General features: G+C 38.9%; 107 protein-coding genes and 1 tRNA gene (1 of these 108 running past the window's edge). 95 read left to right on the top strand and 13 right to left on the bottom strand.

All coding sequences use genetic code 11. The annotated features are described in order from the left end of the window. The first annotated feature begins 332 nt into the window (after positions 1 to 332). The 13 genes from cysK (at position 333) to D8Q48_RS08355 (ending at position 13956) form a co-directional block, all read left to right on the top strand. Positions 333 to 1265, top strand: a complete 933-nt coding sequence (gene cysK, locus D8Q48_RS08295; protein WP_121056196.1) for a cysteine synthase A — start codon at positions 333 to 335, stop codon at positions 1263 to 1265. Positions 1266 to 1313: 48 nt separating this feature from the next. Then, positions 1314 to 2621: an O-acetylhomoserine aminocarboxypropyltransferase/cysteine synthase family protein gene (locus tag D8Q48_RS08300; RefSeq protein WP_121056198.1), complete on the top strand. Its 1308-nt coding sequence runs from the start codon at positions 1314 to 1316 to the stop codon at positions 2619 to 2621. A 25-nt stretch (positions 2622 to 2646) separates the two neighbouring features. Then, positions 2647 to 3684, top strand: a complete 1038-nt coding sequence (gene hydE / locus D8Q48_RS08305; RefSeq protein WP_121056200.1) for a [FeFe] hydrogenase H-cluster radical SAM maturase HydE — start codon at positions 2647 to 2649, stop codon at positions 3682 to 3684. 144 nt (positions 3685 to 3828) lie between these two features. Beyond that, positions 3829 to 3900 (top strand) — tRNA-Cys (locus tag D8Q48_RS08310). 94 nt (positions 3901 to 3994) lie between these two features. After that, positions 3995 to 4729, top strand: a complete 735-nt coding sequence (locus D8Q48_RS08315) for an ATP-binding cassette domain-containing protein (protein ID WP_022074940.1) — start codon at positions 3995 to 3997, stop codon at positions 4727 to 4729. A 4-nt stretch (positions 4730 to 4733) separates the two neighbouring features. Continuing rightward, positions 4734 to 5660, top strand: coding sequence for a SufD family Fe-S cluster assembly protein (locus tag D8Q48_RS08320; RefSeq protein ID WP_118724093.1), 927 nt, complete (start codon positions 4734 to 4736; stop codon positions 5658 to 5660). 52 nt (positions 5661 to 5712) lie between these two features. Further along, entirely contained in the window at positions 5713 to 6549 is an 837-nt protein-coding gene (locus D8Q48_RS08325; RefSeq protein WP_121056294.1) for an AraC family transcriptional regulator, read from the top strand. A gap of 698 nt (positions 6550 to 7247) precedes the next feature. Continuing rightward, a complete protein-coding gene (locus tag D8Q48_RS08330; protein ID WP_121056202.1) occupies positions 7248 to 7862 on the top strand; it encodes a DUF4867 family protein in 615 nt (204 codons plus the stop codon). Between the two features lie 131 nt (positions 7863 to 7993). Beyond that, positions 7994 to 9478 (top strand): L-fucose/L-arabinose isomerase family protein, encoded by a 1485-nt coding sequence (locus D8Q48_RS08335; protein WP_117990009.1) that lies wholly within the window; start codon positions 7994 to 7996, stop codon positions 9476 to 9478. A 129-nt stretch (positions 9479 to 9607) separates the two neighbouring features. After that, entirely contained in the window at positions 9608 to 11077 is a 1470-nt protein-coding gene (gene xylB / locus D8Q48_RS08340; protein WP_121056204.1) for a xylulokinase, read from the top strand. Positions 11078 to 11194: 117 nt separating this feature from the next. After that, positions 11195 to 12664, top strand: coding sequence for a sodium-dependent transporter (locus D8Q48_RS08345; RefSeq protein ID WP_117990011.1), 1470 nt, complete (start codon positions 11195 to 11197; stop codon positions 12662 to 12664). A 63-nt stretch (positions 12665 to 12727) separates the two neighbouring features. Continuing rightward, entirely contained in the window at positions 12728 to 13501 is a 774-nt protein-coding gene (locus D8Q48_RS08350) for a threonine/serine exporter family protein (RefSeq protein ID WP_117990012.1), read from the top strand. Next, positions 13501 to 13956 (top strand): threonine/serine exporter family protein, encoded by a 456-nt coding sequence (locus D8Q48_RS08355; protein WP_118687907.1) that lies wholly within the window; start codon positions 13501 to 13503, stop codon positions 13954 to 13956. The genes D8Q48_RS08350 and D8Q48_RS08355 overlap by 1 nt, the downstream gene beginning before the upstream one ends. A 28-nt stretch (positions 13957 to 13984) precedes the next feature. On the opposite strand, the gene D8Q48_RS08360 is transcribed toward D8Q48_RS08355, so the two are convergent. Further along, on the bottom strand, positions 13985 to 15370 hold the full coding sequence (locus D8Q48_RS08360; protein ID WP_121056206.1) for a sodium:alanine symporter family protein: 1386 nt from the start codon (positions 15368 to 15370) through the stop codon (positions 13985 to 13987). Between the two features lie 265 nt (positions 15371 to 15635). Here D8Q48_RS08360 and D8Q48_RS08365 point away from each other — a divergent pair, with 265 nt between their 5' ends. From D8Q48_RS08365 to D8Q48_RS08390, 6 genes are all read left to right on the top strand, one after another. Further along, positions 15636 to 17030, top strand: a complete 1395-nt coding sequence (locus tag D8Q48_RS08365) for an alanine/glycine:cation symporter family protein (RefSeq protein ID WP_121056208.1) — start codon at positions 15636 to 15638, stop codon at positions 17028 to 17030. A 53-nt stretch (positions 17031 to 17083) separates the two neighbouring features. Next, entirely contained in the window at positions 17084 to 18727 is a 1644-nt protein-coding gene (locus tag D8Q48_RS08370; protein WP_121056210.1) for a histidine kinase N-terminal 7TM domain-containing protein, read from the top strand. A gap of 22 nt (positions 18728 to 18749) precedes the next feature. Beyond that, positions 18750 to 20036, top strand: a complete 1287-nt coding sequence (locus tag D8Q48_RS08375; RefSeq protein WP_121056212.1) for an ATP-binding protein — start codon at positions 18750 to 18752, stop codon at positions 20034 to 20036. A 31-nt stretch (positions 20037 to 20067) separates the two neighbouring features. Next, positions 20068 to 20697: a response regulator transcription factor gene (locus D8Q48_RS08380; protein ID WP_121056214.1), complete on the top strand. Its 630-nt coding sequence runs from the start codon at positions 20068 to 20070 to the stop codon at positions 20695 to 20697. A 202-nt stretch (positions 20698 to 20899) separates the two neighbouring features. Then, a complete protein-coding gene (locus D8Q48_RS08385) occupies positions 20900 to 21994 on the top strand; it encodes a hypothetical protein (RefSeq protein WP_121056216.1) in 1095 nt (364 codons plus the stop codon). 17 nt (positions 21995 to 22011) lie between these two features. Then, positions 22012 to 22830 carry a TPM domain-containing protein gene (locus D8Q48_RS08390; protein WP_121056218.1) on the top strand — a complete coding sequence of 273 codons (819 nt, stop codon included), beginning with the start codon at positions 22012 to 22014 and terminating at the stop codon, positions 22828 to 22830. Between the two features lie 108 nt (positions 22831 to 22938). Here the strand turns inward: D8Q48_RS08390 and D8Q48_RS08395 are convergent, their stop codons facing one another. Together D8Q48_RS08395 and D8Q48_RS08400 are read right to left on the bottom strand one after the other, a co-directional pair. After that, entirely contained in the window at positions 22939 to 23436 is a 498-nt protein-coding gene (locus D8Q48_RS08395; RefSeq protein WP_022074958.1) for a QueT transporter family protein, read from the bottom strand. Between the two features lie 220 nt (positions 23437 to 23656). Further along, positions 23657 to 24238, bottom strand: a complete 582-nt coding sequence (locus tag D8Q48_RS08400; protein WP_121056220.1) for a helix-turn-helix transcriptional regulator — start codon at positions 24236 to 24238, stop codon at positions 23657 to 23659. 116 nt (positions 24239 to 24354) lie between these two features. Between D8Q48_RS08400 and D8Q48_RS08405 the strand changes: the two genes are divergently transcribed. Genes D8Q48_RS08405 through D8Q48_RS08430 form a run of 7 tightly spaced genes read left to right on the top strand, consistent with a single transcriptional unit; the run spans position 24355 to position 27163 of the window. Continuing rightward, positions 24355 to 24552 (top strand): hypothetical protein, encoded by a 198-nt coding sequence (locus D8Q48_RS08405; RefSeq protein WP_243116256.1) that lies wholly within the window; start codon positions 24355 to 24357, stop codon positions 24550 to 24552. A 6-nt stretch (positions 24553 to 24558) separates the two neighbouring features. Continuing rightward, positions 24559 to 25218 carry a DUF6291 domain-containing protein gene (locus tag D8Q48_RS08410; RefSeq protein ID WP_121056222.1) on the top strand — a complete coding sequence of 220 codons (660 nt, stop codon included), beginning with the start codon at positions 24559 to 24561 and terminating at the stop codon, positions 25216 to 25218. A gap of 20 nt (positions 25219 to 25238) precedes the next feature. After that, the gene (locus D8Q48_RS17790; protein ID WP_279230733.1) at positions 25239 to 25367 is read left to right on the top strand and encodes a hypothetical protein; all 129 of its coding nucleotides are present in this window, start codon (positions 25239 to 25241) and stop codon (positions 25365 to 25367) included. A 13-nt stretch (positions 25368 to 25380) separates the two neighbouring features. Continuing rightward, entirely contained in the window at positions 25381 to 25812 is a 432-nt protein-coding gene (locus D8Q48_RS08415) for a hypothetical protein (protein ID WP_121056224.1), read from the top strand. 9 nt (positions 25813 to 25821) lie between these two features. After that, on the top strand, positions 25822 to 26097 hold the full coding sequence (locus tag D8Q48_RS08420; protein WP_121056226.1) for a hypothetical protein: 276 nt from the start codon (positions 25822 to 25824) through the stop codon (positions 26095 to 26097). 1 nt (position 26098) lies between these two features. Continuing rightward, the gene (locus tag D8Q48_RS08425; protein WP_121056228.1) at positions 26099 to 26425 is read left to right on the top strand and encodes a hypothetical protein; all 327 of its coding nucleotides are present in this window, start codon (positions 26099 to 26101) and stop codon (positions 26423 to 26425) included. 42 nt (positions 26426 to 26467) lie between these two features. After that, the gene (locus D8Q48_RS08430) at positions 26468 to 27163 is read left to right on the top strand and encodes a hypothetical protein (RefSeq protein WP_121056230.1); all 696 of its coding nucleotides are present in this window, start codon (positions 26468 to 26470) and stop codon (positions 27161 to 27163) included. A gap of 112 nt (positions 27164 to 27275) precedes the next feature. On the opposite strand, the gene D8Q48_RS08435 is transcribed toward D8Q48_RS08430, so the two are convergent. Continuing rightward, on the bottom strand, positions 27276 to 27494 hold the full coding sequence (locus D8Q48_RS08435; RefSeq protein ID WP_121056232.1) for a helix-turn-helix transcriptional regulator: 219 nt from the start codon (positions 27492 to 27494) through the stop codon (positions 27276 to 27278). A 143-nt stretch (positions 27495 to 27637) separates the two neighbouring features. On the opposite strand from D8Q48_RS08435, the gene D8Q48_RS08440 reads away from it, so the two are divergent. The 4 genes from D8Q48_RS08440 to D8Q48_RS08450 all read left to right on the top strand — a co-directional run bounded on the left by D8Q48_RS08440 (position 27638) and on the right by D8Q48_RS08450 (position 30249). Continuing rightward, a complete protein-coding gene (locus D8Q48_RS08440) occupies positions 27638 to 27910 on the top strand; it encodes a hypothetical protein (protein ID WP_121056234.1) in 273 nt (90 codons plus the stop codon). A gap of 34 nt (positions 27911 to 27944) precedes the next feature. Further along, a complete protein-coding gene (locus tag D8Q48_RS08445; RefSeq protein ID WP_121056236.1) occupies positions 27945 to 29066 on the top strand; it encodes a site-specific integrase in 1122 nt (373 codons plus the stop codon). An 87-nt stretch (positions 29067 to 29153) separates the two neighbouring features. Next, on the top strand, positions 29154 to 29300 hold the full coding sequence (locus D8Q48_RS17180; RefSeq protein WP_172696959.1) for a hypothetical protein: 147 nt from the start codon (positions 29154 to 29156) through the stop codon (positions 29298 to 29300). A 628-nt stretch (positions 29301 to 29928) separates the two neighbouring features. Next, the gene (locus tag D8Q48_RS08450; protein WP_118687914.1) at positions 29929 to 30249 is read left to right on the top strand and encodes a hypothetical protein; all 321 of its coding nucleotides are present in this window, start codon (positions 29929 to 29931) and stop codon (positions 30247 to 30249) included. 880 nt (positions 30250 to 31129) lie between these two features. On the opposite strand, the gene murF is transcribed toward D8Q48_RS08450, so the two are convergent. The 4 genes from murF to D8Q48_RS08470 form a co-directional block, all read right to left on the bottom strand. After that, the gene (murF, locus tag D8Q48_RS08455) at positions 31130 to 32500 is read right to left on the bottom strand and encodes a UDP-N-acetylmuramoyl-tripeptide--D-alanyl-D-alanine ligase (protein ID WP_121056238.1); all 1371 of its coding nucleotides are present in this window, start codon (positions 32498 to 32500) and stop codon (positions 31130 to 31132) included. 22 nt (positions 32501 to 32522) lie between these two features. After that, positions 32523 to 33578: a D-alanine--D-alanine ligase gene (locus D8Q48_RS08460; protein ID WP_022076017.1), complete on the bottom strand. Its 1056-nt coding sequence runs from the start codon at positions 33576 to 33578 to the stop codon at positions 32523 to 32525. A gap of 102 nt (positions 33579 to 33680) precedes the next feature. Beyond that, positions 33681 to 35129, bottom strand: a complete 1449-nt coding sequence (locus D8Q48_RS08465; RefSeq protein WP_118687916.1) for a nicotinate phosphoribosyltransferase — start codon at positions 35127 to 35129, stop codon at positions 33681 to 33683. A gap of 20 nt (positions 35130 to 35149) precedes the next feature. Further along, the gene (locus D8Q48_RS08470; protein ID WP_118724109.1) at positions 35150 to 35881 is read right to left on the bottom strand and encodes a lysophospholipid acyltransferase family protein; all 732 of its coding nucleotides are present in this window, start codon (positions 35879 to 35881) and stop codon (positions 35150 to 35152) included. Between the two features lie 165 nt (positions 35882 to 36046). Here D8Q48_RS08470 and D8Q48_RS08475 point away from each other — a divergent pair, with 165 nt between their 5' ends. The 14 genes from D8Q48_RS08475 to D8Q48_RS08540 all read left to right on the top strand — a co-directional run bounded on the left by D8Q48_RS08475 (position 36047) and on the right by D8Q48_RS08540 (position 50787). Then, positions 36047 to 36469 (top strand): protease complex subunit PrcB family protein, encoded by a 423-nt coding sequence (locus D8Q48_RS08475; protein WP_347562295.1) that lies wholly within the window; start codon positions 36047 to 36049, stop codon positions 36467 to 36469. 40 nt (positions 36470 to 36509) lie between these two features. Next, positions 36510 to 38069 (top strand): SPOCS domain-containing protein, encoded by a 1560-nt coding sequence (locus D8Q48_RS08480; RefSeq protein WP_117990025.1) that lies wholly within the window; start codon positions 36510 to 36512, stop codon positions 38067 to 38069. 45 nt (positions 38070 to 38114) lie between these two features. Next, positions 38115 to 38990: a 4-(cytidine 5'-diphospho)-2-C-methyl-D-erythritol kinase gene (ispE, locus tag D8Q48_RS08485; RefSeq protein ID WP_118687918.1), complete on the top strand. Its 876-nt coding sequence runs from the start codon at positions 38115 to 38117 to the stop codon at positions 38988 to 38990. 3 nt (positions 38991 to 38993) lie between these two features. Beyond that, the gene (locus D8Q48_RS08490; RefSeq protein WP_117990027.1) at positions 38994 to 39671 is read left to right on the top strand and encodes a GntR family transcriptional regulator; all 678 of its coding nucleotides are present in this window, start codon (positions 38994 to 38996) and stop codon (positions 39669 to 39671) included. Between the two features lie 123 nt (positions 39672 to 39794). Further along, positions 39795 to 40514, top strand: a complete 720-nt coding sequence (gene spoIIR, locus D8Q48_RS08495; RefSeq protein ID WP_118687919.1) for a stage II sporulation protein R — start codon at positions 39795 to 39797, stop codon at positions 40512 to 40514. Positions 40515 to 40564: 50 nt separating this feature from the next. Beyond that, positions 40565 to 41266 (top strand): acyl-ACP thioesterase domain-containing protein, encoded by a 702-nt coding sequence (locus D8Q48_RS08500; RefSeq protein WP_118687920.1) that lies wholly within the window; start codon positions 40565 to 40567, stop codon positions 41264 to 41266. A 65-nt stretch (positions 41267 to 41331) separates the two neighbouring features. Next, on the top strand, positions 41332 to 42702 hold the full coding sequence (locus D8Q48_RS08505; protein ID WP_117990030.1) for an FAD-dependent protein: 1371 nt from the start codon (positions 41332 to 41334) through the stop codon (positions 42700 to 42702). A gap of 21 nt (positions 42703 to 42723) precedes the next feature. Next, on the top strand, positions 42724 to 43476 hold the full coding sequence (locus D8Q48_RS08510) for an SseB family protein (RefSeq protein ID WP_118724111.1): 753 nt from the start codon (positions 42724 to 42726) through the stop codon (positions 43474 to 43476). 12 nt (positions 43477 to 43488) lie between these two features. Next, positions 43489 to 44310 (top strand): S1-like domain-containing RNA-binding protein, encoded by an 822-nt coding sequence (locus D8Q48_RS08515; RefSeq protein WP_117990032.1) that lies wholly within the window; start codon positions 43489 to 43491, stop codon positions 44308 to 44310. An 88-nt stretch (positions 44311 to 44398) separates the two neighbouring features. Then, a complete protein-coding gene (locus D8Q48_RS08520) occupies positions 44399 to 44635 on the top strand; it encodes a polya polymerase (RefSeq protein WP_117990033.1) in 237 nt (78 codons plus the stop codon). A gap of 96 nt (positions 44636 to 44731) precedes the next feature. Beyond that, on the top strand, positions 44732 to 48205 hold the full coding sequence (locus D8Q48_RS08525) for a DNA polymerase III subunit alpha (RefSeq protein WP_121056240.1): 3474 nt from the start codon (positions 44732 to 44734) through the stop codon (positions 48203 to 48205). Positions 48206 to 48319: 114 nt separating this feature from the next. Further along, entirely contained in the window at positions 48320 to 49294 is a 975-nt protein-coding gene (pfkA, locus tag D8Q48_RS08530) for a 6-phosphofructokinase (RefSeq protein WP_347562296.1), read from the top strand. Between the two features lie 188 nt (positions 49295 to 49482). Continuing rightward, a complete protein-coding gene (gene murI / locus D8Q48_RS08535) occupies positions 49483 to 50307 on the top strand; it encodes a glutamate racemase (RefSeq protein WP_118737593.1) in 825 nt (274 codons plus the stop codon). A 3-nt stretch (positions 50308 to 50310) separates the two neighbouring features. After that, a complete protein-coding gene (locus D8Q48_RS08540; protein ID WP_118737592.1) occupies positions 50311 to 50787 on the top strand; it encodes a DUF1934 domain-containing protein in 477 nt (158 codons plus the stop codon). A 66-nt stretch (positions 50788 to 50853) separates the two neighbouring features. Here the strand turns inward: D8Q48_RS08540 and D8Q48_RS08545 are convergent, their stop codons facing one another. Next, entirely contained in the window at positions 50854 to 51327 is a 474-nt protein-coding gene (locus D8Q48_RS08545) for a hypothetical protein (RefSeq protein ID WP_022076000.1), read from the bottom strand. 246 nt (positions 51328 to 51573) lie between these two features. Between D8Q48_RS08545 and tig the strand changes: the two genes are divergently transcribed. The 12 genes from tig (at position 51574) to guaA (ending at position 62607) form a co-directional block, all read left to right on the top strand. Beyond that, complete coding sequence (tig, locus tag D8Q48_RS08550; RefSeq protein ID WP_121056243.1) at positions 51574 to 52686, top strand: trigger factor; 1113 nt, start codon at positions 51574 to 51576, stop codon at positions 52684 to 52686. A gap of 287 nt (positions 52687 to 52973) precedes the next feature. Next, positions 52974 to 53525: a hypothetical protein gene (locus D8Q48_RS08555; RefSeq protein ID WP_330514416.1), complete on the top strand. Its 552-nt coding sequence runs from the start codon at positions 52974 to 52976 to the stop codon at positions 53523 to 53525. Beyond that, positions 53525 to 53776 carry a hypothetical protein gene (locus D8Q48_RS17880; RefSeq protein WP_330514417.1) on the top strand — a complete coding sequence of 84 codons (252 nt, stop codon included), beginning with the start codon at positions 53525 to 53527 and terminating at the stop codon, positions 53774 to 53776. Before D8Q48_RS08555 ends, D8Q48_RS17880 begins: the two co-directional genes overlap by 1 nt. A 93-nt stretch (positions 53777 to 53869) precedes the next feature. Further along, entirely contained in the window at positions 53870 to 54271 is a 402-nt protein-coding gene (locus D8Q48_RS08560) for a hypothetical protein (protein WP_117990040.1), read from the top strand. A gap of 18 nt (positions 54272 to 54289) precedes the next feature. Continuing rightward, on the top strand, positions 54290 to 55081 hold the full coding sequence (locus tag D8Q48_RS08565; RefSeq protein ID WP_117990041.1) for a GTP pyrophosphokinase family protein: 792 nt from the start codon (positions 54290 to 54292) through the stop codon (positions 55079 to 55081). A 127-nt stretch (positions 55082 to 55208) separates the two neighbouring features. Further along, positions 55209 to 55463, top strand: coding sequence for a hypothetical protein (locus D8Q48_RS08570; RefSeq protein WP_130647818.1), 255 nt, complete (start codon positions 55209 to 55211; stop codon positions 55461 to 55463). A 109-nt stretch (positions 55464 to 55572) separates the two neighbouring features. After that, the gene (gene spoIIID, locus D8Q48_RS08575) at positions 55573 to 55827 is read left to right on the top strand and encodes a sporulation transcriptional regulator SpoIIID (RefSeq protein ID WP_117990043.1); all 255 of its coding nucleotides are present in this window, start codon (positions 55573 to 55575) and stop codon (positions 55825 to 55827) included. A gap of 79 nt (positions 55828 to 55906) precedes the next feature. Next, entirely contained in the window at positions 55907 to 57151 is a 1245-nt protein-coding gene (locus tag D8Q48_RS08580) for an extracellular solute-binding protein (protein ID WP_172696960.1), read from the top strand. After that, the gene (locus tag D8Q48_RS08585; RefSeq protein WP_121056247.1) at positions 57151 to 58851 is read left to right on the top strand and encodes a histidine kinase; all 1701 of its coding nucleotides are present in this window, start codon (positions 57151 to 57153) and stop codon (positions 58849 to 58851) included. Before D8Q48_RS08580 ends, D8Q48_RS08585 begins: the two co-directional genes overlap by 1 nt. 35 nt (positions 58852 to 58886) lie before the next feature. Next, positions 58887 to 60428, top strand: a complete 1542-nt coding sequence (locus D8Q48_RS08590) for a response regulator (RefSeq protein WP_121056250.1) — start codon at positions 58887 to 58889, stop codon at positions 60426 to 60428. Between the two features lie 189 nt (positions 60429 to 60617). Continuing rightward, complete coding sequence (locus tag D8Q48_RS08595; protein ID WP_022075512.1) at positions 60618 to 60848, top strand: HPr family phosphocarrier protein; 231 nt, start codon at positions 60618 to 60620, stop codon at positions 60846 to 60848. 211 nt (positions 60849 to 61059) lie between these two features. Next, positions 61060 to 62607: a glutamine-hydrolyzing GMP synthase gene (gene guaA / locus D8Q48_RS08600; protein ID WP_121056252.1), complete on the top strand. Its 1548-nt coding sequence runs from the start codon at positions 61060 to 61062 to the stop codon at positions 62605 to 62607. Positions 62608 to 62797: 190 nt separating this feature from the next. On the opposite strand, the gene D8Q48_RS08605 is transcribed toward guaA, so the two are convergent. Beyond that, complete coding sequence (locus D8Q48_RS08605) at positions 62798 to 63334, bottom strand: helix-turn-helix transcriptional regulator (RefSeq protein ID WP_118045242.1); 537 nt, start codon at positions 63332 to 63334, stop codon at positions 62798 to 62800. A 212-nt stretch (positions 63335 to 63546) separates the two neighbouring features. Here D8Q48_RS08605 and D8Q48_RS08610 point away from each other — a divergent pair, with 212 nt between their 5' ends. The 9 genes from D8Q48_RS08610 to D8Q48_RS08650 all read left to right on the top strand — a co-directional run bounded on the left by D8Q48_RS08610 (position 63547) and on the right by D8Q48_RS08650 (position 69915). Beyond that, positions 63547 to 63726, top strand: a complete 180-nt coding sequence (locus D8Q48_RS08610) for a DNA-binding protein (RefSeq protein WP_121056254.1) — start codon at positions 63547 to 63549, stop codon at positions 63724 to 63726. An 18-nt stretch (positions 63727 to 63744) separates the two neighbouring features. Next, the gene (locus D8Q48_RS08615; RefSeq protein ID WP_121056256.1) at positions 63745 to 64845 is read left to right on the top strand and encodes a site-specific integrase; all 1101 of its coding nucleotides are present in this window, start codon (positions 63745 to 63747) and stop codon (positions 64843 to 64845) included. Continuing rightward, positions 64829 to 65152, top strand: coding sequence for a mobilization protein (locus D8Q48_RS08620; RefSeq protein WP_121056258.1), 324 nt, complete (start codon positions 64829 to 64831; stop codon positions 65150 to 65152). The genes D8Q48_RS08615 and D8Q48_RS08620 overlap by 17 nt, the downstream gene beginning before the upstream one ends. Then, the gene (locus D8Q48_RS08625; protein ID WP_121056260.1) at positions 65149 to 66279 is read left to right on the top strand and encodes an AAA family ATPase; all 1131 of its coding nucleotides are present in this window, start codon (positions 65149 to 65151) and stop codon (positions 66277 to 66279) included. Before D8Q48_RS08620 ends, D8Q48_RS08625 begins: the two co-directional genes overlap by 4 nt. Before the next feature lie 98 nt (positions 66280 to 66377). Next, positions 66378 to 66611 carry a complexin-2 gene (locus D8Q48_RS08630; protein ID WP_121056263.1) on the top strand — a complete coding sequence of 78 codons (234 nt, stop codon included), beginning with the start codon at positions 66378 to 66380 and terminating at the stop codon, positions 66609 to 66611. Between the two features lie 27 nt (positions 66612 to 66638). Next, a complete protein-coding gene (locus D8Q48_RS17185; protein ID WP_243116257.1) occupies positions 66639 to 66923 on the top strand; it encodes a hypothetical protein in 285 nt (94 codons plus the stop codon). 172 nt (positions 66924 to 67095) lie between these two features. Next, positions 67096 to 68388: a plasmid recombination protein gene (locus D8Q48_RS08640; RefSeq protein WP_118045334.1), complete on the top strand. Its 1293-nt coding sequence runs from the start codon at positions 67096 to 67098 to the stop codon at positions 68386 to 68388. A gap of 154 nt (positions 68389 to 68542) precedes the next feature. Beyond that, on the top strand, positions 68543 to 69076 hold the full coding sequence (locus D8Q48_RS08645) for a DUF6323 family protein (protein WP_118045237.1): 534 nt from the start codon (positions 68543 to 68545) through the stop codon (positions 69074 to 69076). Between the two features lie 5 nt (positions 69077 to 69081). Then, the gene (locus tag D8Q48_RS08650) at positions 69082 to 69915 is read left to right on the top strand and encodes a DUF6179 domain-containing protein (RefSeq protein ID WP_118045236.1); all 834 of its coding nucleotides are present in this window, start codon (positions 69082 to 69084) and stop codon (positions 69913 to 69915) included. 528 nt (positions 69916 to 70443) lie between these two features. Here the strand turns inward: D8Q48_RS08650 and D8Q48_RS08655 are convergent. Further along, positions 70444 to 70974: a helix-turn-helix transcriptional regulator gene (locus D8Q48_RS08655; protein ID WP_009247529.1), complete on the bottom strand. Its 531-nt coding sequence runs from the start codon at positions 70972 to 70974 to the stop codon at positions 70444 to 70446. Positions 70975 to 71422: 448 nt separating this feature from the next. Between D8Q48_RS08655 and D8Q48_RS08660 the strand changes: the two genes are divergently transcribed. The 12 genes from D8Q48_RS08660 to D8Q48_RS08715 all read left to right on the top strand — a co-directional run bounded on the left by D8Q48_RS08660 (position 71423) and on the right by D8Q48_RS08715 (position 83569). Beyond that, positions 71423 to 71611: a transcriptional regulator gene (locus D8Q48_RS08660; RefSeq protein WP_009247528.1), complete on the top strand. Its 189-nt coding sequence runs from the start codon at positions 71423 to 71425 to the stop codon at positions 71609 to 71611. Then, positions 71612 to 72703: a site-specific integrase gene (locus tag D8Q48_RS08665; protein ID WP_009247527.1), complete on the top strand. Its 1092-nt coding sequence runs from the start codon at positions 71612 to 71614 to the stop codon at positions 72701 to 72703. It abuts the gene before it with no gap. Beyond that, entirely contained in the window at positions 72693 to 73028 is a 336-nt protein-coding gene (locus tag D8Q48_RS08670) for a hypothetical protein (protein WP_009247526.1), read from the top strand. Before D8Q48_RS08665 ends, D8Q48_RS08670 begins: the two co-directional genes overlap by 11 nt. Continuing rightward, a complete protein-coding gene (locus D8Q48_RS08675) occupies positions 73018 to 74172 on the top strand; it encodes an AAA family ATPase (RefSeq protein ID WP_009247525.1) in 1155 nt (384 codons plus the stop codon). The genes D8Q48_RS08670 and D8Q48_RS08675 overlap by 11 nt, the downstream gene beginning before the upstream one ends. 334 nt (positions 74173 to 74506) lie before the next feature. Further along, positions 74507 to 75667 (top strand): plasmid recombination protein, encoded by a 1161-nt coding sequence (locus tag D8Q48_RS08680; RefSeq protein ID WP_009247524.1) that lies wholly within the window; start codon positions 74507 to 74509, stop codon positions 75665 to 75667. A 26-nt stretch (positions 75668 to 75693) separates the two neighbouring features. Further along, positions 75694 to 76071: a TnpV protein gene (locus D8Q48_RS08685; RefSeq protein WP_009247523.1), complete on the top strand. Its 378-nt coding sequence runs from the start codon at positions 75694 to 75696 to the stop codon at positions 76069 to 76071. A 453-nt stretch (positions 76072 to 76524) separates the two neighbouring features. After that, a complete protein-coding gene (locus D8Q48_RS08690) occupies positions 76525 to 78069 on the top strand; it encodes an ATP-binding cassette domain-containing protein (protein WP_009247522.1) in 1545 nt (514 codons plus the stop codon). 84 nt (positions 78070 to 78153) lie between these two features. Then, positions 78154 to 78651 carry an aminoglycoside nucleotidyltransferase gene (locus D8Q48_RS08695; protein WP_009247521.1) on the top strand — a complete coding sequence of 166 codons (498 nt, stop codon included), beginning with the start codon at positions 78154 to 78156 and terminating at the stop codon, positions 78649 to 78651. 392 nt (positions 78652 to 79043) lie between these two features. Continuing rightward, positions 79044 to 79568, top strand: coding sequence for a GNAT family N-acetyltransferase (locus tag D8Q48_RS08700; protein WP_118688202.1), 525 nt, complete (start codon positions 79044 to 79046; stop codon positions 79566 to 79568). A 33-nt stretch (positions 79569 to 79601) separates the two neighbouring features. Beyond that, positions 79602 to 80369 (top strand): nucleoside phosphorylase, encoded by a 768-nt coding sequence (locus tag D8Q48_RS08705; protein ID WP_121056265.1) that lies wholly within the window; start codon positions 79602 to 79604, stop codon positions 80367 to 80369. A 181-nt stretch (positions 80370 to 80550) separates the two neighbouring features. Further along, positions 80551 to 81402, top strand: a complete 852-nt coding sequence (locus D8Q48_RS08710; RefSeq protein WP_121056267.1) for a DegV family protein — start codon at positions 80551 to 80553, stop codon at positions 81400 to 81402. Positions 81403 to 81430: 28 nt separating this feature from the next. Then, positions 81431 to 83569: a SulP family inorganic anion transporter gene (locus tag D8Q48_RS08715; protein WP_121056269.1), complete on the top strand. Its 2139-nt coding sequence runs from the start codon at positions 81431 to 81433 to the stop codon at positions 83567 to 83569. Between the two features lie 55 nt (positions 83570 to 83624). Here the strand turns inward: D8Q48_RS08715 and D8Q48_RS08720 are convergent, their stop codons facing one another. Further along, a complete protein-coding gene (locus D8Q48_RS08720; protein ID WP_117990080.1) occupies positions 83625 to 84956 on the bottom strand; it encodes a sensor histidine kinase in 1332 nt (443 codons plus the stop codon). Positions 84957 to 85163: 207 nt separating this feature from the next. Here D8Q48_RS08720 and D8Q48_RS08725 point away from each other — a divergent pair, with 207 nt between their 5' ends. The 14 genes from D8Q48_RS08725 to D8Q48_RS08790 all read left to right on the top strand — a co-directional run bounded on the left by D8Q48_RS08725 (position 85164) and on the right by D8Q48_RS08790 (position 109179). Beyond that, entirely contained in the window at positions 85164 to 87218 is a 2055-nt protein-coding gene (locus tag D8Q48_RS08725; RefSeq protein ID WP_117990081.1) for a hypothetical protein, read from the top strand. A gap of 187 nt (positions 87219 to 87405) precedes the next feature. After that, positions 87406 to 89154, top strand: coding sequence for an MATE family efflux transporter (locus tag D8Q48_RS08730; protein ID WP_121056272.1), 1749 nt, complete (start codon positions 87406 to 87408; stop codon positions 89152 to 89154). Between the two features lie 12 nt (positions 89155 to 89166). Then, positions 89167 to 98148, top strand: a complete 8982-nt coding sequence (locus tag D8Q48_RS08735) for a non-ribosomal peptide synthetase (RefSeq protein WP_121056274.1) — start codon at positions 89167 to 89169, stop codon at positions 98146 to 98148. A gap of 17 nt (positions 98149 to 98165) precedes the next feature. Next, positions 98166 to 98465 (top strand): STAS domain-containing protein, encoded by a 300-nt coding sequence (locus tag D8Q48_RS08740; RefSeq protein ID WP_022074721.1) that lies wholly within the window; start codon positions 98166 to 98168, stop codon positions 98463 to 98465. Positions 98466 to 98504: 39 nt separating this feature from the next. Beyond that, positions 98505 to 99845, top strand: a complete 1341-nt coding sequence (locus D8Q48_RS08745; protein WP_121056276.1) for a sodium-dependent transporter — start codon at positions 98505 to 98507, stop codon at positions 99843 to 99845. Positions 99846 to 99989: 144 nt separating this feature from the next. After that, a complete protein-coding gene (locus tag D8Q48_RS08750) occupies positions 99990 to 101372 on the top strand; it encodes an MATE family efflux transporter (protein ID WP_330514423.1) in 1383 nt (460 codons plus the stop codon). 87 nt (positions 101373 to 101459) lie between these two features. Then, positions 101460 to 101891, top strand: coding sequence for an SseB family protein (locus D8Q48_RS08755; RefSeq protein WP_121056278.1), 432 nt, complete (start codon positions 101460 to 101462; stop codon positions 101889 to 101891). A gap of 16 nt (positions 101892 to 101907) precedes the next feature. Next, a complete protein-coding gene (locus tag D8Q48_RS08760) occupies positions 101908 to 102681 on the top strand; it encodes a YdcF family protein (protein ID WP_243116258.1) in 774 nt (257 codons plus the stop codon). Positions 102682 to 102859: 178 nt separating this feature from the next. Beyond that, on the top strand, positions 102860 to 103279 hold the full coding sequence (locus D8Q48_RS08765) for a cytidine deaminase (protein ID WP_121056300.1): 420 nt from the start codon (positions 102860 to 102862) through the stop codon (positions 103277 to 103279). Positions 103280 to 103285: 6 nt separating this feature from the next. After that, complete coding sequence (locus D8Q48_RS08770; protein WP_121056282.1) at positions 103286 to 104578, top strand: MATE family efflux transporter; 1293 nt, start codon at positions 103286 to 103288, stop codon at positions 104576 to 104578. Further along, entirely contained in the window at positions 104575 to 105471 is an 897-nt protein-coding gene (locus D8Q48_RS08775; protein ID WP_117990088.1) for a LysR family transcriptional regulator, read from the top strand. Before D8Q48_RS08770 ends, D8Q48_RS08775 begins: the two co-directional genes overlap by 4 nt. Positions 105472 to 105723: 252 nt before the next feature. Further along, positions 105724 to 105936: a FeoA family protein gene (locus tag D8Q48_RS08780; RefSeq protein ID WP_117990089.1), complete on the top strand. Its 213-nt coding sequence runs from the start codon at positions 105724 to 105726 to the stop codon at positions 105934 to 105936. 12 nt (positions 105937 to 105948) lie between these two features. Beyond that, positions 105949 to 106647, top strand: coding sequence for a GGDEF domain-containing protein (locus D8Q48_RS08785; RefSeq protein WP_117990090.1), 699 nt, complete (start codon positions 105949 to 105951; stop codon positions 106645 to 106647). 237 nt (positions 106648 to 106884) lie between these two features. Beyond that, a complete protein-coding gene (locus D8Q48_RS08790; RefSeq protein WP_243116259.1) occupies positions 106885 to 109179 on the top strand; it encodes an NlpC/P60 family protein in 2295 nt (764 codons plus the stop codon). 135 nt (positions 109180 to 109314) lie between these two features. Here D8Q48_RS08790 and D8Q48_RS08795 read toward each other — a convergent pair whose 3' ends face one another. Then, the gene (locus D8Q48_RS08795; protein WP_121056284.1) at positions 109315 to 110181 is read right to left on the bottom strand and encodes an AraC family transcriptional regulator; all 867 of its coding nucleotides are present in this window, start codon (positions 110179 to 110181) and stop codon (positions 109315 to 109317) included. A 301-nt stretch (positions 110182 to 110482) separates the two neighbouring features. Between D8Q48_RS08795 and araA the strand changes: the two genes are divergently transcribed. The 4 genes from araA to proC all read left to right on the top strand — a co-directional run. Next, positions 110483 to 111982: an L-arabinose isomerase gene (gene araA / locus D8Q48_RS08800; RefSeq protein ID WP_121056286.1), complete on the top strand. Its 1500-nt coding sequence runs from the start codon at positions 110483 to 110485 to the stop codon at positions 111980 to 111982. Between the two features lie 121 nt (positions 111983 to 112103). After that, positions 112104 to 114086: a selenocysteine-specific translation elongation factor gene (selB, locus tag D8Q48_RS08805; protein ID WP_121056288.1), complete on the top strand. Its 1983-nt coding sequence runs from the start codon at positions 112104 to 112106 to the stop codon at positions 114084 to 114086. Between the two features lie 34 nt (positions 114087 to 114120). Then, on the top strand, positions 114121 to 114627 hold the full coding sequence (locus tag D8Q48_RS08810; RefSeq protein WP_118688219.1) for a DNA-deoxyinosine glycosylase: 507 nt from the start codon (positions 114121 to 114123) through the stop codon (positions 114625 to 114627). A 37-nt stretch (positions 114628 to 114664) separates the two neighbouring features. Then, on the top strand, positions 114665 to 115343 hold the 5' portion of the coding sequence (proC, locus tag D8Q48_RS08815) for a pyrroline-5-carboxylate reductase (RefSeq protein ID WP_121056290.1). 116 nt of this gene lie beyond the right edge of the window; only the first 679 of its 795 coding nucleotides appear in the window; its start codon is at positions 114665 to 114667; its stop codon lies beyond the right edge, outside the window.

A 115343-nucleotide genomic window follows, 5' to 3' on the forward strand; every position in this document is an offset into this window, starting at 1 on the left:
AATATTTAATTCCACGTAACAAACGAATTGAGAAATATAAAGAAAAATGGTGTGCATAGAAAAACGACCGCGCATTTCGTACGATCGTTCATCAGCACTTTATTTTAGTTATTTAACTTGTCTACTTGACAGGAATCAGATCAGAGTTTAGTGGCTTTTTTATTCGTAAAAAAGCCACTAAACTCCGTCCCCGAATGGCACTCTCCCCCAATTGGCTCCCTTAGCAAAAACAAAAAAACATAAAAACCTACTTGACAAATAGGTAAAACAAGAATATAATAACTTTAACGCGTTAAACATACTAATTGGATAGGAAAGGTAGGAATCGTAAAATGGCAAATATTTATAAAAATACATTGGAATTAATAGGAAACACACCGCTTGTAGAGGTAACGAACATTGAAAAAGAGTTAGGATTGGAAGCGAGAGTTCTTGTAAAGCTTGAATACCTGAATCCGGCAGGAAGTGTAAAGGACAGAATTGCGAAAGCGATGATCGAGGATGCAGAGGAAAAAGGAATTTTAAAAGAAGGTTCTGTTATTATTGAGCCAACTTCAGGAAACACAGGAATCGGACTTGCATCTATCGCAGCAGTAAAAGGATATCGAATGATTCTTACTATGCCAGAGACAATGAGTGTGGAACGACGCAATATTTTGAAAGCATATGGAGCTGAGGTGGTTCTGACAGAAGGCTCACAGGGAATGAAAGGTGCAATCGCGAAAGCAAATGAGCTTGCAAAAGAAATTCCGAACAGCTTTATTCCGGGACAGTTTGTAAATGCAGCCAATCCGGCAGCACATAGAGCGACTACAGGACCAGAGATTTGGAACGACACAGACGGTGAAGTAGACATTTTTGTGGCAGGTGTCGGTACAGGCGGAACACTGACAGGTGTTGGTGAATATTTGAAATCTCAGAAAGCAGATGTGAAAGTTGTAGCAATTGAGCCAGCAACATCACCGGTTCTTTCAGAAGGAAAAGCAGGAGCTCATAAGATTCAGGGAATTGGAGCCGGATTTGTACCGGATGTATTAAATACAAAAGTGTATGATGAGATTATCATAATTGAAAATGATGATGCATTTGCAACATCAAAACAGTTTGGAAAATCAGAAGGAATTCTGGTAGGTATTTCTTCAGGAGCAGCCCTTAAAGGAGCAATCGAACTTGCAAAACGTCCGGAAAATAAAGGAAAAACAATCGTAGCATTGTTACCGGATAGTGGAGACAGATATTATTCAACTCCGTTATTTATAGACTAATAAAAACTTGAACCCAAAAAGCAGCACAGGCAAAGGAGATATGGAACCATGGCAAAAATTACAAGAGATCAGAGAAATTTTAAATTCGAAACATTACAGTTACACGTAGGACAGGAAACTCCAGATCCGGTTACAGATGCAAGAGCAGTACCGATTTATCAGACATCATCATATGTATTTCGTAACAGCCAGCATGCAGCAGATCGTTTTGGGTTAAAAGATGCCGGAAATATTTACGGACGTCTGACAAACCCTACAGAAGATGTATTTGAGAAGAGAATTGCAGCATTGGAAGGTGGTACAGCAGCCCTTGCAGTAGCATCAGGAGCAGCAGCGATTACATATACAATTGAAAATCTTGCTCAGCAGGGAGATCATATCGTATCTGCTAAAAATATCTACGGAGGTTCATTTAACCTTCTTGAGCATACACTTCCAAATTATGGAATTACGACAACATTTGTTGACATTTTTAATCTGGAAGAGGTTGAAAATGCGATTCAGGAGAATACAAAAGCAATTTACATTGAGACTCTTGGAAATCCAAATTCAGATGTAGTTGATATTGAAGCAGTTGCAAATATTGCACATAAACATAAAATTCCACTTGTTGTAGACAATACTTTTGCAACACCTTACCTTGTAAGACCAATTGAGTACGGTGCAGATATCGTAGTTCATTCAGCAACAAAATTTATCGGTGGACACGGAACAACAATCGGTGGAGTTATCATTGAAGGTGGTAAATTTGACTGGGAGGCTTCAGGAAAATTCCCATCACTGACAGAGCCAAACCCAAGCTATCATGGAATCAGCTTTACAAAAGCTTGCGGACCAGCTGCATTTGTTACAAAAATCAGAGCAATCCTCTTAAGAGATACAGGAGCAACAATTTCTCCAATCAGCTCATTCATTTTCCTTCAGGGACTTGAGACACTTTCACTTCGTGTAGAGCGTCATGTAGAAAATGCACTGAAAGTTGTTGAGTATCTGAATAATCATCCACAGGTAGAGAGGGTACATCATCCATCTGTAGATCCAGATCCAAAACAGCAGGAGCTTTATAAGAAATATTTCCCAAATGGTGGAGGTTCTATCTTCACATTTGAAATTAAAGGAGATGCAGCAAAAGCTCAGGAATTTATTGATAATCTGGAATTGTTCTCATTGCTGGCAAATGTGGCAGATGTGAAATCACTTGTTATCCATCCTGCGACAACAACACACAGCCAGTGCACAGAAGAGGAATTGCTTGACCAGGGAATCAAACCAAACACAATTCGTCTTTCAATCGGTACGGAAAATATTGATGATATTCTTCAGGATTTGGATGAGGCATTTAAAGCAGTTCAATAAGAATAGATAAAAATTTGGGGGAAATATGAAGGCGGTAGATAAATTAATCCAGCGTCAAAAATTAACAAAAGAAGAGTTTATAGAAATTTTAAAACAGCAGGATGATCCGGATATCCGAGAGCTTCTAAAAGAAGAGGCCATCAGGTTAAGAAAACACTATTATGGAACGAAGGTATTTACAAGAGGGCTGATTGAATTTACAAACCATTGTAAAAACGATTGTTACTATTGTGGGATTCGAAGAAGTAATAAAAATGCAAAACGATTTCGTTTATCGCAGGAGGATATCCTGGCATGCTGTGAGAATGGTTATGAATTAGGCTTTCGGACATTTGTTCTGCAAGGCGGGGAAGATGTCTGGTACACGGACGCAAAACTGGTGGAGATTATTCGCAGAATCAAGACCTTATATCCGGAATGTGCAGTAACACTTTCAGTAGGAGAAAAATCTTATGAAAGTTATAAAGCTTATAAAGAAGCAGGGGCGGACCGCTACCTGCTTCGTCATGAGACTGCGGATGAACAACATTATGAAGTATTGCATCCGGCAGAGATGAGTCTTGCAAATAGAAAACAATGTTTGTATGATTTGAAGAAATTAGGATACCAGGTGGGAGCAGGATTTATGGTAGGCTCTCCGGGACAGAGCGTGGAAACTTTGGCAGAAGATTTATTATTTTTGCAGGAGTTACAGCCACAGATGGTAGGCATCGGTCCGTTTATTCCGCATCATGACACCTGTTTTGCTGAAAAATCAGCGGGAAGTGTGGAGGAAACATTATTTTTACTGTCTGTAATTCGTATTTTACTGCCGACAGTATTGCTTCCGGCAACGACAGCTCTTGGAACAATGGATCCGCAAGGAAGAGAAAAGGGACTCTTGGCAGGAGCAAATGTTGTAATGCCAAATTTGTCGCCCCTAAAGACAAGAAAACAATATGATTTATATGATAACAAGATCTGCACCGGAGAAGAGGCAGCAGAATGCAGAGAGTGTCTGGATAAGAGGATAGAATCTGTAGGTTATCAACTGGTAAATGAAAGAGGAGATGCTGTTCTGTAAAAAGAGCGGCATTTTTTCTTTTTTCTGAGAAGATTTTGTGCAAAAGAGAAAATTTCCTGCAAAATAAAACAAAAATTTATTTGACTCCACTAAAAATACTTGGTATAATATAAAACAGTTATGGATACCATATCTATATAGTGAGGCGCAGTAGCCAAGTGGTAAGGCGTGGGTCTGCAACACCCTGATTCATCGGTTCAAATCCGATCTGTGCCTTTTATCTATAAAGCCTGGAAATGCTAAGTTTCTCAGGCTTTTTTTATATATCAGGAAAGTGTTTTCCTAAATAAAATTATACGAGGTGAGGAAAGTGTTAAAAGCAGAAAATTTAACATTATATGTAAATGATAATGGGAGTCGAAAATGTCTTCTCAATGATATTTCATTTCATGTAGATGATGGGGAGATGTTAGTGATTACCGGACCAAATGGTGGTGGAAAATCTACGTTGGCGAAAACATTGATAGGAATTGAAAAGGCAGATAGTGGAAAAATCATGCTGAATGAGCAGGATATTACAGATTATGATATTAATCATCGGGCAAATGCAGGAATCGGATATGCATTCCAGCAGCCACCAAGATTCAAAGGAATGCCTGTTTCCAAGCTTCTTACATTGGCAGCAGGAAGAAGTCTGTCAATTGATGAATGCTGTGATTTGCTTACTGCAGTAGGATTATGTGCAGAAGAGTATGTAGAGCGTCAGATAGACGGGACTCTTTCTGGTGGAGAGATGAAGCGAATCGAGATTGCATCGGTGCTGGCAAAAGACCATGAATTATGTATTTTCGATGAGCCGGAAGCAGGAATAGATTTGTGGAGCTTTTCAATGTTAATACAGAAATTCGAAGAGATGCATAAAGAAAAGAAGCAGAGTCTGATCGTAATCTCACATCAGGAAAAAATCATTGATATGGCAGACCGTATTATGATCATCGACGATGGAGAGATTAAAAAAATAGGCAAAAGAGAAGATGTTCTTCCGTATCTGAACGGAGTTCAAAAGTGTCATAACTGTGCAGAAAACAGAGAAAGGAGAGCATAGACGGATGGTAAAGTTAGATCAGGTTACAGAAGAAGTATTGAATGTTATTAACGATAACAAGTTTAGTCAAAGCGGAGCTTTCAATCTGCGTCAAAACGGAACATCAATATGTCATGGAGACAGCGAACATATTAAGATAAAAAAGAAAGAGGATAAACCGGGAATAAACATTTATATCGATGGAGAAACAAAAGGCGAGGTAGTTTATATACCTGTTGTTGTCAGTGTATCTGGAATGACAGATCTTGTATATAATGATTTTTATATCGAAGACGGTGCAGATGTGTCGATCGTAGCAGGATGCGGAATCCACAATAGCGGATGTAATGAGAGCCGCCATGACGGAATCCATACATTCCATGTTGGAAAGAATGCAAATGTACGATATGAGGAAAAGCATTATGGTGAGGGAAATGGTACGGGAGGAAAAGTTTTAAATCCTGTTACTAATATTTATATAGGAGAAAATTCTGTATTTACATTGGATACAGCCCAGATAAAAGGCGTTGATTCGACAGTTCGCGAGACAATGGTGGAAATGGAAAAAGACGCAAAGTTGTATGTGACAGAACGTCTTATGACAGAAGGAGAGCAGACAGCAGAATCGAATATAGAAGTGAGATTAAACGGAGAAGACAGTTCCGCACAGATTATTTCCCGTTCAGTTGGAAAAGGCAGATCTGTCCAGACATTTCATCCAAAGGCTGTTGGAAATAATAAATGTCAGGCACATATCCAGTGTGACTCTATTATTATGGATGATGCAGAAGTCGGATCAATTCCAGAGATCAGAGCACGCAACCTGAATGCAGCGATTATCCATGAGGCGGCAATCGGCCGAATCAATGATGAGCAGCTGTTAAAATTGCGTACACTTGGCCTTACAGAAGAAGAGGCTGAAAATGTTATTATACAGAACTTCTTAAATTAGAAACACAGGAAATGATATGGCAGAAAAAAGAAGGTAGATAAGTTTGAATAATATGGAAAAGTATAGTCATGAATTGATTGTACCAAATGAAGATTTACCATTTAAAATGTTTTTATTTGAAGGAAGTCAGGGAAATTATTTCAGAGATAAACATTGGCATCGCTCGATTGAGATATTTGCAGTATATGAGGGTGGATTAACTTTTTATATCAATCAAGAGAAACATCCACTTGAGGCTGGAGAATTCATGCTTGTCAATTCTAATGAGATACATTCTATTGATGCGCAAGAGAAGAATCAGACAGTTGTTCTTCAAATGCCATTAAAAACTTTTGAAGATTATTTTACAGGCGAGCAGTTCATTCGCTTTACACATGATTCTACCGTGCAAGATGAGAAGGTCATGGAGTTGATCTGGAAAATGTACGACGCATATCTTGGCAAACAAAGTGGATATGAGATGAAGGTGAAAAGCTATTATTACATGCTTCTCTATTTGTTAGTTACAAAATATCGTGAGCTGGATGTCGACCAGGACATGTTAAAGCGAAACAAGAAACTGACACGATTATCAACCATCACTGCATACATAAAAGATCATTATACAGAAGAATTTTCATTGGAAACACTGGCCGAAATCTTTGGTTATTCGCCGACTTATTTGTCAAGAATGTTCCAGAAATATGCAGGAATCAATTATAAGAGTTATCTGCAGAGTATCCGGGTGCAGTATGCATATCAGGAGCTGACGAACACGGAGCATACGATTAGTGAGATTGCGCTAAATAATGGGTTCCCGAATAGTAAGGCGTTATCGAAGGTGTTTCGGAAGAAGTATGGAGTGCTGCCGAGTGAGTATCGCAGGGCAGGATTTCGAGAGGATTCGTGAGTGAGGGGGCTATAGGGGTCTTGTGTGGAATTGCTATTTAGTTTACTGGGTGACAATACGTTCCTTGCAAAAAATTAATATAAGAATTCTTGCTCAGATTCTATGAGCGGGAGACACATAAGAGCGTAAATTTTTGCTAAAAGCAAATGAATTTGAACTCAAACTTGCTGCTACGCAGCTTCAAACATGTTCGTTCAAATTTATTAACGCAAAAATTTACGCTCTAAGTGTCACCAGCGCCCATTTCATATTCGCTCGAATTTCTTATATCAATTTTTTTGCAAGTAATGTATTGACTCAAGTTGTGAAGTAAATAGTAACTTAAAGGATATTGGGGAAGTATCCTCATATCCCAGAAAAGTAAATCCATCATCGCTCCATCTATTTAAACCACGATACACCACAAAGCAAGAAAAAGACTATGCAATCCAGCGAATTGGAGTCGGGCTTGCCCGACGAAGCTGAGCAGGAGTGCATAGTCTTTTTCTTGCTTGGAATTGTCGTGAACTAAATAGCAATTTTACGCATGGACAATATCGTGTCTGAAACACAAAAAAGACAAAAAAGTGCCATATATTGGATAAGTATTTGGTCGAAGAAGCTGCAAAATCTTGTTATATTGAAAGTACAGGAGATCGCAAAGCGTTTAGGTTTCGAAAAGACCTCGCAAAGCGTTTAGGTAAGGAGGAACCAAAATCATGGAGATACAGAAAATTACAGATGCGTCATTTGGAAAATATGGACGGGTTCTGGAAGGGTATTCAATCGACAGGATCTTAAAAGAAATGGAGCATACCCCACTTCCGAAAGATGTCATTTATGTGCCATCCGTAGAAGAGATGGAAGCACTTCCGGAAGCAGAAGCATTCCAGAATCGTGCTTACGGTGGACTGCCGATTCAGATAGGGTATTGCAACGGCGATAATAACAAGTTAAATGCATTGGAGTATCACCGCTCATCAGAGATTAATATTGCAGTTACAGATATGATTTTATTGCTTGGTTCACAGCAGGATGTAAAAGAGGATTTTACATATGATACTTCTCTTGTAGAAGCATTTTATGTTCCGGCTGGGACAGTAGTGGAAATGTATGCAACAACATTGCATTATGCACCATGTACGGCAGTAGAAGGAGGATTCCGCTGTGTGGTAGTTCTTCCGGCTGGAACGAATACAGAGCTTACATTTCCTATCGGAGAGAACGGAGAAGATAAGTTGATCACGGCAAAGAATAAATGGCTGATTGCACATGAAGAAGCTGGAATCGAAGGTGCATTTTGTGGATTACAAGGTGAAAATATCACATTGTAAGTGAATAACTTATTTGAGATTCACGGAGTGTGTGGAAAACCGCCGGCTATTTGTATGGCGAATAAAACCAGAAACGAAAATAATGAGAAAATATAACAGATATAAAACAAAAAGAAAGGTTGGTATAAAAGATGAGTAATATGCCAGAATTGAAAATCGGAGTTGTAGCAGTAAGTAGAGATTGTTTCCCGGAGAGCTTATCCGTAAACAGAAGAGCAGCACTTATGAATGCGTATAAAGCAAAATATGGAGAGGCTGACATTTACGAATGTCCAATCTGCATCGTAGAGAGTGAAATCCATATGGTACAGGCATTGGAAGATATTAAAGCACAAGGATGTAATGCGTTGGTTGTATATCTTGGAAACTTTGGACCGGAGATCGCAGAGACATTACTTGCAAAACATTTTGAAGGACCAAAGATGTTTGTTGCAGCAGCAGAGGAGACAGGAGACAATCTGATTCAGGGAAGAGGAGATGCTTACTGTGGAATGCTCAATGCAAGTTATAATTTGAAATTGAGAAATATCAAAGCATATATTCCGGAGTATCCAATCGGAACAGCAGAAGAGTGTGCTGATATGATTGCTGAATTCCGTCCAATCGCACGTGCAATCATCGGATTAAATGATTTGAAGATTATCAGCTTTGGACCACGTCCACTGAATTTCCTTGCATGTAATGCTCCAATCCAGCAGTTATATAATCTTGGTGTTGAGATTGAAGAAAATTCAGAACTTGATTTGTTTGAGGCATTCAACAAACACGAAGGAGATGAGAGAATCCCTGCAATCGTAAAAGAGATGGAAGAAGAGCTTGGAGAAGGTAATAAAAAACCGGAAGTTCTTCCAAAGCTTGCACAGTATGAATTGACATTAAAAGACTGGATTAAGGAACACAGAGGATATCGTAAATATGTTGCGATTGCAGGAAAATGCTGGCCTGCATTCCAGACACAGTTTGGTTTTGTACCATGTTATGTAAACAGCCGTTTGACAGCACAGGGAATCCCTGTATCCTGCGAGGTTGATATTTACGGAGCATTGAGCGAATTCATAGGAACCGTTGTAAGTCAGGACACAGTTACATTGCTTGATATTAACAACAACGTGCCGGCAGATATGTACAAAGAAGATATTGAAGGAAAATTCCCTTACACACACAAAGATACATTTATGGGATTCCATTGTGGAAACACAGCATCAAGTAAATTATCGTTCTGTGAAATGAGATATCAGCTTATTATGGCAAGAGCATTGCCGGAAGAAGTGACACAGGGAACACTGGAAGGAGATATTGTGCCTGGAAATATTACATTCTATCGCCTGCAGAGTACATCAGACAACAAACTTCGTGCATACATAGCTCAAGGTGAAGTACTTCCGGTAGCAAGCCGTTCGTTTGGAGCAATCGGTGTATTTGCGATTCCGGAAATGGGAAGATTTTATCGTCATGTATTGATTGAGAAGAATTTCCCACATCACGGAGCAGTTGCATTCGGTAACTACGGAAAAGCATTATTTGAAGTATTCAAATATATTGGTGTGCCGGTAGAAGAAATCGGATATAACCAGCCGGCAGGAGTACGCTACCCAACAGAGAATCCTTGGGCATAGGAGATAAATGGTGCGGAAACACGCTCAGACATCGACTCGAAAAGCCCTCGTCTGATACCGAGGTATACCTAAACGCTAAGCTCGAAAAGCCCTTGCTAAGCGTTTAGGTAAAGAAAGGATTTTTAGATTATGTTATATATAGGAGTAGATCTTGGTACATCGGCAGTAAAGTTATTGTTGATGGATGAAAAGGGAAAAATTCATAATATTGTTTCAAAAGAATATCCGCTTAGTTTTCCGCATCCGGGCTGGTCGGAACAGAATCCGCAGGACTGGAAAGAGCAGTCACTGGCAGGGATCAAAGAATTGATCGCAGACGCGGACAAGAGCCAGATTGCAGGAATCAGCTTTGGCGGACAGATGCACGGACTGGTTGTGTTAGATGAGAATGATGAAGTGATCCGTCCGGCAATTTTATGGAATGATGGGAGAACAACAAAAGAAACAGATTATCTGAACGAAGTGATCGGAAAGGATAAGCTTTCAAAATATACGGCAAACATTGCATTTGCAGGATTTACAGCACCGAAGATTCTTTGGCTGAAAGAACAGGAACCGGAGAATTTTGCAAAGATCAACAAGATTATGTTACCAAAAGATTATCTTGCATATGTGTTAAGCGGTGTTCACTGCACGGATTATTCGGATGCATCCGGTATGTTGTTACTTGATGTAGAGCATAAATGCTGGTCAAAAGAGATGTTGGAAATCTGTAATGTAAAAGAGGAACAGCTTCCGACACTGTATGAGAGTTATGAAGTGGTCGGAAATGTGAAACCGGAGGTTGCAGAAGAGCTTGGAATTTTGACGAGTGTGAAAGTGATTGCAGGAGCAGGAGATAATGCAGCAGCGGCGGTTGGAACAGGAACGGTTGGAGAAGGAAGATGTAACATTTCTCTTGGAACATCAGGAACCATTTTTATTTCCAGCAAGAAATTTGGGGTAGATGAACATAACGCCTTACATTCATTCGACCATGCAGATGGTTACTATCATTTGATGGGATGTATGTTAAGCGCAGCATCTTGTAATAAATGGTGGATGGATGAAATTCTGAAGACAAAAGAATATGCTAAAGAGCAGGAACAGATTCGTAAACTTGGAGAAAACAAGGTGTTTTATCTTCCATATTTGATGGGAGAGCGTTCACCGCACAATGATCCAAAGGCAAGAGCAACATTTATAGGAATGACAATGGATACAACAAGAGAGGATATGACACAGGCAGTTCTGGAAGGTGTTGCATTTGGGTTACGTGATTCTTTGGAAGTGGCAAGAAGTCTTGGAATCCAGATTGAGCGTACAAAAATTTGCGGAGGCGGAGCAAAGAGCCCACTTTGGAAAAAGATTGTTGCAAATGTAATGAATTTGAAGGTGGATGTCATTGAAAGCGAAGAAGGTCCTGGATATGGCGGAGCGATTTTGGCAGCGGTAGGCTGCAAAGAATTTGCAAGCGTTGAAGAAGCAACAGAGAAGCTTGTGAAAATTGTAGATACGGTGGAACCGGATGCAGAACTGGTAGCAAAATATGAAGAGCGTTATCAGAAATTCAGACAGATTTACCCGACATTAAAAGGTTTATTTCAAGAATTGAATTAAAAAACAGCAGAGATTTCAAAGATATGCGGTATAAAAACAGCATAGCATTGAAATTTCTGCTGTTTTTGTGTTAAACTGGTAAAGCATGAAAACATTTGAGAGTTTTTGGAGGTATATATGAAAAGAGAGTCATTTGGTTCCCGATTGGGATTTATTCTGGTGTCTGCCGGATGTGCTATCGGAATCGGTAATGTCTGGAAATTCCCTTACATTTGCGGTGCATATGGAGGGGCGGCATTTATTTTAATATATTTGTTGTTTTTAATTATTTTGGGAATTCCGGTACTGGTATGTGAATTTGCGGTCGGAAGAGGCAGTCGAAAGAGTGTTGCACTTAGTTTTGATGAACTACAGTCGAAAAATGGGAAATGGACCCCATTAAAATTTATTGGAATCATCGGATGTTATATGTTGATGATGTTCTATACAACTGTTGGCGGATGGTTGATGTATTATTGTTACAAGGGGATTCGAGGCAGTTTTGTGAATGCATCTTCTGATAATATTTCAACACAATTTTCTCAGATGCTTACAGATGTACCGACGATGTTGTTCTGGACAATTCTGATTTGTGTGATTGGCTTTGCAGTATGTATGTTTGGGTTAAATAATGGGATTGAGCGTGTTACAAAAGTGATGATGACGGCGTTGATTCTGATTATGGTAGTTCTTGCCATTCGTTCTGTAACAATGGCAGGTGCCGGAGAGGGAATTCGTTTTTATTTAATCCCTGATTTCCATAAGATGGTGGAAAGCGGAATCGGTAATGTGGTATTTGCAGCATTGAGCCAGGCGTTTTTCACATTATCGATCGGTATTGGTGCGATGTTGATCTTTGGAAGTTATCTGGATCAGTCCAGAAGTCTGACCGGTGAGGCAGTAAATATTATGCTTCTTGATACATTTGTTGCCCTGACAGCAGGATTTATTATCATTCCGGCATGTTTTGCATACGGAATCGAGCCGGGAGCAGGTCCGAGTCTTATCTTTATAACATTGCCAAATATTTTTGCACAGATGAGTGGCGGAAGAATCTGGGCATTCTTATTCTTCTTATTCCTGACATTTGCAGCATTGTCAACAATCATTGCTGTGTTTGAAAATCTGGTTATGTTCAATATGGAACTGCTTGGCTGGAGAAGAAAGAAGAGCGTGCTTGTATGTGCAGCGTTGATTATCATTTTAAGTATTCCATGTGTGCTTGGATTTAATGTCTGGTCAGGTGTGCAGCTTCTTGGTGAGGGAAGCACAATCATGGACCTGGAAGATTTTATTGTATCTAATAATCTGCTTCCACTGGGAAGTCTTGGCTATGTATTATTCTGTACAAGAAAGAACGGCTGGGGATGGGATGCATTTATTAAAGAGGTTAATACAGGAAGTGGTATGAAGTTTCCAAAAACACTTCGTGGTTATGTAAACTATGGAATTCCGGCAATTATCATTGTTATTTATCTGAAGGGGTATTATGATAAATTTAAAGATATGGGAACAGGAATTTTTGTTGGCTGGATGATATTTGCAATTGTATTTCTTGCATGGGTAATATACTGTGCAACGTCTGTGGAGAAGGACAGAACAGAATAAGAAAGTAAAAGACGGAGTGAGTGTGGGACATTCACTCCGTAAAATATAAGATGAGGAACGAAAATGGATTATAAGTTGTTGATGAATACAGCAATTCTTGCAGGGGAGATTATGTTGAAAAGTGGAGCGGAAGCGTATCGTGTAGAGGATACGATCCGCCATATCCTGAATATGGCTCATGTGGAAAATGTAGATACGATCGTGTTGATGACTGGAATTGTGGCAACGATAGATAATCCGGATATGGAAACGATCACAGTAATTCGGAGAGTGGAATCCAGAGGAAATAATTTGAATCGGATCGCTATCGCAAATGATATTTCCAGACGATTTTGTGAGGGGAAAATCTCACTGGAAGAAGCTTACAAGGAATTGCAGCAGATTGAAACAAAACAGTATCGAAGAGCTATATATAATATTGCGACAGTCTGTATTTGCGGAGGATTTGCTCCATTATTTAACGGAGGATGGCTGGAGGTGGCCGGTGCATCCGCGGCAGGGGCAGTGCTTGCACTAATTGTGACAATAGGAAAGAAATTAAAGATACAAGGGTTTATACAAGATGTTTTGTCATCTTTTGGATTGGCACTGATGGCTATTTTTTTGAAGAGGCAGTTTCCAGCTATGAATATGGATACGGTAATCATCAGTGGTATTATGCCACTTGTTCCGGGAGTTGCGATCACAACTGCAATACGTGACACCCTTCAGGGGGACTATTTGTCAGGTTGTGCAAGGATTCTGGAAGCATTTCTGTGTGCGGTATCTGTGGCATTAGGAGTTGCACTGGCAATGGCGGCAACCGGAATTATGGGGACAGGAGGTGTTGTTCTGTGATGAGACTTTTAGGTGGCGCAATTGGATCATTTATTGCAATTGTATGCTTCGCAATCATTATTGAATGTCCGAAAAAATATCTTCCTTTAGCCGGTGTGATCGGAGCGGTGGGAGGAACTGTTTATTTGTTCTGTCTTAATATTGTCAAGACAGATGCAGTACTTGCAGCATTTTTTTCCGCATTAGCAATTACAATATTGTCACATATTTTTGCGAAAGGATTTCGCGCACCGGTTACAATATTTCTTATTCCGGGAATACTTCCGACAGTACCGGGAGCGGGGATGTATCGGATTGTTTATTATCTGGTAGCAGGAAATCAGGAGAAATGTGCATTTTACTTTGCACAGACATTGGAAATTGCAGGGATGATCGCCCTGGCAATCTTTCTGGTTGGAACGATTGTGAATGTGATTCGAAAAAGTAAAAAAATGCAAGAGAAAAGCCCTTGTTAACGGATGTTAACAGGGCTTTTCGTGATGTTTAGTCAAATTCTTTATATTCATTTACAAGCTTGAAGACCGTTCCGGATAACAAGAACAGTGCGATTAAGTTTGGAATTGCCATCAGACCATTGAAGGTATCTGCGATATTCCATACAAGTCCAAGGTCCATAGTAGCACCAATCATTGCAACAAGAGAATATACGATCATAAAAGGTTTGATGACCTTTGCAGAGAAAATAAATTCAATGCAGCGAGCTCCATATAATCCCCATCCGATAATTGTAGAAAATGCAAAACAGCACATGGAAACAGCCGTAAATATAGATACCCAGTTTCCGTATGTGGATGTGAATCCAAGGATTGTAAGCTCTGCTCCGGCAGCCTCGCCATATGCAATCGGTACGCCGCTGCAAAGGATTACAAGTGCTGTCAGTGTGCAAATGACAATGGTGTCGGTAAATACTTCAAATACTCCGAAGAAACCTTGTTTGACGGGTTTCTGAGTGTCTGCACAAGCGTGTGCGATGGAACCTGTACCAAGTCCGGCTTCGTTTGAGAAGATTCCGCGGGAAACCCCTTTTTTCAATGTCATAAATGCACTTCCAACGATTCCTCCTGTTACGGAGCGTGGGTTAAATGCCCCCTCAAAGATGGAAGCAAATACAGCAGGGATATTTTCTATATTCAGGAAAATAACGCCGAGGGCGAGGAGAATATAGAATAATGCCATAAATGGCACAAGTTTTTCGGTTACTTTTCCAATTCGTTTTACACCGCCGAGAAGAACCATTCCGACTAAAAGCGTAAGAATGATACCTTGAATGAGGTTTGCCTGTGAAATCATATCTTGTGAAATGATGTGATAATTCAGCAGAGCAGAATCGATGGCAGTCGTAATTGTGTTGACCTGCGTCGCATTACCGGTTCCAAATACGGTAAGGACTCCAAATGCTGAAAACAAAACGGCAAGCCACTGCCAGTTTTTGCCAAGACCATTTTTGATATAGTACATAGGACCGCCGACAAGTTCTCCGTTTTCATTCGTTTCACGGAAATGGACTGCCAGTGTTACTTCGGCGAATTTTGTACACATTCCGAGAATTGCGGAAATCCACATCCAGAAGACTGCTCCGGGACCACCGATTGCAATAGCACCTGCGACACCGGCAATATTACCGGTTCCGACAGTGGCGGCAAGTGCGGTACAGACAGCCTGGAATGGCGTGATCGCACCATCACCGGCATCTCTTTTCCGAAAGATACGACCAATTGTTGTTTTAATGGCATATGGAAATTTGCGAATCTGTAAAAATCGGGTTCGGATACTTAGGTAAAGACCCACACCGATAATGCAGATCATAGCCGGAACACCCCAGATAAAGTTGTTTACGGCAGAGTTGACAGTTTCAATAGTATGTAACATAAAAAATCCTCTCTTCCTAAATAGAAACAAAATTCTGCTAAGCAGAGTTAAAAAAATAAAAAATCGCTGTGATTTGTAAAAATTCACCAGCGAAACGTACAAAAAACATAATATCAGAAAATATAAGAAAAATCAATAAAAGGATGGATTGATTTTACCGGTTTAATGTGTTAAGTTGATATAATGAATAAGAATCCGTAGGGGAAACGGTGAAGAAAGGTATGGATGTCAAAATAATTGGCAAAACATGGCAGAGGAGAATAAAATGATAGTTGCTTTAATTGAAAAAATCTATAGTTTTTTGTGGGGAGATTTGCTTCACATTCCATTGCCCGGAGGAGGCAGTATTGGTATTTCATTACTTATTATATTGTTGATTCCGACAGGGATTTACTTTACGATCCGCACAAAATTTTTATCAATCCGACTGATGCCGGATATGGTGAGAGCTCTTGTAGAGAAAAAAGAAGAAAAATCAAGTTTATCGACATTTCAGACATTGCTGGTATCTACAGCAACCAGAGTAGGAATGGGAAATCTTGTCGGTGTTGTAGCGGCGATATCGGTCGGAGGAGCAGGAGCCGTATTCTGGATGTGGCTTATGGCTTTGATTGGTTCGTGTACAGCATTTGCAGAGGCAACGCTGGCACAGCTGCATAAGCAGAAAGATCCATTGTATGGCGGATTTCGTGGAGGACCGGCATATTATATCCATGATTGTGTAGAAGCGAAAACAAGAAAGAAGCATAAAAAAGTAATCTGGGCAGTAATGTTTGCTGTTTCAGGTCTGGTCTGCTGGTGTGGAATCAGTCAGGTAATCAGTAATTCAGTAGCTTCTTCGTTCCAGAATGCATTTGATATTCCGCCGTTATATACAACAATTATTCTTGTTGCGGTAGCTGCGGTAATTGTATTACGAAAAAATGCTACGGTTAAGGTATTGGATTTTATAGTCCCGGTTATGGCAGTATGTTATTTTGCAATCACATTATTTATTATCATAACAAATATTGGACATGTTCCGGCAGTATTTGCAAGAATATTTGAAGAAGCATTTGGACTTCGTCAGGCAGCGGCAGGAGGGATTGGTGCAGTTATTATGAACGGTGTGAAAAGAGGATTGTTCTCAAATGAAGCCGGTTCCGGTTCAGCTCCATGTGCCGCTGCAGCAGCAGATTGCCACAGACCGGCACAGGCAGGATTAGTTCAGGCACTTGGTGTATTTGTGGATACCATTATCATTTGTACATGTACAGCAATGATTATGCTTCTGGCTCCCCAGGAGTTGACAGAAGGATTGACAGGAATGGAATTGCTACAGACAGCGATGGGATATCATATGGGGCGATTTGGAGTTATATTTATCGCAGTTACATTATTTTTATTTAGCTTTTCAACATTTCTCGGAATTCTGTTTTACGCCCGCAGTAATGTCGCCTATTTATTTGGGGATAAATGGTGCTGGCAGACAGCCTATAAAGTACTCGCACTTATCATGTTGTTCATCGGAGGTATTGCAGCATATACATTTGTATGGGATCTTGGGGATGTCGGAATTGGGTTAATGACAATATTCAATGTAGTATTCTTATATTTACTGGCAGATGAAGCGATAGATGAACTAAAAGATTATGAAAAAAGTAAAAAACTGAAAAAATAAGGTTAATTATAAAAATTAGTTGGAAATGTGATATATTTGGGGAAAGTGATAGAATGTCATATTCAAAAAAGAGAAGAGTATCCTACATAGCGGTTTTCGTATGTGTGGCGGCAGCATTGCTTTGCCGCTATGTGAAAAAGACATCGGATATCGAAAATATAATATTAGATCAGAGCTGTACCTGTCTGTATCTGGGTTTATATATAGCATGGGGGATTTATTTGCAAAAGAGGGTAGTAAATTACAAAATCAGAAGATGTCTTGTTGAGATTGCCTGCCTGATGGTTTTTGGGATTTTTTTGCGAAGTATAAAATATCATATTTTAATGGAAGTATTTAGTAGGAGAATGTGTTGGTATTTGTATTATATTCCATGTACGATGATTCCGACGCTAGGACTCAATGCAGCAATATTGATGGGAGAAGAGGAGGAGAAGAATACACGGGTGCGCACATTAGCTCTTGTGCTTACAGCAATTTTATTAGCTCTTTTAGTTATTACAAATGATTTTCATCAGCTTGTATTTTCTTTTGCAGGCGAAAAGCCATTCTCAGATGCAAAGTATCAGCAGGGCCCGGTTTTCTTTGCTGTCCAAATTTGGGTAATTTCCTGTCTGATTGCAATGGAAGTGATTTTGATTAAAAAAAGTAAAATTCCAAACAAAAGAAGAGCCTGGCTTCCGTTTTTTCCAGAAGCTTTGCTTCTTATCTGGAGTTTTGGTAATGTTATTGGGATATCTGTTATAAGGAATTATTTCGGTGACATGACAGTGGTTTGCTGCCTGTTGATGTCAGCAATTTATCAAAGCTGTATTTACTGCGGATTAATTGAGACAAATACCCGGTATACGGAATTATTTCAGGCGGCAGGAGGAATTTCAGCAGAGATTACAGATGACAGATGGAAGGTATGGTATCGTTCAGGAGAATTTCCTAATATTACAGATCAGATGAGACATGACGCAAAATATGCACCATTGATGCTGGAACACGGCATTCAGATTAAGCATATTTCTTTGCGGGGAGGTCATGCATTTTGGGCGGAAGATATATCACCGGTATTGGATCAGTATAAAGAATTAGAAGAGCTCCAAGTGGAATTGACTGAAAGAAACCGGTTATTACAGATTGCATATGAAAAGAAAGCGAAGAAAAAAGCAATTGAAGAGAAGAATCGTTTATTTAATTTAATACAGAATCAGACAAAGCATCAGATTTATTTATTAGATTATTATCTGGATGAGCTTCAGAAGACAGATTCAGAAGAGATTTATGATAAGCTTCTCAGAAAAATTGTGGTAGTCGGAACATATATGAAGCGTCGAAAGAATTTGATTTTGTCGCAGAAAGAAAAACAGGCAAAGTTAACGGCGGAAGATTTAAAAAGAAGTCTGACAGAGTCGTGTGATAGTTTAAAGCTTTGCGATATCAAAGGAACCTTTTATATTGATCCAACGATAAAATCGCTTGGGGATGACAGTATTTTAAAATGTTATGATTTTTTTGAATGGGTGATAGAAGAATTAATAGATGAACTTCAATCCGTTTTTCTACGTATTGCGGAGATTGACGGACAGCTTAAAATCGCGGTGACAGTGAAAGGACCGAGCGATTTATCAGTATTGTTGAAAAAGAATCCAGGGCTTTATATTGAGCAGGAAGCAGAGAATGAATGGTTTGCAGCAGTGAAAGTCTGAGCAAATAATAGGAGAAAACAGGATGTATAGTTATGTGACATATAGTGTAAAACTACATAATATATTGATGGTTTTGATGGAAATAGGTCTGGTTTTGGAGCTGTGGATTTTTTTCTCAAGATTAATACGTTCGGCTGGATTAAAAAAAATAATGAGAATAGGAATTCTGTTTTTGATGTCCTTTGTGCTGATGTGTTTTTTCTTAAATGACCATAGATATCAGCTTGGTGAAAATAATCATCCTTCGTTTTTGTTGGAAATCCCAATATGGATATTTTTAACAGGAATGTCTTTGTTGATTATCTACCTGTGTCTGCTGGTCAGAAATGAAATACTCGCATGTCGGAAAAATATTTCAGCCTGGTCGGTTAAAGAGACAATGGATGATGTTCCATGCGGGGTCTGTGTTTCAGATTCCTGTGGACATGTCGTATTATCTAATAAAAAAATGAGAGAATTAAGCAGGATGCTGACTGGGGCACCACTGCAGAACTATGAAGATTTGAAGCAGGTATTAGATGGAAATAAATCAGTTCAAGGAGTGACCAGACTCAGTCCGGAAAAAGGTGTGCTTTATTTACCAAATGGCACAGTGTGGATGTTTCAAAACTACATGTTAGCGGAAGAAGTTGAGGGGTATCTTCAGACAGTGGCATTTGATGTTACCGAAATATATTTTAACAGTGAAAAAATTCGGATGAAGAATGAAAAGCTGGAATTATTAAATCAAAAATTGAAAAAAATGTATGAGCAAATTGATGAAAGTATTCGTGAACAGGAGACTCTTAAAATGAAAATGCAGGTGCATGACAGTTTGGGGTGTTGTCTTCTTACAATCCGACGTATGCTGGAAGGTAATAAAGAACCTGATTATATGAAAAATCAGTTGGAAATCTTAAAACAATCAGTATATATATTGTCCGGGATTACGCAGGATGATACGGAGAAACAGTATGAGGAATCAATAAAACATGCGGAAAAACTAGGGGTTTCTGTGGAGATTGAAGGTGAGCTTTGCGATGAACATCAAGTCGCATTGATAACGGATAAAGCAATTCGTGAATGTGTTACAAATTGTATACGGCATGCACATGGAAGAAGAGTGTATGTACAAAGTCATAAAACCCGTGAAGGGTGGAAGGTTTGCATTACAAATGACGGAGAAAGACCGAAAGAAGGAAGTAGAGAAGGCGGTGGTCTTTCTGCTTTGCGAGAAGTTGTTGAGAGAGACGGAGGAGAAATGACAACAAAATTTGAGCCGGAGTTTTTGTTGGTTTTAAAACTACCGTTTTCGGAAACAGAAGAATAAGACATAGACTGGGAAAAGCAGGTAAGCAAAGATGATACGTGTATTAATAGTAGAAGATCAGAAAATCATGCAGAAATATTTTGAATATCTTATAGAGAACAATAAAGAAGAATTTCAGCATGTACAGACGATTGCAGATGCATATGAGGCAATAAAAATATGCAGTAAAACAAGAGTAGATCTTGTGTTGATGGATGTACAGACATTTCATAACCATGATGGACTTAAAGCCGGTAAAGAAATTAAAGAAGCACATCCGAAAATCAAAGTATTGATCGTTACCTCACTTATTGACCCAGAAGTTTTGGCAAGAGCAAAGTCGGGGAATGCAGACAGTCTCTGGTATAAAGATCATGGGGACGAGGAAATTCTTGATGTTATCCGACGAACATTAGAAGGACAAAGAGTGTTTCCGGATATCTCTCCGGATGTGCAGTTAAATTGCATCCAGAGTGATGAAATCAGTCCAAGACAGTTAGAGATGCTACGTTTGTACATAAAAGGTATGTCATATTCGGAAATTGCGAAAAAGATGGGATGTTCTACGGCAGGCGTTAGATGGAACTTTCAGGAAATGATCTCAAAAGCAGGATATTCCTGTAAAGAAGATTTGATTGCAGCGGCATTGGAAAGTAAATTGCTAGTTACAACTTTGAAATAATGAGAGCATTGCAGATTTTCTGCATTGCTTTATTTTTTGGAAAAATACCTATCATAAGTGCTAGTGTCAGAAAACTTTGTTGGTGTGATAATAATTATAACAGAGATGCTATAACAAAAGGGAAGGAGAAGGAAGTAAAGCAGGATAGCAGTGAAGAAAAACATTTTAAAAGATAAAGAAATAAGAGAGGAGATGAGGTTAGATGTCAGGTATTGTAGAATATAAATGTCCGGCATGTGGAGGCGCAATGGAATTTGACAGTACCCTTCAAAAAATGAATTGTCCGTATTGTGATACGACAATGACGGTGGAAGAGTTTGAAGCAATGCAGAAAAAGGATGAAGATAATACTGGCAATGTACAGCAGAGTGAAAATACACAGTGGTCATCGGGAGGAAATAATCAGTGGCAGGATGGAGAGACAGATAACATGGCAGTCTATGTATGTGAGTCTTGTGGTGGTGAGATAATTGCTGATAAAACAACAGGAGCAACAACTTGCCCATTCTGTGATAATAAAATTGTCATGAAAGGAAATTTCGCAGGGGATTTGAAACCAGATTGCGTAATCCCGTTCAAATTAGATAAGAAGGCGGCAAAGGAAGCATACATAAAACATCTGAAAGGTAAAAAATATTTGCCTAAAGTATTTAAGGACGAAAATCATATCGACGAAATTAAAGGTGTTTATGTTCCATTCTGGCTCTTTGATGCATCTGTACAGGCGGATATCACATATGAAGCAGAGAATATCAAAATCTGGGATGATGGTGATACTGAATATACGGAACATGAAATATATAATGCTGTACGTGGAGGAGCAGAGACATTTAGCCATGTTCCTGCAGATGCATCCAAAAAGATGGATGACGTCTTGATGGAATCTATAGAGCCATTTAACTATCAAGATGCTGTGCCATTTCAGTCAGCTTATCTGGCAGGATATGTTGCAGATCGTTATGACGTAGATAAAGAAGAACGTATGCAGCGTGCAGAAGAACGTATGAAACAGGCAATATCAAACAATTTACGAAAAACAGTGACAGGATACGCAAGTGTGAAGCAGTTGGGCGGGAATTTCCAATTTCCGGAAGCAAGTTATCAGTATGCATTGTATCCGGTTTGGATATTGAATACAACTTGGCGTAATGAAAAATTTGTATTTGCTATGAATGGACAGACGGGTAAGCTGACAGGAGATCTTCCGTTAGATAAAAAAGCGTTTCGACTGACATTGTTGATGCGAGGCGGAATTTTTTCAGTAGTTTTCCTTGCAATTTTATGGCTTTTATTCTAAAGGAAGGGGTGGGGTGAATGATGAAAATAAGAACAAAAAGAATATTGCTTTCATTTCTGTCTCTGCTCCTGCTTCTGATGCCGATTGCAGTAAAGGCAGAATCGACAGATGACATGTATTATGTAAAAGACGAAGCAAACTTGATGAGTGAAGAAGAGCAGGAAGAACTGGAAACAAAATTAAGTACGATAAGTGATTATTGGGGTGAAGATGTTGTTGTACTCACCGTTAATTCACTGGAGGGAAAAACAGCAGAGGCATACGCCGATGATTATTATGACATGAACGGATATGGAGTAAGTGGGAGGAGTGGCGGAATTCTTCTGTTGGTTGCAATGGATGACCGTAAATGGCATATGTCAACCGGTGGAGAATGTATAAGCATATTCACAGATGCAGGTCTTAATTACATGCAAGAACAGTTCAAGCCGTCATTGAGCGAAGGCGACTATGCAGAGGCTTTCAATACATTTGCAGATTTGTGTGATGATTTTATGGCTCAGGCTGAAATTGGAGAGCCATATGATACTGGAAATCTTCCAAAGGAACCATTGTCAATCCTATGGTATATAGGAGCAGTTGCAGTGGCATTCTTACTAGCATTTATATGGGGTAGCATTGAAAAAGGAAAGCTCACTACAGTTCGTGAAAAACAGACAGCTTCTGATTATGCAGTGGCAGGAAGCTTGAATGTATATAACAGTCATGATCAGATGGTAAGAACATATGTAACTCAGCGTGCTCTTCCAAAAGAGGATTCTAGCAGCTCTTCAGGAAGTTCTACACATACAAGTTCGTCTGGATCAAGTCATGGCGGATGTGGCGGAAGTTTTTAGTGACTGAAAATTTTTAGCATAAAAGATAAAACGGATTGGATACGTGAAGCATTTCAATTCACATATCCAATCCGTTATTTTTATAGATTAGGAAAGTGTTTTCCTAATCTATAAAGCTTTCTTAAAGATAATCCCCTTATATTTGTTAAGTGCTCCATATACGATAAGACCAAGTACACCGGCAGAAATAACTTCGCCGACACCGACTGTTAACATCATAAATGGTATCGGAAGAGGTACTTGATATCCGTATTTTAATACGAATGGTACAACGATAATGTTTGCTACGATCGGTGGAACTGGAGCAAGATATTTACTCTTGTTTCTGAGCTGCCAGGTAAAGAAAGCTCCGATCAATGTAGCAAGGCTTCCGAATATGATATCCGGAACGATTGCACCGCCAAGGATGTTGCCGAGCAGACATCCGATAAAAAGTCCTGGGATTGCAGCTGGTGTAAATGCAGGAAGAATAGTGAGAGCTTCGGCAAAGCGAATCTGCACTTCTCCAAATGCAAGTGATGCACCAAGTACTGTCAATACAACATAAATAGCAGCAATCATAGCTGCCTGTGCCAGATAAAGCACCTTTGAGTTTGAGTTTTTCATTATTCTGTTCTCCTTTAGTTTTGTTTTACGTGTGGAAGGTCACGAACACACGATTCATTTTACGCCGGTAATCGGCGAAACCCTTGTAAGACCTTGGTTTTTTAGGGTTTTGTAACGGGTGATAGTATAGCATAGCAAGAATGAAAAAGCAAGGAATGTCCAAAATTTGTCCAAAATGGGAAATTTTTAGATATTGATTTCAAAGCTTTACCTGTTGCAATTATTTATTAATGCGTGGCAAGTCATTTGCTGCTCTTGCGTCATCAATAAATTTGCAAAGCATTCCATACAAAATCATTAACTCACTTTTTCCTAGAACGGAAGGGTTTATAAAAACAGAATTTTTATTGTTTTCAGAAAAAATACTTGGAATATCAATAAATGTGCTGATTTCACCATAATCTTCCGTTGTACATTTCGTGATATATTGTAAGATAGTTTCATTTTCTAATAATTTTGAAAGTATTTCTATATATGGATCCTCTTGATTATGTGCAGTGATAAGATTATCCAAAGCCTTTTCGGAAATACCTAAAGCCGGTGCAATTGCCTGAGAAATGATTCTTTTACTATCGCATTCGCCCAATAAATACGCTGTATCACAATCAAATATTTCACATAGAGCAGTTAACTGCTCTATTTTTTTAACAGGGGTACCGTTTTCCCATTTAGCTATAGTTTGGCGTTTTATAGGCACCCCGGTTATATTTTCTATAGCTTCTGATAGAGCTTCTTGCGTTAATCCTTTTTCATTTCTGCACAATCTAATTCTTTCTCCTGTTAAGTGCCATGAATTTAACATTTTACAACCTCTTATTCATAAAAATATATAATTTATGGTTATTTATAAAAACATGTTATCACGATATACTAGACAATGCAAGACAAACAAAGATAAACAAAGAAAGGAGTTAAAAAATGCGAAAGAGGATGTCAATTAAAGCCTCAAATGGTTATGTTACTGTTGATACTGAAAAATTACAAGGACTTTTGATGGTCGGCAGGAATACGGCTATAAAAATCGGAACAGATGCAGGGGCAAAAATTAAAGTTGGAAGGAGAGTGCTGTGGAATGTTGGAAAAATACAAGAGTACATAGATTCCATGAGCGAATAACGGGATATGGACAAAAACAGCTTTGTACTTTATTCAGATTACCTTGAACATTTTGAAATGCTGCCAGACGAAGAAGCAGGACAACTGATAAAGATGATTCTTTGTTATGTTTCCGGCTCCAAAGTTGATTTAGAATATCTAAGCCCTGCCGCAAAAATGGCATTTTCATTTATCAAGAGTCAGCTTGATAGAGACATGAAAGCATACGAAATTAAGTGCAACAAAAACAGAGAAAACGGGAAACTTGGTGGAAGACCAAAAAAACCAACCGGTTTTATTGAAAACCAAATGGATAACAAAAAACCAACCGGTTTTATTGAAAACCCTACTGATACTGATACTGATATTGATACTGAGACTGATGATGATAATCAAAAATATAAAAAAGGGTTTGAGGAGTTCTGGAAGGCCTATCCGAGAAAAGTAGATAAAGGAAACGCTTACAAGAAGTACCAGGCAAGATTAAATGATGGATATTCGGATGCGGAGCTGCTGACAGCTGCAACCAATTATGCGAACCAGTGCCAGAGAGACAAGACAGAGACAAAGTTCATAAAGCATCCAAAAACATTCCTGAGCGATACAATGCCGTTCACGGACTTCCTGGATAATAGAACCCAGGAGCCAGCGAAAACGTTCAGAAAAGGCGAAAATCCGTTCATCTAAAAAAGAGAGGTGAGATTAGTGTGGATACAATCAAAAAAGATTTCTCACGAAAAGAAGTTGAAATCATAGCTGAAATTGCAGCAACTAAAGCAGTTTCTCTATATTCAAAAAATTTAAAAGATAAAAGAAAAAAAGAAACTATTATTTAATACAAAAAAACTTTTGGAAAATTACACTCGTTTAAAAGATTATGCAGAACAGGCGATTATAACTCTGGAACAGGCGGAGGAAGTGGACGAAACACTTGTAAACATGGACGTTCTGATGAAGTTCAAACTGTTCGAGGATGACAAGACCTTAGATAGACAGCTCCGGGGAGTAAATGCTGTAAAGTTTATGATGGCACATGTAGACCGGATGCTTGAGGTATACAAAAGCAACTGCCTTAATTCTTCTCAGGAAGTCATGCACAGACGATGGTTTGTGATCGAATACATGTACCTGGAGAGGGAGGACGCCAAGAAAACAACGAAAGAGATCGCTGAGATCTACCAGACAGATATCAGCAATATTCAGAAGGACGCAAAAGAGGCGAGAAATGATTTAACAGTATTATTTTTTGGTTTAGATGCGTATGCAATATATGATGAATAGGAGAAAAAAATGAAATTTATAATCAGTGGTAAGGTTTACGATACAGAAAAATCTACTTTAATTTGTACATTTACAGAGAAAGGGGAAAGCCCCTGGGAAATTGGACACAGAAATGAAATATATGTAACTGCAAAAAAACATTTATTTCTTGTAAAGTATAATCAAACCGGTATAAGTTACGTAAAAAAACTTGACACAAAAGAAAGCGGAACATTACTGGATTGCCATGCTGCAGATATAAATATCGAAGCGTATACATCTATATTTGAAACAGAGGAGGCGTAAAATGCCTAAATATTATATAAATGGAAAAATATTTGATACAAATGATCCCGCTACAACACAATTGTGCTCTTTTAAAAAAGAAAGAATCCATGGTGTATACGATTTAATAAAAATATATGTGTACAATGATTTTTCTTCCAGAAAGAGAACATTTTATAAAGAGGTGGTGGATCCGGAAAACAGTATGCCTATATACTCACAAGAACTACCACCAAAAACAGCTTATGATTATTGTGTTGAGTACCACGCAAAAGAAGCTTTAAATAAAGGCATCAGTATAATAATCAATGGAGCTGACTACGAAACACTCACAGGATTTACAAATTAACACCGAATTAACACCGAAATATTAACAAGAAAGGAAAAAAATATGTCTATTAAAACGGAATTTAGAGCTTATTTAGAAGGAGCAGAAAAAGAAACTATCAGCCTAAGAGAAACTATAAAAAATGTATGTACAGATCCTGCATATACAACAGAAGGAAAAAAGGAAAAATGCAATGCCATGTTAGAAAAACACAAGCGGTATCTCGATGAATTAAAAAGACACATAATAATAACTGTACAAGAAAAACTTTCGGCAATGGATCAAGAAACAGAGAAAGATTTAGCAAAAAGAAACTCTGATTTAAAATATCAAAATCTTCTTGTAAGCAACTTAAAAATTTTACCATTGATAAAAGGCGGTGTTTCGCACGAAGAACTAAAAAAAAGATTATCAGTATTTCAAGATGATCCTTTCGCAATATCAGCATTAAAAGCAGCTATCTCAGAAAGTAAGGATATCGAAAAAATGTGTTATATTTCATGTCTTCCAGAAGACACACGCGAAACCAAGAAAGAACAGCTAAAAAAATTAGAAAGTACTCTCTGCGAGCTGCTAGATGAAATGTCACTCAGAATAAACTCTAGCGCCTTTGAAGAATGTGGAACCGTAATAGAAAGAGATATTTCTAAGATTCCTATTATTTCAAGCACGCTCGATTATATATCAGCATGTAATGCTGATTGCACCGTATATGATTTAGATAGGCATATGAATACACAAAAGGAATACATGATATAAAAATGCTAATTTAAAACGAATTTTACATTAACTGAATAAAAACACTATACCACCTTAAAATAAAGCTCCACAAGGCTATACGGAAGCCAAAAGAGGAAAAAAGGAACCTTGTTTAAGGTTCCTTTTTTGAGTCTTCGACATATTCCATAAGATCTCCGGGCTGGCAGTGAAGCGCACAACAGATCCTGTCAATAATTTCGATATTTACAGTTTGATTTTTTGACAATCTAGCCAACGTCGTAGATGTAATACCAGCCACATTGATTAGATCTGTTTTCTTCATTTCCCTCCGGTTTAATATATTAAACAGTTTATAGTATTTTATTGCCATGTATTCACCTCCAAAAATTATTATATAAAAAATTAAAATTTTTGTAAATAGAAAATATATTGTTATTTAGTTAAATTTTCGTTGACAATATCACTATAAAGCAATATTATATTACTATAAAGCAAAAAACAAAGGAGATAAATATGAATAAAGAAATTTTTCATGAACAAAAAAACAAAATTGCAGATTTAAAAAATGTATGTGAAGGAGTGGAAAATGTATTTCAAGATTTAAGTGAAGTATCTGCAGCGTTGTCAGTTATTTCAAAGGCTACAACTTCCCCATCTGAAAACGATGCAACAAAGCTATGTGTAGATGTATCTTGTACATTAGATATTTTAATATCTAAAATTACCGAATGCCAAGAGAACATAGAAATTACTTTATGCGAAATTCAGAAAATAGCAATGTTATAGTTTAAAAAATCAAGTTCTTGGAAGGTGTGATTTTATGGCAGTAGATAAAAGAGGTAGAAAGTTACCAAAGGGAATCAGACAGCGTAGTGAAGGCTTTGAAGGGCGTTTTATGTATCAAGGAAAGAGTTACCTTGTACACGGAAAAACTATCACAGAGACACAAAAACTCATTACAGAGCTTAAATACAAGCTGGAGCATGGAATTTATGTGACAAAAGAGAAAATCACCCTAGATGAATGGTTTACAACATGGCTAGAGGAATATAAGAAGAACCGGGTGAAGCTCGGTACATATACAAATTATGAGAAATATTATAAGAGTATTATCAAGAATAGGTTAGGCAGCAGACAGCTTTCAGAGATTCGAGGGGAACATATCCAGAAGTTATACAATGAGTTGGTGAAAGAAGGATATGCACTTTCAAGTATTAAAATTGTATCGGCTGTTTTAAACGGATGCCTCCAGCAGGCAATGAGAAATGGATTGATAGAGAGAAATCCGGTTAGATTGGCAGAATTGCCACGCCAGATGGGGAAAAAGAAAGAACGAATAGCCATGACGAAAGAACAGCAAGATCTGTTCATGGAATATGCAAAAGAAAGTTATTTATATCATTTCTTTGCAGTAATGCTTCAGACCGGAATGAGAAAAGGGGAGATGCAGGGACTTAAGTACTCTGACATTGATAAGAAACAGAATGTGATTCATGTTCAGCGCACATTGAAATACATAGAGGGACAAGGGTATATAGAAGATGCACCGAAGACAAGAACATCTACCAGGGATATTCCGTTGACTGCTGCCGTAGCGGAGCATATAGAGGTGCAGCGGAAGTATTGGAACTTCAAGGTTGTGAATATGAATCAATATTTATTCTGCAATGAAGAGGGCGGCCCGATCAGCAGGGAACGGATTCAGGCTGAAATAGATCGAACAGTAAAACGGATCCGGGAAGCTGGTCATGATTTCCCGAGAATCACAAGCCATGTATTCCGGCATACTTTTGCAACACGTGCGATAGAAGCAGGAATGCCACCGCAGGTATTGAAAACAATCCTGGGACATAGTTCGCTTGCTATGACGATGGATCTGTATAGTCATGTTCTGCCGGATACGAAAGCGGAAGAGATGCAGAAGATTGCTATCATGTTTTAACGGATAGTATTGGCTCAAGTAAGGTTTGACAATAGCAAATATATGGCGTATATTGTTAGAAAATAGATATTAGCCTTTGGAATCTTTGTGGCGGTTATATCTTCAATTACTGTGGAAGGAAAACAGGCTTTAGGTAATGTGGAACTGAAATGGAAACTGGAGGTGTTCAACATGATAAACTACATGACAATGATTTTACAGATGGACGGTGGCGCGCTTGGGATATGTCCGTGAATGATGATGAAAAAGGTTGATATAGGCGCCGATACTACTGGAAGGGCAACCCTTCCATATCCCATTTAGAGTTTCCTGTGACGAAGCTCTTCTTTTTTTGTCCAAAATTTGTCCAAAATTGCATAAATGTGGATAAACTAAGATAAAAAGAAAAAGCCCGAAAACGCTGTGTTTTCAAGGCTTGGTAACTAAGGATAAATCTATATAAACTTATATTAATAGAAGTTTTGTTTTACGTGTGGAAGGTCACGAACACACGATTCATTTTACGCCGGAAATCGGCGAAACCCTTGTAAGACCTTGTTTTTTTAGGGTTTTGTAACGGGTGATAGTATAGCATGAAAAGACAAGAAAAGCAAGAAAAGTATCAAAAAAGTACCAAATGGGAAAATGATATACATTGTTAGTAAATGTTGAGGTTCGGAAAATCAAGGTTTGCTCAAAATGGGGAAGAAGTGAAAGCGGATATGTGGATTGTAATATATGATAAAGTGAAGTATTATAGAAATAGGTATAGCGGTTGATGAAATGGGGAGATGGGAGAGAATATGTTTTACACAATTAGAATTGGTGGAAAAAAATCAACTGCAATAACGATTACAAGAACTTAAAGAAGAGCATAGAAAATATGGTTCAAAAAGATAAGGATTTTCTTGATAATGCTAAAATGGAATGTAAGAGGATTATCGCCGGGGAAATTTATGAATTTAATTCTAATATGGCAAGTTTATTGCTATCTTTTTCTGCCTTTTATTTATCAATATATAAAACCGATAAGCTCTCAATGTCGCTGCTAACTTTAATATTGTTTGTAGCGGCGCTTAGCGCTATAGTGGTTTTGGAAATTAATTTGAATATGAAAAAACAAAATGCAGGGAAAATATTGTTTATAATAGACAAAATAGAAAATAAAGTTAAAATACTAAAACGAACAAATAACACCTATTAAATAATTTTTAAGGTAATAAATATATGGACGGAACGCTACAATTCTTGTGTTAGGGGGAATGTAGCGTTTCTTGTTATTGAGATGGGAACAGTAAAAAGAATATATATATACTATCGGGAGAGAGAACACAGTCTCGAAAATTCAGCTCAGCGTTTTAAGCCTTCCACCCTAAAATGCAGATATTTATAACATAACAAAACTTAACTTTTTTGGCTGTATTGCGGGTTTATTATGGGATTCAAGGCGAAATGCATTGTAAGTGTATGATGTTATAGGGAAAGTGATTGCATGTCAATTATTGCCATGTTATACTTTGGGTGGAACAATCGTGTTACAGGGTGGCAGACCTCTATTCTTACATAGAATGGGGGTGGTGCTGATGAACAATAATCATTTTGATTTTAAAGACTTTATGGCTTTTGGCATGTTCATTCTTGCATTGCTGACATTCGTTTTTACGTTTATCAGATAATGTTTTAAGGCATAGAAAAACCACCCCGGAACTTTGGCGAGCGATGGAGTGGATTTTTCAGAATCATACATTGAGGTCAACCCACCTTGTGGGCGGTTGTTCTCTTTTTGTGTCTTAAATATAACATATCTGGTAGCAGGATTCAAGACGATTCGTGAAATTCATGGTTTGCCGTGAGGTGCTGCATCTGATCTGAACTGTCAAAATGACAGTGCGGACAGAGAAACAATAATATGTTGAGTTGCTAATTTATGCTGACTTATTGGTGAGTTTTCATTGGGTGTGACGAAAACAGTATCTGATTTGTTCTTTAGGGCAAGTAAGAATAACAAAAAACTGACATAACGGAACCTTTCTGTTTGCCAGTTTTTTGTTATTTTAAAAATATAAGCTTGGAAGTTATTAAATTCAAAACGCTTCACATTTTTCTACAATCTCAGGAAATTCCATTCCGTGAGAAGCTTTGATAAGAATTGTATCGTGAGGCTTGATCACATTCTTCATTTCTTTAAAGAAATCTGCTTTTGTTGCATAGTGATGCACTTCTGTCCCCTTATTCTGGTTTTTTGCTCCTGAAGAGAGAAAGCGTGTGTATTCTCCAATGGAAATTACGACATTAATGCCAATCTGTGCAGCGTGAGCACCAACTTCATAATGCATCGCATCAGCATCATCACCAAGCTCAAACATATCTCCGAGAATAGCAACAGTTCTTGTGTCTGCTTTAGCGAGAACATCCAGCGAAGCTTTCATAGAAGCTGGATTTGCATTGTAGCAGTCATCAATGATTGTCAGATTCTCTGTTTCAATCAGATGATTGCGTCCTGCAAGAGGAACTAATGCCTCAATTCCCCTCTTGATTTCATCATCTGTCATACCGAGAGCATATCCAACTGCAATTCCGGCAAGCGCATTGTATACCATATGTTCGCCTGGAATTGTAATGTGTGCTGTGAATTCTGAAGATGGGGTGATAAATTTGGCGGTTGTTCCGTGCATTCCCATATCTTCAATATCATCAGCATGATAATTTAAACTGTCATCGAAGCCGAAATAAATTGGTTTGATTTTGTTTTCCGGAACGAAAGAGATGAGTTTATCATCGTCTCCGTTGAAAATGATTGTTCCGTTTGGATTCATATACTGGAACATCTCTGTTTTCGCTTTTAAAATGCCATCGCGAGACTGTAAATGTTCAAGATGAGCACATCCGATGTTAGTGAGTACACAGATATCCGGACGAGCCATTTTTGCAAGTCGAGTCATCTCACCAAAATGACTGATTCCCATTTCAAGAACAGCTACTTCATGTTCTTCGCGAATGTTGAAGATTGTCAATGGAAGTCCAATCTCGTTATTAAAGTTTCCTTCTGTTTTTAGTACATTGAACTTCTGACTTAAAACCGAAGCAATCATTTCTTTCGTGCTGGTTTTACCAACGCTTCCGGAAATACCGACAACTTTGATATCCAGGGAACGGCGATAGTGTTCAGCAATTGCTTTCATAGCCTGTTCGCAGGAATCCACAAGGATATAGGAAAAGTCAACATCTCCTAAATTTTCTTCTGAGAGGGCACATAAAGCACCGGATTCTATCGTTTTTGTGATAAATGTATGTCCGTCTACGCGAGCACCACGAATTGCGATAAACAAGCTGTCTTTTTGAACTTTACGACTGTCAATTACAACACTGGAAACAGATTTTTCCAGATTTTCTTCGGGTCCAAAATATGTACCCTGACATGCTTTGGAGATTTCTTTTAATGTCATATGCTTCATAGCAACAGAACCCTCATCTTTCTTAGTTATATCGTGCTTCTAAAGATTTTTTGATGATCAGTTCACAAAGATCACCATATTCAATTCCCGTAACAGCAGCTTCTTTTGGAAGGAGGCTTGCAGCTGTCATACCAGGAAGTGTGTTCATTTCCAGGCAGTACAGATTATTGTCTGCATCTAACAGAAAATCAGCGCGGCTGTATACATCCAGCTTCAGGGCATGGAATGCACGGACTGTGTAATCCTGCATTTTTGCAGAAATTTCTTCGCTGATATTTGCCGGGCAGACTTCTTCAGTGGCACCAGCCTGATATTTGTTTGCATAATCAAAAAATCCTGTTTTTGGAATGATTTCGATAGGTGGTAATGCTTTATCATCGATAATACCACATGCAAATTCGCGGCCTTTTACATATTCTTCAATAACAAGCTCATCTTCATAGCGGAAAGATTTTTCAAGAGCCTCATTATATTCTTCCTCAGTATTTACAATGTAAACACCGATGCTTGAACCGCCGGAGCAAGGTTTTACAACGACTGGAAGAGAGAGTCCAAGGCTTGCCAAATCTTTTTTATTTTTATTTTTGTGGATGCAGACACCATTTGGTGTAGGAATGCCGGATTCTAAGAAAATCTGTTTTGCGATTCCTTTATGCATTGCAGCTGCACATCCAAGTGAATTTGGTCCCGTATATTTAATTCCCAACAGATCAAAGGTAGCCTGTAATTTTCCATTTTCGCCTTCACCGCCATGAAGACCGATGAATGTAATATCAGCCATGCGGCAAAGTTCGATTACATTTGGTCCTAAGAAGCAGTCAGACTGATCAGGACGGGACGCCTTGATAGCTGCGAGGTCAGGTTCTTCAGTAGCAATGTTCTTAGCAATCTCAAGACCATGTCCAGGAAGTGTAAATACTTCCTCTAGTTTGTCAGAGTCATAAGGAAGACCCATAAATACATCCAGAAGAAATGCATCATGTCCTTTCTCAATTAATGTGCGGCAGATACCGGCAGCAGAAGAAAGTGATACGTCACGTTCTGTACTTAAGCCTCCGGCTAATACGATAATTTTCATGATTTATACTCCTTTTATCTTATTTGAAAATGCGCACCTAAATAGAGGTGTGCGTTTTTGTTGCTATGCATATGACAAAAAGGTCCGGTGGACCTTTTTAAGTTATTTACTCATGTCATCCAGCAGTCTGTTTTTTGTATCATACAAACTTCTGGAAAGATCAACATATACCCCATGTGGATTGAAAAGTCGTTTTGTTTCATCCCAGAGAGTTTCTTTTTCTTCCTTGCAGAACTGTGCAATCTCCATAACAGAAGGTGATTCATAGATACATTCGCCATGTTTAAAGATTGGAAGCAGGATTTCTTTCATAGTGTAGCTTCCCCCCGGAAGACGTGTTTTCTTCCATGTAGCATTTGGATCGAAGAGAAGAAGTTCATCTTCTTCATTCCAGGTTTCGTCAGCAAAGCAAATGAGGTCGGCCCGAATCTTACCTGTTTCTTTGTCGTAAACACGATAAATAGTTTTATCTCCGGGATTTGTGATTTTTTCAACATTTTCTGAAATTTTAATCTTAGGAATAAATTCTCCGTCATTGTTCTGGATGGCAGAAAGTTTATAAACACCTCCAAAAGAAGGACAATCCTTAGAAGTAATCAGGTTTGTTCCGACACCCCAGGAACCAATCTTAGCACCTTGAATTTTCAGGTCATTGATCAAGAATTCATCCAGGTCATTGGATGCGGCAATAACAGCATCTGTGAAACCTGCTTCATCCAGCATCTTTCTTGCTTTCTTAGAAAGATATGCGAGGTCTCCGCTGTCCAGACGGATTCCGTAAGATTTTGGATGGATTCCCGCATCTCGCATCTCTGTGAAGACGCGGATTGCATTTGGAACACCGGACTTTAATGTGTCGTATGTGTCGACAAGTAAAGTGCAGGCATTCGGGTATAAACGTGCATATTCTTTAAATGCAGTATACTCATCTTTGAAACTCATGATCCAGCTGTGTGCATGAGTACCCATGACAGGGACATCAAACATCTGACCTGCAAGAACATTGGATGTTCCTACACAGCCACCGATCATAGCAGCTCTGGCACCATACAGACCAGCATCAGGTCCCTGTGCACGGCGCAGACCAAATTCCATGATTCCATCGCCCTGAGCTGCATAAACTACACGTGATGCTTTTGTTGCAATCAGGCATTGATGGTTGATAATGTTCAAGATTGCTGTCTCTACAAGCTGAGCTTCCATAATAGGAGCAACAATCTTTAATAATGGTTCTTTTGGGAAGATTACACTTCCCTCACGAATTGCATAAATATCACCGCTGAAGTGGAAACCGCTTAAGTAGTGAAGAAAGTCTTCAGTGAAGATGCCAAGACCTCGAAGATAATCTACATCTTCATAAGAAAAATTCAGATTTTTTATATAATCAATGACTTGATCCAGACCAGCCATAATAGAATAACCGCCATTGTTAGGATTGTTACGGAAAAACACATCGAAAATAACAGTTTCATTTTCTTGTGTTTCGAAATAGCCCTGCATCATAGTCAATTCATATAAATCAGTTAGTAACGTAAGATTTTGTGTATTCATTTTAGTCTCCTTGTGTTACGTTAAATTTCTGCATTCTTATTAATTGTTTCCTGAATAATATTCTGTACATAAGCACCGATATGTTTTTTTGTATCAGCATCCAGTTCATTTGGATAAATTGGTTTGCCATATTCGATGACAACATGTGTCTTTTTAATACGCGGAAAATGATTTTCCAAAATATCAGCAGTATTATTCAGAGAGACCGGGACAATAGGACACCCTGTCTTTGTGGCAATTTTAAATGCACCATCTTTAAAAGGAAGTAAACTTAATTCTTCTCCGTTATTTCTTGTACCCTCCGGAAAGATAAAGATAGAAATACCATTCTTAACATATTCAATGGCTTTTAAAATCGTCTTTAATCCTTCTTTTGCATTCTCACGATCTAAGAAAAGACAGTGTAGATATTGCATCCAGACAGAGAGAAAAGGAACTTTTTGAACCTCTTTTTTAGCTACATAACCGGTGAGACGTTTGCAGCGTGAATATGTCAGGACAATATCGAAATAACTGCGGTGATTACCGATAAATAAAACAGCCTCATCCGGAATATTCTCTTCTCCGATCACAGTGACGGACACACCGGATAATCTGGTGATGACTTTAAACGCCCACTGGACAATGCGAAGAGAACTGATATCTTTTGCATTTTTGTTTACCTTTCCAATCAGCCATTCAACGAAAAAAATCGGAATTGACAAAATCAAAAACAGTATAAGAAATACTGCGACAATGATTAAACGTATCATAGATATAAACCTCTCTTTTGTTTATGACTTGTAATTGAACTGTTACGTTCAAAACTACTATTCAAAGTATACTAAACTTGTGTTAAAAACACAACGCATAAATCAACATTTCAAGTAATAAGATACTAGAGAAATGGATATGTGAAGTGCATGTTGGACATGGTTTTGAAAAAAATAAAACGCTTGAGTACAGGCGTAGTTGTGATTTTGAGCGTGGTAATAACAGCTGTCGGATGTATAACCAAGGTAGAGGTAACGGAAAAAATAAGGGATCTAAAGTTTACTGTTCTTGAAAAAGCAGAGCTGCCGAATGAACTGAAAGAAAAAATATCAAAAAATAAAGAAAAGGCATTTCATTTGACATATTCAGATCAAGGAGAATTGTATATTGTGGAAGGATATGGAGAAAAACCACAGAGCGGGTACAGTGTAAAAGTGACGGAATTTTATGAAACTGCAGAAGCGATTTATATCCATACAGAATTAGACGGACCGCCCAGAGATGAAAAAACAAAAGAAATCGTAACATATCCATATATAGCAGTTAAAACGAAAGAAATCGGGAAACCGGTTCAGTTTCATAATTGACGCAAAGTCGGAAATAGCGTTTACATGCAAGGAGGGGCTTATGGAATTAGTACAAAAACAAGTGCGTTATATGCAGGAAAAACCATCTATAACAGATCAATTTCAAATGGATGAGGATTATAATGTTCCGGATACAAAAGATGATGTAAAGCAGATTGTAAGAAGTAAAGAAACAGTAAAAATCGAAGATATAAATTTAGTAGAAAATTATCTGAGAGTATCAGGAAAGCTTTGCTTTCAAATTTTATATATTGTGGATTCAGAAGAAAACAGACTGGCTTCACTAGAAGGAAAAATTCCGTTTGAGGAGATGGTTTATGTTACAGATATGGGAAAGGATGAGTTTTTTATCAAACATGTGAGAACGGAGTTTCAGACAGCTTTGATTCATTCACGTAAAATCGGTTTGCATGCAATGATTGAACTTGAAATCGGAAGAGAACAAATGCAGGAGGAAGAAACAACAATAGATATGGAAAGTGATGTGCCGGTCTATAAGAAAGTGAACAGAATCAACCTGCTTGAAATCCAGATGAATAAAAACGATACATATCGTGTTAAAGAGGAAATCACACTTCCGGGAACAAAAGAAAGTATAGGTCAATTATTGCTTAGTGATATCAGCCTGCGTAAGCTGGAAATACGTTTAATGCAGGATGAACTTCGGTTACAAGGCGAATTTCTGGTTTTTATAATTTACTTGTCAGAAGAACAGAAGATGGATTGGCTGGAACAGACAGTTCTGTTTGAAGGAAAATTAGAGTGCAGCGGGATTGAAGAAGGAATGTATGACTATATAAGCTACGCATTGGAAGATACACTTGCAGATGTCCGGCTTGACGAAGACGGAGAAATGCGTGTGATTGGAATTGAAGGAACGATACATTTGCGGATGAACATTTACAAAGAAGAAAGTATAGATGTGCTGGCGGATATGTATTCGCTTCAGAAAAAATGTGAATTTGAGGTGAGAGAAGCAGATTATGAGGAATTGATGATTCAAAATCATTCAAAATGCAAAATATCAGAACATTTAAATCTTCCGGAATTGAAGGAAGATGTTTTGCAGATATGTCATAGTGATGGTGAAATTCAGTTAGAACATGTGGAACCGTCCAAACAAGGACTTCAGCTTGACGGAATTCTGCATCTATCCTTTTTGTATTTGCGGGCGAATGATGAACAGCCTTTTGGAAACTGGCAGGGAATGATACCATTTACCTGGCTTCTGGAGTGCAATAATATGCCGGAGAATGTGAAATATAATATAGCAGAGCATGTGGAACAGCTATCTGTAAATCTTGCCGGAAATGAGGAAGTAGAAATCAAGGCAGTCTTATCATTCGATACATTTATACGAAAATCGGTGACTGCACAGGTAATCACATCAGTAGCATTTGCTCCATTGTCGGTAGAAGAGATAGAAAAGCGACCGGGAATCGTAGGTTATGTAGTGAAAAAAGAGGATAAACTATGGGATTTAGCGAAGAAATTTATGACGACGGAAGAGGGAATTATGGAAGTCAATAATTTAGAACAAACTACAATAAAAGAAGGGGATAAAATCTTGATTTTCAAGGAGAATTTGAGTATACTATAGCTATATTGTATACAAGATACAAACGAGAACATGGAGGACACACCGATGAAGCAGATTGAGCTAAAGTCACTGGCAAAAATCAATCTAGGATTGGACGTTCTTGGAAGAAGAGAGAATGGATATCATGACGTGCGGATGATCATGCAGTCCATTTATCTGTATGACGAAGTAAAGATTAAGCGAACGAAAAATCCGGGGATTGAAATAAAGACAAATTTGTATTTTCTACCAACAGGAAAAGAGAATATTGCATACAAAGCGGCAGAGATGTTAATAGAAGAATTCCATATTGAGGAAGGTGTTCATATTACATTGAACAAACATATTCCGGTTGCAGCAGGGATGGCAGGTGGAAGTTCTAATGCAGCGGCAGTTTTGTTCGGTATGAATAAAATGTTTAATCTGAAACTGACACAGGCAGAATTGATGGAGCGAGGAGTAAAGCTTGGTGCAGATGTTCCGTACTGTATTATGCGCGGGACGGTTCTGGCAGAGGGTATTGGAGAAGAATTGACAACACTTACTCCTATGCCGAAATGTTTTGTATTGATCGCAAAACCACCGATCAGTGTGTCTACGAAAGTTGTTTATGAAGTGTTGGATTCAAAAGAACTTGTAGAGCATCCGGATATAGATGGACTAATTGAAGGATTAGAGAAACGAGATCTTAAAACGATTGCTTCATGTATGGGAAATGTTCTCGAAGATGTAACGATTCCAATGCATCCGGTCATTGAGGAGATAAAACAGGAGATGAAAAATGCGGGTGCATTAAACGCAATGATGAGTGGAAGCGGACCTACAGTGTTTGGGTTGTTTGAGACAAAGACAGCGGCAAGGAAAGCACAAGACAGAATTAGGAGAAAGGCACTGGCAAAACAAGTTTACGTAACAAATGTACATGGTGCAGGGAGGAACTGACAGATGGAGATGAACTTTGAAGTGAATATGAATGAATATCTGCCACTCCGTGATGTTGTGTTCAATACATTACGACAGGCAATTTTGAGAGGAGAATTGAAACCGGGAGAAAGACTGATGGAGATTCAACTGGCAAATAAATTAGGAGTCAGCAGAACACCGATAAGGGAGGCAATCCGTAAGTTGGAGCTGGAAGGTCTTGTTTTGATGATTCCAAGAAAAGGTGCGGAAGTTGCCCAGATTACAGAAAAGAGCTTGAGAGATGTTCTTGAAGTACGAAGAGCACTCGAGGAGCTTGCAGTGCAGCTTGCATGTGACAGAATGACAAAAGAAGGAATGCAGGATTTAAAACAGGCGGCAAAAGAATTCGAATCCCTGCTTGGAAGTGCAAGCGATATTACAGCAGTTGCAGAAGCTGATGTGGCATTTCATGATTTGATCTATCTTGCAACAGACAATCAAAAATTGATTTCATTGTTGAATAATTTTAGAGAACAGATGTATCGATACCGTGTGGAATATTTGAAATTAAAAGAACGGCATCCACAGATCATACAGGAGCATAATGATATTGTTGAGTCAATTGAGAATGGTGAGAAGGAGCGTGCAACAAAAGTAACTTGCATACATATTGATAACCAGGTACAAACTGTGAGTGATACATTGAAGCATATAGAGTAAGCTGTTTTTAATGAGCAGATATAGCAATAACAAGAAGCTGGATGGCAGATAAATTTGATTTCGAATAAGAAGAATCAGAAATGGCAATACTCCCTGCATCAGAAAAGATGGAGGGAGTTAAACATGTTATCCGGTAAAAATCAAAAACTGATAAGGACATCTGCTTATCAATATGAAGATGAATTACAATATGAAAATAAATTTGCGAGGCGGGAACTTAGGTGGACAAGAGTAGGTCTGCTGTTGTGTGCCACTTTGCTGGCGGTATTAGTCATAATCATTGTTGGATGGCAAAGTATGATGATATCAGAGGCTCGTATGCAGCAACATCTTGCACAAGAAGTATTGCGTTTTCATGTGCTGGCGAACAGCGATAGCGAAGAAGACCAGGCACTGAAAATGAAAGTGAAAGAAAAGGTTATCGAATTGCTGAAAGAGGAAATTCCGGAAGGGATGAATGTGACAGAAACAGCAGATTGGATGAGAAGGAATACGGATAAACTGAGAAACTGTGCACAACAGGTTGTACTTGAAAATGGGTATGACTATCCAATAAGTGCAGCAGTTACAACTTGTTATTTTCCGGAAAAGACATATGGGGATGTAAGATTTCCAGCCGGAAACTATGAAGCTTTGAGAATTGAGATAGGAGAGGCTAAGGGGCATAACTGGTGGTGCGTTTTATATCCGGGACTTTGTTTTTTGAATACAACAAATGCAGTTGTTCCGGAGGAGGGAAAGCAAAAGTTGAGGTCTGTTTTGACAGAAGATGAATATGCACAGATTACGTCAACAACGGAATTTCATATTAGATGGAAACTGTTGCCAGGCTTGAATAAATAAAAAAGATAAAATATACTAATTATGACAGACATTTTAGAGAGGAAATACAGATGTATACATTCGATAGTAAAGTAAGATACAGTGAGATAGATCATCGAGGAACAATGACATTACCGGCGTTAATCAATTATTTCCAAGATTGCAGTACATTTCAATCAGAGTCTTTAGGTTTTGGGGTGAAAGCTGCAAAAGAGAAGAAAAAAGCATGGATTCTTTCTTATTGGCAGGTTGTTGTAGAACGGTATCCCAAGTTAGGAGAAGAAATTACAGTGGGAACATTTGCCAGTGATTTCAAGGGCTTGTTTGGAGAACGTAATTTTGTGATGCTGGATAAAGAGAATAACAGACTTTCATGTGCCAATTCACTCTGGGTTTATATGGATATGGAGAAAGGACGTCCGATTTTGCCGGACAAAGAAGAAATCGAAGCATATGGAACAGAACCGAAACTGGATATGGATTATGAAGGCAGAAAAATCAGACCGGCAGCAGAATATGAGGAAAGAGAAGCTTTTCCGGTGAGAAAATATCATATCGATACGAATGAACATGTGAATAATTGCCAGTATGTACAATTTGCAATGGAATTGCTTCCAAAAGATCAGGTTATACATCAGGTTCGTGTAGGTTATAAGAAGTCTGCAGTTCTAGGTGATATTATTTATCCAAAGTATGCAAAGGAAACGGATCGTACAGTAATTGAGTTATGTGATGAAAAAGGGCTATCTTATGCGACTGTTGAAGTGAAATAGATATATATATTTTCAAAAAAATAGTGTATAGTAAGAGATGAAGTTAACAAATCAGGAGGAAAAGTATGAAATACGATGTAATTATTATAGGAGCCGGACCGGGAGGAATTTTCTCGGCGTATGAGCTGGTAAAAAGAAAACCAGAATTAAAAATTGCAGTTTTTGAGTTGGGAAATTCATTAGAGAGACGTCGTTGTCCAATCGATGGTAAAAAAGTAAAAAGTTGTATCAAATGTAAAACATGTGCGATTATGAGTGGATTCGGTGGGGCCGGAGCATTTTCAGATGGAAAATACAATATTACGAATGCATTTGGCGGAACATTGTACGAGCATATCGGAAGAGATACAGCCATTGATTTGATGAAGTATGTAGATGAAATTAATATTGAGCATGGCGGAGAGGGAACTAAAATGTACTCTACAGCCGGAACAAAATTCAAAAAATTATGTATGCAGAATAAACTGCAGCTGTTAGATGCATCAGTAAGACATCTTGGAACAGATATCAACTATGTTGTATTGGAAAATATTTATGCAGAATTGAAAGATAAAGTGGAATTCCGTTTTGAATATCCGGTAGATCATCTGGAAGCAATCGAAGGCGGATATCGAGTATTCTGTGGGGATGATTTTGACGATTGTGAAAAATGTGTTGTATCTGTAGGACGTAGCGGAAGTAAGTGGATGTCAAAAGTATGTGAAGAGATGAAGATTCCGACAATGTCTAACAGAGTAGACCTTGGGGTACGTGTAGAAATTCCATCACAGATTTTCTCTCATCTGACAGATGAATTATATGAAAGCAAGATTGTATATCGTACAGAAAAATTCGAAGATAATGTGCGTACATTCTGTATGAATCCAAATGGAATCGTTGTAAATGAAAATACAAAGGGTATCGTGACAGTAAACGGACACAGTTACGAAGACAAGGATAAACAGACAGAAAATACAAACTTTGCACTTCTTGTGTCAAAGCATTTTTCAGAGCCATTCAAGGACAGTAATGGATATGGTGAAAGTATCGCACGTTTATCTAATATGCTTGGCGGAGGAGTTATCGTACAGCGTTTTGGGGATTTGATCCGTGGAAGACGAAGCAATGAAAAACGTATTGAAGAAGGACTTGTTCGTCCGACATTGGCTGCAACACCGGGAGATTTGAGCCTTGTGCTTCCAAAACGAATTTTAGATGGAATTATTGAGATGATCTATGCTTTGGATAAAATCGCACCGGGAACAGCAAATGATGATACATTGCTCTATGGTGTAGAAGTAAAATTCTATAACATGGAGGTAGAGATTGATGAGAATCTTGAAACATTGTATAAAGGCTTATATGTAATCGGAGACGGAAGCGGAGTAACACACTCTCTTTCTCACGCATCTGCAAGTGGTGTTTATGTAGCAAGACATATAGCTGAAAATATGTAAGATGGGAAGGAAATAACAGAGATGGACAACGAAAAAGAAGTGTTAGGAAAATTAAGAAATTCAGAAGCAATTTATGTGCCGATGTCAGAATGTACAAAGATGCCATTTGTACTATGTGACGAGGAAACATTTGATGATGAAATTTTAGTTTTCTTTGATGAGGAACATGCAAAGGAAGAATGTAAAAAATTGATGGAGCAGAAAAATCCTCTTCATATTATTAAATTAGATCATAAATTTCTGCTTTCCTTTTATTCCAGTCTGATGCCGATGGGAATCAATGCAATTGTAGTAGAGAAAGGGACAGAGCAGGAGATGATTATTCAGTTGTCCTCTTTGATCACAAGAAAGAATGGCAGCGAAGATGCTCAGGGAAGACCGATTGTAGAGAATCCGGAACTTCAGCTTACAGCATTATATTTTATGCAGCAGCTTCGTAAGACAGAAGATCTTCAAATGACAGAGGAGCTTAAAGAGATACAGGAAGAGATGCTGGCACATTATGTAAAAGGTACATATATTGTTGCATATCAGGAAGATCAAGGTGTTGCAATTTTAAGACAGAAGGATGGAAAGGTATTACAGCCATTATTTACAGATATCCAGGAATATTTGAAGTTCCAAAATTCGCAGAAAGATGTGAAATTTAAGACAGCTGTTATCGAAGCAGAAAATCTTTCAAAGATTCTGGCAAAAGAGACAACAGGCGTTGTAGTAAATCCTTACAGTATTAATCTGCAGTTGCAGGTTAATAGAAAAAACGAAGAGAATTAATAGGAGATAAGTATGAAATTAGGAGAAAAGCAGGTTCTGACTGTTGTGAAGATAGTGGACTTTGGAGTGTATCTTGGAAGTGATGAGGAACGAGTATTACTTCCGAAAAAACAGGTGCCTTCTGGAATTGAAGTGGGAGATCCGATTGAAGTATTCTTATATAAGGATTCTTCAGACCGCCTGATCGCAACAACAAACGAACCAAAACTTACGATTGGTCAGCTTGCAGTTTTAGAGGTTGCAGATACAAGCCGTATGGGTGCCTTTTTGAACTGGGGATTGGAAAAAGATCTTTTTCTTCCATTTAAGCAGCAGACTGCAAAGGTAGAAAAAGGCGATCATTGTCTTGTAACATTGTATATTGATAAGAGTGATCGTTTGTGTGCAACAATGAAAGTGTATCATCAGCTGCGTACAGATTCTCCATATAAAAAAGATGATAAGGTAAGTGGAATCATTTATGACAGAAGCGATGAATTTGGTATGTTTGTAGCAGTTGACAATCAGTTTTCCGCAAGAATTCCAAAGAAAGAATGTAATGGAAGACTCCGTGTCGGAGATATGATTGATGCACGAGTTACAGCAGTAAAAGAAGATGGAAAATTGGACTTAAGTGTCAGAGATAAGATTCCGGAGCAGATGGATAAGGATGCTGAGCAGATTTTACAGGGAATCAAAAATCATGGCGGAAAGCTTCCATTTACAGATAAAGCAGATCCAGAGGTTATCAAGGAAGAGTTTGGAATGAGCAAAGCTGCATTTAAGCGTGCAGTAGGACGCCTTTTAAAGCAGAAGAAGATAGAAATTCTTGAAAATGGAATTCGAATGCGTTAAAACTATTGCAATCCAAATAAAATTGATTATAATAAAAAAGAAGACATAAAGGAATCATGAAGTAGAGAAACGAAAGGAGAACATAGAGATGAAAGTACAGAATATTACAGATATTGATGCATTTTTCAAAGTAGTAGATAATTGTGTTGGAAAGGTTGAGTTAGTAACAGGTGAAGGAGACAGACTGAACCTCAAATCAAAACTTTCTCAGTATGTATCTATGGCAAATATTTTCTCAAATGGAGAGATTCCAGAGTTAGAGATTATTGCTTACGAAAAAGAAGATACAGATAGACTGATTAAATTCATGCTTGATGGAGAATAAGATTTTTCTGAATTAAGAATGTTGATATTGAGAAGTGATGAAAAGGGTAGTTTCCATATGGGAACCACCCTTTTTGAATCATAAAAGAGGTAGAATATGAATTTTTCACATTTACATGTCCATACGGAGTATAGTCTGCTGGATGGTTCTAATAAAATAAAAGAATATGTAGCCAGGGTTAAAGAACTTGGGATGAACAGTGCCGCAATCACAGATCATGGAGTTATGTATGGTGTGATTGATTTTTACCGGGAAGCAAAAAAGAATGGAATCAAGCCGATTCTTGGCTGTGAGGTTTATGTTGCGCCAAATTCCCGTTTCGACCGAGAGATTACAGGTGGTGAGGACAGGTATTATCATCTTGTTCTTTTGGCAGAGAATAATACAGGATATTCAAATTTGATGAAGATCGTTTCAAAAGGATTCGTGGATGGGTATTATTATAAACCTCGAGTAGATAAGTCATTACTGAGAGAATATCATGAAGGTATCATTGCATTGAGTGCATGTCTGGCGGGGGAAGTTCCGCGTTATATTTCAAAAGGATTATATGACAATGCAAAAAAAACGGCATTAGAGTATCAGGAAATATTTGGAAAAGGTAACTTCTTTTTAGAATTACAGGATCATGGGATTCCAGAGCAGGGAATTGTAAACCAGAGATTGTTACAGATGTCAGAGGAGCTTGGCATTGAACTTGTGGCGACGAATGATGTGCATTACACTTATGCAGAAGACGAGAAACCACACGATATTTTGTTATGTATACAGACCGGCAAGAAATTACAGGATGAAAATCGTATGCGTTACGAAGGCGGGCAGTATTATGTGAAATCACCGGAAGAAATGGCAAATTTATTTCCATATGCATTGCAGGCACTGGAGAATACTCAGAAAATAGCAGACCGTTGTGATGTAGAGATTGAATTTGGTGTGACAAAACTACCGAAATACGATGTGCCGGATGGCATGACATCGTGGGAATATCTCAATAAGTTATGTTATGAAGGTCTGGAGAGGCGATACGAAAAGCCGTCGGAAGAATTGCGGGAGCGATTGAAATATGAGCTGGATACGATTCAGCATATGGGGTATGTAGATTATTTTCTGATTGTGTGGGATTTTATTAATTATGCGAAAAGACATGATATTGCGGTAGGACCGGGACGTGGGTCGGCAGCTGGAAGTATTGTGTCATACTGTCTTGAAATTACGAATATTGATCCGATGCGTTATCAACTTCTGTTTGAGCGATTCCTAAATCCAGAGCGTGTATCTATGCCCGATATTGACGTGGACTTTTGTTTTGAACGCCGTCCAGAGGTAATCGATTATGTTATGCGTAAATATGGAAAAGACCGTGTGGTACAAATCGTTACATTTGGTACACTGGCAGCAAGAGGAGTAATACGTGATGTAGGACGTGTCATGGATCTGCCATACGCATTTGTTGATAATATTGCAAAGATGATACCGCAGGAGTTAAATATCACGATTGATAAGGCTTTGAAAATGAATTCAGAGCTTAGAAGTACTTACGAATCCGATGAACAGGTAAAATATCTGATAGATATGTGTAAGAGACTGGAGGGCTTACCGAGACACAGTTCAATGCATGCGGCAGGTGTTGTGATCAGTCAGAAGTCGGTGGATGAATATGTACCATTGTCAAGAGCATCAGATGGAACGATCGTGACACAGTTTACAATGACAACACTGGAAGAACTTGGCCTTTTGAAAATGGATTTCCTGGGGCTTCGTACATTAACGGTAATTCAGAATGCGGTGAATCTGGCAAAACAAAAGAATCCGGATTTTCAGATTGATAAAATAGATTACAATGATCAGGCGGTTTTAGATTATATCGGAACAGGTAAGACAGATGGTATATTCCAGTTAGAAAGCGCCGGTATGAAGGGATTTATGAAGGAATTGAAACCACATAGTCTGGAAGATATCATTGCAGGAATTTCATTATATCGTCCGGGTCCGATGGATTTCATTCCACAGTATATCAAGGGTAAAAATGATGCATCTTCTATCACTTATGATTGTCCACAGCTGGAATCAATCCTTGCACCGACATATGGTTGTATCGTATACCAGGAACAGGTTATGCAGATCGTACAGGCACTAGCAGGATATACACTGGGGCGAAGTGATTTACTGCGAAGAGCAATGTCAAAGAAAAAGGGCGATGTCATGCAGAAAGAACGACAGATCTTTGTGTATGGAGATGAAGAAACAGGTGTACCCGGATGTATCAAGAATGGAATTGACGAGAAAACAGCAAATAAAATCTATGATGAAATGATCGATTTTGCAAAATACGCATTTAATAAATCGCATGCGGCAGCATATGCGGTTGTCTCATATCAGACAGCATTTTTAAAATACTATTATCCGGTAGAATATATGGCTGCACTTATGACATCTGTGATTGAAAATCCTTCTAAGGTTGCAGCTTATATCTATGCATGTCGTCAAATGAATATTAAGATTCTGCCACCGGATATAAATCGTGGATATGCGGACTTCTCAGTTGATGAAGGGAATATCCGTTATGGTCTGGCTGCAATTAAAAGTATTGGAAAACCGGTTATTCAGACAATTGTAGAAGAACGTAAAGAATATGGTGAGTTCAAGAACCTGGAAGATTTTATCAGTCGTATGTCGACTAGAGAAGCATTAAATAAACGTGCGATTGAGAACTTTATCAAGGCAGGTGCACTGGATTGCCTTGGTGGAACGAGAAAACAGTTCATGAGCATTTACATTCAGATAGTAGATCATGTCAATCAGGAAAAGAAATACTCTATGACAGGGCAGATGAGTTTATTTGATCTGGTCAGTGAGGAAGAAAAGAGTGATTTTCAGATCCAGCTTCCGAAAGTGGGAGAATATGCGAAAGAAACAAAGCTCGCCTTTGAAAAAGAAGTCTTAGGTGTGTATATTAGTGGACATCCTTTGGAAGAATATGAAGAGCAGTGGCAGAAGGCTATCTCAGCAACGACATTGGATTTCCAGTTAGACGAAGAAAGCAATCATTCTAAAGTACACGATGGAGCAAGAGAAATCATTGGTGGTTTCATTACAGAAAAAACGATGAAGGCTACAAAGACAAATCAGATGATGGCATTCGTAGCATTGGAGGATTTGCTTGGAACGGTTGAGGTTGTTGTGTTTCCGCGCGATTACGAAAAAAACAGGAATCTTTTAGAAGTAGACAGGAAAGTGTTTATCAAAGGGCGCGTGTCAGAAGAAGATGATAAACCAAGTAAATTGATATGTGAGAAAGTAGTTCCTTTCAATCAGATAAAGAGGGAGTTATGGATTCAATTTCCGGATAAAGCGGATTATTTAAAAAACGAACAGATCGTATATGGATATCTTGCAGATTCCGAAGGGGAAGACGAAGTTATTATTTACTGTCAGGCAGAACGGGCTGTAAAACGCCTTCCAAAGAATAGGAATATACAGATTGCACCGCAGGTACTTAGCAAATTGATGAATCATTATGGCGAAAAACGTGTAAAAGTGGTCGAAAAGACTATTGAAAACAAGATATAAATAGTTTAGAATAACTCTAGAGTGTTAAAAAATAAGCAAACTATAAGGGATTATTATTTTGAAAGGTGGACAATCAAAATGGCAGAAAAAAACAGAAAAGAAGAATTAGAACAGATTGAAGACCGCGTGCGTACAATTGGTGTACTGACAAGTGGTGGAGATGCACCGGGAATGAATGCAGCAATTCGTGCTGTAGTAAGAACAGCTATAGCAAATGGAATCCGAGTATGTGGAATCCGTAGAGGATATCATGGATTATTAAAAGAAGAGATCATTGAATTAACAGCACGTGATGTAGCTGATACAATTCAGCGTGGTGGTACAATTCTTCAGACAGCTCGTTGTCAGACAATGCGTACAGAAGAAGGACAGCAGAAAGCAGCAGCAATCTGTAAAAAATATGGTATTGATGGTCTTGTTGTAATCGGTGGAGACGGATCATTTGCAGGAGCACAGAAGCTGGCTAATTTAGGTGTTAGAACAATCGGTCTTCCGGGAACAATTGATTTGGATATTGCATGTACAGATTATACAATCGGATTTGATACAGCTGTTAACACAGCTATGGAAGCAATTGATAAAGTACGTGATACATCTACATCTCATGAGCGTTGCAGTATCATCGAGGTTATGGGTCGTGGTGCAGGTTACCTTGCATTGTGGTGTGGTATTGCCAACGGTGCAGAGAAAATTTTACTTCCAGAAGAACATGATTATGATGAGCAGTCTATGATCGATGATATTATGGAATGTAAGAAACGCGGTAAGAAGAACTACATCATTATCAATGCAGAAGGTGTTGGAGATTCTATCAATATGGCTAAGAGAATTGAAGAGGCAACAGGAATTGAGACAAGAGCAACAATTCTTGGACACATGCAGCGTGGTGGAAGCCCGACATGTAAAGACCGTGTATATGCATCTGTAATGGGAGCAAAGGCAGTAGAGCTTCTTATGGAAGGTAAGTCAAATCGTGTTGTTGGATACAGACATGGTGAGTTTATTGATTTTGATATCAATGAAGCATTGTCTATGAAAAAAGAAATCCCGGCACATCAGTATGAGATTTCTAAAACTCTTGCACTGTAAGAAAAGTGAACATGATAAAAAAGAGGATGATGAAGCATTGAGAGGCTTGTCATCCTCTTTTTCATTACAATACTTGCGGAGATGTGATGAATGGTATAATATATAAGAACAGTTCTGTTTCAGATTACACGAATATAGCAGAACGAATATAGTAAACCATAAAACGATTAGAGTGGGAGATAGATATAGTGAATGATAAGTGTAAAAATTCAGCACCGATTGGAGTGTTTGATTCCGGGGTTGGCGGGCTTACAGTAGTAAGAGAGATCGTCAGACAATTGCCGGATGAAAATATCGTATATTTTGGGGATACGGCTCGTGTACCATACGGAAGCAAGTCGAAAAATACGATCATTCGATTTTCAGAGCAGATTATTCGCTTTTTAAAAACAAAAGATGTTAAGGCGATTGTGATTGCCTGTAATACAGCAAGTGCACTTGCATTAGATGCAGTAAGACATGAGTTTGATGTGCCGATTATCGGAGTGGTAATTCCGGGAGCAAGAGCAGCGGTGGAGGCGACACAAGATAACAAAGTAGGAGTTATCGGGACTGACGCTACAGTTCAGAGCGGTATGTACACAAAAATCATACAAGGAATGAACCCTGATATTCAAGTGATTGAAAAGGCATGTCCATTATTTGTGCCACTTGTAGAAGAAGGATTTAAAGAACATGTCGTGACAGAAGAAATTATCGAGTATTATTTACAATCCATGAAAGAATCAGATATTGATGCGATGATTCTGGGCTGTACACATTATCCATTACTTCGTTCAAAGATACGCAGTTATATGGGAGAGCGTATTCAGATTGTAAATCCGGCATACGAGACTGCGATGGATCTGAAACAATTGTTAAAAGAAGGAAATATGGCAAATGATCGTTCAAAGATGCATAGTCATTACGAATTTTACGTAAGTGATACGGCAGAAAAGTTTAGACAATTTGCAAATACGGTGATGCCATTTGATGTGCCAGAGACTAATGTAGTCAATATAGAGGAGTATTAAAAGATGACAAAAGATGTATTGGTGAGCATTTCAGGACTTCATACCGATGTTATGCAGGAGGCAGAAGAGGAAAACGAAGCCATTGAAGTGGTGAATCCTGCCAACTATTATTTCCGTAACGGAAAACATTATATAGTATATGATGAGCCGGTAGAAGGAGTGTCAGGCACCATAAAAAATAAATTAAAAATTACAGAAGATCAAGTTGTGGAAATTATGAAATCTGGTGTTTCCAATGCACACATGATCTTTGAAAAAAATAAAAAGAACCAGACCTATTATTCTACTCCATATGGACAGATGCTTGTCGGAGTGAATACAAAAGAGATGAAGGTTGATATAAAAGAGAACAGAATAGATATTCTGATTGATTATGAACTTCATGTGAATCATGAGGCCGTAGCAGACAGCAGAATTAAAATGAATATTATTTCTAAGTCAGATTATAGGGCAAACATCGCAGGAGCGACAGAAATATAAGAAATGCATATGTTAAAGTAATAAAAATGGACAAGGGTGAAATGTGAATCATCCTTGTCCATTGTTTTATTTTTTGTTTTTACTTTTTGTGTTAGTCTTATTGTCTTTCTTAAAGCGATCCATGAATTTCTTCTTTTTAGGTGGTGTTTCCAAAGGACCACGAACACCTCTTACGCTTGTAATGTAGATTCCGCTGACAACAGCTTTGACTTCTTTCTTTACTGGAACCAGTGGAAATACCTGTGCATCGCACATGAAAGTCATAATCTTAGGTCCAACCTTTGCTTTTACAACAGGCACCTTTGAACGACGAAGATACTTTGGTGTATTTTCAATAACGACAGAAGGAAAACCTGCATCTTTTAATTTCATCTTTCCCTTATCGATAATCAACATATTCATGGTCTGAGCCATCGCATCCATCTGTGCTTTCTGTTCAGCCTGTTTTTTCTCAGCTTTCTTTCCAAAAAAATACAGTGCAACTAATGCAATGATCAGTACGGCAAGAATTACCAGCATTACAATCATTCCTGTACTCACGACAAACCCTCCTATTAAATTAAATGTAGAGCGGATATCAAGAAATCCGCAATTATGCATTTAGTATTGTATCATTGTTTAGAGTGAAGCGCAAGTAAAACAAGTGCAGAAATCGGGTAAAAGATAAAGGAAAAAGGTGTGTTTAAACAGTGTTCCAACTTTTATTCTAAAATAAAGTATGGTACAATGTAAGCATATGTTTTGGCTTGTATGGGTCATATAAATAAATCATGAGGTGAATTTAAAATGAAGAAAAAATTAGTAGCACTTACTTTAGCGGCAGTGATGACAATATCTATGGCTGGATGTGGAAATACAATGTCCGATGAGTACGTTACGATTAATAAATATAAAGGGTTGGAGATAACAGAGGTTGAGAAAACAGAGGTGACAGATGAAACTGTAGAGAATACAGTAAAGAGCTATCTTACTGCAGCACCGTTAAAAACAGAGATAACGGATCGTGCCGCACAGGATGGGGATACAGTAGACATTGATTTTGTTGGTAAAGTTGATGGAAAAGCATTTGACGGAGGAACAGCATCCGGTGCATCTTTAAAAATCGGATCTGGAACATACATTGGGGCAAATGGAGATTACAAAGGATTTGAAGAGCAGATCATCGGTCATAAGAAAGGGGACAAGTTTGATATCGAAGTGAAGTTCCCGGATGATTATTCTGAAAGTACTCTGGCAGGTAAGGTTGCGACATTTAGTATTACGTTAAATGGAATTTATGAAGTAAGTGATGATACAGAGATTACAGACGAGTGGGTAAAACAGAACAGCGATACAGCAGAGACTGTAGAAGAATTCAAAGAAGAAATCCGTACGAAGATGAAAGAGAACAATGAGTCTACGAGACAGAGTCAGCTTCAGTCAGAGGTTTTAGAAGCATTGAGCGAACAGGTTGAGGTGAAGAAATATCCAGATGGAGATATAGACAAAGAATATCAGGCAGTGGAAGACTATTATACGGCATATGCACAGCAGTATGGTATGGAGCTTGCGGATTTCCTTGAGACGTATATGAATATGACAGAGGATGATTTTAAAAAGAAAGCAAAAGAAGTTGCAGAGGAGTCAGTAAAGAAAAAACTGGCCTGCGAATTACTTGCAAAGAAAAAGAAACTGGAGCCTTCTGATAAAGAATATGAAAAGAAAGTAGAAGAATATGCAGAAAAAGCCGGATATGAAGATGTAGATGCATTTAGAAAAGCATATGATGAAGATACAATCCGTGCAACAATCCTTCAGGAGGCTGTAGCGAATTATTTGTTGGAAAGCAGTGTGCAGGTAGAGGCAGCAAGTACAGATAATTCAACAGATGGCTCTTCAAGTGATGCAACAAATAAGTAGTTTATCTCAGTCGAGAAGACTCCCACCTCTTCAGGTGGTGAGTAATAGCAAATTTGTCTCAGTGGGAGTCTAATCTTCGACTGAGATAAACGCTCCGCGAGGATGCGCAGTGATTCTGATAGGAATATGTCAGCTTCGCTGACCAGAATCACGCGCCAAGTCTCACGTACGTTCGACTTGAACTCAGTCGAGAAGACTCCCATCTCTTCAGGTGGTGAGGAGTAGACGTTCGACTTGAACGGACAAATAAAAATGTAGATAGGGTAAAGAGTTAGGAGGAATTACGAATGGCGGTTAAGTTGGAAAATGAATTTCTATGTGTAGAGATTGCAGAGATGGGGGCAGAAGTAACACGAATTTACGACAAGACAGAAGACAATGAGATTTTGTGGGAAGGGAATCCGGTTTATTGGAAACGTCATTCACCGGTTTTATTTCCAAATGTAGGTAAGACATATAAAAATAGAGTGCTGATCAACGGAACTCAATATCCAACTTCCCAGCATGGATTTGCAAGAGATAATGTATTTACATGTATCGAAGCTGCAAATGAAAAGGCTTCTTTTATGTTCCGTTCTTCAGAAGAGACAAAAGAAGTTTATCCGTTTGATTTTGAATTGCATATTAACTACAAGCTGAACAAGAAAGAACTTACAGTAGAGTGGCAGGTTAAGAATTGCGGTGATGAAACAATGTATTTTACAATTGGCGGACATCCGGCATTTCGATTTGCAAAGCCAGAAGAAACAAAAGCAGACTATGTATTAAAGGTTCCGGGAAAAGAGAAGCTGGAGTATGTTTTAATCGATATAAGCTGTTTGCAAAGGATGCACTTGTAGTGGACAATGGACAGATTGAAGAAGCATGGCTGTGCCACAAGGACGGAACACCATATGTTGGAGTTCGAAGCGCAGGCTTTCCGAACTATGGTATTTGGTCAGTAGAAGGAGCTCCATTTGTATGTTTGGAACCTTGGATGGGACGATGCGATAATGTTGGATTTAATGCAGAGTTATCCGAGAAACCAAATGTAAATAAAGTGGAAGCAGGAGAAAAATTTATAAAAGATTATACAATCGTAGTTGCATAATTCTTGTAAGTCAAACTGCCAGGAGTGAATAGGGGAAGATAGAGTTAAATCTGTGCAGTAATTAAAAACAGGAAGAAGCAATGGGAGAAAAAGATGGGGAAAGAGATAGAAAAAAGTGGTTTTCAGAAAGTACTTTCAGAGATTGACGAGGCAGTAAAACCATACAACTTTGCAGATGGCGTGTTACCGGGAATTCTTATTTACGATGATACTCCATCCTGCGGAACATATCAGCTCGGGATAGTAGATTGTTCGGAGGAATCAAGAAAGAACGATAATAATGTAGAACCGGTGTTTACAATCCATGTAAATGGATGTGAGCAGCCGGGAGAAAACATGTTCGGTGACTCACAGGGAGTGATGAAAGAATCAGACATTCCGACATTTTTTATAGAATTAGGAACAACAATCCGAGGAACGGGCAAGACATTCGATACTTGGTTTAAAGATACACCGGAAGGGTTGAGAAAAATTTTAGATCAGTATCTGAAATAAAAGGAAAAGGTGAGTCTGATGGGTAGACTTAATTTTGAAAATAAAACGGAAAACAGACGGAATCTTGAAAGCAAATTGGAAAAAAGAAAAGAAGAGTTTGTACGAAACAATTTGTTGTCAGACGAATTTATTGAGTTTGTTCAGAAAAATAAAAAACCATTTGATACATTAATGTCTTATTATCAATGTGCAATCATGGAGGTTGAGACAAAATTTAAGGTCTTGAGCGAAGAGTACTCACTGGAGTATGATCGAAATCCGATTGAAAATATTAAGTCCAGAGTAAAATCGTTTGACAGTTTACTAAAGAAAATCCGTAGAAAAAATATTCCGCTTACAATGACATCGATTGAGGAAAATATTCAGGATATCGCAGGGGTTCGCGTAATTTGTTCTTTTCCAGATGATATTTACAGGCTTGCAGATTGTTTGCTGAGTCAAGATGATATTATTTTGTTAGAGAAGAAAGACTATATAAAAAATCCAAAACCAAGCGGATATAGAAGCTTGCACCTGATCATACAAACACCGATTTTCCTCCAAGAAGGAAAAAGGATGGTGACAGTAGAAGTGCAGCTTCGAACGATTGCTATGGACTTTTGGGCAAGTCTGGAGCATAAGCTTCGTTATAAGAAAAACATTTCTGAAGAACAAAGTGTATTTCTGGCAGAAGAGATGAGTCAGTGTGCAGAAATCAGTGCATCACTGGATGAGCGGATGCAGAAAGTAAAAGACATGCTTATACAGTCGGAAGAAGAGTCAAAAGGACCAGAAAAGTCAACACGATTACTGAACTTGATAAACCGGTAGGGACGGGGTTTGTGGCTCTTTTATGGATAATAGATTTAACATTCTATTACATGGATTTAACATTTACAGACATCTGATTTAACGTCAGCTTGCTAAACTTTCAAAGTAGAAAGGGAAGGAAGATGATATGATGAAAAAAATATGGGATTTCTGTAACGATAAAAATTTAGGAAGAGAGAGCAAGATTAGATTATTTTTATTTTTGAATATCATTTGCTGGTGTGGAATCGGAGCAGCACTTTGGCTTGTAGTAAGCAGAGTTGCTTTAGATAATATGACATGGCTTTTCGTATTTATCGGATATGCAGGAGTATTTCCTGGATGGATTGTCGGAATGCTTAAAATGATGAATATGGGAAATGAATTGGCAGTGAATGAATAAACAAAAATATGAAAGTTATTTTTAAAAAGACTTCCAGAAATTTGAATCAGACATACAATAACAGACCCTTGCATAGATTGTAAAAAACAAACTATGCAGGGGCTTTTCTATGAGAGATTATATTGAAGAGCGGGCAATCGAGATTGCAAATTACATCATACAAGAGAAGGCAACGATCCGGCAGACAGCAAAAAAATTCGGAGTGTCAAAATCGACTGTACATAAGGATGTAACCGAGCGTCTGGTCCAAATCAACCCATCACTTGCACATGAGGCACGTAAAGTCCTCGATACAAACAAATCAGAGCGCCACATTCGTGGTGGACTTGCTACCCGAGAAAAATATTTACATTTACATGTATAGAATACTTAATTTTATTGCGACTCTCTTTAATAGTAAGGTATAATCAATACAGAAAGATATGGAATACGAGGGGAGCAGCATGAACAAAAGAAATCTTTGGAGAAAATGGTACATTTTTTTAATGGGAAGTTGTCTTGTTATGGGACTGTTGGCGGGGTGTCAAAAAGAGAAACAAACGTCACTTAAGACCAGACAGACTTTGACACTGTGGCATTATATGGATTCACCGGCGAGGAAGCAGGCATTGTCAGATATAGCAGATGCATTTAACGATTCGCAGGCAGATATCGAAGTAGAAATACAGTATGTGCCGGATGAGGATTTTAAAAAACATCTGGCACTTAGTATGGCAGATGGAGATATGCCAGAACTTGCACTGGTGGATTCTTCTGATTTGAATTATTTTAATGCGATGCAGCCATTTGTAAATGTGACAGATCAGATTGAAAATCTAGATGAATATTTGCCAGAGGCAATAGCATCTTGTAAGGTGGACGGACAGATGAAAGGGATGCCGCTTGGGATGAATTGTGCTGCTTTATTTTGTAATACAGAGATATTGGAGGAGGCCGGTTTACAAGTTCCAAAAACATGGGATGAATTACAGGAAACAGCCTTAAAATTAACAAAAGATAATCGTTACGGTTTTGCTATGCCGGCACTTCGAAGCGAAGAAAGTGTTTTCTCGTTTTTGCCATTACTTTGGGGGTATGGAGGGGAAATAGCAGAAATAGAATCAGAGGAAAGTCAGGCTGCATTTCTAAAATTAAGAGAACTGTCGGAATCAGGAGCAATGAGCCCACAGGTAAATAATCTGATTACTGGCGATATTGTAAGACAGTTTATGGAAGGAAATGTGGTTATGGTTCTGGTTACATCTGCTTTTCAGCAAACAATCCAGAAAGAAAAGCCAAACATGAAATATGTAATGACACTTCCGCCGTCCGGTAATGAAAATAAAGAATGTGTAACCGCAATCGGCGGAGAAGTTCTTGTAGTAACGCCTGGGGAGAAGCAGGATGAAGCGATGGAATTTGTTAAATTTGTTTCTGAAAAATGTCAGATGGAAAAATTATTAGAGCAGATAGGATATCTGGCTCCACGCGAAGATATTTTGCAGGAGCAGATAGCAGAAAATGAAGATTTAAAGAATACCTGGCAAATTATGCAACAAGCCCGGCTGAGAGAATTTTCAGTGGATTGGCCATATGTATCTGTTGCGTTGACAGATGCAATGGAAGAAGAGATCGTAGGAGAGATACCACAATCGGTGATTATATCAAATCTAGCAGAAAAATTAAGGAAAAACAGGGAGGCAAAATGATGAAAAAAATCAAAAGCCTCAGAGGCAGAATATTTGTGGATATAATGATCGTGGCAATGTTTCCAATTTTAATTTTTGCTATTATATCGCAGGGAAGTCTGCGTGTCTGGCAGAAGAATGATTTACAGGAACGGATGCAGGCAAATCTTGAGAATGCAGATCGATGCCTTGATATTCAGTTAGATAAGTATAATGCGATTCTGTTTGATTTGTGTACGGATGATGTAGTAGTTGAGGCTGTTGAAAATATTAATAATAATAATGATGCGATGGAAGTTAATACCAGTAAATTACGTCATGAACTGAGTCATGTTTGTAATCGAAATCAAGGAATAGAAGGTATTACAATATTTCTTGCAAATGGTGAAGTCATATTTTACGATAAACAAAATTCATCATCTACATCCAGTGACTGGGCAGGAAAAGTACATTGCCCAGAGGTGAAGAAAGAGCAGGTTTATCAAGGACAGATACAACCGATAGTTGTAAATGATAAACACACATATTTACTGCAAATTGCGAGAAATCTAATCGATTATCGAGATATTCATGAAAAGCTTGGAACCGTTGTATTCAGTATAGACGAACAGTTGATTTCAGATATATTGCAGGTCGGAGCAAATGCGAATACTTATTTGCTGGAAGGAAATTATGTTATAAGTGCACCATCGGTAGCCAAAATTGGGCGGACTTTAGATTCAGTAAAGAATACGAGAAAAAATTTATATATTTCTAAAGTGAATCAGATGAGTCAGTTTACTATTTGCATAGAAAGAGATATATCGACATACAGAAAAACAATGAATGAACAAGTTGGTCTGTTACTAGGTGTTGCGTTTATTGCGTTTCTTGTTATGATTTTTTTAAGTTATATTTTTACTCGTCCATATATTCATGTTATCCAGAGTGTAGGACAGGGATTTCATGAAGTTGAAACGGGAAATTTTGAAACACGTCTGGAATTTTGGAAGCGTGCACCGGAAGAAATAAAAGATATAGAATTCGGATTTAATGAGATGGTGGAAAATCTGGATAATTTGATTAATCAGGTGAAGCAGGCGTTATTAGAGCAGAAGAATGCAGAATTATCTGCATTGGAAGCTCAGATTGACCCACATTTCTTATATAATACATTGGACAGCATTAATTGGAAAGCAATTGAAAATGAACAGTATGATATCAGCAGTATGTTGGTTGCTTTGGCGAATATTTTACGATATACGGTAGACAATGCAGGCGGAACATCAACATTGGCACAGGAACTTGGATGGCTGAAACAATATATGTTATTGCAGGGGACAAGGCTGGGAAAAATTCCTGTTATTGAGACAGATATACCAGAAGAACTATTCGGATTTCAAATTCACAAGCTATTGTTGCAGCCATTCGTGGAAAATTCAGTAAAATATGGATTTTATGGCAAGGAAGAAGAATGTGTGTTAAAAATATCAGCGAGAAAAATGGAGCATCAGATTCATATACAAATCGAGGATAATGGTAATGGAATAACACAAGGCAAGCTTGATGAATTAAATGATGAGCAAAGAGATATGACAGGTCATCTGGGTATAACAAATGTGAGAAAGCGGTTGAAATTATATTATGGTGAAGAAGCAATGGTATATTTTGAAAGCGAAGAACACTTATATACGAGAGTACATTTGTTTATACCAATGGCGGATGAATATCAAAAAGCGTAACAGTAGGGGAAGAAAAAATAGAAACGGAGGGGAAGATGAGAATTGTAGTTGTTGAAGATGAAGCACCAATCCGAGAAGGCATGGCAAAGATTCTTAGTAAAATAAATACAGATTATAAGGTAGTCGGGACCGCTGTAGACGGAGAAAAGGGGCTGGAATTGATACGGAAGGAACGGCCGGATCTTGTTATTATGGATATCCGTATGCCTCGTATGACGGGATTAGAAATGCTTTCACAATTGCGACAAGAGCAAAATAAGTGCAAGGTAATTGTGTTATCGGCATATTCAGATTTTGATTATGCAAAACAGGCAATTGAATTAGGTATTGAAAATTATTTGCTTAAACCAATCAATATAGTAGAATTAAAAAATGCATTACAGCAGGTAGAAGCTGAGTTGGCAAAAGCGCAGAATCAAGACAGGGCTTTCTCGCTTGAATACATTTTCAATAGTTGTATCAACGGGCAACTTCAGCCAGATGACGCATTTCATAAAATGACGCAAGAAAAATATGGATTTACAGTGAGAGATTCTGCTGAAATAATGTTGATATGGCTTGGAGAAACATATGAAATGCAAATTGAGAGATTAAAGCTTATGATCGAGCAGGGAGTTGGTCAAAGAGTAAGCTATAGTATGTATATGCAGGAAATGGAAATATGGCAGTCATTGGTTATCATATTTTACAAAAATTCGAAAGATACATCATTGTATACATATCTTTCAGAACAAGTGTTGCCAACGGTGTATAAACGAATGAAGATACCAATGGTTAGTATGTGGAAAGAATCTGAAGAAATATGTTCGGTTTCTTCAGATTTAAAAGAAATGTATACACATCTTGAATGGGCATTATTATATGAAGAAGGTAAATTAATCAGAGTAAGTGAAATTGAATCAAAACAAGAGTCAATTCAAAATGGAATCGAGAAATATCCGATGGAGTTGGAAGAACAGGCTAAGAAGTCAATGTTAATAAAAGATAAAGAACAATTAAAATATTGTTGTCATCAATTGCCACAATATTATCAGGATAATCCACAATTTCCAATGACGATAAAGAAAGATATTATTCGGTTTTTCTGGTCACTTGCCAAAGTAGGTGGATTAAAGATAGACGGAAAAGAACCAGATATTCAGGAAAAATTGAATCAGATATCAGGTGCAGTGTGTTGGTTCCAGATTCAGAAAATTGTGGAGCAGACAATACAAATTGTTCAGAACTTGGAGGAGGAGAAAACTCCGGAAGAACATATTAGTGCTATGGTACAAAAAGCACAACAATTAATCCTACAATATTATGATCAGGGAATCACATTAGAAGAAATTGCAGGAAAGTTAGTTGTGTCAGAAGAATATTTAAGTACGCAGTTTAAGAAAGAAACCGGAATGACATTTTCAGAGACTGTGAGAAAATATCGTATAGAAAAAGTAAAAAAACTATTGCTGGAGACTCCTTTTAAATTAAATCAAATTGCAGAATTAGCAGGGTACAGCGATTCAAAGTATATGAGCAAGGTATTTAAAGAAGAAGTAGGAATGCTGCCGAGCGAGTATCGAAAATCATTGCATTAGCTAAGGGAATGTTATCATTTAAAATCAACATTTTTATAATAAAGTTGTTTAAAATATTCTACCTTTTTAAAATATTTCGTCTTTTTTTGTCGAAAAACAGTGCTAATATAATTAATGTAAAGAACAGATTAAAAAGACACAGTAATTAAGAAAGCTGTAAAGAATATATAGAAAAGAAGGTAAAAAATTATGAACGAAATGAAGATAACATTTAAAAAACCAGAAGAAATATTAGATTTTGTAAACAAAGTAGAAAAATATGATTGTGCAATGGATATGAACAGAGGGATTTATGTAGTTGATGGTAAATCCATTCTCGGAATTATGAATCTTGGGCTGAACAATATCATCAATCTGAAAATATATGATGAAGATTGCGAAGAATTAAAAAAAGAAATTGCTCAGTATGCAGTTGCATAAGAAAAGATTAAAGTATATGAATAAAGTAGACACTGTGAGAAAATGAAATTATTTTCTTTCGGTGTCCTTTTTAAAATAAAAGAAAAATGGGACAAAAGTCAAAATTTTTTCTTGTAAATGAAACTACAGTATTTTATAATTGAAGTTAGTCTGAAATATGCAGAATTAATTGGAGGGAATGGTAGAGATATCATCCGAAAGGAGGAACATTTTGAAGAACGAATTAGTGATAGTTCTCGATTTCGGCGGACAGTATAACCAGCTGGTAGCCAGACGTGTCAGAGAATGTAATGTATATTGTGAAATTTATTCCTATAAAACAGATATAGAAAAGATCAAAGCGATGAATCCAAAGGGAATCATCCTCACAGGTGGTCCAAACAGCTGTTACGAAGCAGATTCACCAACTTATACAAAAGAATTGTTTGAATTAGGAATTCCGGTTCTTGGTCTGTGCTATGGGGCACAGTTGATGTCACATGTATTAGGCGGAGAAGTAAAGCTTGCAGATGTTCGTGAGTATGGTAAAACAGAAGTTATCATTGATAAGCCTGAGTCAAAAGTGTTTGCAGGAGTCAGCACACCAACAATTTGTTGGATGAGCCATTTTGACTATATTGCACAGGTCGCTCCAGGATTTGAGATTAGTGCCCACACAGCAGACTGCCCGGTTGCAGCAGCTGAGAATGCAGAGAAAAAATTATATGCGATTCAGTTCCATCCAGAAGTGCTTCATACAGAAGAAGGCACAAAGATGATCAACAACTTTGTGAAAAATGTATGTGAGTGTGCAGGTGATTGGAAGATGGATGCATTTGTAGAAGAAACAATCCAATCAATCAGAGAGAAAGTTGGCGGCGGAAAAGTATTACTTGCCTTGTCGGGAGGAGTTGATTCTTCTGTGGCAGCAGGACTTTTGTCAAGAGCTATCGGAAAACAGCTGACATGTGTATTCGTAGATCATGGTCTGCTCCGTAAAGATGAAGGAGACGAAGTGGAAGGTGTGTTTGGACCAAATGGCCAGTTTGATCTGAACTTTATCCGTGTGAATGCACAGGAGAGATATTATAATAAACTTGCCGGAGTTACAGAACCGGAAGAAAAACGTAAGATTATCGGAGAGGAATTTATCCGAATCTTTGAAGAAGAAGCAAAGAAAATCGGAGCAGTTGATTTCCTCGCTCAGGGAACTATTTACCCGGATGTGGTAGAAAGTGGTCTTGGCGGAGAATCTGCAGTGATCAAATCTCACCATAATGTAGGAGGACTTCCTGATTATGTTGATTTTAAAGAAATTATTGAACCATTGCGCGATCTTTTTAAAGATGAAGTGAGAAAAGCGGGTCTGGAATTAGGTATTCCGGAGAGACTTGTATTCCGTCAGCCGTTCCCAGGACCGGGACTTGGAATCCGTATCATCGGAGAAGTGACAGCAGATAAAGTACGAATTGTTCAGGATGCAGATGCGATTTATCGAGAAGAAATTGCAAATGCCGGATTGGATCGCAGTATCGGACAGTATTTCGCAGCGTTGACAAACATGCGAAGTGTTGGAGTTATGGGTGATGAGAGAACTTATGATTATGCTGTTGCGCTTAGAGCGGTTAATACAGTGGATTTTATGACTGCTGAGGCAGCGGAGATTCCGTATGAAGTTTTGAATAAAGTGATGAGTAGAATTATAAATGAGGTTCGTGGGGTTAATAGAGTATTTTATGATCTGACGAGTAAGCCACCTGGAACGATTGAGTTTGAGTGATGAAATGAACTCTAAAAACCCAGTGTTTATACGGGTTACAAGCAAATTTGTTTAATTGCTGGCAACGATTTGGCAACACTTCTGGTATCATTCATTAAATAACAGAATACTTCAATAACAGAAAAACCTTACTGATTTTCAGAAATGAAGCTGAAAGTCGGTAAGGTTTTTTTGATCTGTAAGGAAAGTACTATTTGTCCGGTTTAAGCCTGTCTTTGAACGCTTCTACGAGATAGTCACTGAGTTCCTTTGAAGGCGAAACTTTGTGCCAGTGTCCGGATGTATCCAGTGCAGGATAATTATACCGCCACTGGTCGTATTCCTCTTTGGTTATTTCTCCCTGCTCCAGACGGGCAGCCTGTTCCCGCCATGCGTGGAACATATCAAACATAGTCGAGTAAGTAGAGCCGCTGAATTTATCTAACCGCAGACATACTTCTCCGTCGATTTCTCCGACTTTCAGACCATACATATCTTCCAGAGCAAAGAGTGTGTGCATAAGACCGAGGTAACTGTCTATATCCGGGACATCGATTGCCCGTGGGCTGACATCAAAGACGTGAGCCATTTCTTTGATGAGATCGATTTTGGGTTTTCTGGCTTCGGATTCATATTGTGCTACACGGACATCAGAGGTCTTTCCGAGAAAGCCGAGAATTTCACCGAGCTGTTTTTGTGTCATGCCTTTTCGATTACGGAAAAAGCGGATTCGCTTGCCGATTGCCATAATAAAACCTCCGTTGCAGTTATAGTGATACAACTATTTTGACTTAAACAAATTTGTTGAATTTAGTATAGCATGAGACAATAAGAATAGCAAGGAAAAACTTAAATAAAAAAAGTTAATATTTTTCTGTAAGCCACTTGACTTAACGGAATTTATTTAGTATTATACATATAAGAATTAAACAAAAACAGTTAGGAAAAGGAGATGGTAGTATGGCAGAAAAATCATTTATGACAGTGGAAGAAGTGGCAAAGGAATTGCGTGTGTCAAAGTCAAAAGCCTACCAGATTGTGCGAGAACTGAATGCAGAATTACAGAAACAGGGCTATTTGACAGTGGCGGGACGTGTGAGCGCTACATTTTTTCACAAAAAGGTCTGTTACAGCGATTGACGGAAAGGAGATGATGAAATGGCTGTATACAAAGATAACGCTACGGGAACGTGGCGGGTAATCTATCGTTTCACGAACTGGAAAGGGGAGCGGAAGCAGACACAGAAACGTGGATTTGCTACAAAGAGAGAAGCACTAGCGTGGGAGCATGAGGTCATGCTGAAACAGGGAGCGAAACTGGATATGACGTTTGCCAGTTTCTTTGAGATTTATGAAGCTGACAAAAAGCAGCGGGTGAAAGAAAGCACATGGGAATCCAAAAGCCATGTAATCCGCACAAAAATTTTACCGTATTTCGGGAATCGAAAGATAGCAGAGATTGAAGCAAAGGACGTTATTGCATGGCAGAATGAACTGATGGCATACCGGGACGAGAAAGGAAAGCCTTATTCAGCGGATTATCTGAAAACGATACACGCCCAACTGACAGCGATTTTCAACCATGCGGTAAACTTCTATAATCTGCCCTACAATCCGGCAAGGAGAGCAGGAACAATGGGAAATGAGGTTCCGAAAGAAATGAACTTCTGGACGAAAGAAGAATATCTGAAATTTTCCGAAGCCATGATGGATAAGCCCCGTTCCTATTATGCCTTTGAAATGCTTTACTGGTGTGGAATCCGTTCTGGCGAGCTTCTGGCTCTTACGCCTGCTGATTTTGATTTTGAGAAACAGACGGTCACGATCAGCAAGACGTATCACCGTTCCAAAGGACGGGACATTATCACAAGCCCAAAAACGAAAAAGAGTAACCGTACAATTAAAATGCCGCCATTTCTCTGCGAAGAAATGCAGGAATATATCAAAATGCTGTATGATATTCAGCCGGACGAGAGAATGTTTACGGTCACAAAATCCTATCTCAACCACGAAATGGAGCGAGGGGCGAAGCAGGCAGGTGTAAAGAAGATACGGGTGCATGATATTCGTCACAGCGCAGTTTCTCTGTTAATTAACATGGGATTTTCTGTGCTGGCGATTGGGGAGCGCATGGGGCATGAGGCAGAGAAAATCACCTACCGCTATGCTCACCTGTTCCCTACGGTGCAGACGCAAATGGCGGAGAAACTGGAAATGGAGAGAATGACAAAGGAGAACACAAATGGAAAGAACACTTGATTACAAAGGGCGATGGCGCAATCATACAGTAGCGTTCCGGGTATCGGACGAGGAAGCAAAGCTGATTAACGATTTGGTTGCACTGTCCGGTTTGACAAAGCAGGATTATATCACAAGGCGTCTGCTGTGCCGGGACGTAGTAGTACAGGGTAATCCGAGGGTGTATAAGGCTCTGAAAAATCAGATGGCTGCTATCTATGAAGAATTAAAGCGGCTGAAAACATTAAGACCTGACAATGATGAGCTGCTCTACACGCTGCAGGTAATCGCAATCACATTATACGGTTTGAAAGGAGAAGATGAATGACAGAAAAAATGAAAACGACTGCTCCCGTATCATCTGTTGGCGCAGATGGGGCGCAGCCGAATATAAAAAAACACAATGAAATTATAGCAAATGAAACAGCACAAATCAATCTGCAAGCCGCACAAAACCTGGAGAAATCCGGGAACGGCAGGCTTCAGACCATTTCCATGACGGAACTGTATGATACGGTCTACCCACCGAGAACACCCATTGTAGAAGGATTCCTTTATGGTGGTACTTATCTCTTTGTAGGGGCACCGAAAGTAGGAAAATCATTTTTTATGGGGCAGCTTGCCTACCATGTGGCAATGGGGATCTCTTTATGGGATTATCCCGTCCGAAAAGGGACGGTGTTGTATCTGGCGTTGGAAGACGATTACGCAAGGCTTCAGCGGCGGCTCTCCGGCATGTTTGGTGTGGAATGTGCGGATAATCTGTATTTTGCGACACAGGCAAAAACCTTGAATGAGGGCTTAGACAGGCAATTAGAGGAATTCCTGAAAGAACATACTGACGCAAGGCTGATTATCATTGACACGCTCCAGAAAGTACGTGAGGTCGGCGGGGACAGGTACAGCTATTCCAGCGATTATGAGATTGTGACAAAGCTAAAATCTTTCAGCGACAAATACGGTATCTGCCTGTTAGTGGTACATCATACACGTAAGCTGGAATCTGAGGATAGCTTTGAGATGATCTCCGGCACAAACGGGCTTCTTGGAGCGGCAGATGGGGCGTTCATTATGCACAAGAAAAAGCGTACTGACAATCTCGCAGTGCTGGATGTTGTGGGACGTGACCAGCCGGATCAGGAACTGACCATAGAGTTTGACCGGGAGCATTGTGTCTGGAAATTTAAGAAGGCAGAGACGGAGTTGTGGAAACAGCCGCCGAATCCATTGCTGGAAGCAATCAACAACTTTCTGACAGAAGACAAGCCGGAATGGGAGGGAACAGCAACGGAACTTGCAGGTCAGCTGACAGATATACAGATACAGGCGAATGTCTTGTCCAGAAAGCTGAATGTAGCTAACAGCCAACTGCTCAACGATTATGGGATTTTTTATAATAACAAGCGGGGGCATGAAAGGAAAATTATTCTTAAACGGCTTGAGTCGAAAGAGTAAAAGCGACGATATGCGACGGTTGCGACGGTATTTTTTATAGCAGGTTGGTATGGAAAATATCGACGCTACCGACGCAAACCGACGCAGAAAGGATTACTATGAAGAATGTGCAGATTTCTCATGAATTATTTGTATCTCTGCTCCGCTATCATTTGATAGAAGATGACAGATGCCTGAATGAAATCCGGCAGGGATTGGAACAGAAACTGGATTCTCTGGTGCGGCATGAATTATATACGAAATATAAGACTGCACCCACTCAGGAAGAACAGGAAAAAGCCAGATGGGAATATCTGGAAAAACGTGGAGTGCCGGACAGCTTTCGCTGGTAGTTTCCTTTGAAGATAGCAGACAGGAGCGTGGCACGCTCCTGTAATAGCAGACAACGAGAAAGGTGTGATTTGATGATAGTTCAGCCAGAATGGGGAACCCGAAATGTGAACAGATTTTTTTACGAAAGTGAAGCCAGGAAGATTGCCGCACTCAATGAAATCTTCGGAGAAGTGGAACTGACAACGGCAGAAATGCGGACGCTGGTATGGCTTGCGGGATGGGAGGAAAGCACGGTAGCAACTCTGGTATCCGCAATCCGAAAAGCTATGGCGGCGGAAGAAAAGCGGCGGGAACAGCCGCTCCGTCCGTAGGACGGACAAGCCCCCGGCAGGGCGCAAAGGCAGCTTTTGATGGACGGAACGGCTGTCAAAAGTGCTTTTGCGTTACTTTCGGCGAAAGTAACAAAGTCTGTGCGCCGTATCCGGCGCTGATTACTGCCCGAAAAGGGAGAGAGGAGAGTTATTGAAGAGAACGATCAGTTTTATGACAGGGAAAGGCTCTGTCAACCATAATAGCAGAAAATTCCATGCGAAGAATACAGATCCAGAGAGAAGTTATCTGAATGTGGAATACTGCAACGAAAATATCAAAGACGTTTATCATGAATTGTTCGATGAAGCGTTAGTCCGTTATAATGAGAAACAGACAAGGAATGACCGCCGGATTGACGATTATTATGAAAAAATCCGTTCAGGGAAACAGGAGAAGCCGTTCCATGAAATTATCCTACAGATTGGCGACAGGGAGACAATGGGAGCGGAAACAGAAGAAGGACGGCTGGCGGCAAAGATACTGGATGAATATATGCAGGATTTTCAGAGAAGAAACCCTACATTAAGGGTGTTTTCGGCTCATCTCCATATGGATGAGGCGACGCCCCATCTGCATATAGATTTTGTACCGTACACGACAGGAAGCAAGCGGGGGCTTGATACAAGAGTATCGCTGAAACAGGCATTAACGGCTCTTGGATTTAAAGGAGGCACCAGACAGGAAACAGAATTAAATCAGTGGGTGGCGGATGAGAAACAGCAGCTTGCCTCAATTATGCTGGAACATGGAATTGAGTGGGAACAGAAAGGCACCCATGAAAAGCATTTGTCCTTGTTGGATTTTGAAAAAAAGGAGAGGGCAAAGGAAGTTTCTATGCTTGAAAAACAGAAATCAGAGTTGGAAGAGCATAATGCCATCATGCAGGAAGTCAACGAAAAATATCTTGATCAGTTGGAGAGGGTTGAGAAGGATATATTTTCAGCACAGGAAAGCCGGAAAGAGGTTGATAAGCAGGCAGAACAGGCAAAGAAAAAGGCAGCGCAATATGAGAAAAAGCTGACGGAGATTGCCCCTATGGTAAAAGAGATGGAGATGTTTGCAGAGAAATATTCTGCTGATCCAGAAGAGGTACTGCCAGAGGCAGGAACGTTGGAAACGGGAAAATCTTACCGTGAGAAAAAGGCAAAGCCGCTGATAAAGAAGATTGTGACGGTGTTGCGATCAGTTTATCGGGCTTATCTGGATCTTTCCAGAAGATTCGGCAATCTGCAAAGATCATATGAGAGGGCGTGGGACAAGGTTAATTCTCTTACTGCCCGTGTAGAGGAACTTTGGAATGAGAATAGAACATTGAAGGAAAGAATGGGAGATTTTAATCGGGTAGAACGGGCTTTGGGACGAGATACAGTTGCAACCATTGTTCTAAGAGAAAAAAGGCTGGAAGAAGAACAAAGAGTGCAGAGACGAAAACAAAAAAGAAAGATGGATAGGGATGCAAGATAATGAAAGCAACTATAAAATACAAAGGGAACGGATTAAAACCGCTCCCTTTTTCCATTATTATAATACCACAAAATTGCTCTGAAAACAAGACTACCAATGTCTCAAGGACGGTGCTATAATCTCTTTCCAAATACGAAGATGGGGAGGGGTTCTTTTGGACAAGGACTGGATGGTTTTATTAAAGGGACAAAATCAACTGAGCAATGTGATTAAAACAAACGAGACAACCGAACAGTTTGGACTTTCCTTAACAGAGGAAGACGCTAAATTGATTTTAGCGGAACGGAAAAACGCACTGGCGGAACAAAAAAGAATTGAGTTTGGTGAAGGAATTGCGACAAAAATCATTTATGAATTTTGCGATTCTGAGTACATTCATCAAAGCAATTATGTGGAAACAATTATTCGATTGCAGGAAATATTTTATCTATATAAAAATGAAATGCATGATGAAATTACAGATGATGAACTTCTCCATTTAATGAAAGAACAGTTTGAAAATATATGCTTTGGCGATTTGGATTATTTAGAGAGTACCTGCCTTGCTAATTTTGCAGAAGCAATCCGGGCTGGTTACGATGGATATAAAGGTTCAGACGGTTATGGAGAATATTCAAAATTTGATGATGTAAAGAGATGGGATTATGATTTATATCTGGAAGCATTGAAAGAACTCTGTTGGAGGTGAAACTGATGGACTATGAAATGGAAGAATTAGTGCCGATTGTGGGCAAGTTGGCTGAGAAATATACAGCACATGAAAGCACATCCATAACATACGAAAAAGCGGAACAGCTTATGGGAGCTGTCTTATATTGCATTCACGAATTGCGGGAAATAAGTGAAAATGCTCCGTCCTTAAATGAAAAAATACCAGCTCAGAGAGCGTATGAAATAGGTGCGGAATATGTTAAGAAAAAGACAGAAAAAGCGCTGGATTTATACAACAGGATTCTGCCCGAATTTTGCCACTATGAAAACAAATGCCTGCATGATACTTTTGTTAAAGGGATACCAGAATTTTTTAAGTGGTACGACATTCGATTTGAACCACAAAATACGATTGTATCTCTTGATTATCCGTTAATGAAAGATATTTCAGAGTATACAGGAATCGACAAGATTTTTGAATTTATCAAATCTATCGGTTTAGAACAGAAATTTTTGAAATTATTTCCTGAGGGTTATGTTATAAATGTCTTGTCAAAGGATAACGGAAATTGGAAGGAATCAATGGATAATATATGTGAAACAGTTTTTATTCATGTAATAGGACATATAATACTGGGAAAATCATTGACGGTAATTGAGTTGGAGGAAGACGATTATTCTTATATGCAGAAGGTGTTTGAACAGACAACTTTGGAGGAGATGAAAAAACAGTTGGCGACTGCGCTTGATGTTTTCGTAAAAAATTACTATGAAAATGACGGGGAACTTTTGAATTATCTTTCAGGTGCTATCGGTAGTATCGTTGTCCGTTTGAAAAACGCTGCTGATAATAAAGTGCTTGCCAATATAATTTAGCATATCGGTTTACCAATATATTTGCCGCTCCGAAAAAGAAATTTTACTGTGCGACATTCAAAAATAGGTTGTCAATCCTTGCGGATTTGTTATAATAAGGGCGTGGCAACATTTTGGCAACGGAAAATCAGCAAGCCAGAATAATTGATGTAATTGAAGTAAAAGACGGCGTGGATTTGCATAAAACTTAAACAAATATAGTTAAGAATAACAAAGGACACGCCGAGTTTGAATAAATCGAGTTGCTTAAAAAAGCCAGTGTTTATGCGGGTTTCAGCGATTTCGATTAGTCTTTTGATAACAAATTGATAACAGTCATAGCAAGTGCCATTATTCTTGTTATCCAGTGGTTTATGGGTAACGGAACAATTAACAGGTGGCTTGCAGACTAAAGTTCGGAGCTTGGCTCTGAACAAATTCCATATTATAAACTAAGCCCTTAGCTGTGGTTAATAACCATAGTTAAGGGCTTTTTTGTCGTTGCCAAAGCATCTGTAGGGAGCTGCCAGTGGCAGGTCCTGTAGGTGCTTATTTATCTTTCAAGTGGTCTTTGAATGCTTCCACGAGAGCGTCACTTAATTCCTGTGATGGAACTTTTGCCCAACGCTGTGTGGTGTCGAACTCTGGATAATGGTAACGCCAGTTATCGTATTCTTCTCTGTTGATTTCTTCGGAAGATAGCTTGTCTGCCTGTTCTTTCCAAGCATACAGCATTTTGAGGAGTTCATATGCTTCTCTGCCTTTGTCCTTGTTGACCTTTAAGCATACCTCTCCGTCTGCTTCACTGACAGTAAGACCGTAAATATCTTCAAGGGTAAACAGAGTGTGCATAAGACCGATATAGCTGTCTATGTCAGGAACATCAAGAGCCTGTGGAGAAACATCAAGCACCTGTGCCAATGCATTTGTAAGGTCTGCTTTCGGTTTGCGTGTACCAGTTTCGTACTGTGCCAAACGCACATCAGCACTCTTTTCTGGAAAACCGATTGCTGTACCGAGATACTTTTGTGTCATACCACGCATTAGTCTGAAAAAATGTATTCTTTCGCTGATAGCCATAATGATACGCTCCTTTTATATTTAGTGAAATAAGTATAGCAGAAATGTTTAGTGGAAGTCAAGAAAAACCGAAACAAAAATGTTTAATATTTTCTTTGCAACCACTTGACAATAGCAAATATGTTTAGTAAAATAAATTACGAATTAAACAAATATGCTTAATGCGACAACTGAATGACCGTCCGAAAAGCCAAACCGCCAAGACCTCGTCGGAGCAAGTTCCGTATCGTTCGCTTGTGTGCAAGCACAAAAGCTCATTCGCTGCACTGCTCCTCCTCTTCCCCAAAAGTCTCCGACTTTTCGGGAACCCCTATACGAGCGAGCGCCTGATGTACTGCGGTGCATTGGGACAGCACAGCGCCTGCCGACAAGCAGGAGTGCCTGTTGGAACTTTAACACGGAGAAAGCGGCAAGCAAAAAATTATTTTAAGAAAGGAAGAAAAAGGATATGGAAAACAGATTTATCCGAGCCGAAGATGTGGCTCAGGAACTAAACGTATCAAAACCTTATGCATATAAACTCATCAGACAATTAAATGAGGAATTGAAAGCAAAGGGCTTTATTACGATTGCAGGGCGTGTAAATCGCCAGTATTTTTACGAAAGGCTCTACGGAGCAGGAAAGGGGGAAATGTAAATGCCGGTATTTAAGAATGAAGATAACGGTACTTGGTATGTGATGGCAAGGTATGTGAACTGGAAAGGGGAACGCAAGCAGAAATGCAAGCGTGGCTTTGCTACCAAACGAGAAGCACAGGAATGGGAAAGAATGTTCAAATTGCAGACTTCTTCAGACCTTGATATGAGTTTTGAAGCCTTTACGGAGCTTTATATCAATGATGTGAAGAACCGTTTGAAGGAAAACACGTGGCTTACCAAAGAGCATATCATACGCACAAAGATACTTCCGTATTTCGGGAAACTGAAAATCAGCGAGATTTCCACAAAGGAGATTATTACTTGGCAGAATGAAATGCTTGCCTATCGTGATGAGAAGAAAAAGCCTTATTCACAGACGTATCTGAAAACGCTGCACAATCAGTTGTCCGCCATTTTCAATCACGCTGTCCGCTACTATGAACTGCGTTCCAATCCTGCGGCAAAGGTGGGAAATATGGGACGTGAGGAACACAAGGAAATGCTGTTCTGGACAAAGGAAGAATACAAGAAATTCTCTTTTGAGATGATGGACAAGCCTGTTTCCTTTTATGCGTTTGAAATGCTTTACTGGTGCGGTATCCGAGAGGGCGAGCTGTTAGCTTTGACTCCGGCAGATTTCAACTTTGATAAGGAAACAGTCACAATCAATAAATCCTATCAGCGTTTGAAAGGGCAGGATGTGATTACTTCTCCGAAAACGAAAAAGAGCAACCGCACGATTAAAATGCCGAAGTTTCTGTGTGAGGAAATGAAAGAATATCTCGGTATGCTTTACGGATTGAAGAAGAAAGACCGTATCTTTACGGTGACGAAAAGCTATCTTCATCACGAGATGGACAGAGGGGCAAAGGCGGCAGGCGTGAAGCGTATCCGCATTCACGATCTCCGTCACAGCCACATTTCACTCTTGATTGATATGGGCTTTTCTGCGGTGGCGATTGCTGACCGAGTTGGTCACGAAAGTATTGATATTACTTATCAGTACGCACACCTCTTTCCGTCAAAGCAGATTGAGATGGCAGAAAAATTAGATGATTTAGGGAAAGGAGATTTTGAAAATGTCAGCTAAGAACAGAGATAACAAAAATCGTTGGAGGAATATCACAGTAGGGTTTCGAGTATCGCCCGAAGAAAACGAACTCATTAACAGAGCTGTAGCTCTATCAGGATTGCCAAAACAGGAGTATTGTTACCGCCGTTGCTTAAATCAGGATGTGGTGGTACAGGGCAATCCGAGAGTGTATAAGGCGTTGAAAACGGAATTTGCCACAGTCCTTGCGGAACTGAAAAGGATTGAAGCAGGAAAAGGTGTGGATGATGAACTGCTGAGTGTAATAGAACTGATTTCCATTATTCTCGGCGGTTTGAAAGGAGAGGATGCGAATGGAGAATAAAAAAGAAATGACTATTCCAAATGTATCTGCGGCAACAGATGCGGAACAGTCACTTTCCAAATGTACTGACAATAGTATAGTCAATCAGGATACGGATTTCAAGGGGTACGAGCAATCTTTTGAAGAAATGCAAAGGGAAATACTCAGACAGTTAGACCCTTCCTATCTGAAAACAGTATCAATGACAACGCTGTATGATACGGTGTTTGAGGTTCAGACACCACTTATCGACGGTCTGCTCCAAAGGGGAACTTACCTTTTCGTAGGTTCCCCGAAAGTGGGAAAGAGCTTTATGATGGCACAGCTTGCCTATCATATCAGCACAGGCACACCGCTTTGGGAGTATAAGGTGCGTAAGGCAACGGTGCTTTATTTTGCCCTTGAAGATGATTACCCACGTTTGCAGAAGCGATTGTTTCAGATGTTCGGTGCAAAGGAGACAGGCAATCTGTATTTCGCAACGGAATGTAAAACGGTCAATGGCGGACTGGAAGAACAGATAAGAGGGTTTATGAGGGAACACCCAGACACAGGCTTGATTATCATAGACACCTTAAAGCGTGTGCGTGAAGCAGGCGGAGCAGATTACAGCTACGCAAGTGATTATGATGTTGTGGCAAGGCTGAAAGCGTTGGCAGACAGTTACAAGGTTTCAATGCTTATTGTTCATCATACACGCAAACAAAAATCGGAAGATATATTCGATATGATTTCAGGCACGAATGGTCTGATGGGTGCGGCAGACGGTGCATTTGTTCTCAGTAAGGACAAGCGTACTTCCAACAATGCCACACTTGATGTTGCTGGCAGAGACCAGCAGGATATGAAAATCCATCTTGTAAGGGACAGCGAGCGATTGGTGTGGAACTTTGCAAAATCGGAAACGGAGATGTGGAAAGAACCGCCCGAACCTCTGCTTGAGAAGATAGCGGATACGCTCTTTTCGGAAAGTGACAGATGGGAAGGAACTGCTTCGGAACTTTGCGAAAGGCTTGCGGTGGATATAAAGCCGAATGTACTTTCTTTAAGGCTCAGTATCAACGCAAGCAGGCTGTTTCGTGATTACGGTATCCGTTATCAGAACAGCCGCACACACGACGGAAGAAAGGTTTCACTTTGGAAAGAAACCGAGCAGACGGCGTGACAAACGGTGTCAAAGGTGTCAATGTTTTTGAGAGCAGCACGCTGTGAAAAACATTGTCACCATCGTCACACTTTGACACCGGATAAAGTTTAGGGGAGTGTGCAGAGAGTGCCTTTTCAAAGGCGGCTCTTTGGTCTCGCCTGCTGGCTCGGTCGGTTCGCAGGCGTGTGTGCCACCGGCACACGCTCACCCCTCGGAGAGCCTTCGGAGAACGCAAAACCTGTTTACAGGTCGCATTTTTGATGGGTGTACCCGTCAAAAGTGCTTTTGCGTTACTTTTGACAAAAGTAACAAAACCTGAGAATGTTGAAATTTACAGATGGGAGATGAAAAAATGCAGAGAACGATAAGTGCAATGGTCGGTAAAGGCTCGGTCAATCACAATAGCCGAAAGTTCCGAGCAGAAAATGTAGACGGAACTCGTACTCATCTCAATATCGACTACTGCAATGAAAATATAAAGACAGTTTATCACGAATTGTTTGATGAAGCATTGGAAAGATACAATGCCAAGCAGATAAGGTCAGACCGAAAGATAAAAGATTATTATGAAAAAATCCGAAGTTCCAAGCAGGAAAAACCGTTCCACGAAATCATTTTACAGGTGGGCGGTAAGGGAAATATGAACGCCGATACGGAAAACGGAGAACTGGCAAAGCAGATTTTAGATGAATACTATCAGGGTTTTCAGGAGCGAAATCCACAGCTTCGGGTGTTCTCGGCTCATCTGCATATGGATGAAGCTACACCACATCTGCACATAGATTTTGTACCTTTTACCACAGGCAGCAAGCGTGGACTTGATACAAGAGTGTCACTAAAGCAGGCTCTTGCAACGCAAGGTTTTAAGGGCGGCAGTCGTGGCGATACGGAGTGGTCGCAATGGATACAGTCCGAAAAAGAACAGCTTGCGGCGGTGATGGAACGTTATGGGATTGAGTGGGAACATTTAGGCACACACGAAAAACATCTTTCTGTTTTGGATTATAAAAAGCAGGAAAGAGAAAAAGAAGTGGCGGCATTAGGTGCGAAAATCGAGCAGAAACAGATTGAATTTGATGTGTTGTCGGAACGAGTATTGAACTATGATAAGGCAAAAGACGAGCTGTCAAATCTTGAAATAGAGCTTGATACTGCACCGAAATATCAGTTGCCAGAACCAGAGAAATTTATGACTGCAAAGGCATATAAAACCAAAATGGCAGAGCCGGTTGTAAGGAAATTGAAGCAACTTGTCAAAACGGTGCTTGCCCGCTGCTTTGAGGGGTGGGACAACTATCATAGGCTGAATACAGCGAATGCACAGTTATACCGCACCAATCAGCGTTTGGAGAAAGTCAATGAAAGATTGACCGAAGAAAACAAAATCCTAAAAGCAGAAAATAAAGATTACAGCCTGCTCCGTAAGGTTTTTGGTCGCAAACAGATAGATGATTTGTTGGAGCAGGCAAGAACAGTTAAAGGTCGCAAGCGTGATAATACACGATCACGATAGACAAAAATCACAGGAGGAAAAGGAAAATGACAAAGACAATTTTTGAAGAAATGGGCGGAACTTATAGACAGGTGGGTGATTATTTATTGCCGAACATCACAGTACCAGCCGAAGAAGAAATAGAGCCGATTGGTTTATGGGGGAAACGACATGCAAGGCATTTAAAGGAACACTATAAAGTGTTATATATGAACCTGCTGACAAGCGGAAAGCTGCATAGTTATCTTGCAGAAGTCGATAAGCAAGCAGAGGATATGTTTCTTCGACTGGTAAAGGAATATGCCGACAGACAAGATGTGACGGAACAATTAAAGAAAGATAATCCCTACGAATGGATTGGAAGAATGAATAATATTCAGGCTTGTGTGAGGGAAGTTGTAGGAACGGAGTTGATTTACACATAAGCGTTTTACGGTATGGTGCTCCTGCGTTTGCTGGAGTGCTGTGGTTGTGGTTGTAAAGAGGTTGTGAAAGATTGAATTTCGTAATGGTTGGATGTATAATTAGGAAGTGAAAATTTTAATTTGCACTTCCATAAGGTGAAATGTATTGACACAAAAAATACAGTATGATAGTATTGCCATTAGAAGAAAGAAAGGCACATTTTGTGTAAGGTGAGGAAATGATTAATAGATAATTTGATTTAAGTAAGACACATATAGTTATTGAGCCTGTAGAGAATAGGTTTGTTTTGTGTACGCTTAAGTTGGATTATCGCAAGAGGCATTTCCTTTGTTTTCCTTTTGGAAAAGAAATAAGGGTCTATTTAGCGAGTCTATTTTTGCGTATGCAAAAAAGACTCGTTTTTGTGTGTTCAAAATAATAATTGGCTCAGACTTCGAAAAGGAGAAACTTTAATGTTGCAGATAAAAAAATTAAATTTAACACATAAAAAAGACCTGAGAATAATTCTTAATGATTTCAACCTTGTGCTAAATGATGGAGATAAGGCAGTTATTATTGGAGAAGAGGGAAATGGGAAATCGACATTAATGAAGTGGATATACAATCCGTCGCTTGTAGAAAACTATATAGAAGCAGATGGGGAAAGGATAATGGGACACGAACGTCTTGGTTATCTTCCGCAGGAGATGCTCGATGAAGATAAGGAAAAAACAATATACGAATATTTTTCTGAAGAGGAAATATTCTGGGAGAAAACGCCTAAAGAATTGTCTGTTATTGCGGGAAAATTTGGAATGAAAAATGATTTTTTCTACAGTAACCAGACAATGGGTAGTCTTTCAGGAGGCGAAAAAGTCAAGACACAACTTATGAGGCTTTTCATTCGCGATGTTTCTGTGCTGTTGTTGGACGAACCTTCCAATGACATCGACATTGCGACGCTTACATTACTGGAAAAAATCATAAATGACTGGAAGCACATTGTGCTTTTTATTTCACACGATGAAACGCTGATAGAGCGTACTGCCAACATGGTGATACATATCGAGCAGATTATACGAAAAACAAAGGCGAGATATACCGTGGCAAAGCTTCCCTATAGACGCTATGTGGAAGAACGGCTTCATAAATTTGAAATCCAAAAACAGCGGGCACTGAGTGACCGTAGGGAGAAAAAGATTCGCGATGAAAAATATCAAAGAGTTATGCAGAGTGTACAAGGTGCATTAAGAAGTTGTACCAGACAAGCACCGTCTGTTGCCAAAAACTTAAAGGACAAAATGCATACGGTTAAGGCAATGGAACGAAGATTTGAAAAAGAAGATGAAAATATGACTCAGATGCCGGAACAGGAAGAAGCAATCTTTGTCAAATTAGGGGATGAAAACTCACACATTCCCGCAGGAAAAACGGTCATAGAATATGAACTTTCAAAGCTTGTGACTCCGGATGGCAAAAGAATTTTAGCAGAAGGAATTCATTTAAAAATAAAAGGTTCAGAAAAAATCTGTATGATAGGAGCCAACGGGGCAGGAAAAACGACTCTTCTAAAAAAGATAGCGGAAGAACTCCTAAATCGGAATGACATTAAAGCAGAATATATGCCTCAAACTTATGAAGACCTGCTGGATTTGGATGTTACACCGGTTGATTACCTTGATAAAACAGGAGATAAAGAAGAGCGTACAAGAATTAGAACATACCTTGGTTCACTTAAATACACACCAGATGAAATGGAGCATCCGATTCGGGAGTTATCAGGCGGACAAAAGGCGAAAGTGCTTCTCTTGAGGATGAGCTTAAGTGGTGCAAATGTTCTTATTCTGGATGAACCGACAAGAAATTTTTCACCATTGTCCGGTCCGGTAATAAGAAAAATGCTCCGAGAATTTCCGGGGGCTGTCATTAGCATTTCTCACGATAGAAAGTATATTGAAGAGGTGTGCGATAAAATATATCAGCTAAATCCTAATGGATTACAGCTAATTGGTGATTGATAACAAAAAGGATGAAAGACTGACAAATTTCAGGCTTTTAGTGAGTTGGAAAGCATACAAAGATTTGAATTTGGAGGATAGATTATGGTACGTACAGAAGATGCATGTGAAATTATAAAATATGCTTTGCAAAACGAAATTAAAGTATATTTAGATGGCGGATGGGGTGTTGATGCACTTCTTAAAAGAGAATCAAGAATACACAATGATATTGATTTGTTTGTTGAACTGAAACATTATCATGATTATATTTATGTGATTAAGCAGCATGGATTTGAGGAAGTAAATACTGATTATACAACGGATGGTCATACTGTCTGGAAAGATGATAAACAAAGAATCATTGATTTACATTGTTTTGAATTTACAGATGACGGAATTGTTTATGAGGGAGATATATTTCCATCAAAAACTTTTTCCGGTATTGGAAAAGTTGGAGATATAACTGTTTCTTGTATTGAACCATTGAGTCAGGTAATGCTTCATTTGGGATATGAACACGATAAAAATGATGTGCATGATGTGATGCTGTTGTGTGAAACATTTCAAATAGCAATACCAGATGAATATAAGGAAAAGTAAAATTTCAGTTTTGTGTTGAATCTCTAAGCAAAATAGCTTATAATTTGACATGCTACATATAGTTATTATCCACAGTTATCGAGTAGGTGTTATCAATGCCGATAACAAAATGATAACATTAGCTCGTATAGGCAGGATAATATGGATATATCAAATAATCAAAAGAACGAGAAACATTACAGAGAATAATTCCTAAACAAAAAGCGTTAGTCTTTGTAGAATTCGAATAATATATAACAACTACAAAATGCCGAAAGCCCTTAGCTGTGGGTATGAAACTCATGGCTAAGGGCTTTTTGCTTTACAATGATGTTGGTTTGTGTATAATTATGGATAAAATGAAATAACATAATTTTCCTATTGAGTAAATGGAAATTGGAGAGGTGATTCTGTTGCAGATTAAACTGATAAAAGGAAGTTACGAATATAAGGAGCAAATCATTGAGATGCTCAAAGAATGGAAAGAATATAACGATACTCATGAAGTGAATTGTTCACCAGGGGCTATCTTCAAAAACAACTACGATGATTTTGAGTATTATTTGAGTAATTTGGAAACCAGCGAGCCTAAAAATGGATTGGTTCCTGACTCGACATTTTTCTGCTTAGATGAGGAACGAAATATAATTGTTGGTGCGGTAAATATTAGACATTACTTAAATGAATATCTTTTGGCACACGGAGGTCATATTGGCGACGGAATCAGACCATCTGAACGAAGAAAAGGATATGCTACTCAAATGGTTGGGATTGCCTTAGAAGAATGCAAAAGGATTGGAATCAAAAAAGTTTTGATGGTGTGTGATAAAGATAATATTGGTTCTGCAAAATCTATTATAAAAAACGGTGGAATATTGGAAAATGAACAAAAAGAGGACGGTAAAGTAGAACAAAGATATTGGATTGATTTAGAGTAAGATGATAAATACAAAATACTAGGAGATGGAAAAATGAGTATCCTTAAAAATGAAATTCCGATATTGGAGTTTGATGCGGAACAAAATGCGGTTATCGACTCCACACATGAAAATTTAGATATTAAACTTCCGCCAAAATGTGTTTTTGCCTTTCTAGGAGAGTATATTGAAGAATATGCCAGTAAGAATGATGTAAGACAGGTAGCACATTTTATTAGTGCAACGAAGTATTATCCGATTTACATAGCTGAATATAAGGGAAAAGAGGTTACACTTTGTCAAGCACCTGTAGGTGCCGCTTCTGCGACACAAATTTTGGATTGGCTGATTGGGTATGGTGTGCGAGAAATAATTTCTGCCGGATCTTGCGGATGTCTTGAAACATTTCCTGAAGGGACATTTCTTGTACCATACAAGGCTCTGCGTGATGAAGGAACATCTTATCACTATGCTCCACCGTCACATTTTATGGCAATTAATGAAAGAGCAAGAAAAGCTATTGAAGAAACTATACTAGAACATGGTATGAAATATCAAGAAGTTATTACTTGGTCAACGGATGGGTTCTATCGTGAAACCAAAGAAAAAGTAATATACCGCAAAAGCGAAGGGTGTTCTGTTGTAGAAATGGAATGTTCAGCACTTGCAGCTTGTTCGGCTTTCCGTGGTGTAAATTGGGGAATGATACTTTATACTGCAGATAGCCTTGAAAATATTAATAAATATGACGAGCGAAATTTTGGTGGAAACGCATATGAATATGCACTTACACTCTGCCTTGATGCGGTAGTGAAGATGTAGAGAGTTGTAATTTTTGCTTTGTCGAGATACCAAATATAATAAAAAATCTGTTTGCTTAATTGAGAGAGTGAGTTACAATAATAGTATTATACCAGAATCACGCGCCAAGTCTCACGGACGTTCGACTTGAATGTGAAAAATGAGAATGTAAAAAACAAATTATAAAAAGGAGATTCCTAACATGGTAAAAATTATTTCTGACAGCACATGCGACCTCTCACCAGAGTTGATTGCAAAATATGATATTGACATTTTGCCACTGCATATTCTTCTCGGGGAAGATGAATATGAAGATGGAAAGAATATTATACCGGAACAGATTTATAGCTGGTCTGATGAAAATAAAACAACACCAAAAACGTCAGCTCCGGCATTGACAGATGCAATTGAGCTTTTTAAACCATATATAGATGAAGGGCGCGAAATTGTATGTTTTTCTATTTCAAGCAGTATGTCTACATCAGGGAATGTTATGCGTATTGCTGCCGAGGAACTGGAGGCGGAAGATCGTATTACAGTAATTGATTCGGCAAATCTTTCTACAGGGATTGGGCTTCTTGTAATAGAGGCAGCTATTATGGCACAGAATAATCACACAGTAGAAGAAATTGTTTCAGCAATAGAAACGTTAAAACCGAATGTCAGAGCAAGCTTTGTTGTAGATACGCTTACCTATTTATATCGTGGCGGTCGCTGCAATGCGGTTTCAGCTATGGCAGGGGGCGTTTTAAAACTGCATCCTAAAATCGTAGTAGAGAATGGTGCAATGAATGCTTCAAAAAAATATCGTGGAAAAATCAATTCTGTAATTATGACGTATGTCAAGGATATGGAGGATGATTTAAAAGCAGCAAGACCTAACAGAGTTTTTATTACACATTCTGGTTGTGATCGCCAGATAGTAGAGGAAGTACATTCTTATTTGGAAAATTTGGGCGTTTTCTCTGAAATATTAGAAACAAGGGCCGGCGGCGTCATTTCCAGCCATTGTGGTCCGGGTACATTAGGAGTCTTATTTATCAAAAGTATGTAATAAAAAGCTAAGAAGGGAATGACATAAAATGAAGCTTGCAAACATTACATTGGCACCCACGATTCGAAAATACAATAAGGAAAATTTAGTACATGATGTAATTACCGGTTTGATCATTATGGCTGTGTCAATCCCGATTTCTATGGGATATGCACAAATAGCAGGTCTTCCGGCAGTATATGGATTATATGGTTCAGTATTTCCAATCCTTTTATTTGCATTATTTTCGACATCACCACAATTTGTATTTGGGGTAGATGCAGCACCGGCAGCCTTGATTGGTTCAGCATTATTAGGAATGAACATAGAAGGCGGTTCAAAAGAAGCTCTCGCAGTTGTTCCGGTGCTGACATTTTTCGTAGCTGTGTGGCTTTTGGCATTTTATTTAATGCATGCAGGAAAGCTTGTCAATTACATATCAGAACCGGTGATGGGTGGATTTATCACCGGTATTTGTACAACGATTATTTTGATGCAGGTGCCAAAGCTTATGGGCGGAAGTGCAGGAACCGGCGAATTCTTGGAACTGGCGGAACATATTATTAAAGTTGCCAGACAAATCAATATGCCGTCGCTTGTACTTGGGAGTGTCTCTCTTGTGATTTTACTTGTAGCGAAAAAATTTGTACCTAAGTTCCCAATGGCGGTGGTGTTAATGGTATTAGGTGCAGTTCTTACAAACATTCTTCCAATGACAGCGTGGGGAATTAAAACTTTGGATGCGGTTGAACCGGGACTGCCAAAGTGGAGTATTCCAGATTTTACTGTTGTTCCGATTCGTGAAGTAATTACGATTAGTTTATCAGTTGCGGTTGTCATTATGGCAGAAACGTTGCTTGCAGAAAATAATTTCGCCCAGAAAAACCGATATCGGATTAATGACAATCAGGAAATTTTAGCATTCGCAGCGGGTAATATGGCGGCAGCCTTTACCGGATGTTGTCCAATCAATGGTTCTGTTTCAAGAACAGCGATGGGGGAACAATACCAGGGAAAAACGCAGGTGATGAGTATTGTTGCAGGTCTGTCTATGTTGATTTTGCTGCTTTGTGGAACTGGATTTATTGGGTATCTTCCGATTCCAGTGCTTACAGCCATCGTGATTTCGGCACTGCTGGGTGCGACAGAATTTCATCTTGCGGCGAAGCTGTGGGAAGTCAGCCGAACAGAATTTTTTATTTTCGCAGGCGCATTTGTAGGAGTACTTTTTCTCGGGACGATAAATGGTGTATTGATTGGAATTATTTTATCATTTTCAGAAATGATAATCCGATCATCTAAGCCGGCGAGAGGATTTCTTGGGATTCAGCCTGGGCACAGACATTTCCGGGATTTGAATGAGAGTAGTCAAATTCATGCAATAGAAGGTGTTTTGATTTATCGTTTCAGCAGCAATCTTTTTTTCGCAAATGTTCAGGTATTACAGCAGGATATAGAGGATGCATTGGAACAGAAGAAAGATACGAAGGCAGTAATTTTAGATGCAAGTGGTATTGGAAATATGGATATCACAGCAGCGGAAAGGCTTGGAAATCTTTACGCATCTCTAAAAGCACAGGGGATTCGTTTTTATATAACGGACCACATTGCGGGATTGAATGAGCAGATGAGAAAACTGGGATTAGGACATCTTATCAGAGAAGGCTGTGTGCGAAGAACAACGCATATCGCTTTAAAAGATATGGGGATTAACAGACCATATCCTTTAGAGGATGGAGTGGATAATGAAGAGCGCAGCGATTCAAGAAAGCGTGTGGACAATCGTGTGCAGGAATTTGTCTGGGCATTTGGTTCAGGTTCGGAAGATGAGATTGAAAAGCAGATTGTACGACAGATAGAGCAGCTGAAAAAAAGTGGGGACATGGAGAAGCTGCTGCATGGAAGCTGGTCACATATGGATGCATTTGATGAAGATGAGTGGCTGGAGCATCTGGAGGAACATTTGAAAGAAATTGTAAATATTTCCGGAAAAGATGAAAGAACACTTGCAGCACGTTTGGAAGAGCACAGACAAGAAGTGCATGACCGTATTGCACAGGAACACCCAGAGCTTGCCCAACGGTTTAAGGAGCGCAGACATCGTCTGGATGAACATTTGAAAGAACGTCGTCCGGATGTTTATGAGCTTGTCATTAGTTTAAGAGATAACAAGAAGAAAGAAGAATAAGATAAAAAAGAAATGGTTGGAATTTCGAAGTTCCGGCCATTTCTTTTTTTGAATTTTATGAATTGATACAAGGACGAAGCATAATTTTAGCTGTAAATATTCCATTATCATACGTGAAATCACATCCGCCGCCAGTCTTTTCAACAATGTGGCGGACAGATTGAATTCCAATACCATTTTCATTTCTTTTAGAAGAAAGAAAAATGCCATGCTTCTGCTGGATTTTACCATCAAAAGCATTTTCAATTTGAATCAAAATAAGATTAGAAGCATGTCGATAGATTTTAATATCGATCCGTTGTCTGAATTTTGAGGTCTTCAAGCTGGCTTCCAATGCATTTTCTAACAGGTTAGAAAGAACAAGACAAAAGTCTGTTTCATCGACTGAAATTTGTGCCGGAAGATCAATCTGCGCGTGGAAAGGAATTGTGTTACGTTCAGCCAGTGTACAATAATAGCTGATCACACTGTCGATGACCTGATTTTCACAAAAATGCATATGCATAGTCGGGATTTTCTGGGTTACATTATATAGATACTCTTTTATTTTTTCTAAATCGCCTGCTTCAGCCATTGAGGATAACTGAAGAAAATGATGGCGCATATCATGTCGTGCCTGACGTGTCTCTTCGATTGCATTGCAGAGGTTAGTATATCTTTCCTGTTGGATTGAAAGAAGATAGTTTTCTTGTTGAAGCCGTGCATTTCGGTTTAGACTGTTTGCCATTAATAAAAACAGAGCATAAAATAATGCAAGAATTATTAACAGAACAAGGCTGACAACAATATATATCTGTAAAATCCGTCCGGTATATAAGGTGCCATCGTATTTTGGGACCATGAACAGATTCAGTCCGATAAATATAAGCGGTAAGATCCAGAATACATACCAGGTCTGAGCAAAATTATCATCATCGATCATGATTCGGACAGTATGAGTGGCAGGATACCAGACGGCTAAAAGGAATAAAATACAGATAATGTTATAGATGATTCCTGTGCCAATCTGAAACCAGAGTATATTTTTTGAGGCAGGTATATGTAAATCTATAATTGCATTTATTGCGCGGGAAAAACTATTCACGCAAGAAAAAACAGCACAAATCGCAAGAAAAATGCTAAAAGATTTCCAAATAGAAATCGCAAGAGTTTTATGATAGATTATCATGAGGAACAATAACAGGAAAAAGAGAATGGGAGCTGTCTTAATCTGTAAAGCCGAGCATAATATACCTCCCAAAATGCAGAGTGCAATTAGAAGAGGAAAAAGCCAGGCAATTAGCTTTGGAAGAGATATTTTTAGTGTTGATTTTACAGGAAGATAGGCAAGAATCATCCCAGGGATAATTACAGTAAGTTCAAGTGTCGGGCGAAGAATATTGTTCATTATGTATGCCCCCTTTCAAAATAAGAAATATATAAAAGCTTTCTCTCATGCGTTTATTTTAACATAAAACAGATAGACAAACTACGGGGCGGATTTACAATTCGTGCTATTTTTTGACTATTCGTGACAGAGCGATTGAAAACGAGAAGTGTTTTTTTATAATAAAAGCAGTAGATGACAAAGGCTGAAAAAAGGAGGAAAGTATAAATGAAAGGAAGAAAAATACTATTAGCGTTTATTATATCTGCAGTTACGCTCACATCGGGATGTGCAAATGGTACACCAAAGACAGAGGAGGCAAAATCAGAGCAGAAGACAACAGAAGAAAATGCAGTTGTTCCAATTAAACCACTTACTGAAAAAGCAATTGACGATAATCCATATATGGCAAAGAGCGATGCCAATATTCATCATGACTGTTATAATTCAGATACGACAGATGAAGTATTACCGGTTGACATTTATCCGGAGATAAATGTTTCTTATGAAACGGTAAATAAAAATGCATCTCCGGCGGTGTTTTTTGATACATATGGACACGCTGTTGTTCCATTGCAGGGGGGACTGGCTATCCGTGATATTAATGCGGATGAAGCACAGACAGAAGGTTATTTTTCACCGGCAAAGCATGATGGCGGAGGATATGTGATACAAAGCTCATATTCATTTGTAGATGAGAGCAATCGCCTGGTATGTCCGACAAGCAACAACCATGTGCTTATGTTGAAAGCAACAGATGATGCGGGAAATGTCCTTCCGGAATTTGAAAAAGTGCTGGATATTGATATTAAAGCGGCGGCAGAAGAAATTACAGGGAAAACATTGGACCAGAACTTATTATCTGTAGTTTTTGACTATGAAGGAAATTTATGGTTTGCTACAGGCGGTTTCCGTATTTATCCGGAACGTAAACAGCAAGGTGCAATGGGATACATTTCAAGGGAAGCAATTGATGCCATTTTAAAGGGAGAAAATGTTGATCTAAAAGAATCTACGTTTGTATATGAATTAGAGCCTGGCGAAGGTGCAGAGAATGGAATTGCATCGTCAAAGGAAGGTGCAGTTATATTAACGAATCAAAAATGTTATTTATTAAATGCAAAAGACGGTGTACAGGTACAGTGGTGCACCTCATATGAAAGTGTGGGAGCGAAAGACAGCAAAGAAGGAGATGAAACTACAGGCGGAGGTCTTGCCTGGGGAGGTGGATGTTCACCATCTCTGACAAGCAAATTAGTTATGTTTACAGACAATCAGGATCCGGTAAATCTGTTGGCATTAGATATGAAGACCGGGGAAATAGTGGCAAGCATGCCAGTAATTGATGAGCTTCCGGAAAATATGCAGGTGTCGGTAGAAAATTCAGCAATGGTATATGATAACGGAGAAGGCACAGTCAGTACAATCGTATGTAACTGGTTTGGAGCCGGAAGTGCAAAACTTGCGGACGCAGACAACGATTCTTCTATACAGACCTATGAAAATATTTACGATGTAAACTGGCTGAAGCAGGGAAATAAGATGGTCTTGCCGGGAGTAGAGCGTGTTGATACCATCAAGACAAAAGACGGATATAAAATGAAGAGTATCTGGTGCAGAGACGATATACATGATACATCTATGATGAAGCTTTCTACAGCGACAGGTTATATCTATGGTTATGTTCAGGACATGGAAAGTGGCATGTGGCAATTCATCATGTTAGATTTTGAAACAGGAGAGACAGCATTTACAATGGATGTCTCAGATAAACCGGGATACAACAATATGGCAATCGGCATGTATGCAGGAAATAGCGGAAATACATTATATTGCCCGACCGGATATCTGGAGCTCTTAAGATTGCAGGACAGATTTGTTTATCTGCCGGAGATGCCTTACCGAAAAGTAGATTTAGACAAGGCAAAGAGAAATGTACTAACACAAGAAGAATTTACAGAAGCCGGCGGAAAAGGAAATGTTGCAGGCTGGCTGAATACGATTACTGTAGAAAATGTACATCCAAATACTACTGTGGCGATACGAATGAAAGGAATTGCAGGAGAAGCAGATACATTTACATTATATGCATATGATAAAGAGAATAAATTAAAAGAGGTTCCTGCAGAGTTATGGCATATTCAGGAAGAAGACAAAACTGTGCCGGATAAACTTACAGAGGATACATTATATGAAGTGCATGTTATGGTAGAAGATGGAGGAGAATTTGATCTTAGTGATACAGAAAAAGAAATTAAGATAGCAGTTATTCTCGGAAAATAATCTGTTTTTAAGAAAATCACCTGGATGGAGAAGAAATTATTTTTGACCATTCAGGTGCTTTTTGTTGTCAGAAAATTAACAAGAATGGAACGGTATAAAATTTGGATGTTCAGAAAATTCGTGATATAATTTAACAAATTTATTAAAATAAATAGAACGGAAAAATTATACTGAAAAAGGAGAGAGTATGACGCAAAAGAGGAATAACAGATTATTAAATACAAAGTTAAATAAATACATAATTCCCGGAATAATGATGTCACTGGCGCTTCAATTGGGAAATATAGTCGATACCATTTTTGTCAGTAATTTAATAGGTGTGGATGCGATGGCAGCGGTTACGATGAGCCTGCCGGTTGAAACAGTTATCCAGCTTGTTGGTTATTGTCTTGGAGTCGGAGGCTCCATTGCAGCAGGTATCATGCTGGGAAGACGTGATAAGGAGACCGCTTCAAAACTGTTTTCAGCAACCCTTACAGTGACTCTTATTGTGGGGATTATTTTTTCTGTCGCTGCATTTTTTACAGCTGATCCAATCGCAAAAGCACTGGTATCAGATGGCGGTGTTTTAATGCATTACACAAGAGATTATATTTTGGTAAGCATGCTGGGTGCACCGGTAATCGGGGTAGGATTGTTGATGGTGAATTATCTTGGAGCAGAAAATCATCCGGAGCTTGCATCGGCATATCTGATTGCTGCAAATGTAATCAACCTTGTGCTCGATTATATTTTCCTTAGATACACTCCGATGGGAATTAAAGGGGCAGCATTATCTACGGTACTCGGCTTCCTTTTAGCAATGGTGATTTTCATTCTTTACATTCGTTCAGATAAACGAAACTTAAGTTTTGTAATTCTCAAAGCCAAAGATTTTGTAATACTAAAAGAAGCAATCGTAACGGGAATTCCAATGCTTGTTTTCATGGCGACCAATTTCGTGAAAGCACTCGGGCTGAACTTGATTATTATGCGCCTAATCGGAGAAGTTGGAATGGCAGTATTTACAGTTTGTGATAATGTTCTTATGATCGTGGAAATGTTAACGGGAGGAATCATTGGTGTGATCCCTAATGTTGCCGGAATCCTTTACGGAGAAAAAGACTTTGTCGGAATCCATGTTCTTTGCAAAAAGATGCTGAAATACAGCTATATTGTTCTGGCTTTGGTATTTGTCTGTATCATGGCATTTACTGAGCAGATTACGATTTTATTTGGAAGTGGCGGCGGAGAGCTGGGAGCACAGATGGTGAGTGCGCTTCGTCTGTTCGCATTTTGTGCAGCACCGTATTTGTGGAACAAATTTATGGTAAGCTATTACGAATCAATCGAAGAAACATCCATCGCAAGTTTTGTTACACTTCTTGAAAATGCAGTTGTATTACTTCCGGTAACATTTGTCGGAATCTTTGTATGGAAACAGATTGACGGAATCGGAATCAATGGTATTGCAATCTCATTTGTTATTACGGAGTTCTTAACTGTGATCGCAGCAAATATATACAGAAAAATCAAATATAAAGAATCTACATTTTATATTATTACAGAGCAGAATCCGGGAATCAACCTGGACTTTTCGATTAAAAGCAGATTGGAAGAATCGAAGGATGTTCATAGAAAAATCAAGGAATTCTGTATAGAAAATAATGTATCGGGAAGCAGGGCAAATCTTGCTGCTGTGTGTGCAGAAGAAATGACGGTAAATATTATTAAATTCGGAGGGAAATCTTCGAACTGGATTGATATTAATCTCTGTCTGGAAGAGGATATTTTAAACTTGAGAATCAGAGATAACGGAGTGAATTTTAATCCTTTGGAATATAAAAATGACAGCGAAGAATTTGATATTCATGGAATAGAACTTGTAAAGAAGATTTCAAAATCGATGAATTATATTCGTGCAATCGATATGAATAATACAATAATATCTTTTTAGGAGGTGCGAAAGATGACGGCAATCAATGAAAGTAATGTTGAATTTAAGTTTCGCCCGGTGACAAAATTATTTGAAGAGCAGGTGGCTCTTCATCCGGACAAGCTTGCAGTTGTGACAAGTAAGGAAAGCTTTTCATATTCGAAATTAAATGAAAGAGCGAATAGAATTGCAAATGCACTCATCGAAAAGGGTGTGCAGGCCGAGACGATCGTAGGAGTTATTCTTGAGAGATGTTGTGATTTCTATGCAGTACGACAGGCAATTTTAAAAGCAGGAGGAGCATTTACGGTTGCGGCGCCGGATTATCCGGATGATAGAATCCAGTACATTTTTGAGGATGCCGGAATTCCTTTTGTAATTACGACAAAGGAGATTGAAAAGGAGAGACAGGATTTATTTACAAAGCTCGACTGCAAGGTGCTGTTTCTTGAAGAGCTTCTTGAAAATGAAAATGCAGAAAATCCGGATGTTGAAATAAAAGAGAATGATCTTTGCTACTGTATCTATACTTCCGGTTCAACAGGAAAGCCAAAAGGAGTTATGATTGAACATGTGAATCTGGCGAACTTTGTGAACCCAGATCCGAAAAATGCGGAAACCTTTGGATATGTAGACAAAGGCTCGGTTTCTCTTTCTATGGCAGCAATGACATTTGATGTATCGATTCTTGAAGAATTTGTTCCACTTACAAATGGTCTTACAGCGGTTATCGCAAGTGAAGATGAAATTAATAATCCAATTATTCTCGGCAATTTAATTGTAAAAAATAAAGTCGATATTATGACGACAACTCCTACATATTTGTCAAACATCATTGATCTGCCACAACTTACAGAGGCAATGTCCCAGATTAAGGTTTTTGATATCGGAGCAGAAGCATTTCCACCGGCACTTTATGAAAAGATCCGTCTGGTAAATCAGAATGCTTATATTATGAACGGGTATGGTCCGACAGAGACAACGATAAGCTGTACGATGAAGGTAATCACAGACAGTCAAAAAATTACAATCGGTGCTCCAAATGGAAATGTGAAGGTATTTATTGTCGATAAAGAGAATCATATCCTGCCGGACGGAGAAACCGGTGAGCTTGTTATAGCAGGTCTTGGAGTCGGCAGAGGATATGTAAATCTTCCGGAGAAAACGGCGGCTGCATTTATTGAATTGAATGGAGAACGTGCATATAAAACAGGAGATCTTGCGAAAATCAATTCCGATAATGAAATAGAGTTTTTCGGAAGAATGGACAATCAGATCAAGCTGCGAGGACTTAGAATCGAGCTTGGTGAGATAGAAGAAGTGATAAATAGCTTTGATGGCATTCTCACAAGTATTACAATCCCGGTAGATAATCAATACTTATGCTGTTATTTTATTGCAGACCATGACGTTGATACAGAAAAGCTTATGGAATACGCTTCCAAATCACTCGCACATTATATGGTGCCGGAGGTATTTATACAGCTTGAAAAAATGCCAATGACACAGAATGGAAAAGTCGATAAGAAAGCATTGCCAAAGCCGGTTTCAGCACCGACAAATTTAAAAGCAGCAGAAACTCCGATACAGAAAAAGATTTTTGAAATTGTTTCTGAAATTGTAGGAAATGATTTCTTTGGAATTGATACCAGTCTTTACAAAGCAGGGCTTTCTTCCATCAGTGCAATGAAACTGTGTATTTTACTTTCGGATGAGTTCAAAGTTACTGTGAAAACAGGCGATATCCATGACAATAATACGATTGAAAAACTTGAAAAATACATCATGCTCGCACCGAAGCTTAGAACCTATGAAAAACGCGAGGTTTATCCGCTTACAGGATCTCAAAAAGGTATTTTTGCTGAGTGTAGCAAAAATCCAGACAGCACAGTTTATAATATACCATTCCTTTTTGAACTGGAAAATGCGATTGATGAGCAGAAGTTGGCTGATGCACTTACAAAGATGGTAAATGCACATTCTTATCTGCTTACAAAAGTGTATCTCAACAGTGACGGAGAGATGGTGCAAAGTCCGGGAGAAGATAAGTTTATAGCAAAGATTATCAAGACTACAAACAGTGAGTTTGAAGCATTAAAAGAAAATCTGGTACGTCCGTTTAAGCTTGAAAAAGGGCGTTTATTCCGTGCGGAAATTTATCTTACAGAAGATAAAAAATATTTGTTTACAGATTTTCATCATATCATTGCAGATGGTAATTCTTACGATATTATTTTTGAAGATATCAATAAGGCGTATTGTGGTGAAAAACTTGAGAGCGAAACCTACACAGGATTTGATGCAGCTCTGGATGAAGAACAGCAGATGAAAGAAGGCAAATATAAAAAGGCCGAGAAATATTACGACAGCATTTTCGAAGGTGTTGAAACAGAGTCGCTTCCGCTTCCGGACGTTTCGGGAAAAACTCCTGAAAAGGGAATTACGTCAAGAGAAGTAAACATTCGGGAAGAGAAAATTCGTGCTTACTGTGAAAAAGCAGGGGTTACGCCAAACACATTATTTACAGGATTATTTGGTATTCTTGCGACAAAATATTCAAATTCCGAGGACAGCCTTTTTGCAACGATTTACAACGGACGAAATGACTCCCGACTTGAAAACACAGTCTGCATGCTTGTAAAAACACTTCCTGTATACTGTGCTTTTGAGGAGAAAACGACGATACAGACATATATGGCAGAGCTTTCAGAACAGCTTATGTCATCGATGGCAAATGATATCTTCCCATTCTATGATATCTGTGCAAAATATGGTATCAATTCAGATTTCGTCTTTGCATATCAGGCAGAGTTAAGTGACGATTATCCAATCGGAGATACGATTGCGAGAGGACAGGATCTGTCGCTTGATATGGCGAAGATGCCACTGCTTATTCAGGTAAGAGAGTATGATCACGAATATGTACTTACTGCAGAATATAGAAGTGACATGTACAGCAAAGCGTTTGTTGATGGAATGCTTGAAGCCTATGAAGCAGCAATGGCTTCGATGCTTAAGTCAAAATATATTTCAGAGATTTCTGTGATTTCACCAAATGCCGTAAATCAAATTGCAACATTTAACAGTACAGAAAATGATTACGGCAGAAGCAAAACTATTTTCGACATGTTTTCTGAAATGGCCCGGGAGATACCGGAGCGTACAGCGGTAGTATTTAAAGATAAAAGATATACATACAAGGAACTGGATGAGATTAGTGACAGGCTTGGAAAATATATTGCATCACTTGGAATCGGCAGTGAGGATGTAGTGTCAATTCTGATTCCACGTTGTGAATATATGGCAATCGCGCCGCTTGGAGTGATAAAAGCAGGTGCCGCATATCAGCCACTTGATCCGACTTATCCAAAAGACAGATTAATGTATATGCTTGAAGATGCACAAGCGAAGCTTCTGATCGTCGACAGAGAATTACTTCCGTTGGTTGATGGTTATGAAGGAACAGTATTGTATATGGATGAAATTATGCAGATAGAAGATCGTGATATAAAGCTGAAAAAACCAGAGCTGCATGATCTGTTCATCTTACTCTATACATCCGGTTCAACCGGTGTTCCGAAGGGATGTATGCTTGAGTATGGTAATATTACTGCATTTAGTCATTGGTACAAAAAATATTATGAACTTGATTTTGATTCAAAGGTTGCAGCTTATGCATCATTTGGATTTGATGCATGTATGATGGATATTTATGGAACAATTGCAAATGGAGCCGAGCTTCATATTATTCCGGAAGAAATCCGCCTTGATTTTATTGCATTAAATGATTACTTTGAGACAAATGGTATTACACATTCCTTTATGACAACTCAGGTCGGAAGACAGTTTGCAATGGAGATGGATTGCAAGAGCCTGAAATATTTATCTGTAGGAGGCGAGAAGCTTGTTCCTTGTGAACCGCCAAAGAATTTCAAGTTTTTTAACGGTTATGGACCTACAGAAAACACGATTTTCACAACTATATTTGAAGTAGATAAATATTACAATAATGTACCGATAGGTAAAGCACTTGATAATAATAAGCTTTACATAACAGATAAATTTGGTCATCTGCTTCCATATGGTGCATGTGGTGAGCTGATGATAGCCGGCTGGCAGGTTTCAAGAGGATACCTCAACAAACCTGAGAAAACGGCAGAAGTATATACAAAAAATATTTATGATGATGCCGAAGGATACGAGGTCTTGTATCATTCCGGAGACGTTGCAAGATATCTGACAGATGGAAATATCCAGATTATCGGAAGAAAAGATTCACAGGTTAAGATTCGTGGATTCAGAATTGAACTTTCAGAGGTTGAGGAAGTAATCCGAAGATACGAAGGTATAAAAGATGCGACAGTAGTTGCATTTGATGACCCATTCAGTGGAAAATATATTGCAGCTTATGTTGTATCAGACAGTAAGGTAGATATCAATGCATTAAATGATTTTATCAAAGAAACAAAACCGCCGTATATGGTTCCTGCTGTTACAATGCAGATTGATAAGATTCCGTTGAACCAGAATCAGAAAGTAAATAAAAAGGAACTTCCAAAACCGGAAAAGAAAGTAGAAGAAATCATCAAGCCACAAAATGACACCCAGCAGAAAATCTTTGATTGTGTGGCAGAAGTATTAGGATACACAGAATTTGGAATTACAACAGATATTTTTAGTGTCGGACTTACATCCATCAGTGCGATTAAATTAAATATGCTGATTTCAAAGGAGTTTGATATTGTTATCAAAACATCGGATATCAAAGATAATCCGACAATTGAGAAGCTGGAAGGATTTGTGCAAAAAGCAGGAAAGACATCAAAGAGAGAAATTCAAGAGATTTATCCGCTTACAAATACGCAGGAAGGAATATTTATCGAATGTACTGCTAATATGGGTACAACAATTTATAATATCCCATATCTGTTTAAATTGGATAGAAAAGTAGATTTGGATAAGCTGGCAAAAGCAATAGACAGTACGGTTGAAGCACATCCTTATCTCAAGACAAATCTCTTTATGGATGAGAATGGAGATGTTCTTCAGAAACGTGATGACGATTTAGAGTACAAAACACAGATTATTGACGGAATGGATAAAGAGACGCTTGTTCGTCCATATATGCTATTTAACGAACAGCTTTTCAGATTTGAGATTCACAGAACAACAGCCGGAAATTATTTGTTCCTGGATTTGCATCACATTATTGCAGATGGTACCTCTCTTGAAATTATCATCAATGATATTAACAAGGCGTACAGTGGAGAAACTCTGAAAAAAGAAGAATATACATCGTATGAGCTTGCACTGGATAACCGTGATGCTTTGAATAGCGATACATATAAAAATGCAGAAGATTATTATAGATCAGTATTTGAAAAAGCCGGCGGAAGTATAGCATTTTATCCGGATAAATCGGGTGCTGTTCCTACAGCAGAAATGTATCACAGAGAAGTTTCAGAGATTTCAGTCCAGAGCGTAAAAGATTTTTGCAAGAAGAACGGAATCACAGAAAATGTATTTTTCATTGCAGCATTTGGACTTACACTTGGAAAATATAATTTCAAAGAGAACGCTGTTTTCACAACAATTTACCATGGAAGAAATGATTCGAGACTTTCTGATACAGTCGGTATGCTTGTAAAAACTCTCCCGGTTTACTGTGATTTTTCAGGACAGACGCAAGAATATCTGGCAGATGTTCGGCAACAGCTTATGGATTCTATGAACAATGACATTTATCCATTTTCACAGATTAGCCGTGAATTTAATATCAAAGCAGATGTCATGGTGATTTATCAGGGTGATAACTTTGAATTTGATACAATAGGAGGTGAATTCGCTTCTGAAGAACCGGTACATTTAAATGCTGCGAAAGCACCTGTTTCCGTAAGTATTTCTATTGTAAGAAATAAATTTGTCTTTGAAATTGAATACCGTGGAGACATGTATCGTGAAGAGACGATGAAATATCTCGCAGATAACCTTGAGCTTGCAATTGACGGGCTGACGAAGGAAGAGAAAGCATCCGATATCAGATTGTTATTTGAAGAAGAGACTAAGATGGTGGATGTTCTGGAGCATGCAGGAAAAACATTTGTTGATCTGTTTAAAGAGACTGTTACAAAATATCCGGATAAGGCAGCGGTGAAGGATGAATTTGGAGAGCTCACTTACAAAGAACTCGATAGAATGTCCGATTATATTGCACAAAAGCTTACAGAAAATGGAGTTGGAAGAGAAAAAGTTGCAGGTATTTTGTGTGGAAGAACAAAAGAATTTACAGTTGCTTATCTAGGTGTTATGAAAGCCGGTGGTGCATATGTTCCGCTGGATCCGGAGTATCCGCAGAGCAGGATCGAATATATGCTGACAGATTCAGGAGCAGAGAATTTGCTTGTAGTAAACAAGTATCGTGATCTGGTTGCATTTTATGATAAAAACATCATCAGTCTTGATGAAGTGGCAGAAGAGGCAAAAGAGTTTGAGCTTTCAGTAGAACTTACTCCTCCGAAACCGGAAAATCTGGCGTATATGATTTATACCTCAGGTTCAACCGGAAAGCCAAAGGGTGTTATGATCGAGCATAGAAATTTATTAAATCTGATAGAATATCTTGTTTCATCAAGGAAAATGACACCTGATTTTATAGTTGCAGAGTTTGCAAGCTTTTGCTTTGATGCATCGGTTGTGGATTTGTTCGCTCCACTTACCATTGGGGCAATGCTGTACATTTTACCGGAAGGTATCAGAAAAGATGCGGTTGCAGTTGCGAAGTTTGTAAGAGAAGAAAATATTACGACCCTTACGATTCCGACGCAGATTGGAGAATTGGTGACAGAATTACTGGAAGAAGCTCCGGCATTGCGCTTTGCAACACTTGGCGGTGAGAAATTCAAGCATTATAGAAATCGTACTTATCAGATGGTCAATGGATATGGACCGACAGAAAATACGGTTTCATCAACAGAATTTTTCGTTGATAAGCAGTATGAAAATATACCGATTGGAAAATCGCAGACAAATATCCGAAGCTATATCGTAGATAAAGATTTGACCAGACTTCCGGTAGGCGCATCGGGTGAGCTGTGTCATGCAGGAAGACAGATTGCAAGAGGCTACCATAATCTTCCGGAAAAAACAGCCGCAGCGTTTGTTGAAAACCCATTCTCAATTTGCGAGGAAGATAAACGTCTTTACAGAACCGGAGATATGGTCCGCATGAAAGGAGACGGAAACATAGAATACATCGGTCGAATCGATTCACAGGTAAAAATCAGAGGATACCGGATTGAGCTTGGCGAGATTGAGGGAGCGATAGTGAAATATGATTCTGTTCAAAATGCGGCTGCCAAAGTAATTGAAAAAGGCGGTAATAAATATATTGTTGCTTACTATACGGGCGTAAGCATTTCCGATGAAGAAATGAAAAACTTCTTAGAGCCGCTTATCCCAGATTATATGATGCCGTCCTTCTTTGTTCATCTTGATAAGATGCCTGTAACACCGGGGGGCAAGATTGACAAAAAGGCACTTCCTGAACCAGAGATGAGTGTAGAAAGAAATAGCTATGTCGAACCGGTTACAGCTGTTCAGACAGAGCTTTGCGGTATTTTTGAGAAAGCACTTGGTATTGATAAAGTAGGAATCGAGGATAATTTCTTTGATCTGGGTGGTTCTTCTCTTACTGCATCAAAGGTGGCAATCATGTGTCTGTCAAAGAACATCGGTATTGTATATGCAGATATTTTCAAATATCCTACAGTGCATGAGCTTTCTGCAATGCTTGGAAATGATGAAGCAGTGGAAGATACTACAGGAGGCAATGAATTTTCAAATTACAGTTATAATAAAATACAAAGTGTGATAAGTGGAAATATCGAAGAAAATGTTGACCTTGTGACAAAAGAAAAAATCGGAGATATCATGATCACAGGAGCGACCGGATTCCTTGGAATACATATTTTGAAGGCATATCTGGATCATTATGACGGAAAGGTTTATTGTCTTGTACGCAAAGGCTCATATGAATCACCGGAAAAACGAATGATGAATATGTTGATGTATTATTTTGATAATCCGTATAAAGAAATGTTTAAGGAACGCATCGTATGTGTGGACGGAGATATTACATCAAAAGAAGATGTCGACAGATTAGCAGAATACAAATTCCAGACATTAATTAACTGTGCAGCGTGTGTAAAACATTTTGCGGCAGGCGATGTTCTTGAAAAAATAAATGTAATAGGAGTAGAAAATCTGATTGATTTATGTAAAAATAATGCACGTAGGCTGATTCAGATATCAACAGTCTCAGTCAGTGGTGAAGGGTCAGACGGCGTACCGCCGATGTCGAGAGTTTTCTGTGAAAATGATTTGTACATCGGACAGAACATTACAAACGAATATATCCGTACAAAATTTATTGCAGAAAGAGCTGTACTTGAAGCGGTTGCAGATGGTCTTGACGGAAAGATCATCCGTGTAGGTAATCTTATGAGCAGAGATTCCGATGGTGAATTCCAGATTAACTTTATTACAAACGGTTTCCTGCGAAGCCTGAGAGGTTATAAAGCAGTTGGAAAATTCCCGGTAGGAAGTATGCATGAAGTGACAGAATTTTCACCGATCGATTCTACAGCACTTGCAGTTTTGAATCTGGTACAGACAGACAGAAGATTTACCGTATTCCATGCATGCAACAGCCATCACATCTTTATGTCAGATTTGATCTATGCAATGCGTGAACATGGATTTAAGATCGATATTGTAAAAGACGAGGAGTTTGAGACTGCAGTAAAAGAATTTGCAAAAACAGGACAGGATTCTGATGCTGTTTCAGGTCTTATCGCATACACGTCACACAATGAAAATGAAATCTATACGCTGGATTACGGCAATAGATTTACATCACAGATTCTTTACAGATTAGGTTACAAATGGCCTATCACAGACGACCGATATCTTGAAAGTGCGATTGAGGCACTGGACAGACTTACATTTTTTGATTAATTTAAGGAGAAAAATTCATGGAAATTATTAGTAAAACAGATGGGACGAAAACAACAATGGAGATTGTAGGATGGCTGGATACACAGACAGCCCCACAGTTAGAAGAAGAACTTTCAAAGCTTACAGACGAGATCACAAGTCTTGTATTTGATTTCGCAAAGCTTGAATACATTTCATCAGCAGGTCTGCGGCAAGTAATTGCCGCATACAAAAAGATGCAGAATAAGGACGGATTTAAAATTATAAATGTGTCTGACGAAGTCTTTGATGTATTCAGTCTTACAGGATTTGATCAGAAAATTGATATTGAAAAATGAGACATGTGCTTACAAATTGGGTAAGAAAGGATACAGAGGATGAAACATAAAAGTCATGAAAGGGATGGTTTTAAGAGTAAGACAGGATTTGTTTTAGCATGTATCGGTTCAGCAGTCGGTATGGGGAATATATGGAGATTTCCATATATGGTATCTGACTGGAGCGGTATGACATTTTTAATTCCATATATTTTATTTGTAATTTTGATTGGTTCTTCCGGTGTGATCGAAGAGATGGCATTGGGACGTGCAGCCAAAGGCGGACCGATCAAAGCATTTGGAACGTGTACGCAGATGCGGACAGGAAAGCGAAAGCCGGGAGAATTAATCGGTGTTCTGCCGGTTCTTGGGTCGTTTGCACTGGCGATTGGGTATACAGTTGTAGTTGGCTGGATCTTTAAATATGCATTTCTGGCATTGACCGGTAAAGTTGCAGCAATGGGACAGGACATGGACATAATCGGCGGAATGTTCGGAAGCACAGCAAAAGTCTTTGGAAACAATTTGTGGCTGGTGATTGCAGTGATCGTGACAGCCGTTATCATGGCATTTGGAATCGCAGGAGGAATTGAGCGGGCGAATAAAGTCATGATGCCATTTTTGTTTATCATGTTTTTAGGGCTTGGAATTTATATTTTCACATTGCCGGGAGCAGAAGCCGGTTATCGTTATATATTTACAATCGAGCCAAAAGGTCTGTTAGATATTAAGCTATGGATATATGCATTCGGACAGGCATTCTTCTCGCTTTCAATCGCAGGAAACGGAACGGTGATATATGGTTCTTATTTAAGCGAGGAAGAGGATTTGGTGAGTTCTGCAAGAAATGTAGCGATTTTTGACACAATGGCGGCATTGCTCGCAGCATTTGTGATTATTCCGGGGATGGCAGTCGGCGGAGCTGAATTATCTTCAGGCGGTCCGGGACTTATGTTTATCTATTTAATCAACGTATTTAACGGAATGCCGGGCGGTAAGCTTGTAGGAATCATTTTCTATCTTTGTGTATTATTTGCTGGAATGAGTTCGCTGGTTAATCTGTATGAAGCTCCGGTAGCAACATTGCAGGAAAAATTTGGATTAAAAAGATTCTCGGCAGTTGGTGTGATTGCAGTGATCGGATGCGCTGTTGCACTGCTTATTCAGGGAATTGTTTCAGGATGGATGGATGCGGTTTCAATTTATATTTGTCCACTTGGTGCAATGCTGTCAGCAATCATGTTCTTCTGGATCGCAGGAGAAGAGTTTGCTTTGCAGGCAGTAAACAAAGGCAGAGATAAGAAGATTGGAAGATGGTTTGTTCCGGTCGGAAAATATGTGCTGGTTCCATTAGCATTTCTGGCGTTGGTAGCCGGAGCATTGCTTGGTGGAATCGGGTGAGAAAAAGGAGATATTGCAGAGCAAGAGGCGATGCAATATCTCCTTTTACAAATTCATTCAATGTTTCACACATACTTGCTTTAACTGTTTTTTTGTACCATAATATAATACGGAATTTAATTTAAAGAAAAGGGGTAGAGAACTGTGAAGAAAAATAAATACGAGATAGATATGTGTAATGGTTCTATTATGGATAAGCTGATATCATTTTCACTTCCACTTATGCTTTCTGGTATTTTGCAGTTGATGTTTAATGCGGTAGATATTGTTGTTGTCGGACGATTTAGTGGAAGTCAGGCGTTGGCTGCGGTCGGGTCAACGACAGCGTTGATTAATATATTTACCAATTTATTTATTGGAATCTCTCTTGGGGCAAATGTACTGGCAGCAAGATTTTATGCTTCCGGCAAGGAAAAAGAAATGTCGGAAACGGTACATACAGCGATCACACTGGCACTGATCAGTGGAATTATAATGGCAGGAGTAGGGCTGTTATTGGCAAAATTGGCATTGCGGCTGATGGGAACGCCTTCTGATGTAATAGAGTTATCTACTCTTTATATGAGAATTTATTTTTGCGGAATGCCATTTTTTATGTTGTATAACTATGGTGCGGCCATTTTAAGAGCTGTCGGAGACACAAAACGTCCGCTTATATTTTTGATTATTTCAGGTATGGCAAATGCAGGATTAAATATGATCCTTGTAATTATTTTTCACATGGGTGTTGCCGGAGTTGGAATCGCAACAGTCATTTCACAGTTAATATCCTGTATTTTAGTACTTCGGTGTCTGTATAAATCTGAAGGCTGCTATCAATTAAGATTTTCCAAATTAAGAATTCAGAAAGTATACTTAAGACAGATTTTTCAAGTTGGAATTCCGGCCGGAATCCAGAGTACAGTTATCAACTTTTCAAATGCATTGTTACAGTCATCCGTCAATTCCTTCGGTTCGACAGCGATGGCCGGTTATACAGCAGCAAATAATATTCTGGGATTTTTATATGCCTCCGTTAATGCTGTGACACAGGCATGTATGAGCTTTACAAGCCAGAACTATGGTGTTGGAAAATATAAACGTATGGATCGGGTGCTGATAAATTGCTTGATTTTATCAGTTGTTATATCAGGAATCCTTGGTTGTGGTTCTTATGCATTTGGAACAGAAGTATTGAAGGTTTATACGGAAGATCCGAAAGTAATCCAGTGTGGTCTGGAAATTTTATCAATGACAACAGTTACTTACTTTTTATGTGGAATTATGGATTTGTTTCCGGGAGCACTGCGAGGAATGGGGCGTTCCGGTGTGCCGATGATCTTATCTATTATCGGTACAGTCGGAACGAGAATTGTGTGGATATTTATGCTGTTCCCACAACATAGATCACTGGAATTTTTATTTATTTCTTATCCGGCATCCTGGTTATTTACAATTGTAATGCAAGTAATATGCTTTTATTTTGTACGAAAACAGGTGCATGCAAAAGGACGGGAGAGAATGATGCGGGAAGCACAGGAAAAATGATATAAAATACAAAATGATAGAGAATACGATTAGCTTTTTGTTAAGCACAATAAATAGAAAGAAAAATAGAAAGAGAAAGGAAGTAATATGACAAAGCAGGATAATTCAAAGGTAGATGAGGGATTACAGGGAAATGAGAAAATTGAGGAAGCAATTTTAGGATTGCAAAAAGAAAGTACGCAGGAAATGCTGGCACATACATTGACCGTAATCCGCAGACGAATGAAAGAAAAAGGACAGGTGATTCTGGCGGTAGAGCCACCGAAGGGGCTGGAACAAATTCAAATCCAGGCGGTTCAGACATCGGACGGACAGAGCTGGTGGACGGCATTTACAAGTTTTGAAGAAGAATTAAAAGGTGGAGACAGTGTGAAGTCTACATTTTTAACAGATATAGATAAATTATTTGAAACAGTGCTTCAAGTAGAGAAAATCCAAGGTATTATTTTAAATCCATGGAATCGGACGATTATGCTGGATAAAAATCTGATCCGGGTGATACTTGGGGCAAAAGCTTAAAATAAAGGGAAAAAACATGATGAAAAGTATAATAGCAGGAATATTAGGAGTACTTGGAATACTGTGCTTTCTGTATGGAATTATGATACAGGCAACTCGGTCAGGAACAAAATTTTTTCTTGTCTGGTTTGGGATGGCGTTCGTTTTTCTTATGATGGGAATCGGAATTTACTGTGGAATATGGGACAAGATTCCAATGGTTGCACGTGGGATTATATTGCTTATTTTTGCACTGGGAATGACATCATTTATTATTGTAGAAGGATGTATTATCAGTAGCTTAGCGACAGAAGAAAAAGAAAACCTGGATTATATTATTGTACTTGGTGCACAGGTAAAAGAAAGTGGTCCAAGCATTGTGCTCAAATATCGTTTGGACAAGGCTTTGGAATATATGAATGAAAATCCGAAGACGATTTGTATTGTATCCGGCGGACAAGGATATAACGAGCCATATTCAGAAGCGGAAGGAATGGCAAAGTATCTGATCGAGCAGGGCATGTCATCAGATAGGATTATCAAGGAAGATAAGTCAAAGACTACAGAGCAAAACATTGCCAACAGCATGAAATATATTAAAAAGAAGGCGACAATCGGACTTGTGACGAACAATTTTCATGTATATCGGGCATTGCAGATTGCAAAAAATCAAAGAATAGAAAATATATATGGAATAGCGGCAGATTCGTCAGCATTTTACATGCCAAACAATATGTTTCGGGAATATCTGGCAGAGATGAAATATCAGGTCAGAAAAGTATTACACTTGAATCATCGGGGAGCCATTTAGGGACGAGAGCCATTTAGGGACGGGGAGCCATTTGGGGACGGAGTTTTCCGGCTTTTTTGCTAACAAAAAAGCCGGAAAACTCCGTCCCCAAATGGCTCCCCAAGCAAGAAAAGACTATGCAATCCAGCGAATTAGAGATATACTTTGTATAGCATTATTTTATCTGGAGAAAAAACAAATGGAAAAACAAGTTATTGAGAAGTTAATCGATACTGCAATCAAGCAACTAAAATTTTCTTATGCGCCGTATTCCAATTTTAAAGTTGGGGCAGCATTGCTGGCAAAAAATGGAACGGTGTATACTGGATGCAACATTGAAAACGCAGCATTCACACCAACGAACTGTGCGGAACGTACCGCATTTTTCAAGGCAGTCAGTGAGGGGATACACGAATTTGAAGCAGTTTGTATTGTTGGTGGAAAGGAAGGAATTCTGACAGAATATGCAGCTCCCTGCGGAGTATGCAGACAAGTTATGATGGAATTCTGTAATCCGGATACATTTCAGGTGATACTTGCATTAGACAAAGAACATTATGATGTTTATACCTTGCGTGAGTTGATGCCACAAGGATTTGGTCCGGGAAATCTGGCGTAGAAGACAATGTTAAAAAGATTTTTTAAATACGAATTACAAAGTGTTGCCGGAATGGTGGGAATCTCGATTTACATTTTGGCAGATACATTTTTTATTGCATTATATGGTGGCGCGGACGGGCTGGCAGTGCTGAATCTGATATTGCCGGTATACGGTGTTATTTATGCAATCGGAGCAATGATAGGAATCGGTTCTGCAACGAGATATGGATTGAGTCGTGCGAAAGGTGAGCAGTCGGATCATTATTTCCTGCAATCCATTTTCTGGTGTCTGTTGTTTAGTGTGCCGTTTATCATTGCCGGAATCATGAAGCCGGACATGGTATTGAAACTGCTTGGCGCGGACACTGGGTTGACGGAGCTTGGAAGAAATTATTTGAGAATTGTACTGATTGCAACGCCGTGTTTTATGTGTAACTATACATTTACCGGATTTGCAAGAAATGATGAGGCTCCGATGATAGCTATGATAGCATCAATCACAGGAAGTTTGTGTAATATTGTGCTGGATTATATTTTTATGTTTCCTTTGAAAATGGGACTGGCAGGGGCAGCACTGGCAACAGGGATGTCTCCTGTTATTACAATGTCTGTTTGCTGTATACATTATATAAGTAAGAGTAATCATATTGGATTTAAGTGGAAGAAAACATCGATAAAAAAGATGGTTTCATGCTGTAAATTAGGTGTGTCTGCATTTGTCGGAGAAATTTCTTCTGCGGTGATTACGATCATTTTCAATATGTTATTATTAGATATCGCGGGAAATACTGGTGTGGCGGCATATGGTGTTGTGGCAAATACATCGATTGTAGGAATGTCAATATTTAATGGACTTGCACAGGGCGTGCAGCCACTCATGAGTGAGAGCTATGGAAAGAGAAACCGGGAACAGGTGAAGAAGCTGCTTCAATGGGGAATTTGTACCTGTTTGGCGGCAGAGATTATTATTGTAGCGTTTATCTGGGCAAAGACAGACTTAGTTATTGATATTTTTAATAGCGAACAGAATATGCAGCTTTTGAATTATGCACATACCGGATTACGTTTGTATTTTCTGGGATTCTTAGTTGCAGGTATTAACATTTTGCTGGTTGCTTATTTCGCGGCAACAGATTATGTCAGACCGGCTATAGTCGGCTCAATTTTGAGAGGGGCTGTAGCGATTGTAATCTGTGCGGTCGTATTTGCAAAACTGTTCGGTATCAATGGTGTGTGGATGTCGTTTTTAGGTTCTGAGACAATTACATTGCTGGTGCTTTTATTGATGTCAGGAAAGAAAAGAGGAAGAGGAGTATGACTTTACAACAATTAACATATCTTGTGACAGTCGCTGAATGTGGAAATATCACAGAAGCAGCAGAACAATTATTTATTTCACAGCCGAGTTTAAGCAATGCTATTCATAATCTGGAAAAGGAAATGGGTGTGACAGCATTTGTACGCTCCAATAAGGGTGTGGTTGTGACACGCGAGGGAGAAGAATTATTATCCTATGCCCGCATGCTTTTGGAACAGGCAGACATTATGAAAGAACATTTTGGAAATGAAGAAAAAAGAGTGCCCAAATTTTCTGTATCCTGCCAGCACTATTCATTTGCGGTAAATGCATTTGTAGATGTGATCAATCAGTATAATGTTGAAAAATACAGCTTTATCTTGCGGGAGACTCAGACGGGTGAGATTATAGACGATGTTGCACAAGGAAAAAGCGAACTGGGGATTCTGTATTTATCAGAACATAATGAAGATGTGCTTTCAAAACTTTTAAAGAAAAATGAGTTGATTTTTGAAGAGTTATTCATCGCCAATCCGCATGTTTTCATAAGTAAAGAGCATCCGTTGGCAAAAAAGGAGCGCTTAACAACAGAAGATTTGAAGCCTTATCCATATCTTGTCTTTGAACAAGGTGAGCGTAATTCATTTTATTTTTCGGAAGAGTTTTTAAGTGTTTTAGATTTTCCGAAGAATATTCAAGTGCGAGACAGGGCAACACTGTTTAATCTTGCTATCGGATTGAATGGATTTACGGTAAGTTCCGGTGTGCTTGATCAAAAATTAAATGGAGAAAATATCATTGCCAGACCGCTTGAGATGAATTGCAAGATGCGAATTGGGATGGTGAGACGAAAAAATATGTTATTGAGTCGTTATGCGAAGGCATATATCGAGGCGATTAAGACCAACAAGTGAGTCAAATGGGGACGGAGTTTTCCTGCTTTTTTCGTAGAAAAAGCAGGAAAACTCCGTCCCCATTGGTCTAACCCAATGGTCTCATTTAGTCTTGACATGTAAGATTTGCATGGTATAATTTTTTGTGAAGTTAGTAAATGCTAACACAAATGAGCTGCAAAAATCAAAAGTGAGTTACGAAAATCCACGGCAAGATATATAAGCTGTAGTGAGAAATATAAGTTCACAGTGAGTTATGGAAGGTAAGTGAAAATGCCATTAAATCTTGTAGATAAAAATAAAACATATACAATTCAGAGAATTGCAGGAAAGGAAGAAATGATACACAGACTGGAGGATCTAGGATTCGTGCCGGGAAGTCAGGTATGTGTATTATCAGAGATAAATGGGAATTTTCTGGTTATGGTAAAAGGGGCGAAAATCGGCTTGGGTCGGGAATATGTAAAGCGCATTATTGTGGCTTAAGTGGAAAAAGAGATGAATAAGAGAAAGTATTCTAAAATTTTATTGCTGGTCATGAGTATCATGATATGTGTGCTGATTGGAATTCAGTTTTACCTGACTTTATATATGCGTAGGCAGCAGGAACTGCTTCCAGAGATTTTGACATGGTTTTGTCTTTTTCTGGAGATTGGGTTGTTGGCTGTTTTATTGGCGAGCTCAAATGTCAATCAAGCAGTAGGCAATTTGGCATTCACGGATGTTACGGGAATTAAAAATAAACTGGCTTATCAGGAACATATCAACCGAATCAATGAAAGACCTGATACATTTTCAATTGGAATGGTGATGTTTGACCTGAACAATTTGAAAAAGGTGAATGATGAACTGGGACATGAGATGGGAGACCATTATATCGAGGCTTTTTCGGCTATTTTATCAGATGTACAGAATGACAGGATTAGTGCTTACAGAGTAGGCGGGGATGAGTTCGCTATGATTCTGGAGCAGACCAACGCGGTGGAGATTTATCATGTTCTGTCAGGATTGGAAAAAGCAGTGGATGAGTACAATAAGAAACATTGTATTCAGATTTCTTATGCAAGGGGATATGAGATTAGTACAAGGGAACATTATTATTTAATGGAAGAACTGGTAAGGTGTGCGGATGAACATATGTGTGCACACAAACAGAAAAGTAAGAAAAATAGATTAGACAGGAAGCAATTAGGTTAAAAAATGTGACCAGCCGATTAGTATAGGTGAATTTGAACAACGGTATATATGTGATAAATGTTATTGGTCACAGGTATGGTAAACAGTAACAAGTTAATAAAATTTTAAGACAAGGATACTCAGGAGAAAATTGAAAATCGAAAGAAAAAGGAGTATAATTATTATGCTATAGTTTCTTCATAATATAAGAAAGAAACCATAAGGACGAAGCAAGAAACTGTAGGAAAGGAGTCAAATTTGAAGTTTAGAAATATAAAAGTAGCAAAAATCATAGGAACTAAAACACTTGCAGGACTTTTGTCAGTAGGTTTGGCTATGAGTGCCCCAGTAGCTGCATTTGCAGAGGATGGCAATGTAGCAGTAACACAGACAGCAGCGGGAATGCAGGCAAAAGCGGTGGATGGATCTGAGAATCTTGTTAATGTATCGGACAGTGTTCTTCAGATGGTTCAGAATGGAGAAGTTTATCTGGATGAGGCAAGCCAGTATTTGCTTGATGCAGCAACAGGACAGAAGGTTAATCCAGAGACTGGTGAGCGTGTAGCAGAGACGACAGCGACTCCGGAAAATCCGGCAACACCGGAGAATCCAGGAACACCAGAGAACCCAGGAACACCAGAGAATCCAGGAACACCGGAGAACCCAAGTACACCGGAAAATCCAGGAACACCGGAGAACCCAAGTACACCGGAAAATCCAGGAACATCGGAGAATCCAGGAACACCAGAGAATCCAGCAAAACCAGAGAATCCGGATAGTGCGAATAAGACGGAAGATTCCAAGGATGACCAAACAGCAGAGACAGATAAGAAAGAAGAACAGCCGGCAGCAGCTCCGACTGAAACAAAGGAAGCAGAGAACCCGGGTACAGAGACAACTCCTGTGGGAAGCAATCAAGCTTTGATTGCCAGTCAGAAGATTGTGAAGCTGCCACAGGTAGTGGAAGATTTCCGTTTCTGGACAGTTGCAAGAAAGTATGCGTTTGCAAAGACAGATTTGTATGTTCGAGAGGCTATTCCAAGTTCAGAAAAAGATATCAAAGCAAGTGAAGTATCAAAGGAAGAGAAAGCAGCAGATTTAAAAAATGTAGCGAAGCGTTCAAAGATATTAAGCAAAACAGCAGAAAAAAAAGCAACAGCAAAGACAGAAAAGACATTTGACAAACAGGTTGCACAGCAGCAGTTGACAGAAGGTGTCCGAGCTGTAGGACAGATTACACAGGATGGTCTGTTGTATGTTCTCAAAGAGGAAGAGAATGGATGGCTGTATGTAGAGTCTGGTAATGTGCGTGGTTTTGTCAGAGCATCGGAAGTATATACAGGAGATGCAGCACAGAAATTGTTATCTGTTTATCAGAAACAAGCGAAGAAAAAAGCAGAGGCACAGAAGACAGAATATAAAGGAATTGAGGGAACTGCAAAGACAGCGACTGCTTTAGTTGACCCTTCCGAAAATCAGGCATTTACATATTTGAGAGCTACAGTGAATCAGACAGTAGTAAAGAAAGAATATGCATTGGTAAATGTAGACAAGCTAAATATCCGCGAGGAGAAGAGTGAGGATTCCCTGCTCGTTGGAACGCTGACACAAGGAAACCTCTGCTATATTCTTGCAGACCAGGATTCGGAGTGGACATATATCGAATCTGGTGATGTGCGAGGATTTGTAAAGCGTGAATATCTGAGCACAGGTGATGAAGTTACAAAACAGGTAAATGAAACCGGGGAAGAGAAATTTACAACAGCAAAAGAGGAGCTGAAACCGGAAGAAAATGATGCATTATATTATACGCTCACATCGACAAAAGCAGGGACTCCGAGTGGAGAAATCAGACAGTCCATGTTGGAATTTGCTTCACAGTTTGTCGGTAATCCATACGTATGGGGAGGCACAAGCCTGACAGATGGAGCGGACTGCTCAGGATTTGTACAGCAGATTTATAAACAGTATGGTTATGATCTTCCACGAGTAGCAGCAGACCAGGCACAGTATGGTACAAAGATTGCAGTAGAAGATGCACAGCCGGGCGACTTGATTTTCTATGCGAAAGACGGAGACATTCACCATGTTGTAATGTATGCGGGAAATGGAAAGACAATTGAAGCTGCAAATGAAAATGACGGTATCATTTATGGAAATGTAGATACAACAGAGGCAGTGTGGGCAACACGAATCTTAAATGATCAGTATTCGGTAGCAGGTGCCGGAATCGGCGAAGTCAATGCAACAGAGGATATGTATGGACAGTGTCTTGGTAATTTCAAGATCACATATTATTGTGCATGTGAGATTTGTTGTGACGTAGAGACAGGAATTACAGCCACAGGAACTCCGGTTGTAGAAGGTCAGACAATTGCAGTAGATCCAAATGTAATTCCGTATGGAACAAAAGTTATCATCGGTGGACATGTATTCACAGCAGAAGACTGCGGTGGAGCCATCAAAGAAAACCGTATTGATGTTTATGTGAATAACCATGCAGATGCATTGGCACTTGGAGTGACAAATGCAGATGTATATCTTGTGAAATAGACCAATGGAACGGGGACGGGGATTAGACCATTCGGGGACGGAGTTTTGGGGGGTTTTTTTTTTAAAAAAAAAACCCCCCAAAACTCCGTCCCCAATGGTCACAATCCCCGTCCCCATTGGCCTCCCCTGGTCTCATCACAGCAATTCTGAATTCTGTAATGTCGGATTGAATGCATCGGAGATAGTGCGGATTGGCCGTACATCTAACACATAATCCGACGGCATTTGTCTGGGCGACATACCTGTGATATCTTTAAACACACGATTGAAGTGCCGGATGGTATCGAAACCGCACTTGGCAGCAATTTCAGTAATTGCTAGATGTTCGGTATTATTTTTCAATAACTCTATGGCATGTTCCAGCCGGACGGCGTTGAGATATTGTGAAAATGTCATCCCGGATACTTTGCGGAAGAATTTTGAAAAATATGGTTCTGATAATTTCATAAAATCTGCGGCATCTGAAAATGTGATGTAATCATATTTGGCTTCAATCTCGGAAAGAAGATTTTTATAATTGTCAATGGAAGAATGTTTCTCAGGCTGGATCTGGGCAGCAAGTTCTTCAAAACGGAATATTTCAATCATAAGATCTGTGATCAAAGAGCGAAGTTTCAACTCGTAAAATATATTCTGTGACTTTAATTCTATCTGCATTTTTTCGAAATATTCTTTAATTGGATAGGAGTGTTCTAACTTTGCTCCTGCAAGACGGTGTTCTTTTAAAATTCCACTTAAGATGGAGGAGTCAAAAAGTATGATTGCGACAATACTGTCGGGAGCACTTTTGATGTAGTGGATATCTCCGCCTTGAAGAAAAATTGCATCTCCTGTGGCGAGGGGATATTTTTCATGATTATCAGAGACAATAATCTCACCGGATTCTACATAAATCAGTTCACTTTCAAGATGCCAGTGCGGCAGATTCTGCAGGTTGCGATAGCGGCCCACCCAGACACGCTCTTTTCCGTTATAGTTTCGTTTTTCAAAATTAGCAAGCATGGAAATCATCCTTTCTATACAAATTTATTTCCGCTGAGAAAAAATTCACTTCTATAAATGGCAGGCTAATTACAAATTTTTTCCACGTGCGTTCAATTTGAATTTCAAAGAAAAGCATTTTCTTATATTTTACAAAATAGAGTAATAAATGTCCATAATTAGATAAGATTTTTCTTTCTATTTCGCATCTGAAAAGCTATACTAAAATTAGAGTTAAAGAAGCAGACTAATGAATTGCAAGAAAAGTGTTAGTTTGCAAAAAATGAGCGAAAAATAAGATTTGAAAAGGAGAGAACAAATTATGTTAGGATGTAAAGATTACAAATTTTGGTTTTGCACAGGCTCACAGGATTTATATGGAGATGAATGTCTGGCACATGTAGCAGAGCATTCACAGATTATCGTAAATGCGTTAAATGAATCAGGATTACTTCCATATGAAGTTGTATGGAAACCAACACTGATTACAAATGAAGTGATCAGAAAGACATTTAATGAAGCAAATACAGATGAAAACTGTGCAGGTGTTATCGTATGGTGTCATACATTTTCACCGGCAAAATCATGGATTCTTGGATTGAAAGAGCTGAGAAAACCATTGCTTCATTTTCATACACAGTTTAATCGCGAGATTCCATACGATACAATCGATATGGATTTCATGAATGAAAATCAGGCAGCACACGGAGACCGTGAGTTCGGACACATTTTCACACGTCTGAACAAGAGCCGCAAGGTTGTAATGGGATATTGGCAGGATAAGGATACACAGGAAAGAATCGGTTCTTGGATGCGTACAGCAGTCGGTGTGATTGAAAGTAGCCATGTCCGTGTTATGCGTATTGCCGACAATATGAGAAATGTTGCCGTAACAGAGGGCGATAAAGTAGAAGCACAGATTAAGTTCGGATGGGAAGTTGATGCTTATCCGGTAAATGAGATCGCAGCTGTTGTACAGGATGTAAAACCAGGTGATGTAGAAGCACTTGTAGAAGAATATTACAGCAAATATCAGATTCTTCTGGAAGGAAGAGATGAAGCAGAATTCCGTAAACATGTAGCAGTTCAGGCACAGATTGAGCTTGGATTTGAAAAATTCTTAGAAGAACAGAACTATCAGGCAATCGTAACACATTTCGGTGATCTTGGTTCATTACAACAGCTGCCGGGACTTGCTATCCAGAGATTGATGGAAAAAGGATACGGATTCGGTGGAGAAGGCGACTGGAAAACAGCAGCTATGGTCCGTGTTATGAAGATTATGACACAGGGAATGAAAGATGCAAAAGGAACTTCATTTATGGAAGATTACACATACAATCTCGTTCCTGGAAAAGAAGGAATCCTTCAGGCACATATGCTTGAGGTTTGCCCGACAATCGCAGATGGTCCGATCAGCATCAAGTGTCAGCCATTGTCTATGGGAAATCGTGAAGATCCAACTCGTCTTGTATTTACAGCAAAAGAAGGACCGGCAATCGCAACATCACTGATTGATCTTGGAGACAGATTCCGTCTGATCATCAACAACGTAGATTGTAAGAAGACAGAGAAACCAATGCCAAAACTTCCGGTAGCAACAGCGTTCTGGACACCACAGCCAAATCTCCGCACAGGAGCAGAAGCATGGATTCTTGCAGGCGGTGCTCATCATACAGCATTTACATACGACTTAACAGCAGAACAGATGGGTGACTGGGCAGCAGAAATGGGAATCGAAGCTGTATACATTGATAAAGATACAAACATCCGCCAGTTCAAAAATGAATTGATGTGGAATGAGGCAGTATTTAGCAAATAAATAAAATGAGCTGACCAATGGGGACGGGGTTTAGTGGCTTTTTTCGCAAAGCGAAAAAGCCACTAAACCCCGTCCCCATTGGTCTCTTGCTATGCTATAATGAACAAGAAGGAGGGAAGAAATGGAGCATATTATCATTGGTACAGCCGGGCATATAGATCATGGCAAGACTGCGTTGATTCGTGCACTGACCAGAAGAGATACGGATACGAATAAGGAAGAAAAGGAGCGTGGCATCACGATCGATCTCGGATTTACATGGTTTGGTCTGCCAAATGGTGACCGCGCCGGAATCGTAGACGTACCCGGACATGAAAAATTCCTTCCGAATATGTTATCGGGAGTTTATGGTATGGATCTAGTCTTGCTGGTCATTGCTTTGGATGAAGGAATCAAACCACAGACGATTGAGCATATGGAAATCTTGTCACAGCTACATATAGAAAATGGCATCCTTGTTTTTACAAAATCGGATTTGGTGGATGAGGAATGGAAAGAGCTGATGATTGAAGAAATCAGGGAAGAAATCAAAATGCTGGGAGATGACAGATTCGCAGCGTGGCCGGAAGTGTGTGTATCCTCCAAGACAGGAGAAGGCATTGAAAACCTGAAGACAATAATTGTCGAAAATGTATTGCATACCCATCATTTACGAGATACATCAGGAGCATTTCGTATGCCGATTGACAGAATATTGTCCCTGTCCGGACGAGGAACGGTGATTGCCGGAACCATTTTGGAAGGCGAGGTGCAACCGGACGATAAAATCATGCTATATCCGAAGAAAACAGAAGCACGTATCAGAAGCATACAGGTTCACGGGCAAAATGTAGAGAAAGCAACGGTAGGACAACGCGCAGCCCTTCTGTTACCGGGAATCAAAAAAGAAGAACTCAAACGAGGAAATGTAGCTGCAGCCATTCATTCTCTGAATCCGTCAGAAAGGCTGGATGTGAAAATTACAATGTCAGCTCATACCGGAAGAATACTAAAACATCAGAGCAGATTACATTTGCACATCGGGGCAGGACAAGTTCTGTGCCGTGTCATTTTATTTGGGAAAAATGAATTGACTCCGGGGGAAAGCGGATACGCTCAACTTGTACTGGAAGAAAAAATCGCAGTGAAAAAACGAGATTTATTTGTACTTCGATTCTATTCTCCTCTAGAGACGATTGGCGGAGGAATCGTTCTTGATGCGGCAGCAAAAAAACATAAAAGAACAAATCCGGCGGTAGTTGAAGAATTAAAACAAAAAGAAGAAAACAAAGAAAGCAATATTTTGCTCAAATGGCTACGAAGCCAGAAGAAAAACCCGGTTACAATAGAGCAAATAAAGCCGTTGCTTGAAATAAATGAAGAAGAAATAAGCAATATGCTGTATAGATATATGAAAAAGCAACAAATCGTGTCATTTATTTATAAGAAATGCACATACTATTGGTCGCAAGAATCTGAAAATAATATGTGGGAGCAAATGAAAGAATGGCTTCAAAAATACCATCAGAGACATCCATACAGATATGGAGCCACAAAAAAAGAGCTGCAGAAAGAATTATTTTCAGGATGGGAGAACAAAACGTTCGAAGCTTATTTATCTTATTTAGAATCCTTCGGGCAATCCCAGACAGACCTTACATCAGAATCAGACAAACAAACAGATTCAAGGATTAAAAGAAACGAAGACATCATTTGTCTGTGCAATTTTGAAATCCAACACGATAAAAAATTTCAACAAATCGAAGCTCATATATTAAAAACTCTGGAGGAAGCAGGATATCAATTACTTCTATATAAAGAACTATGCCCGCCGAAAGTCGATGAAGAATGTTTCGAAGACATTTTCAAAGTATTAAAAAAAGAAGGAAAGCTGATTGAAATAGCAGATTCTTATTACGTTACAGAAGGAAAGCTGCAAGTCGTAATCGAAAAGGTGGAACAACATTTCAGAGAACACAAAATACTAACCTATTCAGAAATGCGTGATAACTTGGAAATATCAAGAAAAACCGCTAAAATATGGATAGAATATTTAGATAAAATCAAGATTACAATGCGTTGTGGAAATGAGACAGAACGCGTAGCATTTGGCTTAAAAGAATAAAACCATTAATATAAGGAAGTGAAGTGCAAAGAAAATGAAGAAAGAGCAGACATATACACATGTATCACACGATTTCGAACCGGTTTTTGATGAAAACTCAAAAGTACTGATATTAGGAACATTTCCGTCGGTCAAATCGAGAGAAAATCGGTTCTATTACGGGCATCCGCAGAACCGTTTCTGGAAAGTAATCGCAGGACTGACAGAAAGCGAAGTGCCACAGACCATTGAAGAAAAGAAAAAATTATTGCTGGAGCACGGCATCGCGATATGGGATGTCATTGAGAGCTGTGATATTATTGGTTCAAGTGACAGCAGTATAAAAAATGTTGTTCCGGCTGACATTGAAAGAGTGGTCGCAAATTCTAAAATCCAAAACATTTATGCAAATGGCGGGACGGCAAAGAAACTGTATGAAAAATACAGCCAGAAAAAAACAGGACGGGAGATTATTGGTCTGCCTTCTACAAGTCCTGCGAATGCAGCGTATTCACTGGAAAGGTTATTAGAATGTTGGCAGGAAGTGAAAAAGGGATTATAATAGTGAAAAATAAATCACAAGACAAGGAGGCAGCATCATGAAATTAGGATTTATTGGAACAGGGAATATGGCAGGAGCCATTATAGGTGGCGTGATTAAGAGCGGGTTATTTAAACCGGAAGAGATTATAGGAGCGGATCTGTTGGAAGCAGGGCGTGAAAAAGTTAAAACATTGTATGGTATTCATGTGACAGCAGACAACAAAGAGGCTGTAGAGAAGGCAGAGACAATCATCTTGTCCGTAAAACCTCAATTTTATGAGTCTGTGATCGCAGAAATTAAAGATGTTGTAAAACCGGAGCAGATTGTCATTACGATCGCACCGGGAAAAACTCTTGAATGGCTGGCAAAACAGTTTGGCAAGGATGTAAAGCTTGTCCGTACAATGCCAAATACACCGGCTATGGTAGGCGAAGGAATGACAGCTGCCTGCCGAAACGAATTTGTCACAGATGAAGAGCTCGAAGGCGCAAAAAAGATTTTATCCGCATTTGGTAAAGTAGAAGTGGTCAGTGAACATTTGATGGATGTAGTTGTGTCCGTAAGCGGAAGCTCACCGGCATATGTATTTATGTTTATCGAAGCGATGGCTGACGCAGCAGTTGCAGACGGTATGCCGAGAGCACAGGCATATCAATTTGCGGCACAGGCGGTGCTTGGAAGTGCAAAGATGGTGCTTGAGACAGGAAAACATCCGGGAGAATTAAAAGACATGG

This window comes from Ruminococcus sp. B05, assembly GCF_003628495.1.
Lineage (GTDB): Bacteria > Bacillota > Clostridia > Lachnospirales > Lachnospiraceae > Schaedlerella > Schaedlerella hominis.

What these genes read in the sequence shown, in the direction of transcription:
- cysK (WP_121056196.1), top strand. Translation starts at nt 333, where the DNA reads ATGGCAAATATTTATAAAAATACATTGGAATTAATAGGAAACACACCG.
- D8Q48_RS08300 (WP_121056198.1), top strand. Translation starts at nt 1,314, where the DNA reads ATGGCAAAAATTACAAGAGATCAGAGAAATTTTAAATTCGAAACATTA.
- hydE (WP_121056200.1), top strand. Translation starts at nt 2,647, where the DNA reads ATGAAGGCGGTAGATAAATTAATCCAGCGTCAAAAATTAACAAAAGAA.
- D8Q48_RS08320 (WP_118724093.1), top strand. Translation starts at nt 4,734, where the DNA reads ATGGTAAAGTTAGATCAGGTTACAGAAGAAGTATTGAATGTTATTAAC.
- D8Q48_RS08325 (WP_121056294.1), top strand. Translation starts at nt 5,713, where the DNA reads ATGGAAAAGTATAGTCATGAATTGATTGTACCAAATGAAGATTTACCA.
- D8Q48_RS08330 (WP_121056202.1), top strand. Translation starts at nt 7,248, where the DNA reads ATGGAGATACAGAAAATTACAGATGCGTCATTTGGAAAATATGGACGG.
- D8Q48_RS08335 (WP_117990009.1), top strand. Translation starts at nt 7,994, where the DNA reads ATGAGTAATATGCCAGAATTGAAAATCGGAGTTGTAGCAGTAAGTAGA.
- xylB (WP_121056204.1), top strand. Translation starts at nt 9,608, where the DNA reads ATGTTATATATAGGAGTAGATCTTGGTACATCGGCAGTAAAGTTATTG.
- D8Q48_RS08345 (WP_117990011.1), top strand. Translation starts at nt 11,195, where the DNA reads ATGAAAAGAGAGTCATTTGGTTCCCGATTGGGATTTATTCTGGTGTCT.
- D8Q48_RS08350 (WP_117990012.1), top strand. Translation starts at nt 12,728, where the DNA reads ATGGATTATAAGTTGTTGATGAATACAGCAATTCTTGCAGGGGAGATT.
- D8Q48_RS08355 (WP_118687907.1), top strand. Translation starts at nt 13,501, where the DNA reads ATGAGACTTTTAGGTGGCGCAATTGGATCATTTATTGCAATTGTATGC.
- D8Q48_RS08360 (WP_121056206.1), bottom strand. Translation starts at nt 15,370, where the DNA reads ATGTTACATACTATTGAAACTGTCAACTCTGCCGTAAACAACTTTATC.
- D8Q48_RS08365 (WP_121056208.1), top strand. Translation starts at nt 15,636, where the DNA reads ATGATAGTTGCTTTAATTGAAAAAATCTATAGTTTTTTGTGGGGAGAT.
- D8Q48_RS08370 (WP_121056210.1), top strand. Translation starts at nt 17,084, where the DNA reads ATGTCATATTCAAAAAAGAGAAGAGTATCCTACATAGCGGTTTTCGTA.
- D8Q48_RS08375 (WP_121056212.1), top strand. Translation starts at nt 18,750, where the DNA reads ATGTATAGTTATGTGACATATAGTGTAAAACTACATAATATATTGATG.
- D8Q48_RS08380 (WP_121056214.1), top strand. Translation starts at nt 20,068, where the DNA reads ATGATACGTGTATTAATAGTAGAAGATCAGAAAATCATGCAGAAATAT.
- D8Q48_RS08385 (WP_121056216.1), top strand. Translation starts at nt 20,900, where the DNA reads ATGTCAGGTATTGTAGAATATAAATGTCCGGCATGTGGAGGCGCAATG.
- D8Q48_RS08390 (WP_121056218.1), top strand. Translation starts at nt 22,012, where the DNA reads ATGATGAAAATAAGAACAAAAAGAATATTGCTTTCATTTCTGTCTCTG.
- D8Q48_RS08395 (WP_022074958.1), bottom strand. Translation starts at nt 23,436, where the DNA reads ATGAAAAACTCAAACTCAAAGGTGCTTTATCTGGCACAGGCAGCTATG.
- D8Q48_RS08400 (WP_121056220.1), bottom strand. Translation starts at nt 24,238, where the DNA reads ATGTTAAATTCATGGCACTTAACAGGAGAAAGAATTAGATTGTGCAGA.
- D8Q48_RS08405 (WP_243116256.1), top strand. Translation starts at nt 24,355, where the DNA reads ATGCGAAAGAGGATGTCAATTAAAGCCTCAAATGGTTATGTTACTGTT.
- D8Q48_RS08410 (WP_121056222.1), top strand. Translation starts at nt 24,559, where the DNA reads ATGGACAAAAACAGCTTTGTACTTTATTCAGATTACCTTGAACATTTT.
- D8Q48_RS08420 (WP_121056226.1), top strand. Translation starts at nt 25,822, where the DNA reads ATGAAATTTATAATCAGTGGTAAGGTTTACGATACAGAAAAATCTACT.
- D8Q48_RS08425 (WP_121056228.1), top strand. Translation starts at nt 26,099, where the DNA reads ATGCCTAAATATTATATAAATGGAAAAATATTTGATACAAATGATCCC.
- D8Q48_RS08430 (WP_121056230.1), top strand. Translation starts at nt 26,468, where the DNA reads ATGTCTATTAAAACGGAATTTAGAGCTTATTTAGAAGGAGCAGAAAAA.
- D8Q48_RS08435 (WP_121056232.1), bottom strand. Translation starts at nt 27,494, where the DNA reads ATGGCAATAAAATACTATAAACTGTTTAATATATTAAACCGGAGGGAA.
- D8Q48_RS08440 (WP_121056234.1), top strand. Translation starts at nt 27,638, where the DNA reads ATGAATAAAGAAATTTTTCATGAACAAAAAAACAAAATTGCAGATTTA.
- D8Q48_RS08445 (WP_121056236.1), top strand. Translation starts at nt 27,945, where the DNA reads ATGGCAGTAGATAAAAGAGGTAGAAAGTTACCAAAGGGAATCAGACAG.
- D8Q48_RS08450 (WP_118687914.1), top strand. Translation starts at nt 29,929, where the DNA reads ATGGTTCAAAAAGATAAGGATTTTCTTGATAATGCTAAAATGGAATGT.
- murF (WP_121056238.1), bottom strand. Translation starts at nt 32,500, where the DNA reads ATGAAGCATATGACATTAAAAGAAATCTCCAAAGCATGTCAGGGTACA.
- D8Q48_RS08460 (WP_022076017.1), bottom strand. Translation starts at nt 33,578, where the DNA reads ATGAAAATTATCGTATTAGCCGGAGGCTTAAGTACAGAACGTGACGTA.
- D8Q48_RS08465 (WP_118687916.1), bottom strand. Translation starts at nt 35,129, where the DNA reads ATGAATACACAAAATCTTACGTTACTAACTGATTTATATGAATTGACT.
- D8Q48_RS08470 (WP_118724109.1), bottom strand. Translation starts at nt 35,881, where the DNA reads ATGATACGTTTAATCATTGTCGCAGTATTTCTTATACTGTTTTTGATT.
- D8Q48_RS08480 (WP_117990025.1), top strand. Translation starts at nt 36,510, where the DNA reads ATGGAATTAGTACAAAAACAAGTGCGTTATATGCAGGAAAAACCATCT.
- ispE (WP_118687918.1), top strand. Translation starts at nt 38,115, where the DNA reads ATGAAGCAGATTGAGCTAAAGTCACTGGCAAAAATCAATCTAGGATTG.
- D8Q48_RS08490 (WP_117990027.1), top strand. Translation starts at nt 38,994, where the DNA reads ATGGAGATGAACTTTGAAGTGAATATGAATGAATATCTGCCACTCCGT.
- spoIIR (WP_118687919.1), top strand. Translation starts at nt 39,795, where the DNA reads ATGTTATCCGGTAAAAATCAAAAACTGATAAGGACATCTGCTTATCAA.
- D8Q48_RS08500 (WP_118687920.1), top strand. Translation starts at nt 40,565, where the DNA reads ATGTATACATTCGATAGTAAAGTAAGATACAGTGAGATAGATCATCGA.
- D8Q48_RS08505 (WP_117990030.1), top strand. Translation starts at nt 41,332, where the DNA reads ATGAAATACGATGTAATTATTATAGGAGCCGGACCGGGAGGAATTTTC.
- D8Q48_RS08510 (WP_118724111.1), top strand. Translation starts at nt 42,724, where the DNA reads ATGGACAACGAAAAAGAAGTGTTAGGAAAATTAAGAAATTCAGAAGCA.
- D8Q48_RS08515 (WP_117990032.1), top strand. Translation starts at nt 43,489, where the DNA reads ATGAAATTAGGAGAAAAGCAGGTTCTGACTGTTGTGAAGATAGTGGAC.
- D8Q48_RS08520 (WP_117990033.1), top strand. Translation starts at nt 44,399, where the DNA reads ATGAAAGTACAGAATATTACAGATATTGATGCATTTTTCAAAGTAGTA.
- D8Q48_RS08525 (WP_121056240.1), top strand. Translation starts at nt 44,732, where the DNA reads ATGAATTTTTCACATTTACATGTCCATACGGAGTATAGTCTGCTGGAT.
- D8Q48_RS08540 (WP_118737592.1), top strand. Translation starts at nt 50,311, where the DNA reads ATGACAAAAGATGTATTGGTGAGCATTTCAGGACTTCATACCGATGTT.
- tig (WP_121056243.1), top strand. Translation starts at nt 51,574, where the DNA reads ATGAAGAAAAAATTAGTAGCACTTACTTTAGCGGCAGTGATGACAATA.
- D8Q48_RS08555 (WP_330514416.1), top strand. Translation starts at nt 52,974, where the DNA reads ATGGCGGTTAAGTTGGAAAATGAATTTCTATGTGTAGAGATTGCAGAG.
- D8Q48_RS08560 (WP_117990040.1), top strand. Translation starts at nt 53,870, where the DNA reads ATGGGGAAAGAGATAGAAAAAAGTGGTTTTCAGAAAGTACTTTCAGAG.
- D8Q48_RS08565 (WP_117990041.1), top strand. Translation starts at nt 54,290, where the DNA reads ATGGGTAGACTTAATTTTGAAAATAAAACGGAAAACAGACGGAATCTT.
- D8Q48_RS08570 (WP_130647818.1), top strand. Translation starts at nt 55,209, where the DNA reads ATGATGAAAAAAATATGGGATTTCTGTAACGATAAAAATTTAGGAAGA.
- spoIIID (WP_117990043.1), top strand. Translation starts at nt 55,573, where the DNA reads ATGAGAGATTATATTGAAGAGCGGGCAATCGAGATTGCAAATTACATC.
- D8Q48_RS08580 (WP_172696960.1), top strand. Translation starts at nt 55,907, where the DNA reads ATGAACAAAAGAAATCTTTGGAGAAAATGGTACATTTTTTTAATGGGA.
- D8Q48_RS08585 (WP_121056247.1), top strand. Translation starts at nt 57,151, where the DNA reads ATGAAAAAAATCAAAAGCCTCAGAGGCAGAATATTTGTGGATATAATG.
- D8Q48_RS08590 (WP_121056250.1), top strand. Translation starts at nt 58,887, where the DNA reads ATGAGAATTGTAGTTGTTGAAGATGAAGCACCAATCCGAGAAGGCATG.
- D8Q48_RS08595 (WP_022075512.1), top strand. Translation starts at nt 60,618, where the DNA reads ATGAACGAAATGAAGATAACATTTAAAAAACCAGAAGAAATATTAGAT.
- D8Q48_RS08605 (WP_118045242.1), bottom strand. Translation starts at nt 63,334, where the DNA reads ATGGCAATCGGCAAGCGAATCCGCTTTTTCCGTAATCGAAAAGGCATG.
- D8Q48_RS08610 (WP_121056254.1), top strand. Translation starts at nt 63,547, where the DNA reads ATGGCAGAAAAATCATTTATGACAGTGGAAGAAGTGGCAAAGGAATTG.
- D8Q48_RS08615 (WP_121056256.1), top strand. Translation starts at nt 63,745, where the DNA reads ATGGCTGTATACAAAGATAACGCTACGGGAACGTGGCGGGTAATCTAT.
- D8Q48_RS08620 (WP_121056258.1), top strand. Translation starts at nt 64,829, where the DNA reads ATGGAAAGAACACTTGATTACAAAGGGCGATGGCGCAATCATACAGTA.
- D8Q48_RS08625 (WP_121056260.1), top strand. Translation starts at nt 65,149, where the DNA reads ATGACAGAAAAAATGAAAACGACTGCTCCCGTATCATCTGTTGGCGCA.
- D8Q48_RS08630 (WP_121056263.1), top strand. Translation starts at nt 66,378, where the DNA reads ATGAAGAATGTGCAGATTTCTCATGAATTATTTGTATCTCTGCTCCGC.
- D8Q48_RS08640 (WP_118045334.1), top strand. Translation starts at nt 67,096, where the DNA reads ATGACAGGGAAAGGCTCTGTCAACCATAATAGCAGAAAATTCCATGCG.
- D8Q48_RS08650 (WP_118045236.1), top strand. Translation starts at nt 69,082, where the DNA reads ATGGACTATGAAATGGAAGAATTAGTGCCGATTGTGGGCAAGTTGGCT.
- D8Q48_RS08655 (WP_009247529.1), bottom strand. Translation starts at nt 70,974, where the DNA reads ATGGCTATCAGCGAAAGAATACATTTTTTCAGACTAATGCGTGGTATG.
- D8Q48_RS08660 (WP_009247528.1), top strand. Translation starts at nt 71,423, where the DNA reads ATGGAAAACAGATTTATCCGAGCCGAAGATGTGGCTCAGGAACTAAAC.
- D8Q48_RS08665 (WP_009247527.1), top strand. Translation starts at nt 71,612, where the DNA reads ATGCCGGTATTTAAGAATGAAGATAACGGTACTTGGTATGTGATGGCA.
- D8Q48_RS08670 (WP_009247526.1), top strand. Translation starts at nt 72,693, where the DNA reads ATGTCAGCTAAGAACAGAGATAACAAAAATCGTTGGAGGAATATCACA.
- D8Q48_RS08675 (WP_009247525.1), top strand. Translation starts at nt 73,018, where the DNA reads ATGGAGAATAAAAAAGAAATGACTATTCCAAATGTATCTGCGGCAACA.
- D8Q48_RS08680 (WP_009247524.1), top strand. Translation starts at nt 74,507, where the DNA reads ATGCAGAGAACGATAAGTGCAATGGTCGGTAAAGGCTCGGTCAATCAC.
- D8Q48_RS08685 (WP_009247523.1), top strand. Translation starts at nt 75,694, where the DNA reads ATGACAAAGACAATTTTTGAAGAAATGGGCGGAACTTATAGACAGGTG.
- D8Q48_RS08690 (WP_009247522.1), top strand. Translation starts at nt 76,525, where the DNA reads ATGTTGCAGATAAAAAAATTAAATTTAACACATAAAAAAGACCTGAGA.
- D8Q48_RS08695 (WP_009247521.1), top strand. Translation starts at nt 78,154, where the DNA reads ATGGTACGTACAGAAGATGCATGTGAAATTATAAAATATGCTTTGCAA.
- D8Q48_RS08705 (WP_121056265.1), top strand. Translation starts at nt 79,602, where the DNA reads ATGAGTATCCTTAAAAATGAAATTCCGATATTGGAGTTTGATGCGGAA.
- D8Q48_RS08710 (WP_121056267.1), top strand. Translation starts at nt 80,551, where the DNA reads ATGGTAAAAATTATTTCTGACAGCACATGCGACCTCTCACCAGAGTTG.
- D8Q48_RS08715 (WP_121056269.1), top strand. Translation starts at nt 81,431, where the DNA reads ATGAAGCTTGCAAACATTACATTGGCACCCACGATTCGAAAATACAAT.
- D8Q48_RS08720 (WP_117990080.1), bottom strand. Translation starts at nt 84,956, where the DNA reads ATGAACAATATTCTTCGCCCGACACTTGAACTTACTGTAATTATCCCT.
- D8Q48_RS08725 (WP_117990081.1), top strand. Translation starts at nt 85,164, where the DNA reads ATGAAAGGAAGAAAAATACTATTAGCGTTTATTATATCTGCAGTTACG.
- D8Q48_RS08730 (WP_121056272.1), top strand. Translation starts at nt 87,406, where the DNA reads ATGACGCAAAAGAGGAATAACAGATTATTAAATACAAAGTTAAATAAA.
- D8Q48_RS08735 (WP_121056274.1), top strand. Translation starts at nt 89,167, where the DNA reads ATGACGGCAATCAATGAAAGTAATGTTGAATTTAAGTTTCGCCCGGTG.
- D8Q48_RS08740 (WP_022074721.1), top strand. Translation starts at nt 98,166, where the DNA reads ATGGAAATTATTAGTAAAACAGATGGGACGAAAACAACAATGGAGATT.
- D8Q48_RS08745 (WP_121056276.1), top strand. Translation starts at nt 98,505, where the DNA reads ATGAAACATAAAAGTCATGAAAGGGATGGTTTTAAGAGTAAGACAGGA.
- D8Q48_RS08755 (WP_121056278.1), top strand. Translation starts at nt 101,460, where the DNA reads ATGACAAAGCAGGATAATTCAAAGGTAGATGAGGGATTACAGGGAAAT.
- D8Q48_RS08760 (WP_243116258.1), top strand. Translation starts at nt 101,908, where the DNA reads ATGATGAAAAGTATAATAGCAGGAATATTAGGAGTACTTGGAATACTG.
- D8Q48_RS08765 (WP_121056300.1), top strand. Translation starts at nt 102,860, where the DNA reads ATGGAAAAACAAGTTATTGAGAAGTTAATCGATACTGCAATCAAGCAA.
- D8Q48_RS08770 (WP_121056282.1), top strand. Translation starts at nt 103,286, where the DNA reads ATGTTAAAAAGATTTTTTAAATACGAATTACAAAGTGTTGCCGGAATG.
- D8Q48_RS08775 (WP_117990088.1), top strand. Translation starts at nt 104,575, where the DNA reads ATGACTTTACAACAATTAACATATCTTGTGACAGTCGCTGAATGTGGA.
- D8Q48_RS08780 (WP_117990089.1), top strand. Translation starts at nt 105,724, where the DNA reads ATGCCATTAAATCTTGTAGATAAAAATAAAACATATACAATTCAGAGA.
- D8Q48_RS08785 (WP_117990090.1), top strand. Translation starts at nt 105,949, where the DNA reads ATGAATAAGAGAAAGTATTCTAAAATTTTATTGCTGGTCATGAGTATC.
- D8Q48_RS08795 (WP_121056284.1), bottom strand. Translation starts at nt 110,181, where the DNA reads ATGCTTGCTAATTTTGAAAAACGAAACTATAACGGAAAAGAGCGTGTC.
- araA (WP_121056286.1), top strand. Translation starts at nt 110,483, where the DNA reads ATGTTAGGATGTAAAGATTACAAATTTTGGTTTTGCACAGGCTCACAG.
- selB (WP_121056288.1), top strand. Translation starts at nt 112,104, where the DNA reads ATGGAGCATATTATCATTGGTACAGCCGGGCATATAGATCATGGCAAG.
- D8Q48_RS08810 (WP_118688219.1), top strand. Translation starts at nt 114,121, where the DNA reads ATGAAGAAAGAGCAGACATATACACATGTATCACACGATTTCGAACCG.